This is a genomic window from Sphingobacterium sp. B16(2022), from assembly GCF_012030425.1.
GTDB classification, from domain to species: domain Bacteria; phylum Bacteroidota; class Bacteroidia; order Sphingobacteriales; family Sphingobacteriaceae; genus Sphingobacterium; species Sphingobacterium anhuiense.
In genome coordinates this window covers 1-115343 of the sequence record NZ_JAAUVN010000001.1, presented here as the reverse complement: position 1 = coordinate 115343, position 115343 = coordinate 1, and the positions used below count along the sequence as shown (strand labels likewise).

The window sequence follows — 115343 nt, the reverse complement described above, 5'->3', positions numbered from 1 at the left end:
GGGCCTTTTTTTGCTGTTCGGCAGGGAGTTTACCGCTAAGAATAGAGATAAAAACAATATTATCTATTCCAAGCACGACTTCCAGTACTGTCAATGTCAGTAGTGAAATCCAAATCTGTGGGTCTGAGATCCATTCCATAAAATATGTTGAGGGTTTTTATAAATTAAATTATTTATAATGTGCTAATGAAAAAACATGGGGACTAAACCGGGTTAATCTTCCCTGGCTATTTAAAAAATCTAGGCTGATGACAAAACAATATCCAGCGATTTCACCACCTAATTTTTCAATCAATTTACTTGCAGCCACTACAGTGCCACCTGTAGCCAGCAAGTCATCATGGATGAGAATTCTACTTCCTTTTGGAAAGGCATCTTCATGGATTTCTATAGTCGCCTGTCCATACTCAAGAGCATAAGACTCTGAAATTGTATGAAAGGGTAATTTCCCCTGCTTACGGATGGGAACAAAAGGAATCTTCAAACGATTGGCCAACATCATTCCAAACAGAAAACCTCTGCTCTCAATACCAGCAACAGCATCAAGTTTACAATCCTTTACCTGTTCTACAAAAGCGTCGACCATCTCTTCACACAGCTGTGCATTTTGCAATAGCGGTGTAATATCCTTAAAAACAATTCCAGGTTTAGGGAAATCATATACATCCCGAATGATATGTTTTAATTTTTCTTCAAGCATCTTTAAAAGATTAAATACGGAGCAAGTTTACGCAAAAAATCATCATCTAATAAGATGACCTTTTTTAAATCTTCCAAATTACGAAAATGACCATGTTGATTTCTGTAATTGACGATTGCAGTACTTTGCTTAAAACTAATATAAGGATGTTTAGACAATGACTTTACATCCAACTCGTTAATTGTTAATTTTGAAACTGCATGATGAGGACTAATCTTTAGAAAAGGAAGTATGGCATCAAATGTTTCAACAGGCAGCCCATAAATCTCTTTAATCTGATCAACAGATACAAAGCCACCCAGAGACTCTCTATATTTCACAATCCTTTTGGCAAAAGTTGAACCGATACCTTTTAGCGCTATGAAAGCAGTAGTATCCGCATTGTTTATGTCGATCTCTCGAGTTTTTAATTTATTCTCAGAATCATTTTTAAACTGAGCTAAACTATCTTTTCCTCTATTTTGAACCTGATTTTTAACTGTCGTTGGTGCAATTTCAATATAATTTTCCAATTGCTTAAATGTAGCCGGAGAGATAGAATAGATCTTAGCTAAATCTTCCTTTTTATAAAATCGGCCTCCTTTTTTTCTATAATTGAGTATGACCTGAACCTGTTTCTCTTTCAATCCCAGTTTTATCCAGCCTGCTTTATCCAAACGATTGGGATCAAATCGAAATAAACTACCTTCACCCCCTTTATCATAAGGATCTTTATCTTTATGATCCCCTAAAGACCGATATTCATTCGATTGACCAACATCTGTTGTATCATTTTCAACAGATGTAAAAGCCTGAATATTGTAATTTTCTAAATTTAAGTCGGGTTTACTAAAAAAATTGGCTATAAAAGGAAAACTGAACAGGAATAGCATCAATATACTCAGTACAAAGAATCCATTCTGTTCAGTTCTTGAGAACTTGAAGTATTTAAAAAACTGACGTAGCACAATAATTTAGTTTTCATTTAAAATACATAAAATTTAAATAAAACAAAACTAAATAATCTGAAAACCAGATAAATACTACATCAAAATACGTTATAAACTATTTTTATCTACTTTTTCTACTTTACTATCGTTCTTTAAAGTTTTAGAAATAGCATCAAATGGCCTTGAGACAACCTCATCACCTTTTTTCAGACCCGATAAAATTATAATATTTTTATCGTCCTGAATGCCTGTTTTCACAACGGTTTGTTTAACCAATCCATTGTTAAAGACAAATACATATTCTTTCAAACTGTCTGTGCTTAAACTATCTGCTCCCGTACCATTTCTGATGGTAACAGATTGTATTGGAATAGCCAACCCCTTCTGATGTTTAGTAAAGATCTGTACTGTTGCAGATAGACCTGGTTTAAAAGGAGAGGCACTATTCTCCTTAATTAAATCCTCATAAGAGCTCAATTGTATACGCACTTTGACATTAAAGTTTGTAACCTGCTCGGTTGATGAACCAGCAGTCACTGTAGCAATATTTTTAGATGAAGAAGCAATCTCAGTAACAATACCTTTAAATTTACGATCTTGATAAGCATCAACTTCAATCTCTGCTTCGTTTCCTACACGGACGCGATTAATATCATTTTCATTCACATCCACATTCACTTCCATAGCGTCCATATTAGCTATACGCATGATTTCTGTACCCGCCATCTGTGCCGTTCCAACCACACGCTCGCCTAACTCAATAGATAATAATGACACGACACCGTCACTTGGCGAATAAATTGTTGTACGATCTAAATTATCTTTTGCTTCTTTGACAGTTGCCTGAGATTGGTCTATACCAAATTTCGTAGATAATACAGTCTGTCTTTGTGCTTCAATAGCTGCTAAAGTTGAGTAATATTCTGCCGAGCTTTTGTCCATTTCAGCTGCTGAGATCACTCTTTTATTAAACAGTTCAAGATTTCTCTTGTAAGTTGCTTCAACATTACTAAAATTAGCTTGTTGCTGTTTTAATTGTTGTTGTGCAGCTGCGAGATTTGCTTTCTGAGAATTCAAAGTCGCAATAGATCTTTCATAACCTGATTGCAAAATATCAGGTTTTATACGACAGAGAACTTGTCCCTTTTTCACTAAATCACCTTCTTTAATATTCAGTTCCACAACTTCGCCAGATACCTCAGAGCTCAACTTAACTTCAAATTCTGGTTGAATTTTACCACTTGCAGAAACCAGCTCATTGATATTCATTTCCTTTACAGGATCTACAGCAACTTTAACGATATCCCCTTTTCCGAACCATCCCAATTTGCTGCCAACTAAAACCAATATTAATAGAACAACTGCACTTATTAATATGATTTTTGGTAATTTATTTTTCTTTTTAGCCATTTCAGATTTTCATTAAGGGGTTATTTAATATCAAATTTAATTGGATTTCCAACATAATAATCAATTATTTTATCTTTAAAGATCATATTATACTTTGCTTGGATTAAATCAAATTCTGCTTTATTTCTATTTGTTTGTGCGGTAAACAGTTCAATACCATTCGCCATACCTATATCATAGCGTTCTTTGATCACTTGAAATGCATCTGTCGCACTACTAAAAGCAGCTAAACTAGATTGATAACGCTGTGCTGCGGCAGAAAGGTCTAAAACAGCCTGATTAACGGTTTTATTTAAATTTGTTTCTAAAAGCTGTTGATTGGTTTCTGCCAATTCTAGATTAATCTTAGCTTTTGATACATTTATTCGGTTTTTATTATTGTCAAAAATTGGTACCGACAAAGTCAGTCCTGCCCCAAATGATTTATTTTGATTAAACTGGTCACCAAAAGGAAGATAATCTCCGGTAATTAAATTTCTTCCTTTGGAAGAATAATTGGTACCATAACTCACTCCTAATGAAAGAGAAGGATAATAGCCTCCTTTCGCAATATCAATTTGTTTTAATGCTACTTCCTTATCTAATTGAGCCTTCTTTACCTCTGGATTGAAACTTTTAGCTTTTTCAAAGACATTAACTGCCGAATATTGACCTAGCACATAGTCCACCGCTTCTACTTCTGGTTTAACCAATTTCAACTCTGCTTGTGGAGACATCTCCATCAATTGTTTCAATGTCAATAAAGAAGATTCATAGGCATTTCTAGCATTTACCAAATTAAGCTCATCCGTGGCAACTTGATTTTTAGATTGAGAAAGATCTGCCAAAGTTTTATTACCTACTTGAAATTGGATGGAATCATTTTTCACCTGCTCTTTGGATAAAAGAATCTGCTGCTGGCTCGCAATCGTCAATTCACTGTTTGTGATTGCTTCCAAATAATTAACCAATACAGATAACATCAAATCATATTTTATCTTTTCAATTTGCGTAGCGGACGACTCTAATAGTAATTTATTAGCTTTGATTTGGTTGATCTTCTGAAAACCTTGAAAAATGGTTACATTAGAACTCACAGAAGCGCTAGATGTCCTCGTCCATTCATTTCCTGTGATCACAGTACCCGATACTTGGTCAAATGCAAATCCATTATTAAATCGCTGATTTACACCTATGCTCAAATCGGGATATAAATTGGATTTTGCCTGATAGACGTCCTGCGCCGCTAAATCTTTATTTAAACTAGCCTGCTTGACCTGCAGATTTCTTTCTAAAGTAATTCGAATAGCTTCCTCTACGGTTATTTGTCCTTGTCCAAACCCCGCATACCCCATCAAGGAAAACATGATGGTCATAAAAGCCATTTTCTTATAATTTTTTCTATCGTCCATAGTAAGAACCTAATAGTTTTAATATTTTTGCTAAAATAAAAATGTATGTATCTCGTTAAAGCACCTTTCTTTCTTAAATTATTATATCCAAAATCAATCTGGAATAAATCAAGGAAAGAAAACAAAATTTACCTCACTTTTGATGATGGTCCTATTCCGGAATTAACTCCATTTGTTTTAGATACTTTAAAACAGTACAACATCAAAGCGACTTTTTTTTGCGTAGGTGAAAATATTAAAAAAAATCCACATTTATTCGAAAGAATTTTGTCTGAAGGCCATCAAGTCGGAAATCATACTTACAATCATTTAAAAGGCTGGAAAACTGACGATGCTAAGTATCTCGAAAACATCCGACAGTGTCAAGAGCTTACCAAAAGTAAGCTATTTCGCCCTCCATATGGAAGAGCTAAAAAATCTCAATTAAAAGAACTCTATTCTGCATATGAAATTATTATGTGGGATGTTCTAACCGGTGATTTTGACCTTTCACTTTCCCCTGACCAGTGTTTAAAAAATGCAATCAGAAATACCGAAAATGGATCAATTATCGTTTTTCATGACAATATAAAAGCAATACCTCGTGTAGAATATGCACTTCCTAAAACTATAGCTTATTTATTAGAGAAAAACTACCGATTCGAAGTGTTATGATTTGCTTTTTCAAGTACTTTTAGTTCATAGTATTGCGCACTACTAACACTAAAATATCCAAGTGCACCATTAGATATATTAGATATCGGATTAGAGGGAGCTGCAGAACCTGGATTTAACCCTTTAACATTGGACCAGTATGTGTATACATCCTTGGCGATACATTGTCTCAAAACTTGAATTTCGTCTCCAACTTTTATGTCTTCATCTTCATTACTTATTTCATGCTCAACAAATAATCCATCATTAAATTTATCACTAAATACATCGCTAAATTTAAATTCCTCATCATTCAATTTCAACTTATACTTGTAATAGTTTTCTTGATTAGCTGGATCATTAAAACCAAATGAAGCATATATATATTCATCATTAAATCTTTTTTTACGAACTAAACCGATGGAATCTACTGCTACATATTTAGGCATGATACAGGTTGACTCAAAATGGCTTCCATCAGACATTGTAACTGATAAGGCATATCGATCACCTTCTTTGAAAGTCATTCTATCAATAACATAGCTACCATTATTCCTATCAGCAAATTGATAAGAACGGCCACTACTCATATTTGTCACTTGCACATAAGCGCCTAACACCGGATCGTTGGGTGATGTATTCGAAAAGTCGACAACACGGTTAATGGAGATTGTTTGAGACACATTTGCATTATGCAGATCTCCGACAATAACATATTTACCGACTACAGCATCCAACTCTAAATCTATTTTATCTTCACATGAACTTAAAAATACGGCCGTTACCAACACGATACAATTAAAAACAGTTTTTATATTCATCACAATAATTTATTTATTCATTAATAATCAGTTTTTATAGATCATCACGCTAATGCTTGATTTGATGATTTAACTTCTTGAATACCTATCGGTACCTTACTTTTAAAATCATTAAAATTTAAAATTCCAGGTCACAGAAGGAATTATACCGAATAAAGCGATACGGTAAGCCTCGGTAATATTAGCATTATCCTCATTCTCTCTAAAATCAATTAAGTACGCGTTTTTTCTGTTGTATGCATTATACAGCCCAAAAGACCACGATGAGGAATACCTTTTATTGAGCTTGGCACCTGGATCGTAAGTTGCAGATACATCAAGACGGTGATAATTAGGCATCCGATAACTATTGCGATCTGTATAATAAAACAAGGTTTTACCGTCTACTTGATATTTTCCAGAAGGAAAAGTAACCGCATCACCTGTGTAGTAAACAAATGTAGAGCCCAAAGTCCATTTATCTGTCAGCTTATACATCGCTACTAAAGCGACATTATGAGTTTTATCTTGTCTGGCATTGAACCATGCTCCATTATTAATCTGATCAAATTGACGCTCACTTTTCGATAGCGTATAGCTCAACCATCCTGTTAATTTTCCTTTATTTTTTTTCAAAAACCATTCTACGCCATAAGCTCTTCCTTTACCGAATAATAATTCTCCATCCAACATTTCGTTTGCCTGTAAGTCAGCACCATTCTTAAAATCAATCTGGTTTTGCAGATCTTTGTAATAGGCTTCTACCGAAGCTTCATATTTTGCATTTTCAAAATTCTGAAAATAGCCTAGTGATACTTGATTTGCTAACTGTGGTTTGATGTTATTGGAACTTAAAACAAATTGATCTGTTGGAAGGCTTGATGTCGTATTCGTCAGCTGATGCAAGTTTTGAGAATTACGATTTAAGGATGCCTTTATACTTTGATTGTCATTGAACATATAATTTAATGACAATCTTGGTTCTACAGTGAGATAATTTTGAATTATCTGATTTTTCTCATAAATAGTTTTCTCTGTGGCATTTCCATCAGCATCAAAACTATAGATGGTACCTGGCCCTAACATACTATAGTTATTAACGCGTACACCGTACAATGCTTTAAATTTATCTGATATAGACCATTCATCTGACACGTAAACAGCCGTCTCCAACCCTTTTCTTGGTTCGATCTCAATTGTGTTTACTGCGGATCCCTCTCCCCCAAAAAGACTGGCAGGACGAATTGTCTGAACAGATGCTTGAACTCCAAACCGGATCTGATGATCATTATTAGGATAATATTGAAAATCTTGTTTAAAATTCAAATTTTCAATCTTTGAAGTGATTTTGAAGTTTGAATTATTTTCAATATTCACGTTGTAATTAAAATCGCTGTAGATAAATGTTGTGTTACTAAAGAGCTTATTAGTCCAAACGTGATTCCAGCGTATCGTACCAGTCGCATTACCCCAATTAAAATCAAACAAATCACTATAGGCCATGGCATCTTTTCCAAAATAACCAGATAGAAACAAGGAATTCTTATTATCAAAACGATAATTTACTTTAGCATTCAGGTCATAGAAAAACAATTTGCTTTTGTTTACATCTTCATCCTTCGATAATTTAAGAAATAAATCGGCATAAGTTCGACGTCCACTAATCATAAAAGACCCTTTGTCTTTTACTATAGGTCCTTCCACTTTAAGTCTAGATGCGATTAAGCCCACACCTCCTTCTACACCAAACTCCTTGTTATTTCCATCAATCATACTGATGTCCATAACCGAGGAAACCTTACCTCCAAAATGTGCCGGCATACCACCTTTATAAAAATTCACATCTTTAATCGCATCAGAATTAAATGTAGAGAAAAAACCAAATAAATGTGACGCATTATATACCGCTGCTTCATCTAGTAATATTAAATTCTGATCACCCCCACCACCACGCACATAAAAAGAACTACTGCCTTCTCCTCCACTTGTCACACCTGGTAGCAATTGAATTGTTTTTAAAACGTCTTGCTCTCCAAAAACAACGGGAATATTTTTAATATCTTTTATTTCTAATTTAACCAAACCGGTTTGCACACCAGATACATTACCGATCTTCCGTCTTCCTGACACCACAACTTCGTCAAGCTTTCTTCCTCCAGGGGTCATATCAACATTGAGTACACTATCTCGATCAATCACAACATTGAAAACTTGCTCATCAAATCCAACATAAGATACAGCAATAGATTGATTTCCGGCAGGCAACTGAATGGAATAGAATCCATAATTATTTGTTCTTGCAATCTGACTAGAATTCAAATCCCGAATTACTGCTCCAATTAGAGTTTCACCATTAGCTGCGTTTTTAATGTATCCAGAATATTGGAATTTGCCCTGAGCAAAAATTTGAGAAAAAAATAAAAAGAACAAGACAAAAAAGATAGGTCTAAGAGATCGTAACATTATTTTGATTTAGTGTTTACCAAAGATAAAAAAAGCCTTGTGGTTAGCAAGGCTTTGTGTCATAAGTTTATAATTAATTAATAAAGATTTTGGAAAACAAAAATAAATCATTTATTCATAATAGCCAATTATTTATTAATTTTTTACAAAAGTATCTTTTTTTATAAAGAACTCATTGAAAAATGCCATCTGATAAATGATTGATTTAGACCAATAATCCCAGTTATGGGCACCTGACCGGGTAATAAATGTATGTGGAATATTGTTATAATCTAATTTATCATGAATTGCTACATTTACTTTATAGAAAAAATCTTCCTTCCCACAATCTATGATCAAATCCAATTTGTTGGGTTCAAGCAAATGCACCTGATTGATAACTGATTTATTCTCCCATTCAACAGGATGAGCCGTATAGGTTCCGATTCTACTTTTGATATTCCAATTCATAGGAAAAGGACGAATATCCAATCCACCAGAGGTACTTCCGGCGGCACCGTATATATCCTGATGATTAAGCGCTAATGTCATGGCTCCATGTCCTCCCATGCTCAATCCTGTTATTGCTCGTGCCGATCGATCTTTCTTTGTTGAATAATTAGCATCAATATGTGTTATTAGTTCTTGACTAACAAAAGTATCATACTGATAATTTTGATCACCTTTTACGTCCCAATACCAGCTATCAAATCCTCCATCAGGACAGACAACTATGTATTGATAGTTATCAACAAGCTTTTTTACAGCAGGAACATTATTTACCCAATTATCATAACGTCCACCAAAACCATGAAGTAGATAAAGCACGGGATATTGATTTTTCTTATCGTATTTTTCAGGTAGAATTACAACAGCCTTTATCCCTTTAAGCATACTTTTACTATTGATTGTTAATGTATCTACAGTAGCGGCATGACCTTTAATGAGAAATAAAAAAAATAGTGCCACTAACCAATATTTGAGTTTCATGTTCATTGTATTATAGTTTTTCAAAAAAATAAAGTGATGATTTAAGTCCAAACGGACGTTCACTGATGGTATAAAATCCTTCTCCGTTTAATCCAAAAGTAATAGCTTCCCCCTGTGGTTCAATCTGATAAGGAATTAATGTGGGTTTCCTAGACAGAGCCTGTTCAATCGACTCGTTCCTATTTCTAGTCCAATAAAATATTTGCGTTAAGTTCTTAATTATTATCGCACTACCTGTGGGACTGATATTTGCGGAAGTTGTAAAAGTAAATGGCAATGTTTGAACAGGTGTCAATAGGCTGAAATTCTTTTTCACATTATTAAATATTGTAGCCTTATAAACTGTTGATTGAAAATCTCTTTTCGAAATAACATAAAGCTGATGATCTACGGGATCAACAAATAAAGCTTCTGCATCCCGAGGACCATTCTTATATCGCAACGTAACGGTACGGATTACTTTCTTCGGAATATGAATTAGCGTATCACCATGCTGATATGTTGGCTCAGGAAATATGTGAAGTTTAATATTTTCACGTTTCGAATTATTATCTCCAATATCTGCTAAAATTAAAAATGAATTTCCATTGATGATTACGCGCGCTATATCTTCACAGTCCTTCACAACAATGGATTCTAGTTCATATGTACATAACAAACTACATTTCTTATCGATCAAATAAACCCGAGCCTTATCTCCACTATCATTGTGCACCCAAAAACAGGATGATTGTTTCGCATTGATAATTCCGGACAATTCATTTAATTTCCTATCAGAAATCTCACCTAAGGCCACCTGCGATTTAAAGAGCTGTTGGCTGGTTTGGGTAAATGCGATATGAAATTGTAAAAACAAAAAGGAAAAAACAATAACTTTGTTTAATAGGTTCATGCGTTAAAAATACAATATTTTTTAATCAAACAACGTTTTCTATTTACAAATGAAGCATATGATCAAATTTTCATCTCTAATATTTTTACATCTTACAGCATTTAGTTTAACATCTTTGGCGCAAACAAATGATTTTACAATTAAAATGAAAAGCGGTATCCAGAAAGAGCAGGCATTGCAGGTAAAATATTATAATAGTGCAGATTGGGAACCTTTTTATGCTAAAATAGAATCTTTCTCCTACGATCCCAATTATAGTTATGAACTGCGAATTAGAAGAACAAAAGTAGCAAATTCAGTTCCTAATAAGCCTAGTTATCGTTATACTCTCCTGAATACAGTACAAAAATCTCAGGTAAACTCGGAGAAAATAATCTTAGAAATCAATGATAAATGGGTAGACTGCCAGGGTGTAGGGCAAATGAAGTGCCTACAGGTGAGGTCTACTCCCAAAGATGATTGGGAATATTTTCACAGTCATATAAACGGATTTGATTACGAAGAAGGTTATATTTATAAATTAATAGTGAAGCGTACCAAAATCGAAAATCCGCCACAAGATGCTTCAGCTTATCAGTATAATCTTGTAAAAATTGTGACGAAAACAGCAAGTAAAAACAAAAGATCTTTACCAACAGCAGCAGTATTCTTATCAAGACATAAGTGGAAATTGATTAGTTTAAATGGAAAAGATGTAGCTAAATATAATGCTCACCTACTTTTTGATGCTGATAAGGGCCGGATATCAGGAAACTCGAGCTGTAATAATTTCTTTGGACCATTTATCATAACTAGTAATACGATTGAATTTCCAAATATAGGAACCACAATGCGGGCATGTATGGGTGATAATATTGAATCTGACTTATATCAAGTCCTTGAAAATAGGGAACTTCATTACGATATAGCGGAGCAGACGTTTAATCTGTATATTAAAAATAAACACGTTGCTATTTTCGGCCTGACAGAAAAATAAGTCTTCAATATATGCTCTTTACAAAAACAAATATGTAGGATGATGTGTTTTACAATAAAAAGATCGAAATTATGTCATATACAAAATTCACAAAACTGCATCAGCAGAGTAACTTGCTGATTTTAGGAAATGTCTGGGATGCACACAGTGCTAAAATAGCGGCCTCTGCCGGATTTCAGGCCTTAGGTACCTCCAGTCATGCAATTGCTAATTCACTTGGCTATGCCGATGGAGAGCAAATACCTGTGAATGAGTTATTATTTGTCGTCGAAAGAATAGTGAAATCCGTAAAAATACCTGTTTCTGTCGATTTTGAATCTGGTTATTCAGACAACCCATTTGAAGTTGCCAAATATGTAACACAGCTTTCTGAAATGGGAGTTGTAGGAATCAATTTGGAGGACGGAAAGGTAGTTAAGTCTGGACGCAAGCTCGGTAAAACAGGTATTTTAACAGAAAAAATTGAAGCCATTAAATCGAGCACTAAAAATATATTTATCAATGCTAGAATTGATACCTTTACCACTAAGCATGAAAATGCGCTCGAAGAAACCATTAAAAGAGCTAAAATTTATGAAGAGGCAGGTGCCGATGGTTTATTTGTACCACTAGCAGAAAGTAAAACAGATATTGAAAAAATTGTTAATTCAACACGTTTACCGCTTAATTTATTTCTAACGGATAAACTCGCAAAACCCGCTGTATTAGCAGAACTAGGTGTGAAAAGACTGAGCCATGGTGCAAAAATTTACGAATATTTAGTCGCTCAAAACACGAAACTATTTCATGATTTTTTGGCCAATCCAAAACTTCCTAAATGATATTTTATAAAAGCCATTTATCTTAGTAAAATGGCTTTTATAATTTTACTCCTCACTCAACTGCTGTAGTGCTTCTTTAAATTTAGTTGACTTAAAGTTCATTCCCCCCCCATGTTTATTTACCAGTACCCCTTTTCTATCCAGAATAATTGTTGTCGGTATAGATTTCGTTTGCAGATCCAATGGTAGCTCTGTTTTAATTCGGTATACTGGAATACTATACTTTCTTTTTTTCATAAAATTTCCTCCTTTAACTGCATTGCCGTCCATATCTACTGCCATGAAAATGATATTGCTATTTTCCCTCATGTCGAGATAAAGTTGATTCAGTCCCGGCATCTCAGCTAAACAGGGTATACACCATTTTGCCCAATAGTTGATCACAACAACCTTGCCTTTCAGATTGCTTAAATTGATATCTTCACCATCACTATTTTCAAATAAAACATCATAATCTTGCTGCAATCTTGCTGAATAATCTTTTATATTGATGGAAACAATAAAGGAGAAACAGAATAATCCGATCACCGAAATTAACCATCCTATATTTTTTTTACAAACTCGCATAACATCACCTGTAGTCCAATCTCAAAAATAGAATTTTTTATCAACTTTTATGATAGGCCTAACTAAATACTACCCTCACAATCAAAAGATTAATAAAACAAAAGATAACCCTTTGCTATATTCCTTAAAATGTTAATCTTATTTTAATATATAATCGCTATATTCATTTAAACAAACTGATACATGATCAAAAATAATCAGCTTACAACTAACATATCAAACAAATATGCTTACAATAAACAATTACGAAGATTATAAATCCTATGAAGGAAAGCTTTTGGGATTATCAGAATGGCACAAAATTGATCAGCAACAGATCAACAGTTTTGCTGATGCTACTCTAGACCATCAATGGATTCATGTCGATAAAGAAAAAGCGGAATCCGTTGGACCTTTCAAATCTACTATTGCTCATGGATACTTAACGCTTTCACTCATTCCTTACCTTTGGAAGCAGATTGCTGAGGTTAGAAATGTAAAAATGGAGATTAATTACGGTATTGAAAATCTAAAATTTGGTCAAGCTGTTTTAGTTGATAGCGAAGTTCAGTTGCAAGCAAAAGTAAAATCTGTGAACAATTTAAGGGGTGTTATAAAAGTTATTATCGAAGCTACATTATTGATTAAAGATAATGCTAAACCTGCATATGTAGGTGATGTTATATTCCTTTATCACTTCATGTAGTAAATATACAAAGCATCCATGTTTATATAATGGCACATGGATGCTTTGTATATTTAAGAAAAGCTAAGCGGGAGATACCATATTCCGCTTGAGTTTTTTATACATACTTTTAAGCGACGGAGATAAAAAAATAACAATCAAAATAATAATGCTGATGAGTGACATCAATTCATAATAATCCATTGCAAAACGTACAAAAGCCTGATTTTTGACACGTTCTGTCACCAATTTGACTGCTGTTGCATGTTCATGAAACTGAAGACCATTTTTCAGCAACGTTGCACTTTCTTTTTCAAAATAACGCTGTAATATGATATTATTCTGCTGCAGATAGTCTTGAAAAACCATCTGATGTTGATTGGTGTCAAATAATTTGAAGAAATTTTGTAAACCGATACTACTGGTGTAGCCCAAATACCGTATAGCCAGACAAACCGCCGCCGCAGAAACGGCCAAATGTGACTTCACACTCGCTATTGTAAATAAAATAGTAGGGACCATGATCAATCCAACCCCAAATCCGTGGAGCCATAAAGGAATCCAGAAATAATAATCATTCCCTTCGCTTTCAAAAGAAAAAAACATCACCTGATGGAAACTCAATAAAAAACAATAACCTAATATCCAGATCCACTTGACTGCTTTATGGGCAATAATCCAGTACATGGAAAATAACACCCCCATAATAATTCCTAAAATATTAAACCATTGCACATAGGATAAATGGATCGGATCTAGTTTTAAAACCTGAGAAAAATATTGATTGGACACGGAAAGCGAAAATCGTTCGATATACATCATAAAAAGGATCAATAACCCTAAAAGTAAGCGTCGATTTTTAAAAATGGAAATATCAACATACACGCGTTTTAAAATCAACTGACGGATGATAAAGCAAATCAACAAAGCGATTCCCAACAACAATGCAACCTGCATATGCTGATCTGAAAACCAATACACTTCTTGTCCATACACCATCATATAACCAAAGGCAATGATGACACCACTAAAATAGATACTACTTGGCCAGTCTAGTGAAAACAAAGGATAAGGCCTAATATGACGTATTGATTTCATCGAAAGCAGTATCATTAATAAGCCCGGCATAAAGGCTAATGCAGCATAGAGGTATAATACATCGAAATTAAAGGAATCAATAAACTCTGCAGTTACAAAACTATTTAAGGGGGAGCTGCAGAGCAACATTCCGAAAAAGATAGAATAGCTTACCTCCTTAGCTCGTTCACTATTTAACCTTGAAAAAATCATCGATATGGATAGGTTTACCGCACTGGCAAATAACATTCCTTGCAGAAAGCGCAATCCATAGACCCAGGTAATATCCGTAATTCGATACATCAGAAAACAATTCAGTATCTGTAATAAATTGAATATAACATAATACTGCTTTACTGGAAAAAAGAGGAAGAAACGTCTTTCTAAGATATAAAAGCCAACAAATCCGGCATAGAATAGAATTATCAAAAACTGAACATCACTGGGCTGACTGCCATAATAACCTGCAGTAACTTGAATATTGGCTCCGGGCAAAAAGAATAATACCATACTCGGCATTAAGCAGCTGAATAATATTAGCTTAATCAACCATTCCGGAACCCATTCCTTAAATATCTCTCTCACTACTTTTTATTTTTAGCAACAGATACATTTACGTTCATGCCGGAACGCAAAATTTGTTCACCCTGCTTCTTTTCCAATTCAATTCGCACTGGAACACGTTGGACTATTTTAACAAAGTTTCCAGTTGCATTATCCGGAGGTAATAAAGAAAAAGAAGAGCCTGTGGCAGGGGAAATTGAAATAATTTTCCCTTTAAAGACTTGATCGGGATAAGCATCAGCGATCACCTCTACCGAATCTTGAATACGCAGATAGCGCAATTGGGTTTCTTTAAAATTTGCAGTCACCCAAGTCGGTGTCTCAGCATTAACAATAAATCCCAATACTTCACCAGCATTGACCATCTGCCCCTCTTCAATACTCCGTTTACCGATCATACCGTCATAAGGAGCACGAACCACTGTGTATCCTACATCCAGATGTTTTCTCCCAGCAGCCGCAGATAGTCTATTCTTTTCTGCACTGACTACTGTTTTTTGTACTTCGACATCTCTCACCCGCTCTTGCGAAGCTTCCAATTTATGCTGAAGTGCAGCCAATTCACTTTTATAAACGTCTAAAGTCGCTTTGACATCTTCCATTTGCTGGGCTGTGGCAGATTTTTCTTCATAAAGAAATTTATACCGATCATACTCTAGTTGTTGCTTCGTTACCCTAGCCTCATTTGCATCAATAGATTTCTTTAATGATTCATGCTCCTCCATTAGGATCTGCTTTTGACTGCTCAACACATTCATTTCAGCATGCTCTTTGTATACAGAAGCATTAGCTTGATCGGCCTCGTATCTATATTCACGTTGATCAATAATCAGCAACGTATCACCGCGTTTTACAAATTGGTGATCATGGTAATGCACAGAGACAATGTACCCTCCCACTCTGGAGATAATAGGATTGATATACTGAGTTACCTGGGCATCATTTGTGTAAGCATAGTTTAACCGAATCCATAATGTGCGTCCTCCCCAGAACAATAATGCACATAATACAAGTGCTGCGATCCAGTTTGTTAATTTTGTCAACTTAGCATCGGTCAATGACCAACGAGATTTAGGTTTCATTAAATAGTACCTTTTAAGAATTCAATAAAATAATAGTGTTTCTGTATTGCTATTTTAGCAGTTTCGAGTTCAAATAACGTTTTTAGATGCTCCATGTCTGCGTCTAACAGATCTGTAACAAGAGCTGATGATTTAAAATAACGGTTTTTGATAATACGAGCATTTTCTTTGGCAAGACCAACATTCTTCAAGCACACATCTCGTTGTACACAAGCTAATTTATAATCCAGATGTGCTTGTAAAAGTTGATGTTGCATATGCTCTTCTTCTAGATGGTGCTTTACTTCTTCTCTATCCACTGCAACTTTCGCAATTCTTACGAGATTTTTATTACTATAAACAGCTGAAATTGGGATCTTCAATTTGAGACCGACAATTCCTAAATTATACCAACTATCATTATATGGGTATAGAAATATCTGTGGATTGGCAAAAGTAAAATTACCAGCAAGACCAAGTTCTGGCAGATAATTTGCTTTAGATTGCTTAATTGCCAGCTGTTTTATTTTCACTTCCTGTTCAGATTGCTGCAACACAAAAGCATGGTGTTTAGCAAAAGCCCAGGATTCATCATAACTATCAACCTTTACTATAAAATCATGTGGCACTGGAACGATTGTGGCATCGCCACCAATAATGAAATTTAATCTCTGATTGAATGCTTGAATATCATGGTCAATTTGAACCAGCAACAGTTCGCGTTTAGAAAGTTCCAGTTCCATACGCAACACATCACTATGGAGTAAAGCACCCGAAGTATATAAATTTTTTATTTCTTTTAACTGGGCTTTCTGATCAATAATATCTGATTCAATTAAGGTTTTATCCATATAAGATCTTTCTAGATCTAAAAACAGATTACATACATCCAATTTGATCCCTGCTTTATCATTTGCCCACGCAATAGAAGCAAGCACCTGTTCCAATTTTCGGGATTCAATTTTCATCATATCTTTATGACCATTGTAAAGATTTAGATAAAAATCAACCCCAGTATCATATAAATAATGAATGACATCGTGTTGACTTGGTTTGTTAAATAGTCCATGATCATAGACGGGCATATTGGTTGCATAACTAGCAGAACCACGTAATGAAATTTCCGGGAGCAATTCCATTCGCTGTTGTTGGACTGCCAATTTACTTTCTTCAATCTGCAAATAGGAAGTTTCTATTTGCTTGGAATTCAGCAATGACTTACTGATTATATCTTCCAAAGATGTTCGTAACGTATCAGAAGCCTGGACTTCTGAAATAGCAGATAATAACAACCCAATTGTTAGCATCCGCTTTACCATGCTGGTAATAAATATCACTTTCGTTTCTATAAAAATTTTGCGTTGCAAACATAGAGACTATTTGGATAAATAATTTCTTCACAATTGCCAATATCTTATGCATAAAAGACAAAATCAAATAAATAGAATACAAAACAACTCAATTAAGACATGCTATGAAAACGCAAGAACTCATTTAATGAAAATTAAATTCTAAAATAGAAATATATTTACAAACGACATAATGTTATTTTCTAATATAAAACCCATATGACGTAAAAAAGGTCTACTGAATAACGGGAATGTATTCAGCAGACCTTTTCCTTATGGTATCATATATTTTTTAGCTAGACCCAACCGTAAAAACCTAACTTATTCCTTCGCAGGCCGTAATAAAACAGTTATAATTTAATACCAGATTTTAGTCAAAATCAAAGAAATCTGAAAGAAATGATTTCTTCTTTTTAGGATATTGCTGATGTTTATTATGGTCATCACGGTGACCCTCGCGATAATGCTCACGATAATCGGATCTTTCCCTATTGCTATGCTCAGGACGGACTGATCGATCTTCATAAGTATTTGAAGATACTTTGTTTTGCTCAGCGGCATAAGACATCAACTTATCAAGTTCTCCTTTATCCAACCAGACACCTCTACAAATAGGGCAATAATCAATTTCAACCTGATGACGCTCTGTCATCAATAAAGTTTCGTTGCAATTTGGACATTTCATATCTTTCTATTTCTAATTTTTCAATCAATTAAATAGCAATTTACTGAAATTAAGACTATCATCACGTTGCTATCTGACACATTTCACATTATTTAACAAGTATTATCATAACAATGTAATGCTGTTGATTTTCTCTTTATATATGCCCCTAAAAAAGAAATTCATCACTTAAGACATCAAAGATTAATCCCATTCTAAAAATTGAGAAAACTTTGACACCAAAAAGTCTAATAGCATATATTTTTATTTTTTAGGATCCAGTGTTATTTCATAGACTTTAGGATCATATTTCATCATCGCCCCAGTAGCAGCATCAACACCCCAACCAATTATTCCAATAAAGTTTAAGATAGAGACCGGATTAAAAGTTGTTTCAGGTTGAAACATCTTAAATTCATAGCCTTCTTTCTTTAAAGTAACTGTTTGACCGCTAAAACCTTTTTTAAGTCTGACTGCTACAGGAGTTATGCCCCTATCAAGACCATCAACCTCAACTTTAGCACCTTCAGGAAAGGTTTTAATAGTCACTGTTTGTTTTGTCCCTGTAAAAATTGTCGCACAAGAAGTTAAAGTAATAGTTACTAACGATAATAGTAAAATTTTTTTCATAATATGTTTATTGAGATAAAGTGCAAAGATATAAAAGGAAAGTTATTATCATGAAAACAACTTAAGATTAATTTAAATAAATTTAGATCTATTTTGAATTTACACCAAATTGCCTATCCGGTAATGAAGTAAAATCATATATTAAATTCTTGACGAGAGAAGAATATGCTACATGTAAAAAAAATATCATTATTCTTTTTAGAAAGCCTCTAAAAACTATCTGACCTCAAATCATAATAATCACACGGAAAGCAGAACTTTAACTTTATAATATCTTTAAAAATGGACTTAAAAAAGAGAGAAAAAAAGCGTACCTTTGCGGTATGATTAATGTATCCAATCTTTCTCTTCGCTACGGTAAACGCGTATTGTTCGAAGATGTCAATCTCAAATTCACACCTGGTAACTGTTACGGTATTATTGGTGCCAATGGAGCTGGAAAATCGACTTTCTTGAAAATTGTTTCTGGAGAAATTGATCCTTCTACAGGTTCCGTTGCTTTTACACCAGGCGATAGAATGTCGGTATTAAGCCAAGATCACTATGCTTTTGACGAATTTACAGTTTTGGAAACCGTAATGATGGGTAATCATGAGCTATACAAAATCATGAAAGAGAAAGATGCGATCTATATGAAAGAAGATTTCTCTGATGCTGACGGTGAACGCGCTGGTGAATTAGAAAGCTTATTTGCTGAAATGGACGGCTGGAATGCTGAATCAAATGCCGCAACACTCTTAAGTAGTTTAGGTATTAAAGAAGAATTCCATTATAAATTAGTTTCAGAAATTGACGGTAATCAAAAAGTACGTGTCTTATTGGCGCAGGCTTTATTTGGTAAACCAGATATTTTGATTCTCGATGAGCCTACCAACGATCTTGATATTAATACAATTGCATGGTTAGAAGATTTCTTAGCTTCTTATGAAGCTATCGTATTAGTTGTATCCCATGATCGTCACTTCTTAGATGCTGTATGTACGCATACAGTAGATATTGATTTTGGTAAAATGACCATCTATACCGGTAACTACTCTTTCTGGTACGAGTCTTCTCAATTAGCGTTGAAACAACGTACTGATCAGAATAAGAAAACTGAAGATAAGGTTAAAGAATTGCAGGAATTTATTCGTCGCTTCTCGGCCAATGCATCAAAATCAAAACAAGCAACTTCACGTAAGAAAGCTTTAGATAAGATCAACATTGATGAAATTAAGCCTTCTAACCGTAAATATCCTGCGATCATGTTTAATACCATGAACAGAGAACCAGGAGATCAAACTTTACAGGTAGAAGGATTGAGCAAAACAGTTAACGGCGAAGTTTTCTTCAAAGACATCACCTTCATGATTAACAAAGGTGATAAAATTGCAGTATTAGGTGCAAATTCATTGATTACTTCGGCATTCTATGATATCCTTACAGGACGTGACAAAGATTTCAAAGGAGATATTAAATGGGGTATTACGATCACTCCTGCAGATATGCCAATGGATAATTCACCTTTCTTCGAAGGTAGAACAGAAAATCTGGTTGATTGGCTAAGAGATTACACAACAAACCCTGATGCTGATGAGCAATTTATTCGCGGTTTCTTAGGTAAGATGTTGTTCTCTGGAGAAGAAGTCTTGAAAAAATGTTCAGTACTTTCCGGAGGTGAGAAGATGCGCTGTATGTTCTCCAGAATGATGCTTCAAGGTGCAAACTTCTTAATCTTTGATGAGCCAACGAATCACTTGGACTTAGAATCCATTACTGCTTTGAACAACGGTATGGTTGATTTTAAAGGTTCCATGTTATTCACTTCTCGTGACCACGAATTAACTGAAACGGTAGCAAACCGTATTATTGAATTAACTCCAAAAGGTATCATCGACAAGTTGATGACTTACGATGAGTATATTAATAGTGAAGTTGTACAGGCACAGCGTGCTGAAATGTATAAATAAGAATTATTATCTATAAAAAAGAGAGGCCTTGATTGTTATAATCAAGGCCTCTCTTTTTTCATAATCTATATTAATTTGAATAAACTCCAAAATCAGCTAAATGTGAATAGAAGAAATTACCCCACGAACTTGTCGACTCTATTTTTAGATACTGTGTATTTAGTACCGATGTAAAATCTACATTGATCCAACTTCCTGACACTTGTATCAATTGAGCTGTTTTTACCAACGACCAGCTAGTACCATTTGTACTTGAGTAAATATTAATATCCTTCATCGCCCCGTTTAGGTTATCCCGATTTCTAAAAGCGACTCCTTTTACAGATCTCAAAGCCCCCATATTCACAGAAAAATAATGCGGCTGTGGCGTTTGAGCTGACGACCAAGGCGTATGCCATATTGTACTTCTATTTTTATCTAAAACGTTGCTTGCAGGCGCACCATTTTCTTGACTATCAGCTGCTATGATTGACCAGCCTGTTATCGGTAACAAGTTGTGAACAACAACTTTAGACAAATCAGGAAGATTATTGACAAAACTATATAAGTAACTATAAGTCGACCGGCTACCGTTCTCATGCATAAAACCAATACGAAGCTGGTAGTCTCCAGTTAAATCGTAAAAATCTGCCAATGGGCACTCAAATCTAAAGCTGTCAACGCCAATTACTTTAGTCGACCATTGCACAGCATCATAATCCTGATTACCACCATATGGACTTCTATCATGCCAAATCACGACATCTTTCACCGGCTTAGTCGCTGTAAACTTACCTGAAACAATAATTTTATTGCTAGCTACAGAAGCTGATAATGATGTAATATCTACAGAGGCTGCTTGGTACCAATCTGTACGTGTTACTGTACTGAATACTTGACTATTATTAAATGTTGCTGTAGTAGCTTGTGTCAGCGAAGTTGTAGAGATGCCATAAGTCGAATTACCACTTCCCATCAATGCCGTACCTAAAGTAGGAGCCAATGTTTTATTCATGCGGTTATGGCTAGCGTTAAGACCATGACCTAGCTCATGAATCATTCCTCCAATCCATACTGTTGCTTTCCAGCCGATATCGCCACCTATTCCTAAATTTTTAGCGTCTAAATTCACATAGTCCAGCGCATAACATGTGGTACCCGTTCCATAAAATGGCGGACCTCCTGGATTCGCCGGATCACTATTGTAAGTAGGAATGACAATCAGATTATGCTCACTTTTCTTTGCAGAAGGATTTAAAGCATAGTAAGCATCCACTTCCGATTTCACTGCGCCACTCCCCCCCTCATAAGGATAAGTTGCTTTTCCAAAATTACCTGGAATGTAGATAATATTAATTAGAGAGTCGTTGATCAGATCCAAACCAAAAGATTTACGACCAAAACCTTCGCGGTCCATGTTCGAAGCAAACATTTCCTGCGCATCGAGTAATATCTTACTCAGGCGCTTTCTGAAATTTGGTATAGAATCCAAATCATTTGGCACAAAGTAAACGACATTTAATTTGTAGGGATTGTTGCGCCATTCATTAGTCAAATTAAGCGCTTGCTTTTTTCCTAGACCGGATTCATCCTTGTCATAATTACTCAAATCCTGTGTAATGTCTTTACAAGAGAATACAGTAAGTAGCACTATACTACAGAGTACGTAAAAAGATTTATTCTTCATATTTTATGTTATAATGGTGTTAACCGAATTTATAAAAGACAAATCATTTTAAAAAAAATTATTTAAAAAATATAATATTTTACTTAACGCAAACGATTGTTTTTCGCAATCAACTATACTATTTGTAACAAAAGCATAGTAAAAACTATTTCACAACCAAAATATTAATTACGATTAAAGAAAAATTACAAGCACATTGATCAACGATGAGGTCATAAAAATGATTTTTCTTATAGTGAATGTGGCTTATAATTCATTTAGGCAAGTAAACATAGAATAGATTTAAATTTCTAGTAGAGGTGTTCAAAACCTGAATCATTAATAGCTAGATTTTTTTTTATTCCAGCCTCCTACTTACATCCAAAAAAATTATTATGATTCTTTTTATCTTTCTTATACAGCGGAAAGATGTTAATGATATAATAAAACGAAAATAATTACTGCAGGTAGCTTTTACACGAAAAAAATCATAAATTTTTAACAGATAAAAGATTGACTATTTTATATTGATTTTTTTAAAAAAACCTTTCTAAACGTAACTTAAAACAATATTCATATTAAATTATAAGCGCTCAATTACAGATAGTTAAAAACTAATAATTACTATTATTTAAAAATAAATGCTGTAATATGAAAACTAAAAAATATATTTGTCTACCAAATCGATAGATTTAATATTAAATATGAAAAGAACATTACTAAATTTTATTATCATCGCGATTATTGGGGTGGCCAAAACTACTCCCTCTTTTGCTCAAGGGTCCAATATTATTGAACTCACCGGTCATATTATTGACCAGAACACAAAAGAACCTTTGCCCGGAATTACCATTACAATTCAAGGAACTGTAAACGGAACATCAACGAATAACAAAGGTGATTTTAAACTCAACACAAAGGCAAAATATCCTTTTACATTAAAAGTATCTGGAGTTGGTTTTGAAACAAAAACTTACGAAGTAACAGGTCCAGAATCCAACTTAAATTTAGCATTATTGACGCAAACAATTCTCGGAAAAGAAGTGGTAGTCACGGCATCACGAACACAGGAAAGTATCTTAAAATCTCCTGTTTCAATTGAAAAATTAGATATCAGAGCTATTAGAGAATCCCCTGCCCCTAGTTTTTATGATGCACTTGAAAATGTTAAGGGTGTTCAAATGACCACTTCAAGCATTACTTTCAAAATTCCTAATACCAGAGGTTTCAATATTCCTAATAACTTTAGATTTGTTCAGTTGGCTGATGGTGTAGATATGCAAGCGGCGACATTAGGTGTTCCATTAGGTAATGCCATAGGTCCCACAGAATTGGATATTGCAAGTATAGAAATAACTCCTGGCGCTTCTTCTGCTCTTTATGGTATGAATGCCATTAATGGGATGGCTAATCTATTGACAAAAAACCCGTTTTTATACGAAGGATTAAGCGTTTACTCCAAAAATGGGTTAAATCATACCGGCGGTACTGGTCGAGAATTGAGTAATTTGACAGAAAATGCCGTCCGCTTTGCCAAATCTTTCAATAATAAATTTGCATTCAAAGTCAATCTTAGCTATTTAAGAGGAACAGACTGGTTGTCTAATTCTTATCAGGATCAAAATCCAAACACATTAAACACAGCAAACCCTGGCTTCCCAGAACTTTCGGGTAGTAACAACCCGGCCTACGATGGCTGGAATATTTATGGTGACGAAAATAATAATGCTGTGACCCTTTCGGGTTTGAACATTAATGGTAAAGCAAACCAATCTCTAATTGTGAGACGTACAGGTTACAAAGAGGAAGATCTTTCAAAGCCTACAGTTGAAAATTTAAAATTTGATGCCGCATTACATTATCGCCTTACTGAAAATGCGGAATTATCTTATAGCTACCGATTTGGTCAAATGGATGGCGTCTTTCAAAGAGGAAATAAAATTCAATTGGATAATGTAAAGGTTCAAAATCATAAATTAGAATTAAAAGGAAATGACTATTCTATAAAAACCTACCTTTCTACTGAAAACACGGGTGACTCCTACAATATTAAACCTTTGGCAGACAATTTAGACCTGACTCATTTATCTAATAATGCATGGCGAGATCTTTATAAAAACTCATTGCAAACACAGTTAAATGAAGGAATATCTTTAACAGATGCTTTAAGAAATGCTAGAATAGTAGCTGACAAAGGTCGTGTAGAACCTGGTACAAAAGATTTTGATGAACTAAAGAATACCATTACTAAAATCAATAATTGGGATCATTTGAATGCAGGCGTTAAAACCGGTACTGCAACAGGTGGTGCTCAATTGAAACAAATGAGCAGAACTTACCACGTTAATGCACAATGGGATTTAAGCCGACACATCAATATTTTCAACTTATTAATAGGGGGTGATGCGACCATTTATGAAGTAGTTCCTGACGGAAACAACTTTGTGGATTTTAAAAGACCTATAGCAGACAGGAGTCAGCCTTTGTCAAATGGTTCTTTTGGTGAAAATGTCTATTACAAAAAAGTTGGGGGTTTTGGACAGATTACAAAATCTCTTCTGGATGAGAAATTAAAACTTTTTGGATCATTACGGGTTGATTATAATCCTGAATTCTCAGCTAAAATTAATCCTAGGATTGCAGCAGTATATACCCTAAAAGAAAAACATAACCTTAGAGCATCTTTTCAAAATGGATATCGCTTTCCTGCTCTATTTGAAGCACTATCATTTGTCAATAACGGAAATGTACGTCGCGTAGGAGGCTTGTCCTATATCAATGAAGGACTTGGATACTTAGATAATTCATATACCCTTCAATCCGTAAATAGTTTTAATGCAGCGGTAAACAAGGATGTCGCAACTGGATTGACAGCTAATGATGCGGCACTTAAAAACCGGGAACTTTTAGCTGTTACAAATTTAAAGGCAACAGAGCCAGAAAGTATCAAGTCTTTCGAAATTGGCTATAAAGCGGTATTGTTTCAAAACAAATTAGCTATTGACTGGGATCTTTACAGCAATGTCTATAATGGATTTTTAGGTCAGGTAGAAGTCGCCGTCCCATCTACAGATAAGATCACAACAGATGCATCTGTTATTGATATGTTAGCTAGTAATAGATCCAAACAAACCCGTTACCGTGTTTATACGAATGCCAAAAACAGTTATAACAATTATGGAAGTTCTCTTGGCATTACTTATAACTTCAGTGGTAACTATACAGTATCCGGCAATATTAACTACAGTGATATTACTAAAAATAAAGAATCTGATTTATTTGTTACCGGATTCAATACTCCTAAGTGGGCATCTAATCTATCTTTCGGAAATAGACAGATTCTGCCAAATGTAGGTTTTAATCTTGTTTGGAAATGGCAGGATGCATTTGACTGGGAAAGCCCGCTTGTGAATGCCCGTGTCTCCGCTTATAATAATATTGATGCACAGGTTAGTTACAAGATGCCTAAAACAACTATTAAACTTGGTGGAAGTAATATACTAAACAATCATTATATACAATATGCAGGTGGACCGACACTTGGCGCTTTATACTATATGGCTATAACTTTTGATAACATCTTAACGAAATAATATTCCCTCCCCCCTTCTATTATAATTGGTTTAATCCTCCTCATTTCTCGATGACGGAGGATTTTTTTAAACTTTATTTTAAATAAAGCCCAAAATACCATACCCATGCTATTAAAATAAGCTGCATCGGAAGTCTTTGTGCATATAAATAATTCATCCCCGGCCCCGTATAATCGGCTTTAAAAATATTGATCATCTTTCTCGAAGAATTAACATTTGCAATGAAAACGACAACAAAAAAGATAATGAGCAATATTGCAGTGGTTGCTCTTAATGAAGGTATCATTAATCCGATTCCAGCGGCAATTTCGAGTACTCCCGTTAAGTATACTAAAAATAATTTTGCAGGAATAAAATCTGGCATCATCATCACCATACCTTTTTGAAATCTAAAATGCGACAAACCAGTGAAAATGATAAAAACAGTCATACCAAGATTACCTGCAAATAAAAAATCCCAAAAACCGTAGACTAATTTTGTGCCTATCAGGGCAAGAAAAAAAGCTGTAAAAAGAATAAGTAATAATTTCATAAGTCGATCATTAGTTTGTCCTAATCTAAATCTTGTTTTAAGTTTACAAGTGCATCACTTGAGAAACAAATAAATTAACGATTTGTTACAATCAAAATGATCTGTTAGATTCAGTTCTTTTCATTAGCACTATTTTTCAGATAAACTTTTACCTGCTTTTTACATTAATCCGAAATCAGGCACAAAAAAAACAGCCGTATGTATATTTACGGCTGTTTCTATTCTTTTACGTTTTTAGCTTATTTAGTGTAAGCTTGATGTATCCACTTTGTTCTTACCTTGTTTGATCATCAGCACGAATGGTACACAGGCTATGAATAATATTCCGATGTATAAAAACACATCCATATAAGATAAAACAGTAGCCTGCTTCATGACTGAACCTTCTAATAATTGATAAGCTTTACCTAAGGCTTCATTCGGGGTAAATCCTTTAGCTATAAAACTAGCCTGCATCTGATTGATACGTTGCTGTACCTCAAAATCAGTTGGATCTAAATTAGCTAATAAATTAACCCGATGGCTTTGACTAAAGCGAGAAATAAATGTCGTAATCAAAGCAATACCAAATGAACCACCCAATTGACGCATCATTCCCGTAAACGCCGCTCCTTCACCAATACTTTTACCCGATAAGGTCGACAATGATAAAGTCATTACTGGCACGAACAATAGACCTAAACCCACACCTCTAAATATTAAAGGCCAAAACATGTGTTCCGCTCCCGTATCATTTGTGAGACGGCTGTACATCACAAATGAAAAACCAAAGAATACACATAAACCTATCGCGACCATATATTTCTGAGGAACCCCATTCTGAATCATCTTACCGATAAAAGGCATCATGAAACCAGTCATCAGCGAACTCGGAATAAGCAGTAAACCTGCATCTGTTGCTGTCCATCCCAAAATAGACTGGGTGTAAATCGGAATAACAAATGTCGAACCAAACAAGCCGAAACCGAGTATAAAGCTCATCACGACACCAACTTGTAGATTTTTATCCTTTAAAACCCGCAAATTAACAATCGGCCGGTCATAGGTCAGCTCTCTCCAGACGAAAAACAGTAATCCTAAAACTGATGTAACCGAAAGAATAACAATTGTACTATTGGAGAACCAATCATCCTGCTGTCCATGTTCCAATACAAACTGTAAAGAACCAATAAACATAATCAAGAAAACCACACCCCACCAATCCACATCTTTAGCAGCCTGTTTTTCACCATATTTAGGACTCTTAACAAATGTAAGCGTCAAAAGAACAGCAATAATACCTAAAGGAACATTGATATAAAAAATATAAGGCCAAGAGAAATGATCTACGATATAACCACCTAGAGGAGGACCTAGCGTTGGCCCAACAATAACCCCCATTCCGTAGATGGCCTGCGCCATACTTCTCTTTGCCGGAGGATAACTTTCGGTAATAATAGTTTGAGCAGTAACTAATAATGCTCCACCACCCATTCCCTGTATAAATCTAAAAAATACCAGTTCCCAAATATTGGTTGAATTGCCACATAAAAACGAAGCAACCGTAAAAATAATAATAGAGGCTGCAAAATAATTTCTGCGCCCAAACTGTTGCGATAGCCAACTTGTCATGGGGATCACGATCACATTCGCGATTGCATATGCTGTAATGACCCAAGCGATATCCGTTAACGTCGCACCCAATGTTCCTTTCATATCATTGAGAGCAACATTGACGATGGTGGTATCCACAATCTCCAATAAAGCACAAAGAACTGCTATAATGGTGATGATGACACGCCGATACCCATATTCAATGAGACTATCCTGATCAAGTGTAGCTGTCATAATCTTATTTTAAGTGAACGTCAACGTCAGCGTTCATTCCTGGACGCAATAAAGCAATATGATCAGCTGTGTTAGCTTTCGTTAATAATATCTTCACAGGAAGACGCTGTACTGTTTTCACAAAGTTACCAGTAGCATTATCCGGAGGAAGTAAAGAAAATTTAGAACCTGTTGCCGGTGAAAATGAATTCACTTCACCTTCAAATTCGATATTTGGATACGCATCAACAGTAACTGCTACCTTTTGTCCAATTCGAATATCATTCATCTGTGTTTCTTTGAAATTAGCAACAACCCAGGTCTCATGATTATCAACAATGTAAAATAATGCTGCTCCAGGATTAACCATCTGTCCAGGTCTTATTTTTACATTAGAAATCTGACCGTCTGCAGAAGCAGTAACTACTGTATACGAAAGATTCAATTTAGCGGCGTCAACAGCTGCTTTAGCGCGTTCAATATTAGCCTGTGCTACTGCTGTTTGTTTACTTGCAACATTTGTTTTACTCAGCACAGCCTGACGTTGTGAATTTGACGCATTTCGCTGTTGTTTTAAAATCTCAACTTGCTTCTCCGCCTCTAGCTTAGTTGTTAAAGCCTGTTCATATTGCTGTTTCGTAATTGAATGGTTATTATAAAGATTCGAATACCGGTTGAAATCATTTTGAGCTTGTTCTGCACGAATTTGCGCAACATCAATACTTCCAATATTAGAACGAACCGTCGCATCAGAAATCGCTACATTAGCAGAAGTGGCATTCACATCAGCTTTCGATACTTCAAAAGATCCCTCTGCGCCCAACAAAGCAGCTTCAGCTTCTTTTACCTTTATCAGATAATCCTGTGTATCAATCGTAAATAATGTATCTCCCTTTTTAACAATATCATTATCCTTTACATACACTTGTGCAATATAACCACCTACTTTAGGAATGATCGGGTTCATATTTTTATCAACCTGTGCATCATCTGTTGTTTCATGCGACTGACTGTGGATGTATTTATAACCACCATACCCTCCTCCAACTAAGATAAGAGCAATAAGAATGAAGACAAATTTCTTATTTGATGGTTTCTTTTCTTCTTGATTTTCCATTGATATTTATAATTATTTTGTTGTTAATTGACCATTTACTAAAAGTAAATCATAATATTTCTCTACAGTATTAGCTTTGGAAATCGCTAAGTTAATTTTTGATTGCAACTGTTGTACATCAGCTTCTAATAAATCATCTGTATCCGCCACACCATTATCATATTTATCCTTTACAATACGATAATTTTCATTCGCCTGATTTACTGCCTCTGTATACAATTGATTTTGAGAAATCGTCAAGTGATAATTTTCATTCGCCTGTTGTACCTGAACTTTAATTTTGTCGTTCATAATAACTACATTTTCATCCACTTGGCTTACTTGATTACGGGCGATATTGACATTCTTCTTATTTTTATAAAGTGATCCAATATCATAAGAAACTCCTACACCAACATTCACTGCATTTTTCACTGTTACCAAATTATGTACGTCCAGTGCAGCATAACCACCCGTTAATGCTATTTTGGGCAATGCATTAGATTTCTCAATATTGACCTTATTCAAAGCAATATCATGTTGTGCCTGTAAGGCCTTCAATTCATTCCTATTGGCCAACGCGGTTTGAACATCAGAGAAATCTCCTGCTATAGGTGCCTCATCCAGATTGATCGCAGAAACTTGAGTAGCCTCATCTAGTTTTAAAAAATTAACCAACTGATAATTTAAAACATTAGCATTTTTTTTTGCTTCCTGAAGAGAAACCTTATAATTAGACAATTGCAATTCAGCTTTTAAAAGATCATTTCGTGGAATGATCCCATTCGCCTCCATCGCTTTAAAATCTGTCACACGTTGCTCAGATCTTTTAATATTTTCTTCCATTAAAAGTGCAGTCTGTTGCGCTTTATACAAATTGATATACAAGCTAATACCTTGTTCAGCCAATTGATCTTTTAACGCTAAAGCTGAGAACTCCTCCATCTTCACAGCATTGCCAGCTGCTGCGATACTGTTTTTAATTTTTCCACCTGTATAGATGGGCATACTTACAGAAGCCTGTCCTAGCATTAACTGATTAGCTTTAATATCCATCGGATCTGAAGATGATGATACAGGTATCCGAAGTTTAACATCCGGAGAAGTCATTGCTAAATATTGTCCGCTCAACTTAGCGTCAGGAAGTAAACTATTCTTTGAAGCATCCAACTCCAATTTTCTTCCTTTAATTTTTGTTTCTGAAGCTTTTGCTTCCAAACTTTGTGTCTGAGCAAGACGGATTACTTCTTGCAAAGTGAGGGGATCACCCTGTTGCGCAAATGCAACCCCCTGTAGACAGAAAAGTAAGAGTGCCAACTTCCCTATTTTAATATTCATATGTTAATAAAGCTTTAATCGTTCTTTGTAAGTGGGTTACTAAAGTTGACTCCATATATTGACTATATTCCTCATCAGTAGTAAGATTTAATTCTGATTTTAGAAAAGATCTGTTCATCTGAAAATTCATGAACGTCCCCATCATTGTGGCATGTATCAAGATTGGATCATTACCTGATCGAAACTCGCCTGCATCTACTCCTTTTTGAAGAATACTTGAAATGACATTTAAATTGTGCTTTTTTAAATTTTTATAGGAATCGGAAAGCATCAACCTTTTTTTCACTCCGGCTTCTATTGCCAAAATATGATAGATCGCCAGACTAGAATTCATATATTTAATATAAGATTTTACCATCTCGTCAAGGATATCCATCACAGGAATAGTCAATTGTAAAATACTCTCATCCATCTTGAATTTTTCAACCCTGTAGGTAAAAAGATCATCTAGCAATTTATCCTTAGAACCAAAATAATAATTGATCATAGCGACATTGACCTGGGCTTCATGTGCTATATCACGTACAGATGTACCATCAAATCCACTTGTAGCAAAAAGCTTTTCTGCGACATGCAATATTTCTAATTGTTTTTCACTGAATTCCATTATTGGGATTTTAAAAACCGTGTGCAAATTTAAACAAGCGTTTAAATTAAACAAGCGTTTAAATTAAAATTTACAAAAAGATAACATTAATTCGATATCATTGTAAATAAGATAAATAACATTGATTTACATTAGTTTTTCCATAAAAAAAACCTTCCTCAAACAAATGAGAAAGGTTTCTTTATAAAAATATTGAGAATATTTTAATCGTAATTTCTTATAAAATTGCTAATTAAGTATTGTAAAAATCAATTCTGTCAGGATATCTTTAGTACTCGTATTACCTCCTACATTCATTCCTTTTGATTTTAAATCTGCATCTTTTAATGCTTCGATGATCGTAAATGTTTTTCTTCTATTGTAGTTACGTGCTGCAAGTTCATATTCTTTCATAAAAAAAGGATGAACACCCAGCTCTTTAGCGGCTGTGCTTTTATCAATAATATAATGATATTTTAAAATCTTGGTGAAATATCCAGCTATAGTACCTAGAACTAACACTAAAGGATTACTTTTTGGATTTGCGGCAAAATAATCTATAATCTGATATGCTTTAAATGCGTTGCGCTTCGCTAAAGCAGTATTCAGTTCAAAAACATTAAAATCTTTCGAAATACCAATATTTTGTTCAATATCTGCCACAACAATTTCTCTTTCCTTTGGTACATTGAGCATCAGTTTATTCAGCTCATTGACAATTTTAGAAAGTTCTGTACCTAAATATTCTGACAGTAGGGCCGCTGCTTGAGGATGTATATTCCATCCCTGTTCTTTAATATAAGAAATAACCCATGCGGCTACTTTATCGTCATAAAGTTTGTTTGATTCTACGACAAGGCCTTTTTTTTCAATGGCTTTGTATAATTTTTTACGCTTGTCAAACTTGCCATATTTATAATCAAACACCAAAACCGTACTCACTGTACATTGCTCTACATATTTGAGAAGCAATTCGTCATCCTTCCATTTTAGATCCTGAGCCTCTTTAATAATAATCAGTTGGTGATCACTCATCATTGGATAACGCTTGGCAGCATTCACAATTGTCGAGAAATCAGTATCCTTTCCGTAAAGTACAGTTTGATCAAAACCTTTCTGAGCATCATTAAGAACCGTATGCTCTAATGCATCACTTATGACATCTATAAAATAGCTTTCCTCTCCGTGCAATAAATAGACCGGCTGAAATTTACGTTTTTTAATGTCTGTTAAAATAGGACTGATATTCATGATGCCACTAAATTACAACTAAAATGACGAACCGTAAAATTTGAATAACGGAATCCTACATCTCTTCTATTTTGAATAATTCAAAAATTAGTATCTTTGTCCTATGTTTAACCCAATTCCGTTAAATTTACCGCCATATCCAGCGAAATTGACAAAAGAGAATGAAACCATTTTCATTTTTGACGATTTACGAAAGAAGAAACTTGTTTTAACTCCGGAAGAATGGGTTCGCCAACATTGGGTACACTTTCTCCATATCAACAAAAAGTATCCTAAATCCTTAATGAAGATAGAAGGTGGCTTACGACTGAATGACCTTCAAAAACGAAGTGATTTACTCATCTATAATAATCAAGGAGAAAAAATAGTACTAGCTGAATTTAAGGCGCCACATATAAAAATTACACAGGCGACCTTCGAACAGATCGCTAATTACAATTCTATCCATAAAATTCCGTTACTCTTAGTAAGCAATGGATTGCAGCATTACTATTGTAAAATTGATTTTGAAAACAAATCATTTGCCTTTATAAAAGAGCTGCCGAGTTATGATCAACTTTAAGAGAATTGTAACTCATGTGTAAAACAAATGGCATATAGTATTTATTATTTAAAATATAGTTTTATATTAGTCTTATAAATTTGAATCACAAAGAATATGAATATAGATAAAAACGAATTCAGAAAATATGCAATCAAGCATCACAGAATTGGAAGTCAACATGTTGATGGATTTATTGCACGAGCGCAAGTAAACACACCTACAAACTTGACTCCATACATCGTAGAAGAGCGTCAATTAAACGTTGCTCAAATGGATGTATTTTCACGTTTAATGATGGATCGTATCATTTTCTTAGGTGATGGTATCAACGATCAGGTAGCAAATATCATTCAGGCACAATTGTTGTTTTTACAATCAACAGATTCCCAAAGAGATATTCAAATCTACATCAATTCACCAGGTGGTAGTGTTTATGCAGGATTAGGTATTTATGACACGATGCAATATATCGCACCAGATGTTGCTACAATCTGTACAGGTATCGCAGCTTCTATGGGTGCTGTATTATTGGTTGCTGGAGCAAAAGGTAAACGTGCTGCATTGAGACATTCACGTGTCATGATCCACCAACCTTCCGGCGGTGCTCAAGGTGTTGCTTCAGATATGGAAATCAATCTTCGTGAGATGATGAAATTGAAAGAGGAACTTTACACTATTATTGCTGACCACTCAGGACAAACTTACGAATGGGTAGAAAAATCTTCTGACCGTGATTACTGGATGAAGGCTTCCGAAGCAAAAGACTTTGGAATGATTGACGAGATTTTACTTCCTAAAAAGGAGATTATTAAATAATAATGGCTAAAAATAATAATAGTGGCGTTCATTGCTCATTCTGCGGAATGAGTAAAAATGATGCCCAAATGCTTATCGCTGGAGATGGAGCTCACATCTGTGACCGCTGTATCAATCAAGCAGGCGAAATTCTAGCGGAAGAATTGAAACAACGTAAGAGTAAAACATTACAAACTGCGTTAAAACTCATTCGTCCCTTAGAGATAAAAGAACACTTAGATCAGTATGTTATCGGGCAGGATGACGCAAAAAAAGTGATCTCTGTTGCTGTATACAATCATTACAAACGTCTAAATCAAAAAGTTGATCAAGATGAAATTGAAATTGAGAAGTCAAATTTAATTGTTGTAGGTGAAACCGGTACTGGTAAAACCTTACTAGCCAAAACGGTAGCAAAGATTTTAAATGTACCTTTCAGTATTGTAGATGCTACAGTATTAACGGAGGCCGGTTATGTCGGTGAAGATGTTGAAAGTATATTAACTCGTTTATTACAGGCGGCAGATTACGATGTTGCGGCAGCTGAACGCGGTATCATCTATATTGATGAAATTGATAAAGTAGCACGTAAAAGTGATAACCCTTCCATTACCAGAGATGTATCTGGAGAAGGTGTTCAGCAAGCATTGTTGAAAATCTTAGAAGGAACAGTTGTTAACGTACCACCTCAAGGTGGCCGTAAGCATCCTGATCAAAAAATGATTGCTGTCAATACAAGCAACATTTTATTTATCTGTGGTGGCGCATTTGATGGCATTCAAAAGAAAATTGCCAATCGTCTTCGTACACAGACAGTAGGTTACAGAATGAATGAGGATGATGCAGAAATTGATTTAAAAAATCTTTATAAGTACATCACACCTCAGGATTTAAAAAGTTTTGGTTTAATACCGGAATTGATCGGAAGATTACCTGTATTAACGTATTTGAACCCATTGGACAAAGAGACACTATTAAGTATCTTGACAGAACCTAAGAATGCGTTAATAAAACAGTATAGAAAATTATTTGAATACGAAGGAATTGAATTAAAATTTGATACCGAAGTCTACAACTTTATCGTAGACAAGGCTGATGAATTTAAACTTGGAGCTCGTGGTTTAAGAAGTATTTGTGAGGCTATTATGCTCGACGCAATGTTTGAAATTCCTACGTCAAAGGAAAAGACGAATCAAAAAGAACTGCATATTACGTTAGAATATGCGACGAAAAAATTTGAAAAGTCGGACATCAAAAAATTGCAAGTCGCTTAAATAAGAAATCCCTCGCATACCGCGGGGGATTTTTTTTAGCCGCACAAATTTCTTCCCATAGGCCCTCCTTCAAATAGGTTAAATTATTAAATTGAAGAATTATGGCAAAAAGTAAAAAAAACGTAGATAGCCCTATCACACCAGGTTTAAAATCAAAAGAAGAGATTGTTCACAACTGGTTACCACGTTATACAGGAAGACCTTTAGAAGAGTTTGGTAATTATATTTTATTAACAAACTTCTCAAAATACGTCACTATTTTTTCTGAAATGCATGACAATGCACCTATTTATGGTGAAGATAAACCCATGCAAAGTGTTACTGCAGGCGGCATCACTATTATCAATTTTGGTATGGGGAGCCCAATGGCCGCAACCGTCATGGATCTATTGTCTGCTATTGCTCCGAAAGCAGTCCTATTTTTAGGAAAAACAGGGGGGTTGAAGAAAAAAATTGGTGTAGGAGAACTCATCTTACCAATTGCAGCCATCAGAGGAGAAGGTACATCCAATGACTATTTCCCCGCTGAAGTGCCTTCATTACCATCATTTGCATTGCAAAAAGCAATATCAACTACTATTCGCGACCACTCCAGAGACTACTGGACCGGAACAGTCTATACAACCAACAGACGGGTATGGGAACACGATAAAGATTTTAAAAAATATTTAAAAACGATACGTGCTATGGCTGTTGATATGGAGACAGCCACTATTTTCAGTGTCGGGTTTGCAAACAAAATTCCAACGGGTGCTTTATTACTTGTTTCGGACCAACCTATGATTCCAGAAGGCGTAAAGACTGCTAATAGTGATGTAAGTGTAACAGCGAAATATGTTGATGCTCATATCAGTATTGGTATTGATGCGCTTAAGCAACTTAAAAATAATGGGTTGACTGTGAAACATTTGAAATTCTAGGAAACAGACATTTTTTGGTATTTTTGCATAAACAAACAGTAAATTTATGTGGTATAATAACATTTTAGAAACAATAGGAAATACCCCTCTTGTTAAGCTAAACAAAATCACCAAAGATTTAAAAGGAACCATCCTAGCGAAGATCGAGACCAGTAACCCCGGCAACTCGATTAAGGACAGAATGGCACTTAAAATGATTGAAGATGCAGAGCAAGCTGGCTTATTAAAACCAGGAGGAACAATCATTGAAGGAACTTCTGGAAATACAGGTATGGGATTAGCCATGGCTGCTGTTGTCAAGGGCTATAAATGTATTTTTACCACAACAGATAAACAATCCAAAGAGAAAGTCGATGCTTTACGTGCCTTTGGCGCAGAAGTGATCGTTTGTCCCACAAATGTGGATCCTGAAGATCCCCGCTCCTATTATTCGGTATCGAGCCGTCTGGAACGCGAAGTTCCCAATAGCTGGAAAGCCAATCAATACGATAACCCTTCAAATGCGCTGGCACATTATGAACAAACTGGTCCTGAAATATGGGAACAAACTGAAGGGAAAATCACCCACCTTGTCGTGGGTGTTGGTACTGGAGGTACCATTTCAGGTACAGCCAAATATTTGAGAGAGCAAAATCCTAATATTAAAGTATGGGGAATAGATACTTATGGGTCTGTATTTAAAAAATATAAGGAAACCGGTATTTTCGATAAAAATGAAATATACCCTTACATAACAGAAGGTATTGGTGAAGATTTTTTACCGCAAAATGTTGATTTTAGTTTAATTGATCTTTTTGAAAAAGTTACCGATAAAGATGCTGCATTAATGACGAGAGAACTGGCTCGTAAGGAAGGAATTTTTGCCGGAAACTCAGCTGGATCAGCATTAGCAGGTCTTATTCAATTAAAAGATCGCTTAAAAGAAGATGATGTTGTTGTCGTTATCTTCCATGATCACGGTTCGCGTTATATGGGAAAAATGTATAATGAAGATTGGTTAAGAGAACGTGGCTTTTTAGAAGATGAGAAACTCAACGCAAAAAGTATCTTAAAAAGAAGAGGTGAGCAAGCAATTGTAACAGCAGATGTTGAACAAACCGTCTTTGAAGCGTTCAACTTTATGAAAACACTTAATATTTCTCAAATACCCGTAACACAGCAGGGAATGGTGGTCGGAAAAATAACAGAGTCTGATATTTTGAATGCTCTTTTAGAAAATCCAGCTCTTAAATCCTCGTCAGTACAAGAAGTTATGACAAAGCCCTTTCCTTTTGTTGACTTAAATACGTCGATTGATAAAATATCGGCTTTGATCAATAAAGATACACAAGCTGTACTGGTAGAAGATGAATTCGGAAAAATTAATATCATCACACAGTATGATATTATCAATGCAATATCTGAAGCATAATTAAATAAAATTGTATAAAAAAAGCCTTATTGTTAATAACAATAAGGCTTTTTTTATGATAAGCAATTAAACTATGCTCCCATTGCATTCGCACTTTTGCGGAATGTATATGAGTTGAAAATTTGTCTTCTACCAAATCTTGGACGAGACTCAGCATTGATGAATTTCGTGTACACTGTTTTTGGAACACCAAAATACTCATAAGTACTTTTATCCTGAAATGTAACGCGTAATGTCTGACCCTTAAATTCAAAATCTTCAATAAAAAAGTTATTGATCGTATTGTTATACTCTTCTAAATTTGCTTCATGTGTCTCAGGAGAAATACTAACTAAGAAGTGGTAAGCCTCAATAATTTCTGTACTTTTTAACTCAGCTTCCTCTTTTTGTACTTCATCTTGAAATTTATCCGGATGCCAAGCTTTGATTAAGTCACGGTATATCTTTTTTAACGTCGCTAAATCTTCATTTTTTGTAATACCAAAAATCTTTTTGGATTCACCTATTCTTTTCATAATATTTATTTTTCCCTATTCCAACCAAACCATATTGATTTTAGGATTTGCAAAAATACGTCAATTATATTTTAGAATGAACAATTGTATGTTAATTTTTTGTAATTTCATCTTTTACATACTAAATTATCTATTTAAATTAGCAATACTGCCGAAAAGTCAAGATTATAATCACTGCCCCTATGAGCTCATAACGAGCTTAATCTGTCAAAAAAAGATTTCCGTTGTGCATAAATGCAAATACATAAGACATTCTAGAGACTGCTTCAGCTGAGCAGGTCGCATCTACAAAAACCAGGTTAGCATCATCATTCGCTTTTGGCCATTGTTGTTTTCCTTCATCGTCTAAAGGCAAGAGTTGCTGTGTTGCAAAGCTTAGCGTACGTGAAAGCTGCAATTCGGTCGCATATCCGTATAGCTCTGCTATAAGGTTTGCTTTTTGTAGCATATTACCGGTACCAAATGTGCTCCAATAATCCTGTACATTATCATTTCCGATCAGCACATTTACTCCATGCTTTTTTAATGCTGGAATAGGCATGGGACGTCCTTTAAATGGCACAGAAGAAGCAATACCCACTTTTGCAAAAGCCAATTTCTCAGCAATCTCTTCTACCTCCTGTGCATTCAGTTGTGCTAAAGCAAAGGCATGGCTGATAAATGTTTTCCCTTGTAACTGAGGGTTTTCAACTGCTTTATCGATAAGATATTGAATTGTTTTCATTCCCGAAGGACCTGCTTCATGAAGATGAATGTCTATTCCTTTATTATTATCCAATGCCAACTGTACAGTAAATTCCAAAGGCTTCTCTATGCTTCCATCAATACTGAGTGGGTCAAGTCCTCCTATAAAATCAACCCGATCAGACTTCGCTACTTCTTTCATAATAGGAGCAGAATCTGTATAATAAAGCCCGTGTTGCGGAAAAGCAACAAGCTCCGCTTGAAAGGAATCTTTTTGATGTTCGAGCGCTAGCAAAAGATTTTCAAAAGATTGAAGCCCAGAGGTCGGATCTACATTAAAATGGGTTCTCGCATAAGTTGTACCATATCCCTGCAATAAAGCAATGAGTTGCTCGGCACGTGCTGTGGAGGTTGTCAACAATCTGGGAATGATCTCTTGCTCATAAGCAATCATATCTGCAACCGTTTTTCTTTTTGGAGATAGCGCTTGCCATGGTAAACCAAATAAAGTTTTATCGATATGAATATGCATGTCTTTAAAAGCAGGCAACATCAGCCTTCCTTTCATGTCAACAGCTTCTTCAGCTGCATTATTAGCTTTTATAGCTATTATCTTTCCGTTTGCAATTTCAATACAGAAGAGATCAGTAAGAGTACCGATTACCTCTTGGTTTTCATATTCGAATCCGGTCTCTAAACGAACATTTTTTAGTGTGTAATGCCCCTTGGAAATTAATTTATGAGATGGCAACATAAGATCAATGATTATATAACAAATATAAAAATCAACTACTGACCGATTAGGTACAGATTATGCCAACTGTTGTCAAAATTATCCTTGTTCTTTAAATTGAGATGGTGTCATTCCGGTATGACTTTTAAAAAATTTCGAAAAACTGGCGTGATCATAAAACCCTAAATCATATACAATATCCTTAACACTCATTTCCGATATTTTAAGCAAACGTTTTGCTTCTAATAAAATACGGTCATGAATCAATGTCGATGCGGCGGTATTAATCACTTTTTTACTAACTATATTGAGGTAATTAGCGGAGATATGTAATTTTTCTGCATAAAAAGCTACCGACCGATTTGATTTAAAATGAAGATCGATGAGCTGTACAAATTTTGAAATAATCGGATTTGAATGATATTTCTCAAAATCATGGAATGTAATCTCAAAAGACTTGCGCAATAACAAACCGATCAATTTGCTACGTGTCTGAATAATTTCCCAAAGAATATTTGTTTCTTGCAATTCCTGTTCAATAGCTCGAAATTCATAAAACAATGCTGTATAAAGCGATCGAGAAATTTGAAAAACAGGATGTTGCTGGTAATAAAGAGAGGAAAATCGAAGATCGGGGAGAAAACTTTCAAACCATTCACGGCTAATCATCAATTGATAACAGACTGTTTCTTCATCAAATTGCCATTGATGAACCTGTCCTGGGAATAAAAAATGAACCTGCTGAGATTCGATCACATAATTTCTAAAGTCAATGCTGTGGGTACCACTCCCCTTCTCAAATAGCAGAATAATTAAAAAATCATGCTTATGTGGTTCAACAATATGACGAGCACCTCTGATCTCATGAAACAATAAATTTGTAAATCCTGAGGGTGCTTCAGTAAATTCTTGAATATTTAAAACTGGAAAATAATCGTGCTGGTTATCCATTTCTCCTCAAATTTAGTAATTCAATTTACTAAAAACAGAGGAGAATGGATTATAATCAACCATTTTTTTAATCTAGAGATATCTACACCAACTCGCCTTTATGTACCAAAGTCTCCACATCAGAGATCCGTGATACTGCTTCTGCAGAACAACTCGCCTTGATCAACACAAAATCGGCCTGATCTCCAACATTTGGCCATTGTTTTACACCCTTATCATTTAGAGGTAAAGTGCCTCCCGTTGCTATCTTTAAACTTCTTGACAATAAAAACTCTGACGAATATCCATACAACTGTGCCATAAGATTAGCTTTTTGCAGAACACTTCCCGTTCCAAAAGTATTCCAATGATCCACAATACTGTCATTTCCGGTCATTACAGTAACGTTATGTTTATATAAAGTAGGGATCGGCATAATTAAACCTCCAAAAGGAATAGTAGAAACAATACCGATTTGAGCAGCTCCTAATTTTTCAGCAATCTCCTCTTGTTTTACTTTATCAATCTTTCCTAATACAAAACAATGACTTAAAAATGTTTTACCCTTCAATGTAGGATTCTCATTAACCTTATCAATCAGATACTCCACTGTTTTCAATCCCGATTCTCCAGACTCATGCAAATGAATATCTATTCCTTTTTGGTTATCCAATGCCAGCTGAACTGTAAAATCTATTGTTTTTTCAATTTGTCCATCAATAGAATATGGATCTACGCCACCGATAAAATCAATATCCATTTGTGCTGCTTCCTTTAAATAAGGAACACTATCTGTAAAATATACGCCATGTTGCGGAAAAGCGACGATCTCAGCACTAAAACTTTTATGTTTGTTCTCAAGCGCTTTTTGTAGATTTTTTAGCGACTGCAACTTCGAAGTAGGTTCAATATTAACATGACTGCGTGCAAATCCTGTACCTTTCGACTGTAATAATTCGATCAGTTTCTCTGCTTTGAAAGTTGAATTCTTCAATAAATCGGGAAGTATTTTTTGTTCTAAAGCAATCATGCCCTTCACGCTGCCAGCTCCACGTCTTATTGCCTGCCACTTGTCACCATAGAAAGTTTTATCCAAATGGATGTGCATATCTCTGAAAGAAGGCAACATTAATAATCCTTTTGCATCAATAGCATCTGCGTTGGCTTGATTGGAACCGATTTTTGATATTTTACCATTTTCAACTTCCATATAAAATAAATCCGTCTTAGTACCAATTACATCAGCCTCATCATAAATAAAACCAGTTTCCAAACGTACATTCTTAAATTTCAACATTTTACTTTTTATTTCTGTATGCATTGGATTGATTGATTTAGCGCTCAATGTGCTTAACGGAAGAGATGCGCCAGCAACAGCTATCGCGGCATTTTGTATGAATTGTTTACGGGATAAATGGTTCAAATTATTCACTTTCTTTTTTTGTTATAAAATTACAAGTAAACTAAATCAAAATAGAGGTACGTTTTATAACAATACTTGTCTGATTTATTCCAATTGATCTCGTAAGATTTCCATCGTAAAGTAGCCATTAGTAATATCATCTTCCTTTAAGAAATCATGTTGCTCTTCACGAATCTTAACATAATATTTCCCTTTAAATAATGCCGGTAAAAGCTCTTCAATTTCATATACATCATCGACATCGATACCATATTTATCATCAATATGTGGAGAAATATGATGTTTAAAGAAAACCGTTTCTTTTGCGACTTCCTTTGCTTCCTCCAAGTTATAAGCAACAACCATTTCTTTATAATGATACTCTTCCATATCATTGGGTTTATACCCACCCATATTAACAAAATAGAGTTTCAGCTTTTCATTGTCTATAGGCTCTGTCGAGATCGAAATTTGGTAAGATCCGACTTTTGTCACCTCCCGCCAAGCATCAACATGAATCTCTCCTTTTGCTTCGGGCCAATAGTCTACTATAGCTGGAACCAATTCTCCCAATCGTTCCGCAATACCAAAATAAATATCGTGCTGTTCAACATGTCTTCCAGATGGCTTACATCCTAATAATAACATAAAAAGATTCATATACTTCCTTCGATTAATTATACTTTTATTATCATTACTTTTATAAGGTACAATTAAAATCTAATGAGAACAAAAAATTTATTCCTACTACTCATCATTGCTATCCTATTTCCTTGTAGCACCAGTGCTCAGCATATTGACAAAAAATTAGACCGTCAATTAAGAGCCTTAACACAAGACTTTCGTGGAGATATTGGTATTTATGTAAAAAATCTCAACACTCAAAAAGAAGTGCTTATTGAGGCTGACTCCATTTTCCCCACAGCTAGTATCGTAAAAGTTCCTATACTTGCAGGTATATTTGATAAAATAGAAAAAGGAGAACTGACACTGGATCAAAAATTCACTTACCGGTCATCACAGCAATATGGTGGTTCAGGTCTGATGCAATTTTTTAAAGATAGTAGTGAAACAGATCTTGCCACTATGATAGGTCTGATGATTTCTTACAGTGATAATGTCACCTCTATTTGGAATCAACAACTAGCAGGAGGAGGTTCGACCATAAACCAACTCATGGACCAGTTAGGTTTAGTCAATACAAAAGTTAATTCCCGTACCGAAGGTCGCAATGAGATCTGGAAAAAATATGGTTGGGGACAGACTACACCTAGAGAAATGGCAACCTTAGTAGCGCTGATTTTCCAAGGTAAAGTTGTCAGCACAAAAGCATCAGATAAAATGTACCGTTATTTAGGAAATATCTTTTACAACGAACGATCCCTTTCTCAAATACCGGCATATGTAAAGACCGCATCCAAAACAGGCTCTGTTGATGAAGCCCGCGGTGAAGTTGTACTTGTAAATGCCCCTAGTGGTGATTATGTATTTTGTGTATTGACAAACAACATTAAAGATCAAAGCTGGACTAAAAATAATGAAGCTGAGGAACTCACCAGAAAGATCTCACATTTATTATGGAATTATTTTGAACCAAAAAAACCCTATACACCTTAAACTATAAGCTAAAGAATGAATAAAGCGAATTTTCAATTTTGAATATCATCTCGCTGTCGTAATTTTGATTTTTCTACATAGGTTCAAAATATTCTACTAAATTTACTTTATGAGTATCTTAACACAACATTTTGAGACGGTTCATAATACCGCACCATTTTCTAAAATAAATAACGAAGACTATATACCTGCATTTGATCAAGCTATTGCTAGCACTAGAACTGAAATTGATGCCATAGCAAATACCGTTGAACCTGCTACTTTCGACAATACGATTGTTGCATTGGCATTTTCGGGAATGTCTTTAGATCGTTTATCAACTATTTTTTTCAATCTACATTCAGCGGAAACCAACGACGAATTAGAACAGATCGCTCAAGATGTTGCTCCAAAACTTGCAGCACTTGGCAATGATATCACGCTTAATTTTGATCTGTTCAAAAGAATAAAGCAGGTTTACGATCAAAAAGAACAGTTGAATTTAACATTAGAGCAAACAACTTTATTAGAGAAAAACTATAAAGATTTTGTTCGCAATGGGGCGCTTCTGTCTGATGATAAAAAAGAGCAGCTTCGCGCTATTGATACCGAACTCTCGCTACTTAAATTAAAGTATGGGGAACACGTATTAGCCGATACCAATGCTTATGAACTTCATATTACAGATGAAGCTGAGCTTGCTGGTTTGCCAGACGGAGTCAAAGAAGCTGCAGCCGGATTAGCGAGATCTCAAGAAAAAACAGGTTGGGTCTTTACCCTAGACTATCCAAGCTATATCCCGTTTGTCACCTATGCCGAAAATCGTGAATTGCGTAAAATAATCACTATTGCCGCCGGTAAAAAAGCATATCAGGATAATGAAAATAATAATGAAGAGATTGTATTAAAAATTGCGAAACTTCGATTTCAACGCGCACAACTTCTAGGCTATCAAACGCACGCCCACTTTGTATTAGAAGAGCGTATGGCACAGAATCCGGATAAGGTAAACGCATTCTTAGATGATTTATTGACCAAAGCAAAACCAGCGGCAAAAGATGAATTTCAGGAATTAAGCTCTTTTGCCAATGAAACTGATGGTATTGCTATTTTAGAAAAATGGGACGGAGCTTACTATGCTGAAAAATTGAAGCAAAAGAAGTTTCAGCTTGATGATGAGCAATTAAAACCTTTTTTCAAATTAGAAAACGTACTGCAAGGAGCATTTGAAATTGCAGGAAAATTATTTGGTTTATACTTCAATGAAGTGCAAACTATTGACAAGTACCATAAAGATGTACAAACATTTGAAGTAAAAGATGATTTGGGGAATTTCATTGCAGTTTTTTATGCTGACTTTTTTCCAAGAAAAGGTAAACGCAATGGTGCCTGGATGACTTCATTTAAACCACAATATAAAAAAGATGGTAAAAATGAACGTCCACATGTTTCAATCGTGTGTAATTTCACTCCTGCTACTGAAACCAAACCATCGCTTTTAACATTTAATGAGGTAACAACTTTATTTCATGAATTTGGTCATGCTTTACATGGTATGCTAGCAGATACCGTTTACCCTACGCTTTCAGGAACTGCGGTGTTTTGGGATTTTGTCGAACTGCCTAGTCAGATCATGGAAAACTGGTGTTATGAACAAGAAGCATTGGCGCTATTTGCTAAGCATTATGAAACTGGAGAACCGATCCCAATGGATCTTGTTACAAAAATTCGTGAGAGTGCTTCCTTTTTAGAAGGTATGGCTACACTTCGCCAACTCAGCTTTGGAAAATTAGATATGGGCTGGCATGGTCAAGATCCTACAGCGATCGATAACCTCAAAAATTTTGAGAATAATCAATTTGCATCGACGCAACTCTATCCTGATGTTACTGAAAATGCAATGAGCACATCTTTTTCCCATATATTTAATGGCGGGTATTCTTCAGGCTACTACAGTTACAAATGGGCTGAGGTTTTAGATGCAGATGCGTTTGATTACTTTAAACAAAATGGCATTTTTAACAAAGAGATTGCAACTAAGTTTAAAAATACCGTTTTATCCAAAGGTGGCACTGAACATCCAATGAGTTTGTACAAACAATTTAGAGGCCAAGAACCGAAGGTAGAAGCTTTATTGAAACGTGCTGGTTTACTAAAGTAAATATTTGCCTATGCATAAAAAAAGGATGCTCTATGATCGTAAGGCATCCTTTTTTTATTATTCTTTTTTTTAAATAGTCCCTATTTTGTAGGCTCAGCTTTTTCGTCACCTGCCGTATTTTTATCGGTATTTTCTTTTGCAGCACTGACCGTTTTTGCATTATTATCGGGAGCAAGGCTTGGGTGTGTCACCGGACTTCCTTTAGCTTCAGAAGGTGATACAGCAGGTTTAGCTGCTTCCCCTGATTTTGTGCTATCAGTAGCCTTTGGCGCTGCCTTTGTAGTAGCAGGTTTAGCTACTGGCTTTGATGCTGTTGCTGGTTTCGAAACATTAGTTGCTTTTGTAGCTACTTTTACAGGAGCTGGTTTTGATGCTGTTGTAGCAGGCTTACTTGCAGTTGCGACTTTTGGAGCTTCCCCTACCTTTGGCGCAGTTTTCGCAGGAGCTGGTTTTGATGCTGTTGCTGTAGGCTTACTTGCAGTTGTGACTTTTGAAGCTTCCGCTACCTTTGGTGTTGCTTTCGCAGGAGCTGGTTTTGCTGCTGGCTTCGATGCTGTTGCTACAGGTTTACTTGCAGTTGTGGCTTTCGGAGCTTCAGCTACCTTTGGTGTTGCTTTCGCAGGAGCAGGTTTTGCTGCTGGCTTCAATGCTGTTGCTGCCGGTTTACTTGCAGTTGTGGCTTTCGGAGCTTCCGCTAAATTTGGTGTTGCTTTCGCAGGAGCAGGTTTTGCTACCGGCTTCGATGCTGTTGCTGCAGGTTTACTTGCAGTTGTGGCTTTCGGAGCTTCAGCTACCTTTGGTGTTGCTTTCGCAGGAGCAGGTTTTGCTGCCGGCTTTGATGCTGTTGCTACAGGTTTACTTACAGTTGTAGACTTAGGGGCATCAGTAACCTTTGGTGCTACTTTTGGAGGATCAAGTTTAGCGACTGGTTTTGATGCTGTTGCTACAGGTTTACTTGCGGTTACTGGTTTAGTAGCTTTTGGCTTATCATCGTCTTTTTTTACTTCGATATTTTTTTCTGCTACGGCTTTAATATCCTTTTTCTTACTTTTAGAGACTTCACCTTTTTTTAAAGACTTACTATCCTTTAATTTCTTCTTTTTATTCTTATCAGATTTAATTGCATCATCATTCTTATTAGAAGTAACTCGTTTGATCGTTTCATCTACATGAAAAAAAGGCAATTTTTCCTGAATCTCCGAAAGTGTTTCTTTCACTTTTTTATTCAGCTTTTTATATGCCTTTACTAATTTAGATTCCTCTTTTGAAGTCACTTTCTTAGATGATTTCTTTAGTTTGCGCGGTGTTTTCGATTTTTCTGCAATTGTTTTTACATTGCTTACATCAGCTGCGAACTTCTTTTTAGCAACTGGAGTAGACGCCTTTTTATTTGTCTTTTTCGAATTTTTAGATTTTATTTCCTTAGCCATGTAGATTTATTTTTTGATTCAATGAATATTTCATCCTTATAACAATTCTGATTAACAATTGTTTGTATATCAATATATGTAAGATACAAAATATATTGTATTCCAAGCGTGTATATTCCTTCATAATTGAAATAATATTTGTATTTTTGTAATCTACATAATTGGGGTCGACCGGAATTGACAGGATGGAGACGGTTATGTAAGCATGCAGTGCGTTGTTAGTAGAGCACTTTAATCGGAACTTTCACAATTACAACTGGCGAAGAAAACTACGCCTTAGCTGCTTAAGTTAGACTTAACATAGCTATTTGTCCCGTTAGATCCTGTTCTTTGGTTTAACATTCGGGGCATCGAACAATAGAACTGGCAGGTGTGATTTTGCTAATCACTTGTAAGACTCAGCAAATACGGCGTACGGTATAGGTCTGCAACTCACCTTCCCTCGCTCGACAATTAAAGAGAAGCTAAGCATGTAGAAAGCGTACACAGTACCATGACTGGACGAGAGTTCGAATCTCTCCGGCTCCACAAATAAAACCGCACTCAGTTTAACTGAATGCGGTTTTATTATTTTATGAGAAATTATAGCAAAAAAATGTACGACGTCGGGATCTAAACAAAATTGATTAATGAGAATGCTTACGAAGTAATCTCATACCCAGCATAATAGAACCACATATACATAAGTTGTACGAATTTATTATCTTTATTAAATGCAAACCGAATTTGAAAAACTTCTAATTGACTCCTTACTGCAGGGCAAAACACAGCCTGAAATTGCTCGCGAACTCAAAGAAAAGGGGCATAACCCTTACAGTTTATCATCAATTGAAAAAACACTAAATGATCTTAAGCGTAAGCATAATGCACATACCTTATTTCAATTAGGCGCAATCATTACCCTAAAAAGGTATATAAATAAAAAAGAGTAGGTATTAGCCTACTCTTTTATAATTTGATGCCTCTAATTCAATAAGACGTTCAATACCTTTTCTTGTAATATCATAGCATTCATAAGGACTTTGCCCAATTTCAGGCTTAAAACTTCTAATAAAACCAGTCCTTTCTAAGATTGCCAATTCATCTTGAAAAGATTCATTTACCATCAAGGGCTGAAGATCTTTGTCTTCTTTTACCAACTGTAATATTTTAACTGCTAACTGTCTCATATTTTTAGAATATTGGGAAAGCTGAATTACTTTTATCTAAATATACCAGTTTGCCCGTTCAAAAACAACAGTTTTAAAGTACTGTAAATCAAAAATAACATTTTAATAATCCATAAATTACAATCCGTTAATATCTAAAAAAGATTTCTTTAAAACTTTGTATCACGCCTAACTTTATTAAATGACACAGTTCCTATCAGTTGCTTATGTAACACTTGAACCATTGAAGAAGTACTAAACAAAAGAGATCTTTAGTGGCAATGATGTAATCATAAAAAAATGGTGTTGAAATATGGGAAACTATTCGAGTTTCCCATATTTCAACACTTTAACAAACAATAATAAATACCCTGTTAGATATTAATAAATTACATTTTTTATACTCCACAAGTGTAAACTAAAAAGCGGACAAGACTAGCTGTCCACTTATTATCAGTATAAAACAATAGTAATCTGCTTCGATACTTATTCGCACGCAGTTCGGGAAAGCTTCGGGAAATATCAACTGTGCCTATTCTGTTTGTATACTGTGCCTCTACAAAAACAGTAGAGGCACAGTATAGGCAAGGTGGAAAAACAGTAGAGGCTTTCCGAAGAAAGGGCGAAATAGACCCGAATAAAGGCTGAATGTGCATCGTCCTATTATAACTATATAGAGTTATAAATTATTATTGATATTATGATCCACGTTGTTTTATGAATTCCGCTTCTGCTACACATAATTTATTTTTATTTTTGCAACGTTGCTTTTCTGGAATTTCTGCAGTTTTCCGGAGTATTTTCCTACCTGTTTTGGCGTTAGAAAATCTATGCTGCATATGTCAACTACGCAATTAAATAGAAATTTTAATTCAATTCAATAATTGATACCCCATTAAATAGATAACTTAATTATTTCCTTTCGGTAAATCGTGTAAATGCATGCTACATAATAGCCCCGGCTCAAAAAAGAAAAGCTCAACTTTTGTTGAGCTTTTCTTTTTTGAGAGAAATTAAACCTTAAACAAGGTTGAAATAATCGCCGTATCGGTAATTAATCTGAATAACTATTGCTTTTTTCTTTTATATTCCCTGAAATACAAAAGGCTTAGCATCTAAAAATTTGTCTGATGTTTCTCCTGCATAAATTTGATTTTTATCCAATGTCAGTTTTTTTATTTTTCCATTCTTGCTAAAATCCAATTTTTTCAAATCTACCCAGATCGCATTCGGACTTAGTGCATCTTCAAAATAGTAAACCAGATTCTTTTGGTCTGAAACTGTTCTCCATCTAGTTGTTGATAAATTAGGAAAACCCTCAGTAGAAATACCGTAAGGTACGGAACATTGCCTAATGACACTAAACGCACTCGCTACAGCAATTCTGGTATCATCTGTTTGCGGGACAGCTTTAATATAATATGACGCTCTTACATAGCGATCCGCAGCACGGTTTGTTCCAGGAAGAAATATACTTCCAGGAATACCTTTCCAATATTCATTTATCGCAAGTTGTTCTTCAAAAATCGGATCATTAGTCATTACAGTGTAAGCAGGATCGTGGTGTATGACTAATTTTCCGTTAATGTATTCAAGAATGGCATTGTCCCCACTTGCATCTGACATAGAAAGATGGACAGTAGTAAACTTATCTGTTCCTGGGATAAAGTCTGTAACAACAACAAATTCTTCTTTCTTAAAATGTTCGACAGCTTCAGCTACTGTCGCGAAGTTATCTAGGGCATATTGCGCCCATAGTGAAACAGCCAAGCCATTTTTCCCGGCAATATCTTTGGAAAATTCGGGATATTTAGAGCTTACTAGCCAAAGCATATTAGCAACCAGCCCCTTTTCATTCATCCCATCCGATATTGCAATGTCCCAAGAACTAGTCGTCATGCTCCCATATTTTGAAGTCCATTTAATCGTATTCTTTCCAGTACTTCCATCGCGCTCGATTCCTCTTGGGAATAGCCATAAGTTAGAAGGAATAGGAATGGAAAAATCCATACTTCGCGCTGTAATAATTGTGCTGTTTGGACCTTTATAAACCACTCTTGTACAAGCTTCTGCTTCTACTGATGAGGCGATTAAAGTTGCGGTTAAAATCAAAGCGCTTCCAATTTGTTTAATAAATGTTTTCATGACTACTAATTTTATTAAGATAAAAATGTTTAGTTCTTAGACTACAAAAGAAAAATAGATATGACACCTTCGTCATATATAATGACTCATTACTGCAATTTAAAAATATTTTTTCGATTAAAAAGAAATTACATATAAATTAAAAAAAATATCCTATAACAGTTGTTTTAAATCTACTTTATATTTGATAAAAATTAAATATCCGGTAGCAACTATCGTTCAATGTTACGTAAAATGCTTATTTAAGTAAAACGAAGTAACTGACCTTGCGAAGGTCTTTTATTAAAACTAACACATATAAATAAAAAGGAATCTCTATTTTAACAAAAATGAAGCTTTGTTTCAAATTTTACAGATATTTACGACATTAAGGACCTATTCGTACCTTAAATTGAATAAAACTTATTACAGAAAGAATTACAAATACAATTTAAACCGAAATTTCAAAATATGAAAAAGTATTTATTGCTTTTGTTTACTGTCCTATCATTTGCAAACGTGATGGCGCAAAAGAACACAGATGTTTCCTTTCAATTACAGGGAATAGTCAACATACCAACTTATGATTCTACCAACCGAATGATTTATTTGACTTATCAAAGTAAAGGACAGGCAGTATTAGACAGTACAGTTATTAAAAACAACAAATTTCATTTTAAAAGTACTGCCGATGTAGATGTTCGTGCCACATTACAATTTACAAAGCCCAATACCTCACCCAATGCTTTAGCAGATCCTAATTCCTTATACTTATATCTTTCACAAAGCATCGTAAATATTAATGCAAAAGGCTACCTAAGAAAGGCAATAATTACAGGTTCAACCACCAACGATGATTATATGGTTTTCAAAAAACCTTATCTAAAGATAGACACTGCTTTAAGATTATTAGGATGGGAGAAGAGAAGAGTAAAACCAGAAGATACGAATCAAAGTAAAATTGTTGATGCAAAAATTGACAGTGTAAAAAACAGCAAGCTTGCAAAGCTTTCAGAGTTTTTATCAACACATATTACCAAACCATATGCGGCTGAAGCGTTGCAGATGTATGTAAGCACTGATGGTTCTGCTTTTGACCTCGATAAAGCACAGCTATTTTTCGATCAGCTACCTAAGAAACAAAAAATAGCTGTATTAGGTAAGGATATTACAGCCAGCTTAATAAAACTAAAACAAAAAATCGTAACCATCAATATTTTAAAGAATGTTGATTTTTTTGATGGCTATGCCCAAACTGTTACCAATTCTGTTCCTAGAGGTGTAACCCGCATCACTAATTCCGAATACCTATACCAGTTAAATCCGAGCGAAATAAAGCAAATTGGCAATAACCTTAAGATTAAAGTTACAATTAAAGCGGGCTGCGATAATTACGATAGAATTGGCCGAGTGACTTTAGTTGTTATGCCAAAAGGTGAGAAATTTGACAAGGAAAAGGGTGAACGGTTTGAAATACTACGTATTATGACACCGTTCATGTACCGAAGTCGTCATCCAGACCATATACCTTACGAAGCTCAAATAGATCAGATGATCAGTACGATAAAACAAACCGATAAAGAAATGTATCTCGTAACAGAAGTATTTGGAACTACCGGAGCAGGCCAAAGAGAAGTAATCGGATGCGATGGTTCATTATTAACGTTCAACGTATCTGTTGATTTAATAAGCGACAAAAAAACAACCTTATCTTCGGAAAAAGCAATTTCCCTGTTAAGCTACTACAGTTTAGATGGAAAGGACAAAACAGCTGGAAAAAATAGTAAAGAGGTAGAATTTGAATTACCTGAAGACACCAAGACGACTGTTCTTTATCTTATTTCATCTGGTCATGGTGCAGCTGAAGGTGGAGAAGAATACAATTGGAGACAGCACATTATTGATTTGGATGCTAAAGAATATATACGTATAGATATGAACCAGGACTGTACACCTTACGAAATCTATAATACGCAACCAAATGGTATATATTTCGGAAACATCAGTAAAGAACGTCGTTCTTGGTGCCCAGGAGGACCAGTTCCTACTCGTGTTATCAATTTAGGACCACTAAAAAAAGGCAAGCATAGCATAAAGATAGCTATACCAGATGCCGAATTTGAGAAAACAGAAAGTAAATATTTAGTATCTGCTTATTTGATAACCCAATAATATCAATAATAAGCAATACTGCTATACAAAGTCTGTCTCTCAAGATAAGAGACAGACTTTGTACTTAAATAGTAATATTACTTCCGCACTTTCAACAGCTTCTACCTGTTTAAATTCTCATTATAATTATAAAAAATTATTCTACCGCTTTCTATCTCTTAGCAGTAATATATGTGACAATAGTGCTATAGGAACAATAATTGTTGGCAGTAATGCATAAGGAAAACAAAGAACGGCAACATTGGGCTGATCAAAACTAAATTGCTGTATCGGTACCGGGGAGGAAAATATCCCTATAAGGACAATGGAAATCAGCGAAACAATACCAGCATAATTCCACAGTGCAAATATCCAATTATTCAAGATAGATTTCCTGAATAAGGAAATAACCAGAAACACAACACTGAATATCCCTATTATAATATCAAAATTAAAACCTTTAAAAGTCATAATCTGAGGAATTAATTTTTCGAGATATAACTGATAAAGATAATACTCAATGACGATCCTAAGCGACTGAATTATCAATAATAACGTGACGTTTACCCGAGCGCTCTTCACTTTCCGATATATAGCAACATTCAACAAAATGCTACCGATTAAAGCCATTATAAATAATGGTGGATAAGCCCTAAAAATACCTAAAAAAGACAGGCCACCAATGATCGTTGTCAAGATCCCATTCAGGATCAACATCGGCCTATTTCGCCCAATTGCAAAATAAAAAATAACAATGAAAAGAAACGCCAGTCCTAAAAAAAGAAAACCGAACATATTTTATGATAATTTCTATATTTTAAATTATTACTATAAATTTAGTGATACCTTTTTAATAATTCTACTGCTTCAGAATAACGAAATTAAATAAATCTAAAAAAAACTTATCAAATACTGCTTAAGACATTCAATAATGAATAAAAAATGCATGTTTTTGATTAAATAGTACATTCTTCTAAAAATATCACGTGTTAAATTTGTTACTGGAATTTCTTGCCCTTAGGGAGCAAGTTGTAATCTTTGTACATAAATCATACTGATATGATCACCAAGTTTTGCAATTATCACACGCAATACTGAGATCTAAAAGTAAAGTAAAAATCTTTACTATACATTACACTAGTAATACCATCTTCAACATATAAAGCATCATTACCGTAAGTGTTGTTGAAGCTACATATGAAAAATAAATCTCCTGCTTTTGTTTGAAATTCTTCTCTTCAATACTTGACAGAATCTTAGGTTCATTAAAAGTTCCATATCTAATCCTAAGAAATAGGACGTAAACTATAGCCAATAGGAAAAACGTTCCGAATATAAATACTAATAGAACTGGAAAATTTGGCGCTCCTTTATAATTCCTTCCAAAGGTATCCACAAAAAAATCATAGATCTGCGCATGGTGTTCTAAATCAGAAAATATCCAGAATAATAGAGGTGCTGTAATACTATGAAGTAAAATAAAAAAGAACCAATCAGATTTATCAAATTTTTGTCTTTCAAAAACTGGATGCGCTATCTTATTATTCTTATTTAAAGCTCCGAGGTTAGAAATTTGTTTTGAGGCAATTGGATAACACATAAAACTGATTATACCACTTAATATCCAGAGTAAAAATTGTCCAGAACTCGATTTAGAATCAAAATAGGTATTACCAATATATACCGCTGCAATCCAGATCATTAAAAAGATAAAAACAGATGGAATTGCTATCAATAACAATTTACCGATTTGGAGCTTGTTTTTTGTAGGATCCATGTTAATTAATTCCTTTATGTAGTCCGCTTAATATGTACTTAACAATAATAACCAAATTCAACAGTTCTCTTTTTATTTAATTTAAATTCGCCCTTCCTATCTGATATCCGTAGTACTTTCATTAAAACTGTTAACATTTTCCAACTTGCATTACAATCCGACTTTTTTCCAACCTCCATCTAATCTTTGTGCATCATCTACCATCCACTCATCATCATTTCGAACCAAGATAAAACGATACTGAAAATCAATATGGTCTTTGGTAAAAAGATAGATCTTATTTTTTGTTGACTGCTCACTATCCACAATCTTGTGCGTCGAATACGTATGGTTAAGTCCGTTGGAATAATATAAACCATCTGGTCGATAACCTTTACGAGTTTTATAAGTACAATGTTCCTGAAAAAGTAACTTACATCTTAAACTTGTTTCATTCGTAAAACCATGTATAGCGGCATATTTCTCCCATTCAGTCATCGCATTAAAAAATAGCAGTAGTTTTTGGGAAGCATCAGTAATATCTTGTGAATTAACCGATTTCTTTTTCTTGGCTAAGGTTCTTTGTTCTTGCTCAAACTGCTCTAGTTGCTCCTTACTAAATAGATCATTCGCAACAATCTCAATCTTTGGATTACCTGCAATTGACATTAAACCTTCAAATGTAACAGCTGTAGCATCAATTCTCAATATACTAAGTTTAGGCAACTGCGCAACAATCTTCAACGTTTCATCATTTAATTGGGTATGACAGGCCCAAACACAGTTCAACTTTTTATGTCCAATGAAATATTCAAAGCCTTGCCCAGATACATTCGCCTGCGTAATAAACAAGTAATTTAAATTTTGCAGTTCCGCTAAATATTCAAGCGAGCGATCTGTTATACGGGTATTTTCAAGCGTAACATTGACCAATTTGCTAAGTTTAGAAATTTCCAAAATATCGTCATCCTGAACAGGACAATTTATAAAGGAAATTCCTAAAAGTCCTTTAGACTGTGTGATCTGCTTAATATCATCTTTCGAAAGTATTCGATTTTTAAATTCGGCACTACCTTTTAATTTACTTAAATTCTCCATATCGAATCCAGGTTTTTGGACCTAATAAACTACTTAAAATAACCCTACCGCCATGTCGTTGCAATACTTTTTTTAACATCTTGATTTGGGAGTTCTCATTTTCACATCATATTATAGCTTAACAGCCTTCGTTGCAATAAAAGTGGGGAGATACTGATCTATTAAGAATCGTGGTCGAGGCTGCGAATCTTCTATAAAATCAGCAATCATAAATCCCGCTCGCAATTGTCCACCGATAAGATCCGCTAAAGTATGACCAAAAACCAGTGCTTCCTGTCTCTCAATCTTTCTCTCAATATCGTTAGCATCCAAATCTTTCAGATCTGCATATGGCAACTTGAATTTGGGCCTAATTATACCGTCGGTAATTTCCTGGGGATTTCTATCCCCAATAAATACAACTGGATTAAAAAAACTAGCCAGTAAAAATCCACCTTTTTTTAGCACACGATAAGTCTCCTTCCATACTGGATTTACATCTTCGACGTAATGATTTGATATCGGATGAAAGACAATATCAAATGAGTGATCATCAAATATTCTCAGATCTTTCATATTTCCCTGAATCGTTTCCAGAGAAAGTCCATCTCGCTGTGCAACGATTGAATCTTGTCTCAGCTGTTCTTCTGAAAGATCAAAAACGACAACCTTGGCACCTGCTGCTGCCAATATGGGAGCCTGCTGACCGCCAGCTGAAGCAAGACAAAGTATCTTTTTATCCTTAATATCACCTAACCATTGTTTTGGTAAAGGCTCTGGGGTAAGATGTACATCCCATACGCCTTGTTTAGCAGCATTAATTAAAGCTGAGCTTACCGGCTGAGACCATTCATTTTGATCCAATGCCTGTTTATTCCAGGCTGATTCGTTATGGCTTAAAAAATCTATTTCCCTATTTGTCATAAAGTTTAATCGTTAAATCCCCTAAAATAGCATCAGCATACTATACAATTCTTCTTTTTATATTATTTACAGAAGCTTAATGAAACAATATATGTACAAAAAAGGCATCCGATGGATGCCTTTTTTAACACTTCTAATTTTCTACTAAATTTTGGCAAAAATCTTCTTTCCCCCTGTCATAAGCAAAACTGCAGCCAAACCGGCAAGTGCACCATAAGCTATTTGCTTTAATAATGAAGGAACCTGAGGTAAAAAATGATGCAAATAATCAATATTATGCTCAAAAATACCACCAGAGACTAAAATCAATGCAATTGTTCCAACTACTGCCAAGACTTTGATAACAACAGGTAAGGAATTAACCAATAAGTGTCCTAGCTTAGAAACAGCACCCTCATCATTAGATCTCTTGATCAGCTTATACCCTGCATCGTCCATACGTACAATCAATGCGACAATTCCATAAACACCAACAGTCGCAAATAAAGCAACTACCGCTACTGTTAAAATCTGAATGGTCAGACTCTCATTTAATACAGTTCCCAAAGCAATAATCACAATCTCTACAGATAAAATAAAATCCGTGGTAATCGCTGATTTCACTTTTATTTTCTCAGTTTCACTATTATTTTCTTCACTTTCCACAACCACTTCATGGCCTGTTTTCTGGCGATGAAAAAGGTACTCTATAATTTTTTCAACCCCTTCGTAGGCTAAATAGATACCTCCGATGATTAAAATAAACTTGATGGCAATAGGAAAGAAAACATTCAATAACAGTGCAATCGGAACAATTATAATTTTATTAATAAATGAACCTTTTGTTATAGCCCATAGCACAGGAATTTCACGAGAAGATAGAAATCCTGTGGCTTTCTCAGCATTTACAGCCAAATCGTCGCCTAGAATTCCTGCGGTTTTACTTGCTGCTATCTTACTAGTAACCGCAACATCATCCATTAAAGCAGCAATATCATCCAATATTGCAAATATACCTGAAGCCATATGTATTAAATATTTAGTACGGCAAAATATAAAATGATTTTATATTTCCCATTTTTTATTTTAAAATAAAAAGACATCTGGTATTACTAGATCTAATAATTTATTAATTGCTTTTTTTTCACCAATTTACAGCATTATTTATCATGCCTTCATATCATGAACGATAGAAACATAAAAAATAAAATTCTCAATTTTGCGAAAAGAGATGATCGGGTGCGCGCAGTTTTATTGAATGGTTCGCGTGCAAATCCTAAAATTAAGCCCGATCAATACCAAGATTTTGATCTATTATTTATTGTCACCGATATCGAATCTTTTATTGCTGACAAAGATTGGACCTCTTTTATTGGTAAAGTCTTGATACAGCAACTTCCCGATCAGATGTTGTTAGGAAATGATCCTGATGTAGATCGGATAACTTTTGCTTACTTAATGATTTTTGAAGATGAAAATCGAGTCGATCTAACTTTATTCCCTATCGATAAGTTCCACTCACATTTCAAAAGTGATAGTTTAACGGAAGTTTGGGTAGATAAAGATTTACTTTTTACTAAGATCGCTCCTGCTAATGATCATGATTATCATATCGCTAAACCTACTGAAAGAATGTTCATAGAGACATGCAATGAGTTTTGGCGGGTCTGCACATATGTTGCTAAAGGACTTGCCCGCCGGGAAATTCTATATGCCAAAGATACGATGGAAAGAGTAATCCGTCCTATGTTCATGAATCTAATAGCTTGGCATATCGGGGTTGAAAAAAAATTTCAGGTTGCATTTGGTAAATCGGGAAGATTTGCAGAAAAACACCTTGATCCGAAATTGTACCAAAGCATATTGCAAACATATGCGGATACGTCTATTGATAATAATTGGCTAGCACTAGTACAGATGATGACTCTTTTTAAAGATCTGCAAAAAGACCTAGCACTACATTTTGAATATAGAATCAATGTAGATGAAGCTAATAACAGTTACAACTACATTTTGAAGATAAGAAATTCGCAATAGTACCTTTTAGAAAATAATCGCACTATGCCATTTTAAAGAATAGGGTCATTAACTTTGTAACAAAAGCCCCAAAAGTATTTACCTTCTGGAGCTCTCTTTATATTGATGTAAGTCTCTTTTATCTTAATCAGCCAGATATCCGAACTTACCTGTTTGAAAATCTTCAAATGCCTGATTGATTTCTGCTCTAGTATTCATTACGAATGGTCCGTGACTTACAATAGGCTCTAAAATAGGCTCACCGCTCATAATCAATACTACCGCATGATCTAACGCCTGAACATTAAATTCCTCTCCTTCATTGCCAAACAGAACAAAATGGTCTGTAGGAGCATGATCTTTACCATTTATTAGCACATTTCCTTCAATGACAATCATGGCAGTATTATAATGTGCCGGAAAAGAAAAGGATGCTTTTCCTCCAGCTTCCAATTTTGCATTCATAACATGCATGGGTGTAAAAGTTGACGCAGGCCCTTTATTTCCATGATACTCTCCTGCAATCACTTCAATCTCTCCTTGATCAAGTTTCACTTTAGTTTGCTCGTTATTTGCAATAGCTTGATATTTTGGTGTACTCATCTTATCTTTTGCAGGTAAATTGACCCACAACTGTACCATCTGAAAGTCTCCTCCGGTTTTACTCCATTCTGTTTCATGAAATTCCTTATGCAATATACCAGATGCAGCAGTCATCCATTGAACATCACCTTCTTTAATAACTCCGCCGCCACCAGAACTATCTCCGTGCTCTACACGACCTTTATAGGCAATGGTTACGGTTTCAAATCCACGATGTGGATGTACTCCCACTCCTTTTGGAATTTCACTTGGTGGAAAATGGTAAGTTGAGTTATAATCCAGCATAATAAATGGACTCATCCTACTAGCGGAAGCAATACTTGGTATTAAATTATGTACTCGAAATCCATCTCCAACAAAGTGAGCTGCTTGCGGTTTTGCAATAATTTCTACATTTTTCATATTCTTTTCCTTTTGTATACCACAAAGTTAGCGGAAGAAAGCCTCAAATTAATTGATGTAGGATAAGAAAAATCTAGGCTTAATTTTGTACACTTTATATTGATTTTAATTGGATGACATTAAAGACCAAGTTAAAAACACTATTAAAACGGTAAAAAACACCATACACAACCCTGACAATAATCTAATTTTGTTTTAAAATTAGATCATGATTCAGATTGCCATTTTTAGTGATATACACGGAAACCTTCCTGCACTGAATGCAGTACTAGCAGATATTCAATCAAAAAACATTTATTATAAATATTGCTTAGGTGATCTTGTGGACTTTGCTCCCTGGGGTAATGAAGTGATTGAACTGATCAAAAATGAAAAAATCCCCTGCTTAATGGGGAATCACGATGAACGTATAGCATTCGATCTACCCATCGTCCCATTAGAAAAACATGATGCTGAAGAAACTGCGAACCGTATAGTTGCCATTAAACACAGTCAGGAAACTATCACACAAGAAAATAAATTATTCTTGGGGCAGCTTCCTTACTTAATGCAGTTGGACTTTAAGGTGAAACATAAGCACTGGAAAGTTCAATTGATTCATGGAAGTCTAGAAAGCAATGAAGCATATCTTTATGCATCAGAACCCAACAGTACTTTTGAAGATATCTTCTTTAAAACACAAGCTGACATAGTCGTTATGGGTCATACGCATCTCCCTTTCATCAAGGATATAGGCAAAAAATGGGCAATCAACACAGGTTCCGTAGGAAGATCAAAAAAGATGTGCAAAGATGCAACTTACCTTTTAGTCGAACTTCATGAAGACCGAATACATGTCGAAATCATACAGGTTCCATTTGATATTATTGCGGTGGCTCATGAAATAAAAGCTAGTGATATACCTGATTTTTATGCGGACTTTCTACTCTCTGAATAAACAGCCGTTAAACAAGAAAAGATGTATCTCTCTTTTCTTCAACATTTAATAGTTTAATTCTTAATCTCTGACAACTCAAAATGAACGGGCTGTACTGGGTAATCCTGACTGTCTGTTTTTACTTTACTGATCTTTAGAATGACATCCAGTCCTTCATATATTTCTCCAAAGACGGTAAAATCATGATCTAAACGGGGCTGTCCTCCAATTTTTAAATATGTTGCTCTTTGCTCAGGAGTATATTTTATTTTTTTCTTCACTTCCAGATCATCAAGCTCTTTTGCTATTATTTTTTTTCCTACGACAAAATAGATCTGATTAAGGAAAGAGGCCTTCTCCGCATTTCCATCCCTTCCTGCCCCCAATGCTCCAACTTTATGAAATGCTCTTGGATCAAACTCAGCCGCTAGACGAGGTTTTTCTCTGGCCGGATCCGCAGATTCACGCTTCTCAATATCAATATCATGCTCTCCCCCCTGCACTACAAAATCTGAAATAATACGATTGAATAAAGCGTCTTTGTACACCTGAGTCTTGATTGCATTTAAAATTAAATCCCGATGAGCTGGTGTATAGTCATATAAGACAACTTTAATATTGCCATACGCTGTCTTAAAGAGCAACTGGTGCGTCTGACTTTTGACAACCGTTGCAAAAAATAAACATAAAAGAGAAAGGATGATATTTTTCATATGCTAAAATTTAAATGAAGGTAATTCATTTTTTAATAAATAGTAAAGCAGAAGTTATAATTGTTCAAAAAAACATGAATAGGTATGATAATTTGAACCTACCCCCCTATCCTTTCAAGGCAGGAAAATTAACTGGTCTTTCTATTTTCGAACGAATACATCACTAGTCTATTCCAGCTACAACTTTTCTCAGATAAACGATGATCAATAAAAGAGTTGGAGATTTTTTTATAACAAATAGAAAAGGTTTTAAAAATTTATTTTATTATAAGGAAGAATTTGGTCATTGCTGTATACATAAAATTTGAAGCAAAGCAAAGGGAGACAATTGGATCCGTCTTAAAAATTTCATATCTAAGACAAAGCCTCGGTGACTTTGTCTTAGATATGATAATAATGATAATCTTGATTGTTTATTTAATGGTATACAAATTAGTTTATATACCGATGAAAAGAGAGCTCAAACTATCAATTTTTATCAATCTTGCTTACTACTAAATGCAAGAGTATTGAACAGCAACTTTAGAATGCGCAGCATCTCCACCAAAGGGAGGATTCATTTTTTTTATAGAAACATCTATTGTTTTTGCAAATGAAAAATGATCATGTATAGCCTTTAGTATTTCATGAGCAGCAGATTCTAATAACTTCCTTTTGGGTTTCATGACCCGATGGATGATCTGATACAAAATCTCATAATTCACGGTCTTATCTAAATTCTCGTGGTCATCAATACCTGCATCAAACTTTACGGAAACGTTTACCAGAAATTCATTACCTAATAGTTGCTCTTCTACATAAAATCCAATCGGAGCAAATACGCGAACATCTTCCAAAAAAACGGTTTGTACTATCTTCATCCTACAAACCTATATTTTTATTCTGAATAAAACAGAATATGAGTTCAATTTCCTGTCACATAGAAAGTCCAATTATGCAGACTATCATCCAAGAGGGTATACATATTTTAGAATGGCGAATTTCTAAAACTCATATCCACTCACAAACGTCCCCCTTGTAAACTTACATTTTTCTTAACAAACCTGAATGCGCGATGACATATGAGAGTTTATTCTCTTATTGAGACAGAAAAATTTAATGAACAGACACAACCTCTACTTCAAAAATTAGTGTAGCATTTCCGCTAATTTCTTTCGAAACACTTAATTCTCCATATCCGAGCGAAGATGGTATATACAAACGCCATTTACTGCCTTCTTTCATGAGCTGCAGTGCTTCTGTCCATCCAGCTATCACTTCATTCACTGGAAAAGATACAGGTTTCTTCTTCTTGGCGGTTGAGTCAAAAACAGTTCCATTGATAAGGCGTCCTTCATAAAAACATTTTACACTATCGGTTAGTTTAGGAATCTTACCATTGCCCTCTTCTATTACCTCATACTGCAAACCAGAAGGCAGGCTGACCACAGTATCACGCAATGCATTTTCTTTAAGAAATGCTTCACCTTCTACCAAATTTTTTTTTGCCTCTAAGCGTAACTTTTTTAAATATCCTGTCGCGTTAGCCATATTTTTTTTTTCAAACATAGATAATTTTGTTTTATCTATAATAATAACTGCATCTCATGCGAAACAAAATTATCGATCTCCCCTCTGTTGTAAGGAATTATTTTACTTAGGAAAGATATCAATCTCTACCTCATCATTCAATTTCCAGTCGAAAACAACTGAAATAGGCCAATGGTCGGACAAAGGTTCGCCATACTGATCGACAAACTTTTCTTTCTCTACTTCATAAACTTTTGGAATTAACGTCAGCTTATCATTACTTCTGAACATGACTTTATCGATCGATTCTGATTCATTATTAATATCCATAATATCAACACATAAAAACAAGGGGTCAATAATTGGAATCACGTGATCACGTTGCAAGGTGATCCAGCAATCTTCCAGCTTTGTCTTATCCATAAACTCCACCAAGTTGTCTTCAGAGAATGAGAAGTGAGAATTAAAATCACCGGCAACTATGATTGCCTTTCCTACCGAAAACTTATTGATGTAAGTAGCCAACTGCAGATAATTAGCCCGTCTAGCCTTTGCTGCACGCGGATGATCCTGAGAGTTAGCATGAATATTATAAAAATCAACCTCAACACCTAAGCCTAAATGCACAGTACAATGACTAAAGCCTTTTGGTGTTAAACGATCTGATCCCGTCCTATTCTGCCATTCAATTCGCTTAAAATTGGTTATCGGATATCGGGACAAACTATCCAGGCCATCCCCAAAAATAGCTAAACCCATACTGATGGTACGGTAAGGGTGAGAATTACCACCTTGGTATAAGTAGGTATTGTAATTAAAATCTTCTTGAATATGCACAATGTCAAAGTCATTACATAGCATACCTATAGTCGCGATACTAGTAGATCGATTTGTTTTGGCTGCAGAAATAACTTGGGGTAAACCTGCAATATTATAAGTTATAATAGAAAAATTGCCCGATCTATCATCGGACAATTCATATTCTTGTTCATGTATAAAAACACGGACTTTCCTTCGTATCAAAGATTTCCATAACTCATGTAGATATTGAAAAAACATATATGCTTACAACTAGTCTATTTTCAATGACAAATATAGAATGCCCATATTAAATTACAATAACCCTACGATTAAACTTCATTAAATCATTTTTGTTTACAGCATCTGGTCAATAGCATCCCATAATTTAATCCGCTTTTGTAGAGCAATTTTTGAAACCTGTTCCACTTGCTTCCACTTTACAGGATCAGCCTCACAAAGCTCCATAATCATCTTCATTGCCAGGGGACCATGTTCATCTGCATCTAATTCAATATGTCTTTCAAAATAATAAAGCAGCTTTTCCAAATTTGAATTTGGAAAATTTAGCTGGATCTCTTTTAAAATAGAAGAAAACATATCCGGTATCAAATCTTCTCTTCCGAAAGTAAACGCAGCTGCGATTTCATGAGCTGTTCCATTTGCAATAACATCAAAAGTAAATATTAAAAATTCTTTTATGTTCGGGTGCAAAGTACTTTCGGCAATAACTTTTAAAATATCACCACCTTCATAAACATCTTTTAGAAAATTATTAACTTCACTACTGTCCCCCCTCAGTGTATCTAAAGCATCCAGATACATTTCAAAATGGCTCAATCTACGACCATCTATATATTCATCGGATTCCTCGGCAACAACAATTTCATTAATTAAATATCTGGTATTCGGAAATTTTGAAGGATACCATGGCGTTGTTGTACAGGTTAATTTCTGCTGTAATGCTTTCAATAACGACATAAAATCCCACACAGCATATATATGCCCTTGCATAAACACTTGAAGATCTTCAATAGTTTTTATTTTATAATAAAGTGGGTGTGCAAGTAATTGATTTCGCTCGGTAGCAATGAAGGCATTAACATTATTGATGTATTCCATATCTTATGATTTGAAAGCAAAAATAGGTTCTCAAAATGAAAACTCTTCTGTTTTAAAAAAAATTGACGTCTTATTTACATATGATCACCTATGCTTGTTTAGGTCCGGCTAAAAAAATAGAAAAGCTTGAAGTGGGGAACCTCAAGCTTATCGTTAGCCATATATTAACCTATTTTATGAAAAGTATTTGTAATTAAAACGACCGACTTATTAAATTATTGTGCTTCGTTTTATTTTTTTTATAATTATTATCAAAATTAATATTTGTTAATAACTGCTGTCCTCCCTAAATATACCATTATTAGAGTTGATGTATATATAACGATAGCATGGATGTTTTTATTATCTCTCAAAAAAAATAATGCAAATTCCAGTGAATATTAAACTTCTAAGGTATATTTATTGTTGTACAAGAGTAATTCAATTAAAACACAATCGATATGGCAGATTTCAATTTAGAAGACTTTGTAAATATTTTAAACAATAAGGAGGTTTTTCAGTACTTGATTGATAAGAAAGTAATCAAGGAAAAAAAGTTTTTAGAGACATATGAATACGAGAAGGAATTACATGAGCTGCAAATTGAGCTAACGGCGATTCAAAATAAAGTCATATCAGACAATAAACGTGTTTTGGTTATTTTTGAAGGTAGAGATGCTGCTGGTAAAGGTGGTGCTATAGAAAGATTGGTAGAATATTTAAATCCTAAAAAATTAAGGGTAGTCAGCCTCCCTAAACCAACTGCAGAAGAATCAACTCAATGGTATTTTCAACGCTATTTCAAACAGCTGCCCAATGCAGGGGAAATTGTGTTCTTTGACAGAAGCTGGTATAACCGGGCTGTTGTTGAACCAGTTTTTGGTTTCTGTACTCCAGAACAACACACGCTATTTTTAAAACAAGTTAATGAAGTAGAAGAACTTTTAATACAGGATGGAGTTATCATCATTAAATTCTTTTTAAGTATATCTAAAGAAGAGCAGGCGAAGCGACTGGAAGAAAGGAGAACAGACGTTTTAAAACAATGGAAAATTGGCCCTCTTGACCAACAGGCGCAAGAAAAATGGAGTGATTATACCAGTTATATCAAGACATTATTTAAAACTACCGGCACCAAATTATCACCGTGGATAGAAATTGAAACGGATAACAAGAAAAAAGCCCGTCTTGAAGCGTTCAAAATCATCATTAATCAGATTGCAAATCAAAAGAGAGAAAAAACAGAAGATTTTGTTAAAATCCATAATTAAATTCGAAATCGGAAAAGAGTGCGTTATTTCGTCTCTTTTCCGCTAATTGAACCTTCTACTCCTATTACTTTAATTACTTTATCACCCAGTCTTGTTATATCCGACTTAAGCCCAACCATAACAGTCATAATATTGATTGGAGTGTCCTGTATTTTATTAAATGAATGTAAATAACCGATTTCCAAACCCAGGAAAAAACCATTAAATCGATAATCAGCACCAACCCCGAGTTTGCCTGAAAAAGAGAATTTTTTCTGATTTTCAATTTTAGCGATACTGTTGACAGCATCGACCTTCACTCTTGGTTCTGTCAAGAATCCAACACCAGGACCTGCATAAGCATAGGCATTTAATTTCTTTAGCTGTTTACGAATCCCCCCAGCTAGGGAGAACATGTAAAAATTAGCATTAGCATCCTCTATCTTATAAGGATACTGATTGTCCTGAATCTTTTGCTTGTAATCAAACGATAATGTATATAAAGCTGGATATAGATAATACTTTGGATTTTTCAATGAAATATCCAAACCTAAACTTCCTGAAAACTTTGGAGACAGAACATCTTTTGTCTTACCTAACGGAAAGCCCATTCCTGTTCCACCAAAATAATACACTTTGCGGTAATGAAGTGTATCTACACCCGACTGGGCAAAAACAGAGCAACACAAGAACAAACAAAATACAGTTGTTAAAATACTCTTCATAAAAAACGAATCTATTATTGTATTACAATAATAGACTCTAAAAGTTTTATATATGATCAATTATATTAAAAATAATTTTTTGACTGTGGTCCCTGACTAAACAATAAATCCACAATGCTCAAATCTGAATAAAATCCATTTTTCTCCTCAAACACTTGGTAATAAGGTTTCGGGTTTAATAAGAGACTTTCTTTCTTGGGATGGATACGGTCTCTAAAATCCAGCGCATCGGGAACCGACCTAAAATATTCATCTGTAAAAGACAATTCACGCTTTAATTTTAATGATTTTAACAAGAGCTCAAGCTGCGCAATATTGAAGTCAAATAGAAAATCAAACTTCTTATTGTAAAACTGAGCGAAATCATCCTCATAATATTCAAAATAAGCAGAATTGCGATATGCGGCTTGAAGACTCAACCAATGTAATCGTTGCCAGTCAAACTCATAGGAAATGCGCTTTTCCGACATCGGTGAACGTTCCTTTTTACTATGCTGTATGGGTACAATCAATTCCTGTATACCATTTGCAGTTGCAATACGTGTTCTAGAACGATAAGTTTGCTTTTGGAAATTATCATACTTCTCAATCAATACAGGTAACGCATTTTGTTGGATACAATGAAAATAAGAAACCGGAGGTAAGTAGCAAGTCGTTAATAATAAATGAGTTGACATAAAAAATCGTTGTATTTTACTTTATCTACTGCAAAAATAACTTAAATTAGGGATATTTGCAGGTAAGATTTACAATAGTTATCACGTTTACATGAAACAAAAAGCATTAGCAGCACTTCTATACCTTTTCGCTTTGATGCCATTTTGGTTCATTTATATGATATCCGATGTGTTATACTATGTATTCTATTATATAATAAGATATCGCAAAAACGTCGTATTTAATAATCTTAGAAATTCATTTCCTGAAAAAGATGAAGAAGAGATTATTAATATAGCGAAGAAATTTTACCGTTTTTTTCCTGACATGATTCTTGAATGTCTAAAGTTCAAGAGTATAAGCCGCGCTGAAGTAAAAAAAAGAATCACACTAATTGATGATCATGAATTAACTAAGCACTTGGACCAAAATAGAACAGTTATTGCCGTCACTGCACATTATGCCAATTGGGAATATGGTATTCACCGTTTAGGTGCCATTACAGAAGCTCCGACCCTCATTGTATACAAACCGCTAAATAATAAAACCATAGACAGTGTTTACAATCAGGTCCGTTCTCGATTCGGCGCTATTATGGTCCCAATGAAACAAATAGTGCGGCATCTAGCTAAATTAAGAGGAAAACCAAGTGTCAGCGTTTTTGTAGCAGATCAAGCTCCTTTACATTCGGATGCTGACTATTTTCTACAGTTCTTAAATCAGGAAACGCTTGTTTATACCGGTGTTGAACGAATTTCTAAAATGACCAATGGTCCTATAGTTTTTTGCCATATCGGAAGAAAAGAGAAAAGAGGATATTATTTTTGTAAATTTACAACATTAATTGAAGACCCATCTTCTTACTCCGACAAGGAAATAACCCATATCCATAATGCTTTTACGGAAAAAATAATCCGCGAAGAGCCACAATATTGGCTTTGGACACATAGAAGATGGAAAAGAAAACGTAGAAAATGAAAAATTACCCTAAAGTAGCTGTTGTTATTTTAAATTGGAACGGGAGATTTTTCTTGGAAAAATTTTTACCTTCCGTATATAATAGCAGTTACCCAAATATAGAATTCGTAATTGGAGACAATGCCTCTACAGATGATTCTTTATCATTTGTACGCGCTTCATACCCAAAAATTACCATCTTAGAAAATACGGAAAACTATGGTTTTGCAGGTGGTTATAACCATATTCTATCACGTGTGGAAGCAGATTATTTTGTGTTGCTTAATTCTGACGTGGAAGTTACACCAAACTGGATAGAACCTGTCATCGAAATGCTTGAACGAGACACTCACCTTGTGGCCGCACAACCTAAAATACTAGCCTTTCACAATAAAGCAAAATTTGAGCATGCCGGTGCTGCGGGTGGATACCTCGATCGCTATGGATTTCCATTCTGCTGTGGACGCATTATGGATAAAGTCGAATATGATTTGGGACAATATGATGATGAAAAAGAAATTTTTTGGGCATCGGGAGCCTCACTGTTTATAAAAAGCTGGGCTTGGAAAGAAGCACAGGGACTGGATGAAGATTTTTTTGCTCATATGGAAGAAATAGACCTTTGTTGGCGCTTAAAAAGAATGGGATACCGAATTGGTTATTGTCCAGACTCGACGGTATATCACGTGGGTGGCGGAACATTAAATGCCAGTAATCCACAAAAGACTTATTTAAACTTCCGGAACAATCTGTTTATGCTGCAAAAAAATGTTCCTATAGGGCAGCTATTTACAGTTATATTCATCCGCTTCTGGTTTGATTTTGCTGCCTTATTGAAATTTGCTTTTGATAGAAAATTTAAAGATGCCTGGGCTGTTAGCCGAGCACATCAAGCTTTCTTCCTGAATATTTTCAAAAACGCTAAAAAAAGAAAAAATCATATTAAAACCGAAAATAAGACTGGTCAATATAAAAAATCAATAATCAATGATTTCTATCTGGATAAGAAACAAAAATTTTCTGACCTAGATCAAGAGAGCTTTTTTTAAAGGCTTTACTAAGAGTAAGTAAAAACGCATAAAAATGCAGCTCTTATCAATAGCTGCATTTTTCATTAATTTCTGTTTGCAAATAGACTAAACGTACTTTTTATTTGTAAATTCGCAACATGTCATCCATGGATATTGAACAAAAAATAACTTCACTAACGCAAGAGCTCAACCATTATAATTATCAATATTATGTGTTGGCTCAAAGCCTTATTTCAGATTATGATTTTGATCTGAAAATGAAAGAATTGGAAGCCTTAGAAGCACAATACCCTGAATTCGCAGATCCCAACTCGCCTACACAACGTGTTGGTGGTGATGTAACGACAAAATTTGAGACCGTTAGACATCGCTGGCCAATGTTATCATTAGGAAATACCTATAATCAAGATGACCTTCGTGATTTTGATCAACGGGTACGTAAAATAATCGGCGATAATTTTGAATACATCTGTGAATTAAAATTTGATGGACTATCCATCAGCCTTACTTACCTGAATGGTAAACTGGTAAAAGCGGTAACACGCGGAGATGGAACACAGGGCGATGTGGTAACCAATAATGTCAAAACAATAAGAAGCATCCCTATTCATCTAAAAAAGGGAAATTATCCTGAAGAATTTGAAATAAGAGGTGAAATCTTTATGCATAAAAATGCTTTTTTACGCCTGAATTCTGAAAGAGAAGAGAATGAAGAACAAACTTATGCTAACCCACGTAATTTTGCCGCAGGAACGATCAAATTGCAGGACTCGGCTGAAGTAGCCAAAAGACCATTAGATTGTTTCTTGTACTTTTTATACTGTGAAAACAGAAACAAATTATTCCATAATCATTGGGAAAGTCTAGAAGCTGTCAAAGAATGGGGATTTCACGTTTGTGAACACACTCAAAAATGCCAGACGCTAGATGATGTTTTCTCCTTCATCGATTACTGGGATGATAAAAGACATGACCTGAGTTATGAAATCGACGGTATTGTCATTAAAGTAAATGATTATGGCGCACAAGAGGAACTGGGATTTACAGCAAAGAATCCACGTTGGGCTATTTCTTATAAATTCAAGGCTGAACGTGTTGAAACCCAACTCGAATCCATCAGTTACCAAGTCGGACGTACTGGAGCAGTTACTCCTGTTGCCAATTTAAAACCTGTTAGTTTAGCAGGCACAACTGTAAAACGAGCTTCTTTACACAATGCGAATGAAATAGCAAGACTTGATCTTCATAAGGGAGATACTGTTTTCGTAGAAAAAGGTGGTGAAATCATTCCGAAAATACTTGCAGTTAATGTAGATAAAAGATTGTCATCTGCCAAACCTTATGCATATCCGACACATTGCCCTGAATGCAATACCGAACTGATTCGTCAGGAAGGCGAAGCCGTTCATTATTGTCCAAATGAAGATGGATGCCCGCCTCAGATTATAGGAAAAATGCAACACTTCATTGGCCGTAAAATGATGGATATAGAAGGATTAGGCGATGAAACTATAGAAACTTTCTATAGGAAAGGGATTCTTAAGAATGTTGTTAATATCTATGGATTAAAAGATCATCAGGACCAATTACAGCAATTGGAGCGTTTTGGACAAAAATCTATCGACAATATGTTGAAGGGAATTGAAAAGTCCAAAGAAAAGCCATTCGAAAAATTACTCTTTGCATTAGGGATTCGACATGTTGGCGAAACAATTGCTAAAAAACTAGCACAACATTTCAAAACAATCGATGCGATTAAGGCTGCTTCTGTTGAAGAAATAGCTACTGTGCAAGATATCGGAATCCGTATTGCGGAAAGTATACATGAATACTTACATGTACCGGCCCACGAAGAGTTAATAGCAAAACTAAAATCTTACGGTTTACAGTTTGAAATTGAAGAGAAAGAAGTAATTTTGGACAGTAATGCATTAACTGGCCAAACATTTCTGATATCGGGTGTATTTACAAATCATTCGAGAGAGGAATTAACTGCACTTATTGAAAGTAATGGGGGTAAAATGGTTTCCAGTATTTCAGCAAAATTAAGCTACCTGGTAGCGGGAGATAAAATGGGGCCTTCAAAATTAGCAAAAGCAGAAAAACTAAACATCAAGATGATCACTGAAGATGAATTATTAGCTTTGATCGCAGATACAACAAGTATATAAATTAAATATTAATCTTTACAAACAACACAATGAACGAGCTTCATGGAGCTGGTGTAGCATTAGTTACACCTTTCAACGCAGATGGAACAGTTGATTTTGATTCTTTAGCACAGCTAATTGACTATCAAATTGACTCAGGTATGAATTATTTAGTCTCTTTAGGTACTACTGGTGAAGTAGCAACATTAACGAAAGACGAACGAAAGCGTATCTGGGATTTCACTGTCAAACAGGTGAATGCTCGCGTACCATTGATTGCGGGTATCGGAGGAAATAATACGGCAGAGATTGTAGAGCAGATCAAAAATTTTGATCCTACAGGATTCTGTGCTATACTATCCGTATCTCCTTATTATAATAAACCAGTACAGGAAGGAATATATCAGCACTATAAAGCAATAGCTGAGGCTTCTCCCTTACCTATTATTTTATATAATGTACCAGGACGTACAGGAAGCAACATGACTCCTGCCACGACAATACGCTTAGCAAAAGATTTTAAGAATATCGTTGCAACAAAAGAAGCTTCTGGCAACTTTGCTCAGTTTAACGAGATCTTAAGAGATAAACCAGCTGATTTCTTACTGATTTCGGGTGATGATCCTGCAACCTTACCTATGATGGCTTTAGGTGCAGTGGGAATCATTTCTGTTGTTGGAAATGCATATCCAGCTCAAGTTTCAAAATTAGCTGCATTATGTACTGCAGGTAGTTTTACTGAAGCTAGAACAATCCACAATGCGTTGCTTGAAATAACAGATCTTTGTTTTGTTGAAGGAAATCCTTGTGGGGTTAAATATATCCTACAAGAAAAGGGTATCGGTCAAGATTATGTACGCCTACCTTTAATACCGGTATCAGCAAACATTCAGACTGCTATTAAAGCAGAAATGCAAAAACTAAAATAAAATACCATACTATAATCATTGTATATTTAAAATCTATTAATTATCTTTGCACTTCCGTAAGTACGGAGAAAAATTAATAAACATAATTATTTAACAAAATGCAACAGTACGAATCTGTAATCGTTCTTACCCCGTTGCTTTCTGAAGATGCTGCGAAAGAAGTAATCGCAAAATTCAAAAACATCTTAGCAGAAGGCGGAGCCGAAATTGTCGCTGAAGACAATTGGGGTTTGAAAAAATTAGCGTATCCAATCCAGAAAAAAACAACTGGGTTTTATCACTTAACTGAATTCAAGGCTCCAGGAGAATTAATCAATAAATTAGAGGTTGAATACAAACGTGATGAGCGTGTAATGCGTTTCTTAACTATTGCTTTAGACAAACATGCTAAAGCTTATAGCGAGAAAAAACGTAGCGGTGCATTCAACAAAAAAGCGGAAACTAAAACTGAGGAGGGATCAAACTAATGGCTAACGAAAATATCCAATACGTAACTGCCCCTAAAGTAGAGGACAATCGTAAAAAGTATTGCCGTTTCAAAAAGAATGGTATCAAATACATCGATTATAAAGATGCTAACTTCTTGATGAAATTTGTGAATGATCAAGGTAAAATTTTACCTCGTCGTTTAACTGGTACGTCATTGAAATTCCAACGTAAAGTAGCTCAAGCGGTTAAACGTGCTCGTCACATCGGCTTGTTACCTTACTTAGCTGATTCATTAAAATAAGGAGGACTAGAGAACATGGAAGTTATTTTAAAACAAGATATCAAAGGCTTAGGTGAGCAAAATGATATCGTAAATGTAAAGCCAGGTTACGGTCGTAATTATTTAATCCCTCAAGGATTTGCTATTCAAGCGACTGTATCAGCAAAGAAAGTTTTAGCTGAAAACATTAAACAAGCTCAGTTCAAACAAGATAAAATTAAGAAAGACGCTACTGAATTAGCTACTAAGTTGGAAACTATTAAGTTATCAATCGGTGCTAAAGCTGGTGAAACTGGTAAAATCTTCGGTAAAGTAAACAGCATTCAAATTGCTGATGCTTTGAAAGCTAAAGGTTTTGATGTTGACCGTCGTCGTATTACTTTCGAAGTAGAACCTAAAGAAATTGGTGAATACTTAGCAAACTTAAACTTACACAAAGAAGTGAAAGTTCAAGTTCCTTTCGAAGTAATTGCTGAGTAATTCTTATTCAGTTTAACATATAGAAAAGGAGATAATTTCGATTATCTCCTTTTTTTATGACGTATATCGCGCTTATATTGAAGCAGTCTGTCTATCTAGTGGAATAAAAGAGGGTAATCATAAATAATATGATTACCTTCTTTTATATTATGAATATTCCCTAGATGAGTTTTCCGTATTTCAGTTCAATATGAAATTGCTATGTTATTTTATAATACCGCTCTTTTTTCATTCATCCTTATGATGAAATCTATATAAAAGGATTTCAATAAAATGAGTTCATGCACAAAGCTCAGCTATAAAATTCATAATATCGGGATTACAATTTTAACATAAGACCTACTGCTCCACCACCAAACAATGAATTTCTGTTTTTATCTCGTCCCCAAACCTTCCATAAGGTTTTCCCAACCTGTGTAACTGCATCATCTTCTTTACTCACGTAATTAAAGCTAGGGGCTACAAATACGGATAGTTTTTTATTTAGACGTAGCTCCGGAATCAATCTAAAACTAGAATGGTTATTGGATAATAATTTAAACTTATCTGTAAACTGATTTCGGCTGGATATCTCAGCTCGTAGCATAAATCTGCTGCCGTGTAAAAAAATCGCTCCTAAACCTGCTTCAAAAGCATAACGGGCAGTGTTATCATCTTTCAATGATACATGCGCTCCTAAAATGCTGTAAAGAACACGACCACCAGATCGGAATTGCACACCTAAATATGCATCTTGATCAATAGCAACAGAAATACTCTTCTCACCATTTTTAATTAAATTTAATAAGCCAATTGCATAGTCGCTGCTATCTGCAATATTAACTAACCCAGCAAGCTGAATACCTTTTACTTTATTGCCAATGTTGGCTATACCTGCAACTTGATTGCTGACAGTACCTTTACTTTGATTAAATCCACCTGCTAGTTGTGTCGCTCCTGTCCCTTCTTTCATCATATTGCCAATTCCAGAAATTTGAACTCCTTTCACCGTATCGGCCTTATTTAGTCCTCCCGTTAACTGCACCCCTTTGACATCACCAAATACTTGATTCGATATTCCTGCTACCTGCACACCATTTACATCGCCTCCCACGACATTGAACCCTCCTACTAACTGTACTCCTTCCATGTCATATTGATTGAGATTAAAAACTCCACCAATTTCTAAACCTTTTACCCCCGCAGTAGAACCTCCTAGGATATTTATTGAAAATTTATTAACAATCTGTGAGCGGATAAAACCATGTGAACTTAATCCCGGAGTCATCGATATCTGATATGGACTATATAGGAAAAGTCCGCCAAGGTTCATATTTTGAATACTTTGCGCCGGTGATAAAAATACTCGTCCAAAAAAAGATCGATAAAAACCATTGTCTTGCTCATATCCGGTAAAGTAACCATACTTTCTTTTTTTATTGCCAACTTCTGTATCGATGGGAAAAATCACTAAAACACTTGTATCACGAAACATTGCTTTACTTACATTAACAGCAATCAAACTAATTTTTTTCTTAACATCAAGTTCGAAATAACCATTTTTATCGGTTAAAGTAGAAAGTAGTGCATCGCGATCAAAAATACTAGCGTCAGAAATAGGTTTGTTGGTTCGAATATTTTTGATATAGCCCGTGATAACAACTTTATTTTTATCCTGCGACTGCACTTCAACGTCTACTGCCATACGTTGTGGCGTATATTGTATAATAATATGCTTGCCAATTTCCTTAAAACTATATTCCTTTCCTAACGTATGATCCAAAAAACCATATAGTGATCCCTTATATGCCGATACTTGAATCACACTATCCGTCTGCAGTATATTGCTATTAAAAGAAAACAAAGTACCATGCTTTTCATTCAGCACCTGAAAAATTTGACCTACTGTCATATTCGAATAAGCAGGTATTTGAATCTGGGTCGCTAACTGTTGCTGTGCATCCGCTTTTGAAAAGCTAAACAAAACTAAAAATATGAATAGGTAACTAAACTTTTTTAAAAGTGGAATCTTAGTGATATGATTGATAAATTTTACCAAAAACATGATTATCTAGTTATATGAATAATTGAATCTTTAATAATAACCTTACATTTAAATGTGTCCGATATGACCTGTAAAATTTGATTTAGACTATTTTGTTGAAATGTTGCCGTTAACAAAAGCTTTTTATCTGCTTCGAGATCAATAACAATTTTTTGATCATACGCCTTAATTAATAGTTCTACGACACGCTCTAACTTGGTATTTTCAAAGACAAACTCACGATCTACATAGTATGTATAAAACAAGTCTGGCATCTTTTTGACTGATACTTTAGTGGTATCATTATCTTGGATCGTAATCATTTCTTTAGGATGCAAGTAAACCTCCTTATTGCTGTATGAAACTTTGACCAAACCTGTTGCTACAATTACTTCGGTAGCTCCTTCATAACGACGCACATTAAAACTCGTGCCCAAAACAGTAATCTGGCTCTTACCTGATTTAATCACAAAAGGATGTTCTTTGTCTTTAAACACATCAAAAAACACCTCTCCTTTCTCTAATTTTACGTTTCTCTGTTTACTCATCCATGTTCGGGAATAAACAATTTCTGAGTTCTTATTGAGTGTAACTCGAGAACCATCTGGCAGTGAATCTGAGAGGACAGCGGTAGCACTAAAAAGATTTTTTTCTTGCTTATAACTATTATTAAATAAATAAAACCCTAATGAACAGATGACCAGCACTCCAGCCGCTGCCCACCAGTTCCATTTTATCGTTACTGTTTTATTCTCAGCAACTTCTATTACTCCAGCAACTCTATTTTCTTTAGCGAATTTAAAATTTTCCCAAGCTCGATCGACATCTACCTCTGGTGCTTCAAGTGGTTTAGGTAAACGGTCCCACATATCTTTTATTTTTAAATATTCAGTTCTATTCCTAATATCTTGTTCCAACCAGTTTTTGATTCTAATATTTTCTTCTTCATTGGTTTCTCCAATGATGTATTTTTCTAGCAATTCCTTATTCATAATATATAAATGATATAAAAAATAATTACAGTTAAATAATCCATCAGCTCAAGACGTAAGTGTCGCAACGCTTTGGTCATATGTCCTTCAACAGTTTTAATGGAAAGATCCAATGTCTGAGCAATATCTTTATATTTCATCTCTTGAAAACGGCTCAGCTCAAAAACAGTACGACTCTTTTCAGGTAGCTTAGCTAGTGCTACTTGTAGTTTTTGATCAAGATCTTTTGCACTTTGATCGACAGCAGGAACAACTTCTTGCCTACTTTGCTGATAAGATTGATATTTCATCTTTCTCTGCTCTTTTTTTAAGAAATTCATACTTTCATTATAGATAGCACGATATAAGTAAGCTTTTAAAGATGTATGTACTTCTTCCTCCCAATTTTTCTCCCATAGACGCAAGAATACTTGCTGTACGATCTCTTCAGCACTCTCACTATCTCTCAAATAACGAAATGCAGAACGGTGCAATTCCTTATAGTACAAACGAAACAGTTGCTCAAATTTCTTTTCTTTATTTTCTGACATTGATTGAATTTTCCGGATTCATGAAACAATCTACTTTTATTTATGACAACTGAACTGGCCTATACCCTTACACTAATTTCATTTCTTTTTATTGATTCAAATTTAAAATATATAAAACGATAATATTTTATTTTTTTTCAAGGGTATCGTGATGTTATGTTGTCATAAAGGAAAGACGAATAATTAATCAATACACATACAAATACGTTTAGAAAAATGAAAACAACATTAAAAACTGCCCTTATGGGATTGACATTATTAGGATTGTCCACCGCAGCAAAAGCACAAGAAGTTACTTATGGACTTCAAGTTGGAAGCAATTATAACATGACATCTTTTGGTAACAAATCCGTCAAAGATAATAATGGGAAAGTGGGTGTTTCTGTCGCTGGGTTTGCCCGTATTGGAAATGAATTATTCTTTCAACCGGGTTTAGGAGTGAGCTTGTTACGTAAAGAATATACTTTTGACAAAAATGAGAAAACACCAAAATTCTATCAGATAAATTTACCGCTTCAGATAGGATATAAGTTGATCAATGATGGCGATTTTAATTTACGTGCTATGTTGGGACCACAATTGAATTATGACATTAAAACCGTTAAATCAACAGCAACTACTGATTATAAAAAGTTTTCTTTTGATGGTCGAATTGGATTAGGTCTTGATATTAGCAAATTGACATTAGATGCCTATTACAGTCATGGATTTAGCAGTATTGATAAAACTCTTGATGCTAAAAACAAAACGGTAGGCATCATGGTAGGCTACAAATTTTAATTAAAATAATTTTCAAATCACGAGCGTTATCCTAAAGAATAACGCTCGTTTTTTTTGTAAAACTGATCATTACAATTTAACAATGATTTAAAAAAACTATTTATTATCGATCATCTTTATACGGCCTTCTTCCTGTGTTACAAGTTGTTTTTCGACAGCTATGCCAATCGCATAACGCATCGAAAATTCAATTTGCTTACCCATTTTCTGAAAATCAAATTGACGAGCCAAGTATCGGACTAAATCATCTTCAACGATACTTAAATTCTGTTCGACGGCTTCTTGCAATGCTACTATAATTTCCTCTGGGGCTATATCTTCTGAATTTCTTCCTATTCCAGCATTTGACCGATAATAGTTGATATCAACCACACTTTGTTCCTTCCAATAAAATGGTTGACGGTGTTTGGTTACTTGCGAAGGAACATCTACTATTATTTCAGATAGAATTCGCTCGATTTTAACACTAGGTTTGGCTTCCCAATGTTCCATAATACGCTTATATAAAAAAGACTTACTTATGGGTGATTCATGATGAATAAGCAACTCCATCTGTCTATGGATCAATGCCCTATTCCCAAGATCTTCTAAGCCCTCTGCTCCGATAGCAAATGCTTTTGGCAAATGAGTGCTCTCATAAGGGATCTGTTTAGAAATTATAGGAGAATAATCAATTTCTTCAATATGATATCCATTCTGATGAATACTTTCTGTGACGTTAGCTACAATATGGTCATGCTCTTCTGTTTTTAATAGCAATGCATTAACTTTTTCCAAAATAGATTCAACTATAAGGTCAGCATTCTCAATCCAATCCAATGTCCAGATTCTAAAAATATTCCAACCTAAACTTTCCAACATTTTTGGTAATACCAGTTCGCGGTCGTTGGTAGTTTCCGCTTGAAAATAATTAAGTCCATCTAATAAAATCGATAAAATATAGCGTTTCGGATGTTCGGGATGAACAATACCTAAATCAACTCTATAGTCAGATGTTCCTATATTGACATTGACGATTAATCCTTCGGCACGTAATCTATTTGCGATATTTTGGGTTAAATTAGCATGATTATCTGTCGTGGTTATTTGGCTAGCATCTAGTACAAGGTGTCCTTTTTCGGCAAAAGTCAGAAAATTTTTCAAACCCGCGACTCCTTCTGAAGCTGTACGATTTAAGTTTATCTGATCAGATCGAAGTGTTGCAAAAACTTTCATTTCCTCTCGAGCCCGAGTTACCGCAACATTCAGCCTTCTCCAACCACCTTCCCTATTCAACGGTCCAAAATTCATACTCACTTGACCATTTTCATCTGGTCCATATCCAATTGAAAACAAAATCACATCTCGTTCATCACCTTGAACATTTTCTAGGTTTTTAATAAAAATAGGTTCATCACTTTCCGTAGCCCATGCTTCCAGCTCCGAATCAAGTCGATACAACTCGTTTAGCTTATCTTCTATAAGATTCTGTTGCACTTGACTAAAGGTGACAATACCGACACTCTGTTTTCGAGTTTTTTCATTCTGAAACCGTCTTGCGACATCTTCAACGATGGCCTGTGCTTCGAATTTATTCTGTCGGGTTTTACCCTTGTCATAATGACCTGATACATGCTGGTACGTGACACGACTATTTAGATCATCTGCTGATGGAAATGTTAATAATTTATTGTCGTAATAATGTGCATTACTAAAAGCAATAAGACTTTCGTGTTTACTTCGATAATGACGTAACAAATATTTTGAAGGAAATGATAAAGAAAGACAGTCATCTAAAATACTTTCAAGGTCCTCAATTTCCATATTTTCCTCATCTACTTTATTCGTCATGAAGAATGATGTTGGAGGCATCTGTTTTGGGTCACCTACTATAACCGCGTGTTTAGATCGAGCTAAAGAACTGACAGCTTCACAAGTGGGTAATTGAGAAGCTTCATCGAAAATTAATAAATCAAACTGGTCCGGATTTACCTCAAAATATTGAGCCACTGAAATTGGACTCATAAGCATACACGGAGCTAAACGAGGCAGTAATGCTGGAATTTGATCGAATAGCTTTCGAATGCTTACACCACGTCCCCGATTTTTAATAGCACGCTGTAAAATTGCTATTTCAGATCCTTGAAGAGCTTCAATAGTATTATTTGGCAACCGTTCATTAAGTCGTAACAATAATTCCTTTCTAGTCAATTCAGTGAAAGAATTTGCAATTTGTTTATACTTTTCGATCTTATCTTCAAATAATCGAACATTAAACATATTAAGTGCTTCATGCGAAGCGATCACTTGATTGGCCAGATTGTAATGAATGATATAATCAAAATGTTCCAAAAGATGTTCTTGTTTAAGATCATCTTTTTCATACAATTCAATAAACCAGTTTAAATCTAATGATATGGCTTTTTCTTTTGTTTTCGAATAATTTGTCCAATTCTTTAAATAATCAATCTGATCAATAATACCAGAAATTTTACCTTCGATATCAGTCAGCCAATCGACCTGAACAGGATAAGACCGAATATCTAATTGCGTTAAAGTTTGAAAATCATTACTCTTAATAAGTAGTGTACCCCATACCTTTGTTAAACTTTGTAAAGTATATTCTTGATTTGGGATCAATTGGGATGTTTTTGTTTTCGACTTTTCAATCCACTTTTGTACAATATCAGTTACGGTAACATTACTTAATGCTATTAATTGTCCATTAATTATTTTCAGTGTCTCAATTTGCTCCTGCACAAGTTTTAAATTAGTATCTTCTTGCAGGTAAGAGCTGCCTAAGCCTTGGTGGATTGCCTCATACTCTTTAGACTCAACTACTGCTCTTATTTGTTGAAAGGCATTGACATAAGCAAAAAACTGATCGAAGGTTTCATCTTCATGTAAAGGTATGGTACTAAAAGCTGACAAACCTTTCTTTACTTTTCTTTTTTTAAACCATTTTGGTAAAAACCAAGTTTGTTTTGCCTCATTCCATAAAGATTCTAATGCTGTCAAATTAGCATCGAGCACGCTTTTGTGAGCATGATTTAATAAAACCTGACGTCTGCTCTGATATATTTCAAAATGAGAGATCCATTTCTGTAATCGCTCTTCTTGCGATTTGCTTAATAGCATCTTCCAAAGCGATAAATCCGTCTCAGGAAGTTCCGTTAAGGACTTAATAAGCTGATCGAATAAATATAAATCTGACCAAGATAAGTTCTGAATCGGCATATCAAAATTTGATATGAACTGACGTAGCAATTGCCCATACTCCAACAGAGTATGATTTAATTCTACAGCAGAGGATACAACTTCCTGTTGGATAGCACTTGAGTATTGCACAAGAGCAATACCTTTGAACGGATTCTGAATAGGATTAGCGATAATCTTTGAAACAGAATTTAAATCGATTACCAGATCTTTCCATGTTCGCCATTTCTCATTTGTCAAAGAATCAAAAAATGTTTTAGGGAGATCGATTTTAGCGAACTGATAAGATTCTAAAGTTGTTAATGCTGTAATACTATCGTACAAACTCCAGCCAATAGGTTGCTGTTTATGCAATTGGCTAATATAAATCTGTAACTCTTTTTTAGCATTTATTAAATGATTGGCCTCATCTTGAAAATTAAAATTACCCTTCAACTGCGGCTGTTCCAAAGTTTCTGCAAGCTGTGACAGTAGATCTGATTTTTTTGCTTTATTGGAGTGTAGTTCCAAACAGAAATTGGATAGACCTATTGCTGCCAATCGCTTATATACAACATCTAATGCGGCTTTCTTCGCAGCAACAAACAATACTTTTTTGCCCTGATAAAGTGCATTTGCAATAATGTTAGTAATCGTCTGGGATTTACCTGTCCCAGGAGGACCATGTAAAACAAAACTTTGATTCTGATTAGAAGTGAAAATTGCTTCTAATTGGGATACATCTGTTGCTATAGGCAACGCTAAAGCAGATGGGTTTATATTATCAAAATCTAATGGAACTTCCTCTTTTCCAATATCTAATCGCAACTGGCCATCGATAAGGCTACGAACAATGCTACTTTTTGCAATTTCTTCAGATTGGTGCGCAATATCATTCCAAAGAATTAATTTGTTAAAAGAGAAATTACCCAAAATCACCTGATCTACAATATCCCATCCCTTAAGTCCCATGATTGCTCGTCGCATCTGTGCGATCAATTGTGCAACATCGATTCCTTTTCCATCTTTAGGAAGCTCTTCGAGATCCCGGAGATCCAAACCGTGTTCTTGACGAAGAAACTCTAATAAGGTAATATTGATCATCGCCTCTTCTTCGCGGCTTCTGAGGACAAATTTACTGTTGATAGAGCGTCGCGTCAGCTCAACCGGAATTAATATAATTGGAGCAGATCGAACTTGGGCAAGCGTTTTTTTATCCCGCCACTGTAACAGTCCTATAGCCAAGAATAAAGTACTGGAGCCGTTCTCTTCTATCGATAATTTGGCATTTCGGGATATATGAGTCAGAATTGTATCTAAATCATCAGCATGATAATAAGATAATAAACGGTTATGTGCTAATTCTTCTTTTGCCAATTGATATGCTGCCGATGAAGGATGTAATGAAGGATTCAAGATATTGTACTGCTTCAGTATGGGAGCATCTGCACTAGCACTGATCGAGAAACTTTTACCATCAACTAACAGGTCTTCCAGGTCATGAATATTTACATCCATAATCTGTAACATATTTTTTGTCATACGCAAATTAAGAAGATTGTTGCGCAATGACAGGTCTAACAGCTTTCTTTCCCAGACTTTCTGCTTACTGATGGATTTATTACCATTTCCCTCAAATTCTTCATAAATTTTTCCTACCTCAATCGTTTCTTCTTGCATCTTCAAATCTACTTGATTTCGTATAAACTCATGCTCGAGATCGCAAGAATCATCTATCTTTAATGGAAGAGGTTTGATACCGCTGGCACGCGCACGCTTTATGTCGATGGAAAGTAAGAAATCATTCCTTTCTATCAGGCTCGCTTCCGCAAGATCAATTGCCTGATTAAAGTTAATACTAGCTCCTTTACAAACACTTGTTGACTCAACAACAACAATTTCACTTATTCCTTTAGCAAAACGTTTAGTAATAGCGGTTTTATCTTCGTTAATAATCTGCGCAAATCGATCTTGATGAAGCCAACATCCTACGAAAGCATGTCCTTTAGTAACTATTATTATTGGATTCAAATCAATCGCCTCCAAACATGCTGCGTAGAGTAAACTAATATCAATACAATTACCAAAACGTTTTTTTGCAATAACATCAACCATCCTCAGCCGTTGTCCATTCTCTTCAAAACTAGGCGGTAATGCGCTGTATACTATTTCTTGCGCTTGCAAAGCATAGTATATCGCCCGCATCATTTCAAGAATCCGCGATGGATCTGTAGCCTGGTACCCCTCAAATTTAACAGGTAAATTTTGCTGTTCTAGATAGGCAATCGCCTTACTTTTAACAGCATAAATGTAAGGATGATTAGGTGTAATATAAGATGCTAATAATTCTGGAAGAGTATTAAAACCTCCAAAAAATGATAAGGGTTGCAACGCTATAGACACTACTTCTTCTGTTAATAAATTTTCGTCCTGATAAACTCTAATTTGAAAAGTACTTCGTTCGACCTCGCTTAATTGAAGGAAATAAATTGGCTTGACAATAATTTTATCCGTGGGTATCTTAACAGATAATCCGACGGGTAGATAGGCTAATTCATAAGAAAAAGGTTCCATCCACGCTCCGTCAGAATCAATTTCAATTCGGATTTTTTCTAAAATTTGATCGCTCTTAGAAGAGAGCATCAAATTGCTCAAAAAAGTAATCTGATTTTGATACATAGAAAGATTTAGAAATTCTGCCACATCTCTTTCTATATAAACCTGTTTCATATTATCCATTCGCATTTTATCTTATTCTCTAATATAAAAAAGATCATTAACAGTTTAGTATCTTTTATCTTAAATAATTATCATTTCAGATTATTGCGCAATAAAAACGGGTATTTTCACTGCATGCCTCAATTTATTTACAGTTTCTCCGAAAACAAAATCCTTAACTCCCGTATGTCCATGGCTACCAACAATTAAAAGATCAGCCTCATATTGTTCACATATCTTCGCAATAGAAGCAACCCGATTATTATAACCCAGTTCAAAATTAACTTGATAGGCTCTATCGGAAAAGAAATGTGCATACTTCTCTAATCTTTCCATATCTTGTCTAGACTCTAAGTCATCCGTACTTTCTCCCGTATATTTCACGCCTGCACTTTCAACAATATGCACCAAGATAAAGTGAGAATTCGTATTAGCTATAGAAAGGGCGTACTGTACTGCTTTTGTATCTGAAGTTGAGTAGTCCAAAGCAAGTACAACTTTATTGAACGATATGGGTTCATCAAACTTTAAATCTTCAAATGGGGGATGGACATCCAATACAATTGCTCTATTTTTATGAAGTATAGGATAAATAAAGGTCATAATCAACAAAACGATCATACCTGCGGCCCCAAGAATTAATAAAACAGTTAACCATAGTACATCATATTTAATAATCCATGTTGAGATTTCCTCATATACCAGTTTAATATTAAGTACGGCGATGATAATAGCTATAAGCCATGCCAATATTTGCATATAAGGCTTAATAACGAAATTTCCCATCTTTTCCTTATCACTTACAAAATGAATTAATGGAATAACTGCAAATGCCAACTGCATACTTAATATAACCTGGCTAAAAATTAATAAAGAGCCAACTTGAGATTCTCCAGCAATTAATATGACCAATACTGCTGGTATAATAGCTAATAATCTAGTAATAATTCTTCTAAGGGTGGGACTGATCCGTAATCTCAAATATCCTTCCATTACAATCTGTCCCGCAAGGGTTCCTGTTACGGTAGAACTTTGACCTGCCAATATCAACGCTACTGCAAATAATTTAGGTGCGAGATCTGTTCCTAATGTTTTCCCCAATAAGTGATAAGCATCTTCCAGATCTGCTACATCATGCATTCCGTTTTTATGAAAAGCGGCTGATGCGAGGATAAGAATAGCGGCATTAACCAGAAAGGCGAGATTTAAGGCAATTGCACTATCAAAAAAATTATATTTGAGTGCTTTTCTTATGGAATGGTCATCTCTGTCTATTTTTCGCGTTTGTACCAAGGCTGAATGTAAATACAAATTATGTGGCATTACAGTAGCTCCGATAATTCCTATTGCAATATAAAGTGCAGCGCTATTGGGTAAGCTTGGAATAAAGCCGGTCATTACTTCACCGAAATCAGGCTGAACTAAAAACATCTCTACCATAAAGCACATACCAATCATCGTAATTAGACCAATAATGAAAAGTTCCATCTTTCGCATTCCTAATTTCTGTAGATACATAATCAAAAATGTATCTGCAAAACTGATTAATACGCCCCAAAGGATATCTATTCCAAAAAGTAAGTTTAATCCGATCGCCATTCCCAATACTTCGGCGAGATCACAGGCCGCGATTGCTATTTCTGCTAAGATATAAAGCACAAAATTCATGCGCTTTGGGTATGTCTCCCGATTGCACTGTGCGAGATCTTTTCTTCTCACTATTCCTAAACGGGTACAAAGACTCTGCAAGAGTAAAGCCATGATGTTACTCATCAATAAAACCCATAATAGGGCATAACCAAACTGACTTCCCCCGGCTAAATCTGTAGCCCAATTCCCAGGATCCATATAACCTACACTAATTAAATAGGCCGGTCCAAAAAAACTGAGGATTTTTTTTATTTTTGATTTGCCCTTACTGATTTCAACACTTTCGTGCACATCTGAAAGAGATTTTTCATGCTGGTAAGGATCTTTACTCATTAGGATTGCTATGTCGTTAATATGCCATCTATCTTGCGGAAATAAAGATATAAATCCTAAAACGAAAAACTACATTTTTATCCTTTTATTAAAAATCAAAAGACAACTGTCCCTCTTCTTTAGGAGGTTTAGGAAGATTGCCAAATTTAAATTCTTCTATTGTATCATATTGTTTTTTAATGGGATTAAATCTTCGCAAGAAAATACTAGAACAAAAAAAATCTAAATCTATTGCTTTGAAATTTTCAAAAGCTACAGCAAGCTTATCCTGATCCAACTTACGCCCGACTGTCAAATGAGGTTCAGTACTTTTAAACATTTTCGTATCAAAATCGATACTGGTTATGGCCTGCATTTTATTTTTCAAAAACTGTCTAGATTTTAATGCTGGAGCAATGAAAAAAGCACCATTTTTTGGAAAGGCACTATAATCATCAAAATACACATATTGCGAATTTTCATATTTAAGAATCTCTGTGACTTGTTTTTTTATCTTTGATAGATCATTACCATTGGCTAAATATTCACATATGGTAATATGCGCTAATGAATGACAACTCGAAAACCATCCAATCTTGTTCTTTAAACTTTCTTTGATAAATTTTACCATCTGAATACCCTTTTCACAGGGTTGAAATACCAATGAATATTTTTCTAAGTCTGTGACCATTTCCATTCCTTTCTCTAATGATTCGCTTTCCTTTAAATATAGTGATAATAAAACAAAAAGAAAAACTTTCAACATTTACTGAGATCAATCTTACATTAACGCATGGTTTCATAAGATGTAATGGATTAAGAACTATAATCATCATGCAATGCTGATCTCAATTTCTTATTGCAATTTATGGTTTTAGTAAAATGCCATAAAGCTTTGTAATGGTCTATTAGCAATTATTTTTTAAGTAACTTTGTCCATTATTCATTAAATACGACAATAAAGTGTCTTTCGATAAATTAAAATTAAGCAAGCGGTTACAAAAATCCATGGAAAGTTTGGGTTATTTAACACCCAAGGAAATACAAGTGAAATCTATGTCTCGGATATTAGGTGGCCAAGATATTATCGCTATAGGTCCTGACGGTTCAGGTAAAACAACAACTTATATCCTCAGTGTACTTTCTGGACTTAAATTCAACGTTCCTGATGCTCCAAAAGTTTTGATTTTGGCTCCTGATCAAGAATGTGTTCAGGCTATTGTTGATCAATTTTATTTGATCAGTAAAAATAAAGACCTTAGTATTATTGGATTACGTGCTGGAGGTAGTATGGAGCAAGAAATTGAAAAACTTGTCGCTGGTGTTGAAATCGTTGTTTCTACTCCAAATAGAGCAAGAGCTGTCTACCTTAAATTGGGCTTAAATCTTAATTTAATACATACCATAATTATCGATGATGCAGAAGAGGTAATTAAAAATGGCATGATAACTCCGGTGAAAGAACTTGTTCAGAGTGCTAAAAAGTGTCAACATCTTGTTTTTAGCACAGTGGAGCATGAAAAATTACACCAGATGATTGATGGTTTTATGGTTTCTCCAGCCCTGATCGAAGTAGAAGAACTTGCTGCGGAAAAACTTAATGTACATGATATGTTTCTATATCAGGTTCCAAATTTTACAACAAAAATCAATCTTCTCAACAGCTTAATGCTGGACAACGAAGTTTTTGATAAAGTGATCATTTTCGTTAATAGTAAACTTACTGCACAAAAATTAGGGAAAAGCTTACACCGTAAATATAACGATGAGATCGTTATATTTAACCCCTTATTTTTTGAAGATAAAAGTATTTCTGATATCGAATTATTTAAACAAGAGGATGCTCATCGGATATTAATCGTAGCCAATGAAGGAACTGAAGTATTAGATGTGTCAGGAATACCGTATATTTTTCATTTTGAAATCCCCGAGAATAACGATACGCTTATACAACGAATCATTAAATCAAATGCAGAAGAGCAATTGTCATTTACTTTTGCAACAGATTTGGAGTTGCCTGAAATAAAAAAGATGGAGCATACAATAGGTCAAAAAATGGAAGTTCTTGATTTACCAGAAAAATTATCAATTTACAGTGCAAAAAAGGGAAATACCTCATTAATTGATGATGATAATGATGGAACACGTGGTGCAGCTTACCATCAAAAGAAAGAAAGTAATAGCAAAACATATAATTATGGGGCTGGTAAAAAAGCTAAGATGACCATGAAGAAGAAAAAGGGTTAAATATCCTCCTTCATATAAAATCTAAAAATCACGGGACTATTACTCCGTGATTTTTAGATTTTTGGCTTAATATAGATCATTCCGATATGGTTTAGCCTTTTTAATTGTGAACTTGTGACGATTCAATGAAATTTAACCTGTCATAAAATCATTAATTATATTTTATCTTTATAGGTCTATTGAGTGGCGCTGTAAGTTATAAATAATGAAGGAAGCAATTTACCACTATGCCTCTCCTATCTTGGTTATATTAAAATAAAAAAATGTACAATTTCAAAAATGACTATTCTGAGGGTACACACCCAAATATTCTCAATAAATTAATAGAAACAAATCTTGTTCAACAACTTGGTTATGGAGAAGATGAATATGCTATCCAAGCAAAAGATATTTTAAAAAATAAGATCAATAACCCACAAGCTACCATACATTTCCTTTCCGGAGGTACGCAGACCAACCTTATTGTTATTTCTTTTCTTTTGCGCCCCCATGAAGCGGTGATCAGTGCTAAAACTGGACATATTTCGGCTAATGAAACAGGAGCTATTGAGGCAACCGGCCATAAAGTAATTACTGTAGAAACCGCTGATGGCAAACTTAATCCAGTTGCTATTGAAAGAGCATTGCAAGAATATGCACTAAAACCACATGTAGTAAAACCTCGGATGGTTTATATTTCCAATTCAACTGAGATCGGCACGATCTATCTCAAAAAAGAATTAGAAGATCTGGCAGCATGTTGTCTTTCGCATAATTTGTTGTTATTTCTTGATGGTGCTCGATTGGGACACGCTTTAATGGCTCAAGATAATGATTTAACACTCGCTGATGTTGCAAAATTAACAGATGTATTCTATATCGGTGGGACGAAAAATGGTGCATTATTAGGCGAAGCTGTTATTTTTAAAGATCCGCATCTGGCAGAAGATTTTGATTATGTACTGAAACAAAGAGGTGCAATGTTAGCGAAAGGACGTGTACTTGCGATACAATTTCTTGAATTATTCAAGGAAGACCTATATTTCGAATTGGCAGATCATGCTAACAAAATGGCTATGAAGATAGCAAGCACTGTTAAAGCTAAAGGTTTTTCTTTCTTAACAAATTCAACTACAAATCAGATCTTTCCTATTTTACCCAAAAATATTATTACAAAACTCAATGAAAATTATTTGTTTTTTGTCTGGAAAGAAATAGATGAAGACAATGCTGCAATTCGATTAATAACATCATGGGCAACAGACGAACAATATGTCGATGCATTTATTAATGATCTTAAAAAATTATAATTTATTATTTTGACAATCTAAAATAGGTTTTACTAGTGTAAAGTATTTATAATATATAATAATATTATTTAACAAAAGATCTGTTTAATAAAAAGAGGTTTATCTAATAATTTAGATAAACCTCTTTGTTTATTGTCAATGATTAATACCCATTGTTTTGTGTTAAAGCACCACCACTTCGATCAATTTGAGCTTGAGGAATTGGGAAATATTCATTTTCAGGTTTAAAATTCAAGCCTTTATATGCTGGTAAAATACCACCTTCAAAAGATGAATAACTTTCTAAAACTGCCTTTGCTTCACCCCATCTTACTAAATCATAAAAGCGATGACCTTCCATTGCCAATTCCAGACGACGTTCAAAACGAACAGCTTTTCGCGCATAAGTTGGATCAGGAAAAGATAAGTATGGTTTAACGACATAGACAGCAGCATTGCTATTATTGGCTGTTTTCTTCGCTGGTAGATTAGCGGCTCGTTTACGAATTGCATTAACATAATTCATTGCACCAGTCAAATTCCCAACTTCCACTTCACACTCTGCTGCCATCAACACAACATCAGCAAGACGGATTATATTTACATCTAGATCAGTGATGTATGCAGCACCTGAAGCTGTATGGCTACCAAATTGACTCTGCGGAATCATAGTTTTGATACCTACAAAAGGACCTCCATTCGTGACGTCTCTAATCCATGCATCTCCCGGCATTACACCGTAATCAAGATACCTTACTCCTCTACGCCCCACAGTATAATCTAATCGCGGATCAAATCTTAAGCTAACATCCAATTGATATTTTGTTTTTGCTGAGTCCGCTTTTGTATCCACCAAACCAAAATCTGATTTGTAGGGATTTAGACGAAATGTACCATCTAAAAGTGGTAACCCATTAGCGTCAACTTTATATGCATTTACCAAATCAATTGTTGGTTGATAAAACCCACAACAGCCAACGGGATTATTTCCATTCAATCCAGCTAACATATCCCCCACATTTGCATTGTCACCACTACCGTTAGGATTGATGGCATGTTTCGATACTAACAAAGCCTCAGGTCCATTTTCAGTTAATACATCAAAGTTATTTTGAAAAGGCATTGCTAAAATATCTTTACCAGCCATAACCTCCTTAAACAAAATAAGCGCATCAGGATATTTCTTTTGGTACAAATAAACTTTGCCCAAATATGCTTTAGCAATATTTTGATCCATTCGACCTGCCTCTTCATTAATCTTCGTTAAAGGTAAATTCTCAATACCAAACTTTAAATCTTCTATTATTTTTGGTAGCACATCATCTTTATTAGGCTTTACCTTCGCTTCATCTAAAGTAGTATTTTCATCTACAAAAACAAGATTCTTGAATACCCTCCATAGATAAAAATAATAATGTGCTCGCAATACTCTCGCCTCCCCTTCAATCTGCGTTGCTCTAGCTGCGCTAATAGTCTTAGCTCCAGCCTGATCTACTTTTAATAGGCGTAAAGTGTTATTAGCCCGCAATACACCTTCATAATAAACTTCCCACATTTGGCTCAAGTTATCGTTTGAACTATTTGGTGTATGAAATTCAATCATATTCATATTCGGCTGATCAGTAGACGTAGAACCTTTATGTGCATTATCTGCTGCAACTTCACCAAATAACCACTGGCTTGGTGCCGATGAGTAATTACCCCAAGTTCCACTTACATTCCCATTCAATATTCCATAGGCTCCAATCAATATCCCTTCAATTCCTTTAGCATTTTCAACTTGTGGTTCTGCTAATTCTCCTTGTGGAAATTTTTCCAAAAAACCCTTACCGCAAGAAGCAAATAAAAGTGTAGTGGCTCCCAGCATCATATATATATTCTTTTTCTTCATGATATTTAAATTTTAATAATTAATAAAGCTTTAGAATCCTAAACTAAGACCTAACATGTATTGTCTTGCCTGTGGATAGACTCCAAAATCAACACCTAATGCTGGATAATCCGAAGGAGTAGCGGTTACCTCTGGATCTAACCCTTCATATTTGGTAATAGTAAACAAATTCGTTACAGCAAAATACATTCTAAACTTACGTACTGAACTATTTGCTCCAAATAGATTTTGAACAGGTAAATTATAACCTACCTGTAAATTCTTAAGCTTTAAAAAACTAGCATCTTGTACATAATAACTTGAAGATGCATATTCATATGGAGAAGCATCATTGACTTGAGAAGGAATCATACTTCCATTATTTTTTGGGCTCCATTCATCTAAGACACGAACACTTTTCTGTCCTTTGAAAACTCCGAAGTCGGTAAAATAACGTGTTGCTTCATAATTTTGATTTCCTTTAGAACCGTAGAAATAAGCCATAAAATCAAAGTTTTTATACGTTGCATTGATATTTAATGAATATACAAAATCAGGATGTGGACTTCCTATTATTGTTCTGTCATTAGCATCAATTACATTATCACCATTTATATCGGCATATTTAAGCCCTCCTATCCGTGATTTTCCATCTGCATAAGGTGTACTTGCGACATCAGCAGCATCTTGATAAATTCCAACAACTTTATATCCGTAAAATGCGCCTAATGGTTCACCAGCTTTTAAAATAGAAGTTTCCATACTACGGAAAGCACCATAAACTTGTTGACTAATTGAAGGAGCTAAAGACACAATTTTATTTACATTTCTTGAGATATTAGCTGAAAGATCAAGCGTGAATGGTTTTTCTTGTTTCTTGCCATAATGATAATTTAATGAAAACTCAACTCCTTTATTTTGCATATCACCAATATTGACATAAGGCGCATCAGCTCTTCCTACACCAACTGCTGGTAATGGAAGAGGATAAAGCATATCTGTAGTTTTCTTATTATACCAGTCAAATGATCCATCAAAATCACCATTCATGATGGAAAAGTCCAATCCGAGGTTTAATGCGGACACCTGTTCCCACTTAATTGCAGGGTTACTATATGCATTTTGCCATACACCGGAACTAAGTGGTCCGTTGATTGGGTAAGAAGATGAGTTAACATCAACTTTATAACGATTTACATATTGATTTTGTGGAATACGCTGATTTCCTGTTACTCCATAACCAGCACGAATTTTAAGATCATTCAACCATGAAGATCCCTTTAAAAACTCTTCTTCCGATAATCGCCAAGCAGCACTTACACCAGGAAATACCCCATATTTATTGTCTGGTCCAAATGTTGACGATCCATCTCGTCTTACAGTACCACTCAAAATATAACGATCTTTAAAAGAATAGTCTACTTTTCCGAATATAGAGAACAATGAACCCACGGTTCCCTCCCCATTTCCAAAAATATCTTTTGACGCAGCATCAATATAAAAATAATCTAAACTTTCAGTCGTAAAGAAACCGTTTCCTCGAGCAGATATTTGTCTATATCTGCTGGATATTGCTTCGGTACCCAACAAAATATTTAGATTATGTTCATCATTAAATTTCGCTTTATAATTTAAGGTATTTGTCCATGTCCACTCTTTATTAATTCCAGAAGATTCAATCATTCCGTTGTTGAAACTTCCTTCCGTAAATTCTGGATTCGGATAGGTATATGAAACTGTATTATAATTTTCATATTTCATACCCATACTTGTGCGGAAAGTTAAGCCTTTAAGTAAATCATACTCCCCATAAACATTACCAAAGAATAAATTACTTTTATTCTTATTATCTTGAGCACGAGATGCTATGGCTACTGGATTTTCTCCATTACCATACTGCCCACCAACAGAACCTGCAAAATTTCCACCTTCATCATATACAGGGATTAAATTGTGTATTCGGTATGCAAAACCAAGGGCACTCCCTTCCCCAATATAATCACCTGCAGTATTTGTATTCACCCCCATGCCAAAACCTTCAGTAAAAGAATACTGAATATTTTCCCCAAATCTCAATTTTTTATCAAAAGCAGAAAATGACATATTCGAGCGGACATTATATTTTTCAAAACCAGTATGAATGATAGTACCTTTTTGGTTTAGATATCCTCCTGAAAAAGCATAATTTGCATTCTCCCCCCCACCCGTAGCACTTAATTGATAAGATTGGGTTGGTGCATTTTGAGATAACGCATCAAACCAATTGGTACCAGCTTGATTCGCTTTTGTAATTTGATAAAAATCGGCTCGACTTGAAGCATCATATTTGTATTTTGACATATCAAGATCAGCAGGTTTAATATCATGACCTAATTTAGTACCTGCAATAATGTAATCTGGTAAAGTATTGTTTTTTCCATCTAATCTATTTTCAATATCTAAAACTTGTTGTGGACTTAGCATTTTAGGAAAACGACTACTGTTAGGAACCTGTATTCCAAAATAGGCATCCAAATTAATTTGTGGTTTTCCCGATTTACCCATTTTTGTTGTCACAATCACGACACCATTATTTGCGCGAGATCCATATATTGAAGCTGCAGATGCATCTTTTAGAACCTGCATACTTTCGATGTCATTTTGATTCAACCAACTTAATTTCCCTTCATACGGCACACCATCAATAATGTATAATGGTTCATTATTGTTAATGGTACTATAACCACGGATCTTAATCTGAGGAGTTGCACCTGGAGCACCATCTGTCACAACCTGCACCCCTGTTGCACGCCCTTGTAAAGATTCTACGGCACTTGCAGCCGGTGTACTTTTTAACTGATCAACATTCACGACAGAGACAGCTCCGGTCAGATCTTTTTTACGTTGTGTGCTGTAACCTGTCACAACTACCTCATCCAAATCACCAGTTTGTCCTTGCATCCCAACAATTAGTGGAAGTGATGTTGATGTCACATTCACAGATTGCTTTGAAAAACCGACATAGGTAATTTCCAATACATCATTTAAGGCTGCATCAATCTGAAAATTACCCTCCGCATCGGAAGAGGTCGCTAAAGTCTTTCCCACGACTCTAATTGTTGCTCCAGCGATGGGTTCTTTAGTCGCGGCATCCTGAACTTTTCCTCGAACAGGGTTTTGCGTAATCTGTGTGTTGACTACATAATTTGACACATCAGCAAATTTTGACATCGGATTACCTAATGACTGATGGCTAATTAACACGAGCGCTGTGGACGCCCAAAGGGAGTATTTTATCGATTTTTTATGCTCAATAAAATCCTCGTTAAGAAACTGTAATAGTTTTCTCATAATGTGAAAAAGGTTTAATTTGGTAATTTAATCAGTGCTAAACCCTATTGAAAGAATCTCCCCTAGCACCATATGTTTAGTTGTTACCTAATGTACGCAATCGATTGATTTTTCATAATTATTCCGAAAAAATGTTTTTAACATTACCATAACACATTGATAATTAACGATTAAAATTATAAAGCCTTATTGTAACAAGTACATCATGTAACAAAAAAAAGACAATTTAACTTAATATCCATTAGTTTAAAGAATGACTTTAAATGATCAAGATCCACTCTAGATTAATTCTTAACACAAATGATTTACCTCGAAAAAAAATAATCAGAATCTATTTAATTCGATTTATTTTTAAGTTTTAATGACAGAAATCATAGATATGTTCTAAACATAAAAAGGCAGCCCTAATATTAGGGCTGCCTTTTTATGTTTAGTTTTTATTTAGCTATGCTGTCTTTTTACCAACACTTGCTAAAAATAAATAGCCGATTGCTCCTGAAAATAAAGATCCGATGAGTACTGCAAATTTTGCTTCTTCAATAAGCATGGGATCAGTAAAAGCTAATATAGATACAAAGATAGACATCGTAAACCCTATACCGCCTAGTAAACCTACTCCAAAAATATGTTTCCAATTTGCACCTTCAGGCAACGTACATAACTTTAATTTCGTAGCAATGAAAGATATCCCTAATATCCCAACAGATTTTCCAACCAATAAACCGCCTATTATACCAATACCCAAAGCAGTGGTCAATCCGTGCACCATTTCACTTTGTATAGTAATATTGGTATTTGCGATTGCAAATAAAGGGATAATGATAAAATTGACGGGAGAAGTGAGTATATGTTCCAATTTTTCTAACGGTGATTCATCGTCTGTTGCATTTGTTGGTAATGATAGTGCTACCAATACCCCCGCAATGGTGGCATGTATCCCTGAATGATGAATAAAATACCAGATAAATACTCCTGGTATCAAATAGGCCCATATTTTTTTTACTCCAAAAAAATTAAGCAACAATAAGAAAGCAAAAATTCCTAATGCAATGAATAAATAATTATAATGCAGATCGCCGCTATAAAACAATGCAATAACTAAAATAGCCAACAAATCATCAACGATTGCTAAAGCCGCTAAAAAGATTTTTAGACTTGCCGGAACCCGATTACCCAATAATGTAATCACAGCCAAGGCGAAAGCGATATCTGTAGCCATAGGGATACCCCAACCATGCTCAGTTGGTAATCCTTTATTAATAAACAAATAAATAAGGGCTGGTAAAATAGCTCCACCCACAGCAGCTAATATGGGGAGTAATGCTTTCTTTGGAGAAGATAATTCACCCTCTACCAATTCACGCTTGATCTCTAAACCTACCAAAAGGAAAAATATTGCCATCAAACCATCGTTAATCCAAAGCAGTACCGAATAGTTTAACTGAATATGATCTGTTTCAAAACCTAGAGTTGTATTTAATAGCTTACTGAATGAATCTGCTAAGGGACTATTGGCTAATATTAAAGAAAGAATAACACAGATAAATAACAGAATACCGCCAATATTACTAGACTGTAAAAACTGCTTGAAAATTTTTAGATTAATTAATTTTGACATGAAGACTGTTTCATTTAGTGATCAATAAGGAAATATACAAGCTCCAAAATGACTGCGGAACTTTAACTATGTAATTCTACTAAGATAAGTTTTTCTTTTATAATAACAGGTTTTTTTGCCTCAATAATCATGGTTTTAGAATGAAAAAAAACCTCCAATGTTAACAAAATCAAATACACAAAACACTTAACAAAAACTTCACATACATTTTACGCAGAGATTAAAAACGATACTTATCTTTATAATAAATAAAAAACAGAAAGATGATTAAAGATTTTGAAGTACAAACATTAGAAAGCTACACGGATGTAATCGAATTTACATTTGATGGAGATGATTTATTATCGGGTGAAGATTAACCTACATTGATAAACAATTTGTCGCACGCTTAAAGCGTGTTTTTTTTTATCTTATACATTCATAAAATAAAAAGGACCAATGTAAGCCATCAGTCCCTTCATATTATACCAATAATAGATTTTAAATTCCTTGTTTTTAACGAACCTATGAACGGTGCTAATTAAACAGAGTGTATTTTGGCTGATCCATACCATACATTAGCAATGATCAAATTAACTATTCAGGATATAAAATCTTTATTTTTTCAACCAGCTAAACCAGCCGGAGCTCCATTCTTTCTTTTTCTCTAATGCCTTTTCATGCTTCGGAAAAAACTTTAGAATATTTTGTATTTTTTGTTTGCCGCTTTCTGTATCATTCAATTCAAATGAAGCTTCGGCAGACATCAACAACATTTCGCACCAATCATCATCTTCTTCCCAATTCTGACTTTTATACATTTCGTCAGACTCTTGAGCAATTCGAATAACATTGTTCCAGTCATTTAAATGAAAATAAGTACGGATTAAATGAAGCAGTATCAAATGAAAATCACCATGTGATTCCTCTTCTTCCAAAGTTGCTTTTGTAGAACTATACGCCACCAATAAATCCTGCAATGCTGCTGTATAGTTTGCAGTTAAAAAGTACGACTTCCCTCTGAGGTAATGTAACTTGCGATAATCTATTAATGCCATCTCCTGTATGGGTTTTGTCGCTTCATAATTATTAGCACAGGCGATACATTGTTCATATTGTTCCAATTGGAAATAGTTTTGCATTAACATGTACCAATTTGAAGCATCATCAGGTTTGCTTTCCAGCTCTTTCTGCCAATCTTTTAACGTTTCAGAATCTCCACGATGATTGATTAAATCAAAACGAGCATTTTGAATTTCCATATAAGCCTGACGTGTAACAAATAAATCTTCCTCATCGTATTCAGCATATTCTGAAGATTGAATCAATTCATCATATTCCCGAGAAATTGTTTTTAAACGCTCTTCAGCTTCCTTAATATACCCGAGCTTAAATTCGCATTTCGTTACATAAGCTGAAATTCGAAGGTAGTTTGGTAAATCAAATTCTTTAAAACTATCATCCAATAATTCATGATAATTGATTAGTGCATCTTCAAATTCATTTTTTTCAAAATAGGCATCTGCCATGGTATTATACAGCTCCCAGAATCTACTATATGTCAGTCCTTCTTTACAGATCTCAATCACTTCATCATATTTTCGTTTACTGCTCAGCGCTAATGCATAATTATTACAGCACATGGACATGAGCTGATGGTTAATGAAGTAATTCGCTTCAAATTTATTTTCGTGGAAATAAGCTTTAAATGCGAGGTATGCTCTTTCAAAAAACTGTAAGCGATAATTCAATAAGGCCATATCGAGTATTGGTGAGCCAATTGAATTTTCGAATTCTGAAAATTCGCAACCGGAATTAAAATAGTCAATAGGTCCATCTTCTGGCCAATTTAATACGACGGGCAATTGTTTATGAACTTCGTAATAAGTGAGTATATAACGGTATATAGTAACTGAAAAACCACCTAATTCGACAGCTTTTACCAGATAGGGCAAAGCTTCTTCATAGTTACCACCTTCAAGAATATAAGTACCCGCAAAGTGATAGGGTACAAACCAATCTGGATTAAGATCTATATAACGTTTTGCTTCGATAAGAGGATCGGATAAGTCCAATCCCAGTTCTTCCCGAAAATTACGTTGGACCATAATCGCAAAGTAAATACATTGCTTGTTTTCTAAGCCACCATTTAATAGATCGATTACCTGTTCATAAAACTTAAATATCTCTGCGTCAAGTTCAGGATCTTCATTTCCATACAACACAGCCTTAGTACCGGCCCAACCGATCATGTCATAATCATGATATTCCATTGCAAGCTGTCCTATGTCTAGGTAAAGCAATACATTATTGGAAAGAATATCATGTTTGTATTTTTTAAATTCAGCTAAGGCTTGTTGATGTTGATCTAAATTTTCACGGAGTATCATTGCTTTAAAGAGTAAACTCTCTGTTAGCAAAGCACATTTACTAATACGATCATGGGCGTATAGCACTTCATAAATAGATAATAATTCATTGATATTACCTATAGATTCATTAAACTTTTCATGCAAATAATTTAAATCAGCTTTAAAACGGCATACGTTCTCCAGTTCATCTTCATGAATACTCAACCTATCTATATACGATGCATACTCATCGTAATCTAGATCTTTATAAAAGAATCGTGTTGTTTCCAACAAACCAAAAAGAGCGGCCTCATTATTGGGCTCTATTTCAAGAATAGATTTATAAATTGTAATAACTTCCTGAAAATCTTCTAATAATAATTCCTTACTATCTTCTTCTGAATTTTGAAAATCAAGTTCTTTAAGTACAGTAGCTTTTAAAATTAGTGTGGGAATATCTTGAGGATTCAGTACCAGAAAAACTTCTAATTCGGACAAACAATCCTCATATCTTCCTTCTTCATACAAATTAACTAAATCTTGAAACTTCATAAACTACGGCTCTTTTATATAAAAATAAAAATATATTCCAAACTTCAAAACAGTTAAAAAAAATAAAGCTTAAAAGAGCTCATTATTAAAACGATAAATAATCGAAAGTTTGTAACAACAAAAAAGGAACCCTGATGGGTTCCTTTCCAATATCTAACAAATTGACTCAGGGTTAAAACTCTATTTTACTGCGTCAATAACTGCTTTGAAAGCATCTGGGTTGTTTAAAGCTAAATCAGCTAAAACCTTACGGTTTAAACCAATATTTTTAGCATTTAATTTACCAATCAACACTGAATAAGATAATCCTTGTTGACGGGCTCCAGCGTTAATACGTTGAATCCATAAAGCTCTAAACTCGCGTTTTTTGGTTTTACGGTCGCGGTAAGCGTACTGTAAACCTTTTTCTACTGTATTTTTAGCAATAGTATATACTTTGCTACGTGATCCATAATAGCCTTTCGCTAATTTAAGGATTTTTTTACGTCTTCTTCTCGAAGCAACTGCGTTAACCGAACGTGGCATATTTTTAAAATTATTTGGTAAAAGGCGTCATGTTTCTCAATGATCTTACAACCCTGTACCCGGTTAAAAAATTATTATTAATTAAATCGAATAAAACTTATTTACCGATAGCAAGCATACGTTTAACGTTGCCCATATCGCCATCAGATACATAACTTGTTGTTGTTAAGTTACGTTTACGTTTTGTGCTCTTTTTTGTCAAGATGTGGCTTTTGAAAGCGTTTTTTCTTGCGATTTTACCTGTTCCAGTAAGCTTAAAACGTTTTTTAGCGCTGGAATTGGTTTTTACTTTTGGCATAATACTTTAAATTTTATATCAATCTGTTAGAATTTTTTTATTATTTTTTAGCTACCAATTTAGGCGCCAAAGTTAAAAACATACGTTTTCCTTCTAATTTCGGTAATAATTCTACTTTACCTACTTCTTCTAACGCTTGTGCAAAACGCAATAACAGGATCTCTCCTTGTTCTTTGTGTACAATTGCACGGCCTTTAAAGTGTACGTAAGCACGAACTTTTTCACCGCTTTCAAGAAATTTGATCGCATGTTTCAATTTGAAGTCAAAATCATGTTCACTGGTATTAGGTCCGAAACGGATTTCCTTAATAACAGTTTGTTTTGCATTAGCTTTGATTTCTTTTTGTTTCTTCTTTTGCTCGTAAACAAATTTACTGTAGTCGATAATTTTACAAACCGGCGGAACAGCATTTGGCGAAATCTCAACTAAATCAAGTTCCAATTCATCTGCAAGCTCTAAAGCTTTACGTGTAGGATATACTCCTGTTTCCACATTGTCACCTACCAAACGTACCTCAGGCACACGGATTAGTTCATTAATGCGGTGATCTGGTTCTTTCTTCCTCATTGGTGGTCTAGGACCACCTGGTCTTTTTAATGCCAAATGTTTAAATATTTAAACGGTTATTTCTTTAATTAATACTTCTCTAAATTCGTCAGCAGTCATGGATCCCATGTCTACTGAACCATGTTTACGCACAGAAATCGTGCCACTCTCAGCCTCTTTCTCCCCTACAATCAACATATAAGGCAGTTTTTTCACCTCTGCATCTCTGATTTTGCGACCCACTTTTTCATCACGCAAGTCTATCAGTCCGCGAATATCGGAATTATTTAGCGATTCTAAAAGGTTTTTCGCATATTCTTCATATTTTTCTGACACTGGTAAGACGATAAATTGTTCTGGGGCAAGCCATAATGGAAATTCTCCAGCACAGTGTTCGATCAATACAGCAATAAAACGCTCCATAGAACCAAATGGTGCTCTATGAATCATCACTGGTCTATGCTTTGCATTATCAGAACCTGTATACTCCAGTTCGAAGCGCTCAGGTAAATTATAATCCACTTGAATAGTACCTAGCTGCCATCTACGTCCCAAAGCATCCTTCACCATGAAATCCAATTTAGGTCCATAGAAAGCTGCCTCGCCATATTCGACGACAGTCGATAATTCTTTTTCTGCAGCGGCCTCGATAATTGCACTTTCTGCAAGAGCCCAATTTTCATCGGTACCAATATATTTGGTGCGATTTTCTGGATCTCTTAATGAAATCTGTGCAGTATACTCTTCAAAACCTAATGCTTTAAAAACATACAACACCAAGTCAATCACTTTTTTAAATTCTTCCTTCACCTGATCTGGGCGACAGAATAAATGTGCATCATCTTGTGTAAACCCTCTTACACGTGTCAAACCATGTAATTCTCCAGATTGCTCGTAGCGGTAAACCGTACCAAATTCTGCAAAACGTACAGGAAGATCTTTATAAGAGCGTGGCTTTGTTTTATAAATCTCACAGTGATGTGGACAGTTCATCGGCTTCAAGAAAAACTCTTCGTCTTCAACTGGAGTTCTTATCGGCTGGAATGAATCTTCGCCATATTTATCATAGTGCCCAGAAGTTACGTACAATTGTTTATTACCGATATGAGGTGTCATCACAGGTTCATAACCTGATTTTAACTGAGCTCTTTGTAAAAAATCTTGTAATTTTTGACGCAAAGCTGCTCCTTTCGGCAACCACAATGGTAATCCTGCTCCTACTTTCTCTGAAAAAGCAAACAACTCTAATTCCTTACCTAATTTACGATGATCACGCTTTTTTGCTTCTTCAATGAACTTCAAATATTCTGTTAATTCAGAAGCTTTTGGAAACGTTACCCCATAAATACGAGTCAATTGTTTACGAGACTCATCACCTCTCCAGTATGCACCGGCAACATTTGTTAATTTGATCGCTTTGATAAATCCCGTATTAGGAATATGTGGTCCACGACATAGATCGGTAAATTCTCCCTGTGTATAGAATGTAATCTTTCCATCTTCCAGATCTTTAATCAGATCTAATTTATATTCGTCTCCTTTTTCAGTAAAATATGCAATAGCATCAGCTTTAGAAACAGCTTTACGTTCGAAAATTTCTTTACGTTTTGCTAGTTCTAGCATCTTATCTTCAATCTGCTTAAAATCATCAGATGAGAATTCACGATCTCCAAAATCAACGTCATAATAGAAACCCGTCTCAATAGCGGGACCTATACCAAACTTGATACCTGGGTAAAGATCTTCTAATGCCTCTGCTAATAGATGCGCAGAAGAATGCCAAAAGGTAGATTTACCATTTGTATCATTCCAGGTCAACAACTTTACTGCAGAATCTTCTTCAATAGGACGAGATGAGTCCCAAATCTCTCCATTCACTTCGGCGGCTAACACATTTCTAGCTAAACCTTCCGAGATTGACAATGCTACTTGAGCAGCTGATGTTCCTTTTTCGTACTCACGAACGGAACCATCAGGTAATGTAATTTTAATCATCAACAAATATGATTATTTTTAGTAATTATTTATAAAACAATACCTTACAGATACACAACATACTAAATTGTTAATTATCAATAAGGCTTAATAAATTAAATCTATTCCTAGACCTATTATCCATCAAATATACTGAAAATAATCCATAATTGCACTTTTAAGTCTTTATTGCACTCCCATCATTGATTGACACATTTTAGTTCTACCCTTCAATTGGAAGATAGCACAACATAATGCAAACGTAACATAGGAATATTCATCATAAAAATGCTGAACTAACAGTTTATGATAAAAATTCGTTAATGATAAACATGGAGATATATAGAATCCTGTCTGCGACAAATAAGATCGTCAAGTAATTTGACTATCTAATCTAAAAGTAATGAATTGAAAACAATCCCGATATCACAATCTTTTTTATTATTTTTGCAATCTTAAATTCATTACTATGTCACATCAAGTTCCAGAAGACGGCACTTTACTTCCGTTGATGGAAGAGTTCTATACAATTCAGGGAGAGGGATTTCACACAGGAAAAGCTGCATATTTTATTCGATTGGGAGGATGTGATGTGGGGTGTCACTGGTGTGATGTTAAAGAAAGCTGGGATGCCACTTTACACCCGCTTACTTCTGCTGATCAGATTATTGAAAATGCAAAAAAATATCCTGCAAAGACAGTTGTCATCACTGGAGGAGAACCTTTAATCTACAATTTGGATTACTTAACAAGAGGTCTTCACGCAGCTGGAATTCAAACTTTTATAGAGACATCTGGTGCCTATCCACTAAGTGGCGAATGGGATTGGATCTGTCTTTCTCCAAAGAAATTTAAAGCTCCAAGAAAAGATGTTTTAGAAGCTGCCGGTGAATTAAAAGTCATTGTTTTTAATAAAAGTGATTTTGAATGGGCTGAAGAACATTCTAAATTAGTAAACAACGACTGTAAATTATATTTGCAACCTGAATGGTCCAAATATCCTGAAATGACCCCACTGATCATTGATCATGTCAAAGATAATCCTAAATGGAATATCTCACTTCAGACACATAAATATTTGAACATCCCTTAATCTAAATTTGGGATTAATAATAAAGCATAAAGGCGATCAATGATCGCCTTTATTTTTGAATGAATATTTTTTCGACTCTATTTCAAGTACTTCTCATGAAAATCTGGAAGTGAATATTGTTGTACTTCGGAACTAATCTTCAAATCCTTAACCAGAATATTACCTTGCTCATCAGTATCAATAAAATCTAAAGTAGGTTTCAGAACAATCTTCCCATTAAAATCCAATAAACCTTGCTTATTGTTTTCAGAAAATAGCAAATATGATCCTACAAAGTTGCTGATATTGCTTAAACCTCCAATAAGTGACACTCCTGAAGCATTAATGATACCATATCGATCTTCTATTGCATACACCATGTTCTCATCATTAACAGCATAAAGCACTTCAAAACCTACATGATTTATTTTTTTTGCTTCATCATCAATAATCCAAAACAAACTACTACTATCAGAAACTATTGCTCTTTGTTTATTCAATACATCGATTGAATAAAAATTTGCAGGCTCCACAATTGTTCCATCCGCTTTTTTAACCCCAAACAAATGTTCATCACCATATGCGGCATTCTGCTGTGAAAACCATTTTAAAGGTGCTTTAAGTTCAAATGCATCTTGAAAAACACTTGCATCATCCAAGTTACTACCTTCATTTTCTGAAAGCTTAACAATTTTAACCTCATGAGGTAATTCAAATTCCTTTAAGTCACTTAGCTTAGTCAAAGCTGAGACTTCAAAACCTAAAGAATTATGCACCTGATCATTTAATTTCAGAACTGCTCCTGGTACATTAATCAAAAAGGGCAAACTACTTAGATAATAACTCGGTAGATCCGGAGCATACCAAATTGTCATTGCAACTTCACCTAAATAAGGGTCCACAACTTTCAACAATGCTTTTATACAGGAAACACCGTTGATGGTTTCTTTTTCGGACCCGTTTTCCAAGATAAGATAAGCATCTTTTGGATCAGTCGGATTCTTCAATAAGGGATAATCTGAAGACAGCACATCCTGTGAAAGTAGATCATCACCTTTTGTAAATGAATATTCCTGTTTTTTAGTTCGATCTGCAATCAGAACGTGCCCTAGATTATCAACTGATTTAATCTTCGTAGGTGAGGTAAAAATCGTAACCTCTTGAGCAGTGGTTCCTCCTTTTAAAAATGGCTCATAGAAATCTAACGCAAATTCAGGCACAGACTTTTCTAATTCTTCCACAGCGATCTGTCCTTTAAAACTCAATTTCATCTGCCATAGGTTATCCTGAGCTGTAGCAGAATGGGATAACAGTATAGTAAGAAATACAACATGAACCAATTTTTTCATACATTACAAATATAGCTCCTAAACAACAAAAGATAGACCAAAACGATCTATCTTTCACAATTAAAATTAATTTACTTTATTTCTCCACATTTTATTGTTTTAAATAAAATAGTGAACGATGGTTTACATATGCTGTTCTGCTAATTGCCTTATTACAAAATAACATACCTAAAACCATTATTTCTCTATTAAAAGTTCTTTACAACGTTATTATACTTTTGGTTTTCACAGCTTGGTCACATGCAAAAGCAATACGTAAACTATTCAAAGCATCTTCCGATTGCTTCTTTAAATCCAAATCCTCTACAATTGCTTTTTGAAAAAACAACTGTTCTCTGTTACAAAGATCTTGATGTGTAGGTTCGTCTTCTAAATGAATCCATTCATCCGCTTTTAAAAATTCATTATTTACATCAATATCAGCATGATGTACACGAATTGATTCTGTTTTGGTATGTGCTTCCACCGAATCCGACACTCCTTCTCTGACAGCATGATTTGGCACAATAGATACCGCCCCTTTAGGGCCAAACACATCTTTAACAAAAAAAGCAGTTTGACTGACCATAGGTCCCCATCCTGCTTCATACCATCCTACAGAACCATCATCAAAATGTAACTGAAGCTGTCCATAATTATAATTCGTTTCGGGTATATCATTTGTCAATCGAGCTCCGATAGTGGAAACTCGAACAGGCTTAGCGTCTGTCATTTGACACATCACATCAATATAATGAACACCACAATCTACTATTGGACTTAAACTATTCATTAAATTGCGGTGTACATCCCACATATAACCATGACTCTGCTGATTGAGATTCATACGCATGACCAAAGGTGTTCCCATCTTACGGCTAATTGCGATAAACTTTTTCCATGAAGGGTGATATCGTAAAATATATCCTACCACCAATTTTTTATTATACTTTATTGCTGCATCGATAACATTTTGAGCGCCTAGTACTGTATCTGCTAAAGGTTTTTCAAGAAAAACATGTGCTCCTGCCTCAAAAGATCTGATTGCATAATTTTCATGCGTATCGGGATAGGTTGAAATACAGACTGCATTTGGTTTTGTTTGCAGTAACGCCTCTTCAAAATCATCAAATTCAGGATAAGCTGCCTGAAGCGATTTATTCAATCTACTTTTACTTTCTCCCCTGGATACCAGCCCAACAATTTCAAAACCCGGTAAGTCATGATAGGCGCGGGCATGAGAGGCTCCCATGTTACCACACCCGACTACTAATATCTTAATTCCTACGTCCATACCTAAACAAATGGTGTTTTTCCCGGCTGAGGAATCCCGCGATTATCAGCTTGCATTTTCCAATCATATTCTAATGAAGTAGGGCCTAAAACTTCTGTCGATTGCATAATCTGATCATACGTAATCGCTTTCCCCGTATAAGCGGCCGTTCGAGACCAAATTGCAAGTAGGGTACTATTCGCAAGGTGTGGTCCATCGTTAATCACTTTTTTATCACGGATGGCTGCGAAAAGTTCATCATGCTGGGTTTGATACATATTATTGTTCCGTCCAGTAAACTTCCACGCTTTGTCACCATAAATCTCGAAGTTTGAAGGAATATTTAAGTTTGCACGACCGTTCTTTCCTATGACGTCCACTGAATTTCGGGAATCAGTTCCATTTTGTTGACGACAAGAATGAAAGGCCTTTAATCCATTTCCATAATCAAATTCAATAGACATATGATCATAAACGTTGCCGAATTTATCCAACTCTCGGGACTGTCTTCCTCCAGTTGCAATAATAGTCTTAGGAACAATATCTCCTAATGCCCAAGACATCATATCAACACTATGTATAGCTTGCTCGACAATTAGATCGCCAGAATATCTTTGGAAATAGAACCAATTACGTAACTGATACTCTAAATCTGACCAACCGGCCTGTCTTTCCTTATGACTTAACTCTCCTCCAAATCTAAAAGTAGAAACAGATTGTATATCACCAATATCACCTTGTTTTATCCTTTGAAAGATTTCACGGTTTGGTGTTGCATACCGAAAACAGAAACCACTTACCAAACAGAGATTCTTTTCTTTAGCAATCTTTACGCTTTCAAAAACTCTTTTCAAGTTTGGAATATCTACTGCAACAGGTTTTTCGCAAAAGATGTGCTTTCCTTTTTTGACGGCCTCTTCCAAATGATCTGGTCTAAAGTTTGGTGGAGAACAAAGTAAAACCACATCCACATCGGTATTCATCAATTTTTGAAATCCTAAAAATCCTAAAAAGATGTTTTTGCTATCGACCTTTACTTGATCATTTGATATCTGTCTTAATGAATCTAAACATAGGTCTACTTGATCTTGGAAGATATCTGCAACAGCGGTAATGACGACATTTGGATCTGCGCGCAATGCTTGAGAAGCGGCCCCTGTCCCCCTACCGCCACAGCCTACAAGTCCGATCTTAATTTTCTTTGGAGCACTGTTTGCATACAAATTAAGGCTTGATGCAGCCAGAGCAGTCCCCAGAACTACGGTATTTGTTTTCTTTAGAAAAGAACGGCGATTTAGATTTTCTAGATTCATATTTTAGCTTATTATTTTCGATTGTACAAGTCCCTATTCTTCTTACAGACATCGAGAATTTAAAATTAATATTAAATTTTATACTAAAAAAGTATAAATAGCTTCCAAATGTAATAATGTTGTGCATCATAACAACATCACGCAAAAAGAAGCTTGAAGCATACTCTAACGTAATTTCTATCGCATATTAAATATTTTAGTAAGGTGAAAAATGTTTAATTTCAATGCAGAAATGTCATATTTACGCTATCTCTATTTTATTTTTATCAATTAATAGCTATTTAAATTTGATTTCTATTAACAAAATACTATTTTTGACACATTATTAATACAAACATGATTTTTGCTCACGGACATCACTTTCATATGCATCATCGCCATTGCGGCGATATGTAATAAGTGTGTTTCTACGTGAAGCATTTTTTCCCTTGTGTTTGATTTCTATTTATTAATAATTTACAGCTAACATTATAAAGCTTTGAAAAATCTTAAAATTGCTATCCAAAAATCGGGTAGATTAAACGAAAAATCAGTTCAATTACTTAAAAACTGTGGTCTCGACTTCGAAAATTATAAAAGTTCTTTAATAACAACCGTTTCCAATTTCCCTCTTGAAATTCTTTTCCTTCGTGATGATGATATTCCAGGATATGTAGAGCAAGGAATTGCTGATCTCGGAATAGTTGGTGAAAATGTCATTGATGAAACTGAATCTGAAGTTAATTATCTACAACGTCTCGGTTTTGGAAAATGTACTTTAAAACTAGCTGTTCAAAAAGATAGTGATATTAAAGATTTAAGAGATCTTAATGGAAAATCTATTGCAACTTCTTATCCTGTTATTTTAAAGAAATTTTTAGATGAATACCGCATCGAGGCAGATATTCAGATGATATCAGGATCTGTTGAAATTGCACCTGGCTTAGGGTTGAGTGACGCTATATGTGATATTGTCTCTACGGGCGGAACCCTTAAAAATAATGGATTAAAACAGTTTGCCGATGTCCGTAAGTCTGAAGCAATTCTTATCGGTCGTCCAGGATTGGAGGATAACGAAATCTTAGCAGAACTTTTACAGCGAATCCAGTCGGTGTTAATGGCAAAAGAAACTAAGTACGTTGTTCTGAATGTTGAGAAAGTTAATTTACCTACTATAACAGGTCTTTTACATGGTGTAAAATCACCGACTGTTGTTCCTTTAGCAGAAGAAGGTTGGGTTGCCGTTCATACCGTTATTTCAGAAGATGATTTCTGGGGTAAGATCAACAAGCTAAAGTCTGCAGGTGCCCAAGGAATTGTGGTCATGCCGATCGAAAAAATTATTATGTAGTTAATAAGCGCACTGCGCTTAAAATAAAATTCATCATGCTTAAAACTTTTGAATATGCTCAGTTAAATCCCATTGAATTACAGGAATTAACAACGCGTAATACTGATCCTTCGCATGCTATCCAAGATACTGTCTTAGATATTATACAAGAAGTTCGTCAAAATGGTGATAAAGCTTTGATTAGCTATGCACAACAATTTGACAAAGTTGAATTAGAAAAACTTTACCTTGATGCTAACGATATTGACGCACTGGCATCAACGATTAATCGCGAACAACAAAGGGCTTTAGAAATTGCGTTCCAGAATATTCATAAATTCCACTCTTCACAAGTAAAGCGTGAGCGAGTTGTAGAGACCACGATAGGTGTAAAATGCTGGCGGGAGAACCGTCCTATTGAAAAAGTCGGTCTTTATATACCGGGAGGCTCCGCTGTTCTACCAAGTACACTATTAATGTTAGGTGTACCGGCGCGAATTGCGGGATGTAAAGAAATCATCGTTTGTTCTCCTCCCCAAAAAAGTGGAAAAATAAACGGTTTCGTAGCCTATTGTCTCAAATTATTAAAAATCGAACGCATTTACCTTGTCGGTGGTGCTCAAGCTATAGCGGCAATGGCTTTTGGATCGGAAACGATCCCTAAAGTTGATAAAATATTTGGACCTGGCAATCAATTTGTGACAAAAGCAAAAAGCATTGTTCAAGGTATGGCCAATGTAAGTATCGACATGCCTGCTGGTCCATCTGAAGTTTTAGTAATTGCTGATGAAACTGCCACACCTGCTTATGTAGCTGCAGATCTATTAGCTCAAGCTGAACATGGTGCGGACAGTCAGGCTGTACTGGTAGCAACTTCCAAAGATATTATTGAAGCTGTAAATCTTGAATTAGAAAAGCAACTTGCTATTTTACCCCGTTTTGAATTAGCAAGCAAAGCAATCGAGAACTCCTATGCGGTGTTAGCAACTGATTTAAATGAGGCACTGGCGTTTAGTAATTATTATGCACCAGAACATCTGATCCTAGAAACCGATCAATGGGAACGTCTTGTTCGTCTTATTTTAAATGCAGGTTCTGTCTTTTTAGGACACTTAACGCCTGAAAGTGCGGGAGATTATGCTTCTGGAACAAACCATACTTTACCCACATCAGGATATGCAAGATCCTATTCAGGTGTATCTGTAGATTCATTTGTAAAAAAGATTACTTTCCAACATATAAGTCCGGAAGGACTACTTAATATTGGTTCTACTGTGGAGATCTTAGCAGAATTAGAGGGACTTCATGCACATAAGAATGCTGTTACCATTCGAAAGGAAAATTAAAAATTTCAAATCAAAAGAAAAGCCTTTCAGAATTTCTGAAAGGCTTTTTTATTAAAATCTTATTTCGATTTAGTTTTTCAATGCTTCACCAACTTTTTTGGCTTTGTCACCTACAGCTTTAGCTGCATCTTTAGTACCTTCAACTGCAGATTTTCCAGCTTTAGCTGTTGCGTCAGCAGCTTTATCGATAGCATGACCAGTTGCATGGGCGGCATCCTTAACGCCTTCTTCAACATCTCCCGCTACTTTAGCAGTACCTGCAGTAATTTTTTCCCAAGCAGTTTTTGTCTCATCTACCGTTTTACGTGCAGCTTCTTCAGCTTTCTTATCTCCTTTTGCTATTGCAGCATCTAGATCTTTTTGAGCTTGCTCATATTTAGCTTTCGCATCAGCTGCAGCAACGTCTGCATGTTTATCTAAACTATCAAGAGAATTATCTAACTTTTCTCCGACTGTGACTTCTCCATCACTATTTTTATCTTCTTTTGGCGTGTTATTACAAGCCGCAAAAGTTAATGAAACTCCTGCGAATAATGCTAAAAATGCAACTTTTTTCATTTCGTATATTTTTTTGGTTAACAGATTTAACCAAACAATATTTATGCCAATTATGCTTTAGGATAAATTGTGCCTTTTGCCGCTTCTAGTGTATTCTTAAGTAATCCTACAATCGTCATCAAGCCCACTCCTCCAGGTACAGGAGTTATCCATGAAGCTTTAGGAGCGACTTGCTCAAAATCTACATCTCCATATAATTTAAAGCCAGATTTTGTTTCTGTTGAGTCTTCTCTATTAATACCTACATCAATTACAACTGCGCCATCCTTCACCATATCTGCAGTAACAAAGTTTTTCTTCCCAATTGCAGCAACAATAATATCCGCACGTAAAACTTCTGTTTTAAGGTCTTTTGTACGACTATGTGTTAAGGTAACTGTGCAGTTACCTGGATTAGAGTTTCGTGCTAAAAGAATACTCATTGGTGAACCAACGATATTACTTCTACCTACCACCACTGCATGTTTACCTGCAGTTTCAATTTTATAATGATCCAGCATCAACATAATACCATAAGGTGTTGCTGGGATAAAGCAAGGAAGATTTCGTTGCATTCTGCCCAAATTGATGGGATGAAAACCATCTACATCTTTTCGGTAATCTATTGCTTCAGTTATTTTATCGGGATCGATATGCTTTGGAAGTGGTAACTGCACGATCAAACCGTCAATATTTGCATCCGCATTTATTTCTTGAATTTTCGCGATCAATTGTTCTTCAGTCACATCAACATCGTAACGAATATTAGTAGATTCAAAACCTACCAATTCACAATTACGCATTTTACTCGCCACATAAGTTTCACTACCTCCGTCGTTTCCAACTAGGATAGCCACTAAATGAGGTTTACGTCCAGCTTGCGCTGTAAAATCAGCTGTATCTTTTTTGATATCTTCTTTGATTTTAGCTGATACGAGTTTACCGTCTAATAAATTCATTTTTATAGGAATAGGATTTTTTAAGTTTCTAATCTAATTTCAGTACAGCCATAAATGCCGATTGCGGTATTTCAACGTTACCTACTTGACGCATTCGTTTTTTACCTTTTTTCTGCTTTTCCAAAAGCTTACGCTTACGAGAAATATCACCGCCATAACATTTTGCTGTTACATCTTTACGTAAAGCAGAAATTGTCTCACGGGCAATAATTTTCATTCCAATAGATGCTTGGATACGAATTTCAAACTGTTGGCGAGGTAGTAATTCTTTTAATTTTTCACAAATTTTCTTACCAAAGTCATATGCATTACTTCTGTGAATCAGAGATGACAATGCATCTACAGGTTCATCATTTAAACGGATATCCAAACGGACCAAATCCGATTGACGGTAACCTATCTGTGTATAATCAAAAGAAGCATAGCCCTTGGAAATCGTTTTTAACTTATCATAAAAATCAAATACAATTTCACCCATTGGCATCTCAAATACCAATTCAACACGGTCTGAAGTTAAATATGACTGATTAATGATTGCACCACGTTTTTGGATACATAAAGACATAATCGGTCCTACGAAATCAGATTTAGTAATGATATTTGCTTTAATATAAGGTTCCTCAATAGCATCTAATTTACTCGGATCTGGTAAATCGGATGGGTTATGAACCTGAACTTCTTCATTATCTTTTGTTAAATACGCTTTGTAAGATACGTTGGGAACAGTTGTGATAACAGTCATATCAAACTCACGCTCAAGACGCTCTTGGATAATCTCCATATGAAGCATTCCTAAGAATCCACAACGGAATCCAAAACCTAGCGCTGCTGAAGACTCTGGTTCAAACACTAAAGATGCGTCATTCAATTGCAAACGGTGCATAGATTCACGTAACTCTTCGTAATCTTCTGTATCAACAGGATATATTCCGGCAAAAACCATTGGTTTTACTTCTTCAAATCCTTGAATAGCACCATCACAAGGTCTTTCCTTATGAGTGATCGTATCGCCAACTTTTACTTCACGTGCTTCCTTAATCCCGGAGATGATGTATCCAACATCACCTGTTCTAACGACATCTTTAGCAACTTGATTTAATTTCAAAGTTCCGATCTCATCCGCAGAATATTCCTTTCCTGTAGCAACAAATTTCACTTTATCACCTTTACGGATCTCACCATTTTCAACTTTGAAATAGGCCATGATACCACGGAAAGAGTTATAAACTGAATCGAAAATCAAAGCCTGTAAAGGAGCTGTTGGATCACCTAGTGGTGCAGGAACCCGCGCTACAATGGCTCTTAAGATATCAGGGATACCAAGACCTGTTTTACCAGATGCTGGAATAATATCTTCACGGTTACCACCAATTAAATCAATGATCTGGTCTTTCACTTCCTCTGGCATAGCACCAGGAAGATCCATCTTATTTAAAATTGGAATAATCTCTAAATCATGTTCTAATGCTAAATAAAGATTCGAGATTGTTTGTGCTTGTATACCTTGAGAAGCATCTACAATTAACAAGGCTCCTTCACAGGCAGCAATGGAACGTGATACTTCATAAGAAAAATCGACGTGTCCAGGAGTATCAATTAAATTTAAAATATACTCTTGACCGTCTTGTATATAGTTCATCTGGATCGCGTGACTCTTTATGGTAATACCACGTTCACGTTCCAAATCCATATTATCTAGTAATTGTGCCTGCGCTTCACGTTGTGTAATGGTGTTAGTGTACTCCAATAATCGATCGGCTAATGTACTTTTACCGTGATCAATGTGTGCGATGATACAGAAATTACGTATGTGCTTCATATAGGATTTTTAAAAATCGTTTCTAAAAAGCAAAGATACTTTTTTTGACAGACATTTAGGCTAAGCTCTCCCCTATTTATGCACATAATTTCATGATTTATCGATTAAGATAAAAAATGTTTTCGATTTGCTGTGACGTTTTCGACTTGCCATTCAATCTCAACTGTAAACTCTTGCGATCTTATCGGACAGTCTTTTACCTGACAGTAGCTGCAACATTCAGGGAGGCATGGATCTGCGTGAATAAAAAACTCGGTTTCAACAGACATTTTGGTATTAACTATTTTATCTAAAATCGAGATTTCATCGTGTACTTTAATTAAAGAATAATAATTCGGAAGTGTCAAGTGACAATCTACATGCAATTCATTGCCATATCGTTGGACACGCAGATTGTGTATATCAATCCAATCTGTATGACGGTTTTCCTGCAAAACTTGAACGACTTCTTTTACAAGATCTACATCTGACTCATCCATAAGTCCACCCACTGACTGACGTAACAATTTATACCCATTATATAAAATAAAAGTGCCCAAGACAAAAGAAATAGCAATATCGATCCACTTTAAGCCTGTTAATTTCATAAGAATAAGACCGACTACTAGGCCTATTGTACTATAGGCATCAACTTGTAGATGTTTACCGTCGGCTTCCAATGTAAGAGAACCCAATGCTCGCCCTCTTTTCATGATGTAGAATCCAATTATAAAATTAATCAGGGCCGTAACAGAAACTAAACCGATCCCTTCTTCCAAATTTGATAATGTAGATGGGAAAAAGATATTATAAAATCCTTTTACTAATATGATTGATCCGGCTATAAAAATAAGTCCCCCTTCCAAGAAAACAGAAAAGAATTCAACTTTTCCATGGCCATACGGATGATTGTTATCTTTAGGTTGAGCGGCTAAATAAATACTATAGAAAGCAAAACTTGAGGCAATGACATTGACAATACTTTCCGCAGCATCGGTGAAAATAGCATTGGAAGCAGTAAGGAAATACGCGACAAATTTGATGATCATCAATCCCAGCCCTGTCAAAAGGGATAGCAGAACTAATCTTTTTTGCTTAGACATAATATTACTTTATTTTCGCGACAAAGGTAGTCATATAACGCTACGATTTCCTTTTTAGTTTGAAACTACTAATCTTTTAGCATACTCTTTTACGTTTATACGGACTAACAAATGAAATGGTGATCAATGCTAAGCAGAATTATCATTATAAAATTTATAGTAAATTTCTGAGATGGTAACATCGGAAATATACGAAATGAAAGATTAGAATAAGTGTTACTCCAAAGCAATCAAAATCTTAATAATTTTACATATTTTCAGCAAAAAAGAAGCAATCGTTTGTCTTTTTTCAAGAAATTAAAGTATTATTTGCATTCTAAATAATATCTTTGTCTTACCATGAGCACACAATCATATTTATCAGATAGGATAAACAATTTATCCGAGTCGGCTACGCTTAAAATGACTAAGCTTGGTCGCGAATTAGCCGCAAAAGGCGTTAATGTTATCAGCTTAAGTGTTGGCGAACCAGATTTCAATACTCCTGACCACGTTAAAGAAGCTGCTAAGGTAGCTTTAGACGAAAATTGGACACGTTACTCGCCAGTTCCGGGATACCCAGAATTACGTCAGGCTATTGTGAATAAATTGAAGATTGAAAATAATCTTGATTATGACATCTCTCAAATCGTAGTTTCTACAGGTGCAAAACAGTCTTTATCAAATGTTATTTTAACACTTGTTAATCCTGGTGATGAAGTTGTAATACCCACCCCATACTGGGTTTCTTATTCAGAAATGGTTGTTTTAGCTGAAGGAAAATCGGTTTTTATCAATACTGAAATCGATAATAACTTTAAAATAACTCCTGAGCAACTTGAGGCTGCTATCACGCCTAAAACTAAATTGTTCATGTTCTCATCACCAAATAACCCTACAGGTACGGTGTATAGTAAAGATGAGTTAGCTGCTTTGGCAAAAGTATTTGAAAAACATCCACAGGTATTTATCTTATCAGATGAAATCTATGAACATATCAATTTTGTAGACAAACATGAATCTATCGCTCAATTTGATAGCATTAAAGACCGTGTGATTATCATTAACGGTTTCTCCAAAGCATTTGCAATGACCGGATGGAGATTAGGTTATATTGCTTGTAATAAAGAGATCGCTGCCGCAAATGACAAATTACAAGGACAAACGACATCGGGAACATGTTCGATATCACAACGTGCAGGAATCGTTGCTTATGAACAAGGATTAGCATCCGTAAATAAAATGAAAGAAGCATTTGCTCGTCGTCGTCAACTGGTTTATGATCTATTATCCGCAATTCCAGGAGTTAAAACAAACTTACCTGAAGGCGCTTTCTATTTCTTCCCAGAAATCAGTTCTTTCTTTGGAAAAAAAGATGAGAATGGAAATGTAATCAACAATTCATCTGACTTAGCTCTATACCTATTAAATGTAGGTCATGTCGCAACAGTTGGTGGTGATTCATTTGGAAATGACAAATACATCCGTCTGTCATATGCTGCATCTGATGAAAGCTTAGTAGAAGCTTTAAGACGTATCAAAGAAGCATTAGGCAAATTAGCATAAACTTTTATAGTCCACATAAAAAGAAGAGGCTGTCTTTAATGGACTGCCCCCAAAATATTGGACAAATTTAGTTAATTAGATTTGTAATAATGAGCTCGATATTCTGTCGGGCTCATTCCATTTAAATTTAGTTTTATCCGTTGATTATTGTAATAGGAGATATAAT

The 115343-nt window shown here is 35.0% G+C and carries 97 protein-coding genes and 1 other RNA gene (1 of these 98 running past the window's edge); 33 read left to right on the top strand and 65 right to left on the bottom strand.

The window, feature by feature from the left end:
• The 5 genes from HCX49_RS00490 to HCX49_RS00470 all read right to left on the bottom strand — a co-directional run.
• On the bottom strand, positions 1 to 139 hold the beginning of the coding sequence (locus HCX49_RS00490) for a TerC family protein (RefSeq protein ID WP_168125846.1). The gene continues 626 nt to the left of window position 1, outside the view; only the first 139 of its 765 coding nucleotides appear in the window; it begins with the start codon at positions 137 to 139; the stop codon falls past the left edge of the window.
• Between the two features lie 30 nt (positions 140 to 169).
• A complete protein-coding gene (locus tag HCX49_RS00485) occupies positions 170 to 700 on the bottom strand; it encodes an adenine phosphoribosyltransferase (RefSeq protein ID WP_168125845.1) in 531 nt (176 codons plus the stop codon).
• A gap of 2 nt (positions 701 to 702) precedes the next feature.
• Complete coding sequence (locus HCX49_RS00480) at positions 703 to 1647, bottom strand: ComEA family DNA-binding protein (protein ID WP_168125844.1); 945 nt, start codon at positions 1645 to 1647, stop codon at positions 703 to 705.
• A 90-nt stretch (positions 1648 to 1737) separates the two neighbouring features.
• Positions 1738 to 3039, bottom strand: a complete 1302-nt coding sequence (locus HCX49_RS00475) for an efflux RND transporter periplasmic adaptor subunit (protein ID WP_168125843.1) — start codon at positions 3037 to 3039, stop codon at positions 1738 to 1740.
• Positions 3040 to 3059: 20 nt separating this feature from the next.
• Complete coding sequence (locus HCX49_RS00470; protein ID WP_021188451.1) at positions 3060 to 4430, bottom strand: TolC family protein; 1371 nt, start codon at positions 4428 to 4430, stop codon at positions 3060 to 3062.
• 45 nt (positions 4431 to 4475) lie between these two features.
• On the opposite strand from HCX49_RS00470, the gene HCX49_RS00465 reads away from it, so the two are divergent.
• Positions 4476 to 5084, top strand: coding sequence for a polysaccharide deacetylase family protein (locus HCX49_RS00465; protein ID WP_168125842.1), 609 nt, complete (start codon positions 4476 to 4478; stop codon positions 5082 to 5084).
• Here HCX49_RS00465 and HCX49_RS00460 read toward each other — a convergent pair.
• The 4 genes from HCX49_RS00460 to HCX49_RS00445 form a co-directional block, all read right to left on the bottom strand.
• Positions 5063 to 5884 (bottom strand): DUF4249 domain-containing protein, encoded by an 822-nt coding sequence (locus HCX49_RS00460; protein WP_021188452.1) that lies wholly within the window; start codon positions 5882 to 5884, stop codon positions 5063 to 5065. The two genes, HCX49_RS00465 and HCX49_RS00460, sit on opposite strands and share 22 nt — an antisense overlap.
• Positions 5885 to 5995: 111 nt before the next feature.
• Complete coding sequence (locus HCX49_RS00455; protein WP_168125841.1) at positions 5996 to 8326, bottom strand: TonB-dependent receptor domain-containing protein; 2331 nt, start codon at positions 8324 to 8326, stop codon at positions 5996 to 5998.
• Between the two features lie 135 nt (positions 8327 to 8461).
• Complete coding sequence (locus tag HCX49_RS00450; RefSeq protein ID WP_132772936.1) at positions 8462 to 9301, bottom strand: alpha/beta hydrolase; 840 nt, start codon at positions 9299 to 9301, stop codon at positions 8462 to 8464.
• A 4-nt stretch (positions 9302 to 9305) separates the two neighbouring features.
• The gene (locus tag HCX49_RS00445; RefSeq protein ID WP_168125840.1) at positions 9306 to 10187 is read right to left on the bottom strand and encodes a hypothetical protein; all 882 of its coding nucleotides are present in this window, start codon (positions 10185 to 10187) and stop codon (positions 9306 to 9308) included.
• 58 nt (positions 10188 to 10245) lie between these two features.
• Between HCX49_RS00445 and HCX49_RS00440 the strand changes: the two genes are divergently transcribed.
• Together HCX49_RS00440 and HCX49_RS00435 are read left to right on the top strand one after the other, a co-directional pair.
• Positions 10246 to 11163, top strand: coding sequence for a DUF4377 domain-containing protein (locus HCX49_RS00440; RefSeq protein ID WP_165905976.1), 918 nt, complete (start codon positions 10246 to 10248; stop codon positions 11161 to 11163).
• A 71-nt stretch (positions 11164 to 11234) separates the two neighbouring features.
• Positions 11235 to 11984 carry an isocitrate lyase/phosphoenolpyruvate mutase family protein gene (locus tag HCX49_RS00435; protein ID WP_132772940.1) on the top strand — a complete coding sequence of 250 codons (750 nt, stop codon included), beginning with the start codon at positions 11235 to 11237 and terminating at the stop codon, positions 11982 to 11984.
• 45 nt (positions 11985 to 12029) lie between these two features.
• Here HCX49_RS00435 and HCX49_RS00430 read toward each other — a convergent pair whose 3' ends face one another.
• Positions 12030 to 12551: a TlpA family protein disulfide reductase gene (locus tag HCX49_RS00430; RefSeq protein WP_132772941.1), complete on the bottom strand. Its 522-nt coding sequence runs from the start codon at positions 12549 to 12551 to the stop codon at positions 12030 to 12032.
• A gap of 226 nt (positions 12552 to 12777) precedes the next feature.
• On the opposite strand from HCX49_RS00430, the gene HCX49_RS00425 reads away from it, so the two are divergent.
• Entirely contained in the window at positions 12778 to 13236 is a 459-nt protein-coding gene (locus tag HCX49_RS00425; protein WP_168125839.1) for a MaoC family dehydratase, read from the top strand.
• A gap of 63 nt (positions 13237 to 13299) precedes the next feature.
• Here HCX49_RS00425 and HCX49_RS00420 read toward each other — a convergent pair whose 3' ends face one another.
• From HCX49_RS00420 to HCX49_RS00400, 5 genes are all read right to left on the bottom strand, one after another.
• The gene (locus HCX49_RS00420; RefSeq protein WP_132772945.1) at positions 13300 to 14877 is read right to left on the bottom strand and encodes a beta-carotene 15,15'-monooxygenase; all 1578 of its coding nucleotides are present in this window, start codon (positions 14875 to 14877) and stop codon (positions 13300 to 13302) included.
• The gene (locus tag HCX49_RS00415; protein WP_132772947.1) at positions 14877 to 15938 is read right to left on the bottom strand and encodes an HlyD family secretion protein; all 1062 of its coding nucleotides are present in this window, start codon (positions 15936 to 15938) and stop codon (positions 14877 to 14879) included. Before HCX49_RS00415 ends, HCX49_RS00420 begins: the two co-directional genes overlap by 1 nt.
• Positions 15938 to 17224 carry a TolC family protein gene (locus tag HCX49_RS00410; protein ID WP_165905977.1) on the bottom strand — a complete coding sequence of 429 codons (1287 nt, stop codon included), beginning with the start codon at positions 17222 to 17224 and terminating at the stop codon, positions 15938 to 15940. Before HCX49_RS00410 ends, HCX49_RS00415 begins: the two co-directional genes overlap by 1 nt.
• A 412-nt stretch (positions 17225 to 17636) precedes the next feature.
• Positions 17637 to 17951, bottom strand: coding sequence for a zf-TFIIB domain-containing protein (locus HCX49_RS00405; protein ID WP_132772951.1), 315 nt, complete (start codon positions 17949 to 17951; stop codon positions 17637 to 17639).
• 243 nt (positions 17952 to 18194) lie between these two features.
• Positions 18195 to 18560, bottom strand: a complete 366-nt coding sequence (locus HCX49_RS00400) for a PEGA domain-containing protein (RefSeq protein WP_021188459.1) — start codon at positions 18558 to 18560, stop codon at positions 18195 to 18197.
• Between the two features lie 323 nt (positions 18561 to 18883).
• Here HCX49_RS00400 and HCX49_RS00395 point away from each other — a divergent pair, with 323 nt between their 5' ends.
• Complete coding sequence (locus tag HCX49_RS00395) at positions 18884 to 20509, top strand: ABC-F family ATP-binding cassette domain-containing protein (RefSeq protein WP_132773672.1); 1626 nt, start codon at positions 18884 to 18886, stop codon at positions 20507 to 20509.
• 70 nt (positions 20510 to 20579) lie between these two features.
• Here the strand turns inward: HCX49_RS00395 and HCX49_RS00390 are convergent, their stop codons facing one another.
• Complete coding sequence (locus tag HCX49_RS00390) at positions 20580 to 22175, bottom strand: discoidin domain-containing protein (RefSeq protein ID WP_168125838.1); 1596 nt, start codon at positions 22173 to 22175, stop codon at positions 20580 to 20582.
• Positions 22176 to 22858: 683 nt separating this feature from the next.
• Between HCX49_RS00390 and HCX49_RS00385 the strand changes: the two genes are divergently transcribed.
• Positions 22859 to 25747: a TonB-dependent receptor gene (locus HCX49_RS00385; protein ID WP_168125837.1), complete on the top strand. Its 2889-nt coding sequence runs from the start codon at positions 22859 to 22861 to the stop codon at positions 25745 to 25747.
• Positions 25748 to 25820: 73 nt separating this feature from the next.
• On the opposite strand, the gene HCX49_RS00380 is transcribed toward HCX49_RS00385, so the two are convergent.
• From HCX49_RS00380 to holA, 6 genes are all read right to left on the bottom strand, one after another.
• Entirely contained in the window at positions 25821 to 26279 is a 459-nt protein-coding gene (locus HCX49_RS00380) for a membrane protein (protein WP_021188461.1), read from the bottom strand.
• A gap of 243 nt (positions 26280 to 26522) precedes the next feature.
• Complete coding sequence (locus HCX49_RS00375) at positions 26523 to 28106, bottom strand: MDR family MFS transporter (RefSeq protein WP_021188462.1); 1584 nt, start codon at positions 28104 to 28106, stop codon at positions 26523 to 26525.
• A gap of 4 nt (positions 28107 to 28110) precedes the next feature.
• Positions 28111 to 29202, bottom strand: a complete 1092-nt coding sequence (locus HCX49_RS00370; protein ID WP_021188463.1) for an HlyD family secretion protein — start codon at positions 29200 to 29202, stop codon at positions 28111 to 28113.
• 12 nt (positions 29203 to 29214) lie between these two features.
• Complete coding sequence (locus HCX49_RS00365; protein WP_168125836.1) at positions 29215 to 30519, bottom strand: TolC family protein; 1305 nt, start codon at positions 30517 to 30519, stop codon at positions 29215 to 29217.
• Positions 30509 to 31126: a TetR family transcriptional regulator gene (locus HCX49_RS00360; RefSeq protein WP_132773680.1), complete on the bottom strand. Its 618-nt coding sequence runs from the start codon at positions 31124 to 31126 to the stop codon at positions 30509 to 30511. Before HCX49_RS00360 ends, HCX49_RS00365 begins: the two co-directional genes overlap by 11 nt.
• Positions 31127 to 31354: 228 nt before the next feature.
• Entirely contained in the window at positions 31355 to 32356 is a 1002-nt protein-coding gene (gene holA / locus HCX49_RS00355; RefSeq protein WP_168125835.1) for a DNA polymerase III subunit delta, read from the bottom strand.
• 103 nt (positions 32357 to 32459) lie between these two features.
• Between holA and HCX49_RS00350 the strand changes: the two genes are divergently transcribed.
• The 5 genes from HCX49_RS00350 to HCX49_RS00330 all read left to right on the top strand — a co-directional run bounded on the left by HCX49_RS00350 (position 32460) and on the right by HCX49_RS00330 (position 37300).
• Positions 32460 to 32918, top strand: coding sequence for a type I restriction enzyme HsdR N-terminal domain-containing protein (locus HCX49_RS00350; RefSeq protein ID WP_132773684.1), 459 nt, complete (start codon positions 32460 to 32462; stop codon positions 32916 to 32918).
• Positions 32919 to 33014: 96 nt separating this feature from the next.
• The gene (gene clpP / locus HCX49_RS00345) at positions 33015 to 33716 is read left to right on the top strand and encodes an ATP-dependent Clp endopeptidase proteolytic subunit ClpP (protein WP_132773685.1); all 702 of its coding nucleotides are present in this window, start codon (positions 33015 to 33017) and stop codon (positions 33714 to 33716) included.
• Positions 33717 to 33718: 2 nt separating this feature from the next.
• Entirely contained in the window at positions 33719 to 34969 is a 1251-nt protein-coding gene (gene clpX, locus HCX49_RS00340) for an ATP-dependent Clp protease ATP-binding subunit ClpX (RefSeq protein ID WP_132773687.1), read from the top strand.
• A gap of 101 nt (positions 34970 to 35070) precedes the next feature.
• Positions 35071 to 35889 carry an AMP nucleosidase gene (locus HCX49_RS00335; RefSeq protein ID WP_021188870.1) on the top strand — a complete coding sequence of 273 codons (819 nt, stop codon included), beginning with the start codon at positions 35071 to 35073 and terminating at the stop codon, positions 35887 to 35889.
• 46 nt (positions 35890 to 35935) lie between these two features.
• Positions 35936 to 37300 (top strand): pyridoxal-phosphate dependent enzyme, encoded by a 1365-nt coding sequence (locus HCX49_RS00330; protein WP_132773689.1) that lies wholly within the window; start codon positions 35936 to 35938, stop codon positions 37298 to 37300.
• A 71-nt stretch (positions 37301 to 37371) separates the two neighbouring features.
• Here the strand turns inward: HCX49_RS00330 and HCX49_RS00325 are convergent, their stop codons facing one another.
• The 5 genes from HCX49_RS00325 to HCX49_RS00305 all read right to left on the bottom strand — a co-directional run bounded on the left by HCX49_RS00325 (position 37372) and on the right by HCX49_RS00305 (position 42212).
• Positions 37372 to 37815: a KTSC domain-containing protein gene (locus tag HCX49_RS00325; protein WP_132773691.1), complete on the bottom strand. Its 444-nt coding sequence runs from the start codon at positions 37813 to 37815 to the stop codon at positions 37372 to 37374.
• 199 nt (positions 37816 to 38014) lie between these two features.
• Positions 38015 to 39253, bottom strand: a complete 1239-nt coding sequence (locus HCX49_RS00320) for an amidohydrolase (RefSeq protein ID WP_168125834.1) — start codon at positions 39251 to 39253, stop codon at positions 38015 to 38017.
• A gap of 78 nt (positions 39254 to 39331) precedes the next feature.
• Entirely contained in the window at positions 39332 to 40183 is an 852-nt protein-coding gene (locus tag HCX49_RS00315; protein ID WP_168125833.1) for an AraC family transcriptional regulator, read from the bottom strand.
• An 82-nt stretch (positions 40184 to 40265) separates the two neighbouring features.
• Complete coding sequence (locus HCX49_RS00310; RefSeq protein ID WP_317166801.1) at positions 40266 to 41594, bottom strand: amidohydrolase; 1329 nt, start codon at positions 41592 to 41594, stop codon at positions 40266 to 40268.
• 75 nt (positions 41595 to 41669) lie between these two features.
• On the bottom strand, positions 41670 to 42212 hold the full coding sequence (locus tag HCX49_RS00305) for a DUF1543 domain-containing protein (protein ID WP_021189067.1): 543 nt from the start codon (positions 42210 to 42212) through the stop codon (positions 41670 to 41672).
• Between the two features lie 75 nt (positions 42213 to 42287).
• On the opposite strand from HCX49_RS00305, the gene HCX49_RS00300 reads away from it, so the two are divergent.
• A complete protein-coding gene (locus HCX49_RS00300) occupies positions 42288 to 43181 on the top strand; it encodes a serine hydrolase (protein WP_021189066.1) in 894 nt (297 codons plus the stop codon).
• 109 nt (positions 43182 to 43290) lie between these two features.
• On the top strand, positions 43291 to 45321 hold the full coding sequence (locus tag HCX49_RS00295; protein ID WP_168125832.1) for a M3 family metallopeptidase: 2031 nt from the start codon (positions 43291 to 43293) through the stop codon (positions 45319 to 45321).
• Positions 45322 to 45401: 80 nt separating this feature from the next.
• Here HCX49_RS00295 and HCX49_RS00290 read toward each other — a convergent pair whose 3' ends face one another.
• Entirely contained in the window at positions 45402 to 46751 is a 1350-nt protein-coding gene (locus HCX49_RS00290) for a hypothetical protein (RefSeq protein WP_168125831.1), read from the bottom strand.
• A gap of 163 nt (positions 46752 to 46914) precedes the next feature.
• On the opposite strand from HCX49_RS00290, the gene ssrA reads away from it, so the two are divergent.
• Positions 46915 to 47282, top strand: a transfer-messenger RNA (tmRNA) gene (gene ssrA / locus HCX49_RS00285).
• 182 nt (positions 47283 to 47464) lie between these two features.
• Complete coding sequence (locus HCX49_RS00280) at positions 47465 to 47683, top strand: helix-turn-helix transcriptional regulator (protein WP_132773706.1); 219 nt, start codon at positions 47465 to 47467, stop codon at positions 47681 to 47683.
• Between the two features lie 3 nt (positions 47684 to 47686).
• Here HCX49_RS00280 and HCX49_RS00275 read toward each other — a convergent pair whose 3' ends face one another.
• Both HCX49_RS00275 and HCX49_RS00270 read right to left on the bottom strand, forming a co-directional pair.
• Positions 47687 to 47920 carry a hypothetical protein gene (locus HCX49_RS00275; RefSeq protein WP_021190509.1) on the bottom strand — a complete coding sequence of 78 codons (234 nt, stop codon included), beginning with the start codon at positions 47918 to 47920 and terminating at the stop codon, positions 47687 to 47689.
• A 1062-nt stretch (positions 47921 to 48982) separates the two neighbouring features.
• Entirely contained in the window at positions 48983 to 50044 is a 1062-nt protein-coding gene (locus HCX49_RS00270; protein WP_168125830.1) for a linear amide C-N hydrolase, read from the bottom strand.
• Between the two features lie 450 nt (positions 50045 to 50494).
• Here HCX49_RS00270 and HCX49_RS00265 point away from each other — a divergent pair, with 450 nt between their 5' ends.
• A complete protein-coding gene (locus tag HCX49_RS00265) occupies positions 50495 to 52195 on the top strand; it encodes a peptide-N-glycosidase F-related protein (RefSeq protein ID WP_132773710.1) in 1701 nt (566 codons plus the stop codon).
• Positions 52196 to 52336: 141 nt separating this feature from the next.
• On the opposite strand, the gene HCX49_RS00260 is transcribed toward HCX49_RS00265, so the two are convergent.
• From HCX49_RS00260 to HCX49_RS00240, 5 genes are all read right to left on the bottom strand, one after another.
• On the bottom strand, positions 52337 to 52969 hold the full coding sequence (locus HCX49_RS00260; RefSeq protein ID WP_021190514.1) for a hypothetical protein: 633 nt from the start codon (positions 52967 to 52969) through the stop codon (positions 52337 to 52339).
• 337 nt (positions 52970 to 53306) lie between these two features.
• Positions 53307 to 53951: a hypothetical protein gene (locus HCX49_RS00255; protein WP_132773712.1), complete on the bottom strand. Its 645-nt coding sequence runs from the start codon at positions 53949 to 53951 to the stop codon at positions 53307 to 53309.
• 150 nt (positions 53952 to 54101) lie between these two features.
• Positions 54102 to 55028 carry an NTF2 fold immunity protein gene (locus HCX49_RS00250; protein ID WP_168125829.1) on the bottom strand — a complete coding sequence of 309 codons (927 nt, stop codon included), beginning with the start codon at positions 55026 to 55028 and terminating at the stop codon, positions 54102 to 54104.
• Positions 55029 to 55139: 111 nt separating this feature from the next.
• Positions 55140 to 55931 carry a class I SAM-dependent methyltransferase gene (locus HCX49_RS00245; protein ID WP_168125828.1) on the bottom strand — a complete coding sequence of 264 codons (792 nt, stop codon included), beginning with the start codon at positions 55929 to 55931 and terminating at the stop codon, positions 55140 to 55142.
• Positions 55932 to 56075: 144 nt separating this feature from the next.
• Positions 56076 to 56936, bottom strand: a complete 861-nt coding sequence (locus HCX49_RS00240; protein WP_168125827.1) for a DUF808 domain-containing protein — start codon at positions 56934 to 56936, stop codon at positions 56076 to 56078.
• 156 nt (positions 56937 to 57092) lie between these two features.
• Here HCX49_RS00240 and HCX49_RS00235 point away from each other — a divergent pair, with 156 nt between their 5' ends.
• Positions 57093 to 57947: an aminoglycoside 6-adenylyltransferase gene (locus tag HCX49_RS00235; protein WP_206368134.1), complete on the top strand. Its 855-nt coding sequence runs from the start codon at positions 57093 to 57095 to the stop codon at positions 57945 to 57947.
• A 123-nt stretch (positions 57948 to 58070) separates the two neighbouring features.
• Here HCX49_RS00235 and HCX49_RS00230 read toward each other — a convergent pair whose 3' ends face one another.
• Complete coding sequence (locus HCX49_RS00230) at positions 58071 to 58931, bottom strand: pirin family protein (protein ID WP_168125826.1); 861 nt, start codon at positions 58929 to 58931, stop codon at positions 58071 to 58073.
• 208 nt (positions 58932 to 59139) lie between these two features.
• Here HCX49_RS00230 and HCX49_RS00225 point away from each other — a divergent pair, with 208 nt between their 5' ends.
• Positions 59140 to 59868, top strand: a complete 729-nt coding sequence (locus HCX49_RS00225) for a metallophosphoesterase family protein (RefSeq protein ID WP_168125825.1) — start codon at positions 59140 to 59142, stop codon at positions 59866 to 59868.
• Between the two features lie 53 nt (positions 59869 to 59921).
• On the opposite strand, the gene HCX49_RS00220 is transcribed toward HCX49_RS00225, so the two are convergent.
• The 5 genes from HCX49_RS00220 to HCX49_RS00200 form a co-directional block, all read right to left on the bottom strand.
• Positions 59922 to 60560, bottom strand: coding sequence for a peptidylprolyl isomerase (locus HCX49_RS00220; RefSeq protein WP_168125824.1), 639 nt, complete (start codon positions 60558 to 60560; stop codon positions 59922 to 59924).
• Between the two features lie 494 nt (positions 60561 to 61054).
• Positions 61055 to 61420, bottom strand: a complete 366-nt coding sequence (gene folB, locus HCX49_RS00215; RefSeq protein WP_021191479.1) for a dihydroneopterin aldolase — start codon at positions 61418 to 61420, stop codon at positions 61055 to 61057.
• A 235-nt stretch (positions 61421 to 61655) separates the two neighbouring features.
• Complete coding sequence (locus HCX49_RS00210) at positions 61656 to 62090, bottom strand: FKBP-type peptidyl-prolyl cis-trans isomerase (RefSeq protein WP_168125823.1); 435 nt, start codon at positions 62088 to 62090, stop codon at positions 61656 to 61658.
• A 102-nt stretch (positions 62091 to 62192) separates the two neighbouring features.
• Positions 62193 to 63128, bottom strand: a complete 936-nt coding sequence (locus tag HCX49_RS00205) for an endonuclease (protein WP_132773728.1) — start codon at positions 63126 to 63128, stop codon at positions 62193 to 62195.
• Between the two features lie 96 nt (positions 63129 to 63224).
• Positions 63225 to 63989 carry a DUF3050 domain-containing protein gene (locus HCX49_RS00200; RefSeq protein WP_132773730.1) on the bottom strand — a complete coding sequence of 255 codons (765 nt, stop codon included), beginning with the start codon at positions 63987 to 63989 and terminating at the stop codon, positions 63225 to 63227.
• Positions 63990 to 64429: 440 nt separating this feature from the next.
• On the opposite strand from HCX49_RS00200, the gene ppk2 reads away from it, so the two are divergent.
• Positions 64430 to 65239 carry a polyphosphate kinase 2 gene (gene ppk2 / locus HCX49_RS00195; RefSeq protein WP_132773732.1) on the top strand — a complete coding sequence of 270 codons (810 nt, stop codon included), beginning with the start codon at positions 64430 to 64432 and terminating at the stop codon, positions 65237 to 65239.
• A 23-nt stretch (positions 65240 to 65262) separates the two neighbouring features.
• On the opposite strand, the gene HCX49_RS00190 is transcribed toward ppk2, so the two are convergent.
• Together HCX49_RS00190 and HCX49_RS00185 are read right to left on the bottom strand one after the other, a co-directional pair.
• Complete coding sequence (locus HCX49_RS00190; RefSeq protein WP_031289216.1) at positions 65263 to 65943, bottom strand: outer membrane beta-barrel protein; 681 nt, start codon at positions 65941 to 65943, stop codon at positions 65263 to 65265.
• Positions 65944 to 66008: 65 nt separating this feature from the next.
• Positions 66009 to 66620, bottom strand: a complete 612-nt coding sequence (locus HCX49_RS00185; RefSeq protein ID WP_021191485.1) for a WbqC family protein — start codon at positions 66618 to 66620, stop codon at positions 66009 to 66011.
• Positions 66621 to 66711: 91 nt separating this feature from the next.
• On the opposite strand from HCX49_RS00185, the gene HCX49_RS00180 reads away from it, so the two are divergent.
• The 7 genes from HCX49_RS00180 (at position 66712) to rplI (ending at position 72856) form a co-directional block, all read left to right on the top strand.
• Complete coding sequence (locus tag HCX49_RS00180; protein ID WP_132773734.1) at positions 66712 to 67578, top strand: lysophospholipid acyltransferase family protein; 867 nt, start codon at positions 66712 to 66714, stop codon at positions 67576 to 67578.
• Positions 67575 to 68606 (top strand): glycosyltransferase family 2 protein, encoded by a 1032-nt coding sequence (locus tag HCX49_RS00175; protein WP_132773736.1) that lies wholly within the window; start codon positions 67575 to 67577, stop codon positions 68604 to 68606. The genes HCX49_RS00180 and HCX49_RS00175 overlap by 4 nt, the downstream gene beginning before the upstream one ends.
• Before the next feature lie 119 nt (positions 68607 to 68725).
• The gene (gene ligA / locus HCX49_RS00170; protein WP_132773738.1) at positions 68726 to 70759 is read left to right on the top strand and encodes an NAD-dependent DNA ligase LigA; all 2034 of its coding nucleotides are present in this window, start codon (positions 68726 to 68728) and stop codon (positions 70757 to 70759) included.
• 29 nt (positions 70760 to 70788) lie between these two features.
• The gene (dapA, locus tag HCX49_RS00165; RefSeq protein WP_132773740.1) at positions 70789 to 71667 is read left to right on the top strand and encodes a 4-hydroxy-tetrahydrodipicolinate synthase; all 879 of its coding nucleotides are present in this window, start codon (positions 70789 to 70791) and stop codon (positions 71665 to 71667) included.
• A gap of 98 nt (positions 71668 to 71765) precedes the next feature.
• Positions 71766 to 72134, top strand: a complete 369-nt coding sequence (gene rpsF, locus HCX49_RS00160; protein ID WP_021191489.1) for a 30S ribosomal protein S6 — start codon at positions 71766 to 71768, stop codon at positions 72132 to 72134.
• Entirely contained in the window at positions 72134 to 72397 is a 264-nt protein-coding gene (gene rpsR / locus HCX49_RS00155) for a 30S ribosomal protein S18 (protein ID WP_021191490.1), read from the top strand. The genes rpsF and rpsR overlap by 1 nt, the downstream gene beginning before the upstream one ends.
• Positions 72398 to 72412: 15 nt before the next feature.
• On the top strand, positions 72413 to 72856 hold the full coding sequence (gene rplI / locus HCX49_RS00150) for a 50S ribosomal protein L9 (RefSeq protein ID WP_021191491.1): 444 nt from the start codon (positions 72413 to 72415) through the stop codon (positions 72854 to 72856).
• 319 nt (positions 72857 to 73175) lie between these two features.
• On the opposite strand, the gene HCX49_RS00145 is transcribed toward rplI, so the two are convergent.
• Genes HCX49_RS00145 through HCX49_RS00135 form a run of 3 tightly spaced genes read right to left on the bottom strand, consistent with a single transcriptional unit; the run spans position 73176 to position 76401 of the window.
• On the bottom strand, positions 73176 to 74900 hold the full coding sequence (locus HCX49_RS00145) for a hypothetical protein (RefSeq protein ID WP_132773742.1): 1725 nt from the start codon (positions 74898 to 74900) through the stop codon (positions 73176 to 73178).
• A 2-nt stretch (positions 74901 to 74902) separates the two neighbouring features.
• Positions 74903 to 75871, bottom strand: a complete 969-nt coding sequence (locus HCX49_RS00140) for a FecR family protein (RefSeq protein WP_132773744.1) — start codon at positions 75869 to 75871, stop codon at positions 74903 to 74905.
• Entirely contained in the window at positions 75868 to 76401 is a 534-nt protein-coding gene (locus HCX49_RS00135) for an RNA polymerase sigma-70 factor (RefSeq protein ID WP_021191495.1), read from the bottom strand. Before HCX49_RS00135 ends, HCX49_RS00140 begins: the two co-directional genes overlap by 4 nt.
• Before the next feature lie 216 nt (positions 76402 to 76617).
• Between HCX49_RS00135 and HCX49_RS00130 the strand changes: the two genes are divergently transcribed.
• On the top strand, positions 76618 to 77181 hold the full coding sequence (locus HCX49_RS00130; RefSeq protein WP_021191496.1) for a porin family protein: 564 nt from the start codon (positions 76618 to 76620) through the stop codon (positions 77179 to 77181).
• 96 nt (positions 77182 to 77277) lie between these two features.
• On the opposite strand, the gene HCX49_RS00125 is transcribed toward HCX49_RS00130, so the two are convergent.
• The 3 genes from HCX49_RS00125 to HCX49_RS00115 all read right to left on the bottom strand — a co-directional run bounded on the left by HCX49_RS00125 (position 77278) and on the right by HCX49_RS00115 (position 85801).
• Positions 77278 to 83094: a DUF4011 domain-containing protein gene (locus HCX49_RS00125; protein ID WP_165905988.1), complete on the bottom strand. Its 5817-nt coding sequence runs from the start codon at positions 83092 to 83094 to the stop codon at positions 77278 to 77280.
• An 81-nt stretch (positions 83095 to 83175) separates the two neighbouring features.
• Positions 83176 to 85056, bottom strand: a complete 1881-nt coding sequence (locus tag HCX49_RS00120) for an Nramp family divalent metal transporter (protein ID WP_132773748.1) — start codon at positions 85054 to 85056, stop codon at positions 83176 to 83178.
• 88 nt (positions 85057 to 85144) lie between these two features.
• Positions 85145 to 85801 (bottom strand): 2'-5' RNA ligase family protein, encoded by a 657-nt coding sequence (locus tag HCX49_RS00115; protein ID WP_132773750.1) that lies wholly within the window; start codon positions 85799 to 85801, stop codon positions 85145 to 85147.
• Between the two features lie 242 nt (positions 85802 to 86043).
• On the opposite strand from HCX49_RS00115, the gene HCX49_RS00110 reads away from it, so the two are divergent.
• Both HCX49_RS00110 and HCX49_RS00105 read left to right on the top strand, forming a co-directional pair.
• The gene (locus tag HCX49_RS00110) at positions 86044 to 87282 is read left to right on the top strand and encodes a DEAD/DEAH box helicase (protein WP_046791957.1); all 1239 of its coding nucleotides are present in this window, start codon (positions 86044 to 86046) and stop codon (positions 87280 to 87282) included.
• Positions 87283 to 87545: 263 nt separating this feature from the next.
• On the top strand, positions 87546 to 88571 hold the full coding sequence (locus HCX49_RS00105) for a threonine aldolase family protein (RefSeq protein WP_132773751.1): 1026 nt from the start codon (positions 87546 to 87548) through the stop codon (positions 88569 to 88571).
• A gap of 142 nt (positions 88572 to 88713) precedes the next feature.
• Here HCX49_RS00105 and HCX49_RS00100 read toward each other — a convergent pair whose 3' ends face one another.
• The 8 genes from HCX49_RS00100 to thrS form a co-directional block, all read right to left on the bottom strand.
• On the bottom strand, positions 88714 to 90441 hold the full coding sequence (locus HCX49_RS00100) for a RagB/SusD family nutrient uptake outer membrane protein (RefSeq protein ID WP_132773753.1): 1728 nt from the start codon (positions 90439 to 90441) through the stop codon (positions 88714 to 88716).
• 30 nt (positions 90442 to 90471) lie between these two features.
• The gene (locus tag HCX49_RS00095) at positions 90472 to 93750 is read right to left on the bottom strand and encodes a SusC/RagA family TonB-linked outer membrane protein (RefSeq protein WP_132773754.1); all 3279 of its coding nucleotides are present in this window, start codon (positions 93748 to 93750) and stop codon (positions 90472 to 90474) included.
• 445 nt (positions 93751 to 94195) lie between these two features.
• Positions 94196 to 95368, bottom strand: a complete 1173-nt coding sequence (gene nhaA / locus HCX49_RS00090; protein WP_132773756.1) for a Na+/H+ antiporter NhaA — start codon at positions 95366 to 95368, stop codon at positions 94196 to 94198.
• A gap of 596 nt (positions 95369 to 95964) precedes the next feature.
• Positions 95965 to 98250, bottom strand: coding sequence for a tetratricopeptide repeat protein (locus tag HCX49_RS00085; RefSeq protein ID WP_132773757.1), 2286 nt, complete (start codon positions 98248 to 98250; stop codon positions 95965 to 95967).
• Between the two features lie 180 nt (positions 98251 to 98430).
• Entirely contained in the window at positions 98431 to 98775 is a 345-nt protein-coding gene (rplT, locus tag HCX49_RS00080) for a 50S ribosomal protein L20 (RefSeq protein WP_021191518.1), read from the bottom strand.
• 97 nt (positions 98776 to 98872) lie between these two features.
• Positions 98873 to 99073: a 50S ribosomal protein L35 gene (gene rpmI / locus HCX49_RS00075; protein ID WP_021191519.1), complete on the bottom strand. Its 201-nt coding sequence runs from the start codon at positions 99071 to 99073 to the stop codon at positions 98873 to 98875.
• 40 nt (positions 99074 to 99113) lie between these two features.
• Positions 99114 to 99677, bottom strand: coding sequence for a translation initiation factor IF-3 (gene infC / locus HCX49_RS00070; protein WP_021191520.1), 564 nt, complete (start codon positions 99675 to 99677; stop codon positions 99114 to 99116).
• Between the two features lie 12 nt (positions 99678 to 99689).
• Positions 99690 to 101615 (bottom strand): threonine--tRNA ligase, encoded by a 1926-nt coding sequence (thrS, locus tag HCX49_RS00065; protein WP_132773759.1) that lies wholly within the window; start codon positions 101613 to 101615, stop codon positions 99690 to 99692.
• A 448-nt stretch (positions 101616 to 102063) separates the two neighbouring features.
• On the opposite strand from thrS, the gene HCX49_RS00060 reads away from it, so the two are divergent.
• The gene (locus HCX49_RS00060; RefSeq protein WP_021191521.1) at positions 102064 to 102687 is read left to right on the top strand and encodes a 7-carboxy-7-deazaguanine synthase QueE; all 624 of its coding nucleotides are present in this window, start codon (positions 102064 to 102066) and stop codon (positions 102685 to 102687) included.
• A gap of 77 nt (positions 102688 to 102764) precedes the next feature.
• On the opposite strand, the gene HCX49_RS00055 is transcribed toward HCX49_RS00060, so the two are convergent.
• The 3 genes from HCX49_RS00055 to HCX49_RS00045 all read right to left on the bottom strand — a co-directional run bounded on the left by HCX49_RS00055 (position 102765) and on the right by HCX49_RS00045 (position 106580).
• The gene (locus HCX49_RS00055; protein WP_132773760.1) at positions 102765 to 104015 is read right to left on the bottom strand and encodes a hypothetical protein; all 1251 of its coding nucleotides are present in this window, start codon (positions 104013 to 104015) and stop codon (positions 102765 to 102767) included.
• Between the two features lie 199 nt (positions 104016 to 104214).
• A complete protein-coding gene (locus HCX49_RS00050) occupies positions 104215 to 105288 on the bottom strand; it encodes a Gfo/Idh/MocA family oxidoreductase (protein WP_168125822.1) in 1074 nt (357 codons plus the stop codon).
• 2 nt (positions 105289 to 105290) lie between these two features.
• A complete protein-coding gene (locus HCX49_RS00045) occupies positions 105291 to 106580 on the bottom strand; it encodes a Gfo/Idh/MocA family protein (protein WP_021191525.1) in 1290 nt (429 codons plus the stop codon).
• A gap of 478 nt (positions 106581 to 107058) precedes the next feature.
• Here HCX49_RS00045 and hisG point away from each other — a divergent pair, with 478 nt between their 5' ends.
• Positions 107059 to 107910 carry an ATP phosphoribosyltransferase gene (gene hisG / locus HCX49_RS00040; protein WP_021191526.1) on the top strand — a complete coding sequence of 284 codons (852 nt, stop codon included), beginning with the start codon at positions 107059 to 107061 and terminating at the stop codon, positions 107908 to 107910.
• 35 nt (positions 107911 to 107945) lie between these two features.
• Positions 107946 to 109235: a histidinol dehydrogenase gene (hisD, locus tag HCX49_RS00035; RefSeq protein ID WP_021191527.1), complete on the top strand. Its 1290-nt coding sequence runs from the start codon at positions 107946 to 107948 to the stop codon at positions 109233 to 109235.
• Between the two features lie 69 nt (positions 109236 to 109304).
• On the opposite strand, the gene HCX49_RS00030 is transcribed toward hisD, so the two are convergent.
• The 4 genes from HCX49_RS00030 to HCX49_RS00015 all read right to left on the bottom strand — a co-directional run bounded on the left by HCX49_RS00030 (position 109305) and on the right by HCX49_RS00015 (position 113632).
• A complete protein-coding gene (locus tag HCX49_RS00030; protein ID WP_021191528.1) occupies positions 109305 to 109793 on the bottom strand; it encodes a hypothetical protein in 489 nt (162 codons plus the stop codon).
• Between the two features lie 50 nt (positions 109794 to 109843).
• Positions 109844 to 110731 (bottom strand): bifunctional 5,10-methylenetetrahydrofolate dehydrogenase/5,10-methenyltetrahydrofolate cyclohydrolase, encoded by an 888-nt coding sequence (locus HCX49_RS00025; RefSeq protein WP_132773762.1) that lies wholly within the window; start codon positions 110729 to 110731, stop codon positions 109844 to 109846.
• Between the two features lie 28 nt (positions 110732 to 110759).
• Positions 110760 to 112550 (bottom strand): translation elongation factor 4, encoded by a 1791-nt coding sequence (gene lepA, locus HCX49_RS00020; protein ID WP_021191530.1) that lies wholly within the window; start codon positions 112548 to 112550, stop codon positions 110760 to 110762.
• A 104-nt stretch (positions 112551 to 112654) separates the two neighbouring features.
• Positions 112655 to 113632, bottom strand: a complete 978-nt coding sequence (locus HCX49_RS00015; RefSeq protein ID WP_132773763.1) for a cation diffusion facilitator family transporter — start codon at positions 113630 to 113632, stop codon at positions 112655 to 112657.
• A 339-nt stretch (positions 113633 to 113971) separates the two neighbouring features.
• Here HCX49_RS00015 and HCX49_RS00010 point away from each other — a divergent pair, with 339 nt between their 5' ends.
• The gene (locus HCX49_RS00010; RefSeq protein ID WP_237682694.1) at positions 113972 to 115177 is read left to right on the top strand and encodes a pyridoxal phosphate-dependent aminotransferase; all 1206 of its coding nucleotides are present in this window, start codon (positions 113972 to 113974) and stop codon (positions 115175 to 115177) included.
• A gap of 71 nt (positions 115178 to 115248) precedes the next feature.
• Here the strand turns inward: HCX49_RS00010 and HCX49_RS25740 are convergent, their stop codons facing one another.
• On the bottom strand, positions 115249 to 115338 hold the full coding sequence (locus HCX49_RS25740) for an IS3 family transposase (RefSeq protein ID WP_376747324.1): 90 nt from the start codon (positions 115336 to 115338) through the stop codon (positions 115249 to 115251).
• Positions 115339 to 115343 lie beyond the last annotated feature (5 nt).

Bases quoted from the DNA above. Each gene is read 5' to 3' on its own strand.
- HCX49_RS00485 (WP_168125845.1), bottom strand. From the start codon at position 700: ATGCTTGAAGAAAAATTAAAACATATCATTCGGGATGTATATGATTTC.
- HCX49_RS00475 (WP_168125843.1), bottom strand. From the start codon at position 3,039: ATGGCTAAAAAGAAAAATAAATTACCAAAAATCATATTAATAAGTGCA.
- HCX49_RS00470 (WP_021188451.1), bottom strand. From the start codon at position 4,430: ATGGACGATAGAAAAAATTATAAGAAAATGGCTTTTATGACCATCATG.
- HCX49_RS00465 (WP_168125842.1), top strand. From the start codon at position 4,476: ATGTATCTCGTTAAAGCACCTTTCTTTCTTAAATTATTATATCCAAAA.
- HCX49_RS00460 (WP_021188452.1), bottom strand. From the start codon at position 5,884: ATGAATATAAAAACTGTTTTTAATTGTATCGTGTTGGTAACGGCCGTA.
- HCX49_RS00455 (WP_168125841.1), bottom strand. From the start codon at position 8,326: ATGTTACGATCTCTTAGACCTATCTTTTTTGTCTTGTTCTTTTTATTT.
- HCX49_RS00450 (WP_132772936.1), bottom strand. From the start codon at position 9,301: ATGAACATGAAACTCAAATATTGGTTAGTGGCACTATTTTTTTTATTT.
- HCX49_RS00445 (WP_168125840.1), bottom strand. From the start codon at position 10,187: ATGAACCTATTAAACAAAGTTATTGTTTTTTCCTTTTTGTTTTTACAA.
- HCX49_RS00440 (WP_165905976.1), top strand. From the start codon at position 10,246: ATGATCAAATTTTCATCTCTAATATTTTTACATCTTACAGCATTTAGT.
- HCX49_RS00435 (WP_132772940.1), top strand. From the start codon at position 11,235: ATGTCATATACAAAATTCACAAAACTGCATCAGCAGAGTAACTTGCTG.
- HCX49_RS00430 (WP_132772941.1), bottom strand. From the start codon at position 12,551: ATGCGAGTTTGTAAAAAAAATATAGGATGGTTAATTTCGGTGATCGGA.
- HCX49_RS00425 (WP_168125839.1), top strand. From the start codon at position 12,778: ATGCTTACAATAAACAATTACGAAGATTATAAATCCTATGAAGGAAAG.
- HCX49_RS00415 (WP_132772947.1), bottom strand. From the start codon at position 15,938: ATGAAACCTAAATCTCGTTGGTCATTGACCGATGCTAAGTTGACAAAA.
- HCX49_RS00410 (WP_165905977.1), bottom strand. From the start codon at position 17,224: ATGCTAACAATTGGGTTGTTATTATCTGCTATTTCAGAAGTCCAGGCT.
- HCX49_RS00405 (WP_132772951.1), bottom strand. From the start codon at position 17,951: ATGAAATGTCCAAATTGCAACGAAACTTTATTGATGACAGAGCGTCAT.
- HCX49_RS00400 (WP_021188459.1), bottom strand. From the start codon at position 18,560: ATGAAAAAAATTTTACTATTATCGTTAGTAACTATTACTTTAACTTCT.
- HCX49_RS00395 (WP_132773672.1), top strand. From the start codon at position 18,884: ATGATTAATGTATCCAATCTTTCTCTTCGCTACGGTAAACGCGTATTG.
- HCX49_RS00390 (WP_168125838.1), bottom strand. From the start codon at position 22,175: ATGAAGAATAAATCTTTTTACGTACTCTGTAGTATAGTGCTACTTACT.
- HCX49_RS00385 (WP_168125837.1), top strand. From the start codon at position 22,859: ATGAAAAGAACATTACTAAATTTTATTATCATCGCGATTATTGGGGTG.
- HCX49_RS00380 (WP_021188461.1), bottom strand. From the start codon at position 26,279: ATGAAATTATTACTTATTCTTTTTACAGCTTTTTTTCTTGCCCTGATA.
- HCX49_RS00375 (WP_021188462.1), bottom strand. From the start codon at position 28,106: ATGACAGCTACACTTGATCAGGATAGTCTCATTGAATATGGGTATCGG.
- HCX49_RS00370 (WP_021188463.1), bottom strand. From the start codon at position 29,202: ATGGAAAATCAAGAAGAAAAGAAACCATCAAATAAGAAATTTGTCTTC.
- HCX49_RS00365 (WP_168125836.1), bottom strand. From the start codon at position 30,519: ATGAATATTAAAATAGGGAAGTTGGCACTCTTACTTTTCTGTCTACAG.
- HCX49_RS00360 (WP_132773680.1), bottom strand. From the start codon at position 31,126: ATGGAATTCAGTGAAAAACAATTAGAAATATTGCATGTCGCAGAAAAG.
- holA (WP_168125835.1), bottom strand. From the start codon at position 32,356: ATGAATATCAGTCCTATTTTAACAGACATTAAAAAACGTAAATTTCAG.
- HCX49_RS00350 (WP_132773684.1), top strand. From the start codon at position 32,460: ATGTTTAACCCAATTCCGTTAAATTTACCGCCATATCCAGCGAAATTG.
- clpP (WP_132773685.1), top strand. From the start codon at position 33,015: ATGAATATAGATAAAAACGAATTCAGAAAATATGCAATCAAGCATCAC.
- clpX (WP_132773687.1), top strand. From the start codon at position 33,719: ATGGCTAAAAATAATAATAGTGGCGTTCATTGCTCATTCTGCGGAATG.
- HCX49_RS00335 (WP_021188870.1), top strand. From the start codon at position 35,071: ATGGCAAAAAGTAAAAAAAACGTAGATAGCCCTATCACACCAGGTTTA.
- HCX49_RS00330 (WP_132773689.1), top strand. From the start codon at position 35,936: ATGTGGTATAATAACATTTTAGAAACAATAGGAAATACCCCTCTTGTT.
- HCX49_RS00325 (WP_132773691.1), bottom strand. From the start codon at position 37,815: ATGAAAAGAATAGGTGAATCCAAAAAGATTTTTGGTATTACAAAAAAT.
- HCX49_RS00320 (WP_168125834.1), bottom strand. From the start codon at position 39,253: ATGTTGCCATCTCATAAATTAATTTCCAAGGGGCATTACACACTAAAA.
- HCX49_RS00315 (WP_168125833.1), bottom strand. From the start codon at position 40,183: ATGGATAACCAGCACGATTATTTTCCAGTTTTAAATATTCAAGAATTT.
- HCX49_RS00305 (WP_021189067.1), bottom strand. From the start codon at position 42,212: ATGTTATTATTAGGATGTAAGCCATCTGGAAGACATGTTGAACAGCAC.
- HCX49_RS00300 (WP_021189066.1), top strand. From the start codon at position 42,288: ATGAGAACAAAAAATTTATTCCTACTACTCATCATTGCTATCCTATTT.
- HCX49_RS00295 (WP_168125832.1), top strand. From the start codon at position 43,291: ATGAGTATCTTAACACAACATTTTGAGACGGTTCATAATACCGCACCA.
- HCX49_RS00290 (WP_168125831.1), bottom strand. From the start codon at position 46,751: ATGGCTAAGGAAATAAAATCTAAAAATTCGAAAAAGACAAATAAAAAG.
- HCX49_RS00280 (WP_132773706.1), top strand. From the start codon at position 47,465: ATGCAAACCGAATTTGAAAAACTTCTAATTGACTCCTTACTGCAGGGC.
- HCX49_RS00275 (WP_021190509.1), bottom strand. From the start codon at position 47,920: ATGAGACAGTTAGCAGTTAAAATATTACAGTTGGTAAAAGAAGACAAA.
- HCX49_RS00270 (WP_168125830.1), bottom strand. From the start codon at position 50,044: ATGAAAACATTTATTAAACAAATTGGAAGCGCTTTGATTTTAACCGCA.
- HCX49_RS00265 (WP_132773710.1), top strand. From the start codon at position 50,495: ATGAAAAAGTATTTATTGCTTTTGTTTACTGTCCTATCATTTGCAAAC.
- HCX49_RS00260 (WP_021190514.1), bottom strand. From the start codon at position 52,969: ATGTTCGGTTTTCTTTTTTTAGGACTGGCGTTTCTTTTCATTGTTATT.
- HCX49_RS00255 (WP_132773712.1), bottom strand. From the start codon at position 53,951: ATGGATCCTACAAAAAACAAGCTCCAAATCGGTAAATTGTTATTGATA.
- HCX49_RS00250 (WP_168125829.1), bottom strand. From the start codon at position 55,028: ATGGAGAATTTAAGTAAATTAAAAGGTAGTGCCGAATTTAAAAATCGA.
- HCX49_RS00245 (WP_168125828.1), bottom strand. From the start codon at position 55,931: ATGACAAATAGGGAAATAGATTTTTTAAGCCATAACGAATCAGCCTGG.
- HCX49_RS00240 (WP_168125827.1), bottom strand. From the start codon at position 56,936: ATGGCTTCAGGTATATTTGCAATATTGGATGATATTGCTGCTTTAATG.
- HCX49_RS00235 (WP_206368134.1), top strand. From the start codon at position 57,093: ATGAACGATAGAAACATAAAAAATAAAATTCTCAATTTTGCGAAAAGA.
- HCX49_RS00230 (WP_168125826.1), bottom strand. From the start codon at position 58,931: ATGAAAAATGTAGAAATTATTGCAAAACCGCAAGCAGCTCACTTTGTT.
- HCX49_RS00225 (WP_168125825.1), top strand. From the start codon at position 59,140: ATGATTCAGATTGCCATTTTTAGTGATATACACGGAAACCTTCCTGCA.
- HCX49_RS00220 (WP_168125824.1), bottom strand. From the start codon at position 60,560: ATGAAAAATATCATCCTTTCTCTTTTATGTTTATTTTTTGCAACGGTT.
- folB (WP_021191479.1), bottom strand. From the start codon at position 61,420: ATGAAGATAGTACAAACCGTTTTTTTGGAAGATGTTCGCGTATTTGCT.
- HCX49_RS00210 (WP_168125823.1), bottom strand. From the start codon at position 62,090: ATGGCTAACGCGACAGGATATTTAAAAAAGTTACGCTTAGAGGCAAAA.
- HCX49_RS00205 (WP_132773728.1), bottom strand. From the start codon at position 63,128: ATGTTTTTTCAATATCTACATGAGTTATGGAAATCTTTGATACGAAGG.
- HCX49_RS00200 (WP_132773730.1), bottom strand. From the start codon at position 63,989: ATGGAATACATCAATAATGTTAATGCCTTCATTGCTACCGAGCGAAAT.
- ppk2 (WP_132773732.1), top strand. From the start codon at position 64,430: ATGGCAGATTTCAATTTAGAAGACTTTGTAAATATTTTAAACAATAAG.
- HCX49_RS00190 (WP_031289216.1), bottom strand. From the start codon at position 65,943: ATGAAGAGTATTTTAACAACTGTATTTTGTTTGTTCTTGTGTTGCTCT.
- HCX49_RS00185 (WP_021191485.1), bottom strand. From the start codon at position 66,620: ATGTCAACTCATTTATTATTAACGACTTGCTACTTACCTCCGGTTTCT.
- HCX49_RS00180 (WP_132773734.1), top strand. From the start codon at position 66,712: ATGAAACAAAAAGCATTAGCAGCACTTCTATACCTTTTCGCTTTGATG.
- HCX49_RS00175 (WP_132773736.1), top strand. From the start codon at position 67,575: ATGAAAAATTACCCTAAAGTAGCTGTTGTTATTTTAAATTGGAACGGG.
- ligA (WP_132773738.1), top strand. From the start codon at position 68,726: ATGTCATCCATGGATATTGAACAAAAAATAACTTCACTAACGCAAGAG.
- dapA (WP_132773740.1), top strand. From the start codon at position 70,789: ATGAACGAGCTTCATGGAGCTGGTGTAGCATTAGTTACACCTTTCAAC.
- rpsF (WP_021191489.1), top strand. From the start codon at position 71,766: ATGCAACAGTACGAATCTGTAATCGTTCTTACCCCGTTGCTTTCTGAA.
- rpsR (WP_021191490.1), top strand. From the start codon at position 72,134: ATGGCTAACGAAAATATCCAATACGTAACTGCCCCTAAAGTAGAGGAC.
- rplI (WP_021191491.1), top strand. From the start codon at position 72,413: ATGGAAGTTATTTTAAAACAAGATATCAAAGGCTTAGGTGAGCAAAAT.
- HCX49_RS00145 (WP_132773742.1), bottom strand. From the start codon at position 74,900: ATGTTTTTGGTAAAATTTATCAATCATATCACTAAGATTCCACTTTTA.
- HCX49_RS00140 (WP_132773744.1), bottom strand. From the start codon at position 75,871: ATGAATAAGGAATTGCTAGAAAAATACATCATTGGAGAAACCAATGAA.
- HCX49_RS00135 (WP_021191495.1), bottom strand. From the start codon at position 76,401: ATGTCAGAAAATAAAGAAAAGAAATTTGAGCAACTGTTTCGTTTGTAC.
- HCX49_RS00130 (WP_021191496.1), top strand. From the start codon at position 76,618: ATGAAAACAACATTAAAAACTGCCCTTATGGGATTGACATTATTAGGA.
- HCX49_RS00125 (WP_165905988.1), bottom strand. From the start codon at position 83,094: ATGGATAATATGAAACAGGTTTATATAGAAAGAGATGTGGCAGAATTT.
- HCX49_RS00120 (WP_132773748.1), bottom strand. From the start codon at position 85,056: ATGAGTAAAGATCCTTACCAGCATGAAAAATCTCTTTCAGATGTGCAC.
- HCX49_RS00115 (WP_132773750.1), bottom strand. From the start codon at position 85,801: ATGTTGAAAGTTTTTCTTTTTGTTTTATTATCACTATATTTAAAGGAA.
- HCX49_RS00110 (WP_046791957.1), top strand. From the start codon at position 86,044: ATGGAAAGTTTGGGTTATTTAACACCCAAGGAAATACAAGTGAAATCT.
- HCX49_RS00105 (WP_132773751.1), top strand. From the start codon at position 87,546: ATGTACAATTTCAAAAATGACTATTCTGAGGGTACACACCCAAATATT.
- HCX49_RS00100 (WP_132773753.1), bottom strand. From the start codon at position 90,441: ATGAAGAAAAAGAATATATATATGATGCTGGGAGCCACTACACTTTTA.
- HCX49_RS00095 (WP_132773754.1), bottom strand. From the start codon at position 93,750: ATGAGAAAACTATTACAGTTTCTTAACGAGGATTTTATTGAGCATAAA.
- nhaA (WP_132773756.1), bottom strand. From the start codon at position 95,368: ATGTCAAAATTAATTAATCTAAAAATTTTCAAGCAGTTTTTACAGTCT.
- HCX49_RS00085 (WP_132773757.1), bottom strand. From the start codon at position 98,250: ATGAAGTTTCAAGATTTAGTTAATTTGTATGAAGAAGGAAGATATGAG.
- rplT (WP_021191518.1), bottom strand. From the start codon at position 98,775: ATGCCACGTTCGGTTAACGCAGTTGCTTCGAGAAGAAGACGTAAAAAA.
- rpmI (WP_021191519.1), bottom strand. From the start codon at position 99,073: ATGCCAAAAGTAAAAACCAATTCCAGCGCTAAAAAACGTTTTAAGCTT.
- thrS (WP_132773759.1), bottom strand. From the start codon at position 101,615: ATGATTAAAATTACATTACCTGATGGTTCCGTTCGTGAGTACGAAAAA.
- HCX49_RS00060 (WP_021191521.1), top strand. From the start codon at position 102,064: ATGTCACATCAAGTTCCAGAAGACGGCACTTTACTTCCGTTGATGGAA.
- HCX49_RS00055 (WP_132773760.1), bottom strand. From the start codon at position 104,015: ATGAAAAAATTGGTTCATGTTGTATTTCTTACTATACTGTTATCCCAT.
- HCX49_RS00050 (WP_168125822.1), bottom strand. From the start codon at position 105,288: ATGGACGTAGGAATTAAGATATTAGTAGTCGGGTGTGGTAACATGGGA.
- HCX49_RS00045 (WP_021191525.1), bottom strand. From the start codon at position 106,580: ATGAATCTAGAAAATCTAAATCGCCGTTCTTTTCTAAAGAAAACAAAT.
- hisD (WP_021191527.1), top strand. From the start codon at position 107,946: ATGCTTAAAACTTTTGAATATGCTCAGTTAAATCCCATTGAATTACAG.
- HCX49_RS00030 (WP_021191528.1), bottom strand. From the start codon at position 109,793: ATGAAAAAAGTTGCATTTTTAGCATTATTCGCAGGAGTTTCATTAACT.
- HCX49_RS00025 (WP_132773762.1), bottom strand. From the start codon at position 110,731: ATGAATTTATTAGACGGTAAACTCGTATCAGCTAAAATCAAAGAAGAT.
- lepA (WP_021191530.1), bottom strand. From the start codon at position 112,550: ATGAAGCACATACGTAATTTCTGTATCATCGCACACATTGATCACGGT.
- HCX49_RS00015 (WP_132773763.1), bottom strand. From the start codon at position 113,632: ATGTCTAAGCAAAAAAGATTAGTTCTGCTATCCCTTTTGACAGGGCTG.
- HCX49_RS00010 (WP_237682694.1), top strand. From the start codon at position 113,972: ATGAGCACACAATCATATTTATCAGATAGGATAAACAATTTATCCGAG.